We start from the raw sequence: 113,987 nt of genomic DNA, 5'->3' as shown, positions 1-113,987 counted from the left end.
AGGGATAGACGTCCTGGGCGCGATAGTTGAACAGATACGGCTTCACCTGCTCGTGTGCATTGGCAAGACCATGCTTGGAAATGTCGAAGCCGGTGACCTTCAGACCCGGCAGGATCTTCTGCATCTCGTACAACAGAAAACCCTTGCCGCAGCCGACGTCGAGCACGCTCGACCCGTCCTTCAGGCCATAGGTCTCGATCAGCGCCTTGGCGACCGGGGCCCAGCGCCCCTCGATGAAGCGGTAGCCGCCATAACCGAAACGGCGATCGCCGTCCCAGTAATCGGCCTCGTACTCCCGCGCCTTCAGCGAGCAGCCGATCTTGTCGTCGTTCATGCGGCCCATGTAGTCGCGCTTGGTCGCAGTGTGCAGCGGCGTTACGATATTCAGCAGTCGTCCCATTGAGCCCTCGGATTTCATCACGCGCGGAGATTGTCTTGACCGGCCTGGGGAGCTTCGCACGTGACCTGCGACTGGCCCTAGCATTTGTGACGAAGACCATCATTGTTTCAGATCAATGATGTGGAAATGCTGCCGCGGCGCCGGTCAAGATCCGGCCCATGAATCGCCAGTGCCGACCAAGCGCCAGGTTCCAGCCGCGGCTGCCGGCGGCCGTGACATGGCGACGCTGGAACGAGATGCGCCGCACGGCGTTCGGCAGCGAGGAGAATCCTGCCATGCCGACCAAGCCGACCATCGCCCGCGTCTGGCGCGGCCGTACCCGCCGCGACCTCGCCGACGCCTACCAGGCCTATCTGCAAGCCGAGGGCATCCCGCCGCTGCGAAAGACCGCGCTCGGCGTGCAGCAATTGCGCGAGGACCGCGACGAGGAGACGTGGTTCACCACCATTTCCTATTGGGCGGACATCGCAGCCATGACGGCTTTCACCAAGGGTGAGCCGACCAAGGTCCATCATCTCGCGCGCGACGCGGAGTTCCTGATCGAGCTGCCGGAGCGCATCGAGATCCACCGCATCCTGATCGACGAGCAGGGTCTGCGGTGAAGGCCTCGCGCATCCGTTTATCCGTGTCTTGATTCCGCGCTCCGCCGCGCTATACGTTCCCGCCATGAAGTTCATCTCCACATTCTTCCCGCTGATCTGAACGGCAGAACGTCGTTCCGGCGCTCCTGCGCCACTCAGATCAAACGGCTTCGCGCGATGCGGTAGCCGAACGGAGAGATGTGCAATGCCCAAGACCGAACAGGTTGGCCTGACGCCCCGTCAGGTCCAGACCTTCATCGACGACGGTTTCGTCAAACTCGAGAATGCCTTCAGCACCGACCTTGCCAAAGAATGCAGGGACGAGCTGTGGGCGGATATCGGCCTGTCGCCGGACGAGCCAGAACATTGGACCCAGCCCGTTGTCCGGGTCGGCGCCAAAGCGACGCCCCCCTTCATTGAAGCCGCGAATACGCCGCGTCTGCACAAGGCCTATGATCAACTCGCCGGCGAAGGGCGCTGGCTTGCGCCCAGCGGCCTCGGAACCTTTCCGATCCGCTTCCCGTCATCGCAATCGCCAGGCGACGATGGCTGGCATGTGGACATGAGCTTTGGCACCGCTCATGCCGACTTCATGGAATGGCGTGCCAATGTGAAGAGCAGCGGGCGTGCGCTGCTGATGCTCTTCCTGTTCTCGGATGTCGGAGATGACGATGCGCCCACGCGAATCCGGAAAGGCTCGCATGCGGCCATCGCGCGGGAGCTACTGCCCCATGGCGAGGCGGGCGCAACGCTCCGGCAACTTGCTGCCGGCGACTGGGCGTCGACAAGGGATCGCGAGGTTGAACTTGCGACCGGCAAGCCAGGCACCGTCTATCTGTGCCACCCGTTCCTGGTTCATGCCGCGCAACCCCACCGCGGGAAAGAGCCGCGCTTCATGGCACAGCCTCCGCTGCTGCCGAAGCGCGAATTCGATCCGGCGCTGCCACCTTCGCCGGTTCAGATCGCGATCCGGCGGGCTTGCGGGCTGACGGTGTAGGCGGATGGCATCCGGGGCCGCTGGGCGGTCCCGGATGACCTATTGCACCTCGATGTTCGCGTCCTTGACCAGCTTGCGCCAGCGTTCTTCCTCCTGCCGAACGTAGCGGTCGAGCTCTTCAGGCGCACTGCCGACCATGATCAGGCCTTCGTTGGCCGACAGCTTCTTGAAGGCACCGGACTGAACGGCCTTCGCGACCGCCTGGGTGAGGCGCGCAATCACCGGAGCGGGCGTTTTGGCCGGGGCGTACAATCCGTACCAGGACTCGGCGGCGTAGCCGGGCAATCCGGCCTCGGAAACGGTCGGCAGTTGCGGGAACGCGGTCGAACGCTCGGCCGCGGTGACGGCCAAGGCCCTGAGCTGACCCGCCGCCACCAGCGATGCTGCGCTCGCCACGGTGGTGAACATCACATCGATCTGTCCCCCCAAGAGATCGCTGATCGCAGGCGCCGCACCCTTGTAGGGGACCGCCGTCATCTTGACGTTCGCCATGGCATTGAACAGCTCGCCGGCGAGATGGGCCGAGGTGCCGATGCCGAACGTGCCGAAATTGAGCTTGCCCGGCTTGGCCTTGGCTTCAGCGATCAGATCGGAGATCGAGTTGATCTTGGATGCGGGGTTGACCACGACGACATTGAAGGACCGCGCGATCAGCGAGACCGCGGCGAAATCCTTGTGCGGATCGAACGGCAGCTTGGTGTAGAGGCTCGGGTTGACCGCGTGCGCGAAGGTCGCCAGCAGCAGCGAATAGCCGTCCGGCTCGCTCGTCGCGACGGTCTGGGTGCCGACGATGGTTCCGGCGCCCGGCTTGTTCTCGATGATGACGGGCTTACCGAGGTCCGTTTGGATCTCCTGGGCGGTCGTTCGCGCGACGATGTCGGTCCCGCCGCCGGCTGCGAAGGGCACCACGATCTTGATGATCTTCTCGGGATACTCGGCCCGCGCCGGCGCAGTGCTCAATCCCGCGACGACCAGCAACGCCGACGAGACGAGAACGGCGGAGCGCGGCCAACCCCTCCCTGCAGCGCGGTCGCGACTTTTGATCTTGCCGATTGCCATGCGGACCTCCCATCCGGTCTTGCCGAGTTATTCAGCGAGGTTTGTCGTGTTCGACGAACGCAGCCACGCGCCTTTCTGCAAGTTCTTGGCGGTGCGGCTTCACTTGCTTGCGTTGAGAACAGCCAGCCCGTCGGCCGCCTTCACGCCCTGGCCGGCCGGCAGCACGAAGACCGGATTGATCTCGGCCTCGACGAGCCGGGCGCCGAGCTGCGCGACCATCTGCGAGAAAGCGACGATCGCTGCTGTAAGGGCTTCGACATCGCATTTCGGCCGGCCGCGGAAGCCATCCAGCAACGGCCATGTGACGAGGTCGCGCGCCATCGCGCGCGCCTCGGCGAGGCCGAGACCGCCTTCCGGCGGCAGCAGGTGCATCGTCGTGTCCTTGAACAGCTCGGCGGCGACGCCGCCCATACCGAGGAGGATGGCGACGCCCAAGGGATCGCGGTGCATTCCGAGGATGATTTCGACGCCGCCTGAAATCATCTCCTGAACCAGGAATTGCTCGGGCCGCTTCCCGGCTCTGAGTGCGACCTCGTCGGCCATCGCCGTGAGCCGGCCGCCGATGGTCTCGGCTGTCAGGTTGATCGCGACGCCGCCGACGTCGCTCTTGTGCGCGATCTCGCGGGAGAGAATCTTGAGCACGACTTTGCCGCCGAAGGCTTGCGCCGCCCGTTCCGCTTCTTCAGCCGTTGCGACCACTTGCTCTGCCACGATCGGAATACCGAAGCGGGCGAACAAGGTTTTGGCCTGTGCTTCGTCGAGCGATCCCGCGGGGAGATCGGTGATGTCGACGGCCGTCGCAGCCGAGCCGGACGTCGGGACCTGCTCCGGCATTCCGGCCTGCAACAAGCCATCGAGCGCAGCGGCACAGCTTTCGGCGGAGGTGTAGGCGGGGACGCCTCGCTGCGTGAGGACGGAGACCGCGTCGGGCGCGTGAGGGGTCACATAGGCAATGACGGGCTTGTCGCTGAGCGGCAGGCAGTCGTGGATGGCGTCGGCCATCAGCGCCGGCGATCCCACGGCTGACGAGCCGGCGATTACGATCAGCGCATCGTAGGAAGGGCTGGCGAGCAGGATGCGGATTGCGGCGCGTAGCACATCCGGCTGCAGGCCGGCCAGCGTCACGTCGATCGGGTTGCGATCGAGCATGGCGCGCGATCCCGACTGCAAGGCTCGGAGTTGCGCGGCAGTATCCGGGTCGGGAGCGGGCGTTGCGAAGCCTGCGACGCCCAGACTGTCGGACACGATAGTGCCGGCGCCGCCAGTCGAGGTGAGGACCGCCACGCGCCGGCCGGAGAGCTTCCGTCCTGCGGCAAGCGCTGCCGGAATGTCGAGCAGGTCTTCGAAGGTTTTCGCGCGGATCACGCCGAGCTGCCTGAACAAGGCGTCGTACATGCGGTCGGAGCCTGCGAGCGCGCCCGTGTGCGAGATAGCCGCCTTTGCGCCCGCTTCCGATCGCCCGATCTTGAAGGCGACGATTGTCTTGCCGGCATCTCGCGCCTTCAGCACCGCTTCGCGGAAGCGAGCCGGATTGCGGATCGCCTCGACGTAGAGCGCGATGACTTTGGTCGCATCGTCGTCGGCGAGAAAGTCGATGAAATCGGCGAGATCGAGATCGGCTTCGTTGCTGGTCGACACCAGCTTCGACAGCCCGACCCCGCGCGCCGCGGCGCGCGACAAGATGGCGCCGAGAATGCCTCCGCTCTGCGAGACCAGCCCGACCGGACCTGCCGGAAAATGGTCCATAGCCAGCGCGCCCGAGGCCGACAGCACGATGCTGTCGGTGAGATTGACGAGGCCGATCGTGTTCGGCCCGAGCAGGCGCATGGATCCGGCGGCTTGCATCAGCTGCTGCTGGCGCGCGGCGCCTTCGGCGCCGGTTTCGGTGAAGCCGCTGGCGAGAACGATGGCCGCGGCAACCCCGCGTGCGGATAATTCGCGCACCGCGACGTGGGCGCGTTCGGCGCCGAGCAGGACAAGGCCGACGTCAGGCACGTCGGGCAGCGAGGCGATGTCGGGGTAGCAGGCGAGACCGCCGATTTCCGCGACCTTCGGATTGACCGGGTATATCGCACCCGCGAAGCCGTGCTTCCGGAGATAGGAGACCGGTCGCCCCGAGGTCTTGCTCGGGTCCGCCGATGCACCGATCACGGCGATGCTGCGCGGCCGGATCAGGCGTTCGATCGCATTCATCGCTCAAGCCTTCGCCGAGGATTGCGCGAGGAACGCCGCCACGGCCTCGCGATGCTCCGCGCTGGTGTAGCAGATGGCCTGGGCCTGGCTGCCGAGATCGAAAATATCGTGCGCGGAATGCTCGAACGTCTCGTTCAGGATCTTCTTGCCGAGCGCGAGCGCGGTGGCAGACCCCTGAGCCAGTTCCGCTGCCCAGGCCTGTGCGGCCAACAGCAACTCGGTCGCAGTCACCTTGCGATCGACGATGCCGAGCGCGAGCGCTTCGTCGGCTTCAACGACGCGGCCGGTGAAGATCAGCTCCTTGGCCCTGGCAAGCCCGACCCGGCGCGGCAGGAAATACAGGCCGCCACCATCGGGAATCAGACCGCGCTTGATGTAGGACCAGGTGAATTTCGATCGCTCATTGGCCATGACGAAGTCGCAGGCGAGCGCGATGTCGGCGCCGAGGCCTGCCGCCGCGCCGTTGACCGCGGCAATCGTCGGCTTCGACAGGCCGAGCAGCAGCGATTGCACGTGATGCACGCCCTGCTGACGGCTCCATCCGTTGAATGCGACTTCGCCCTGCGGCGCCTCGAGCCGGCGTTTCATGCCGCTGATGTCGCCGCCGGCGCAGAAGGCGCTGCCGCGCCCGGTCAGCACCAGCGCCTTGATCGCCTTGTCGCGGGACACGGTTTCGAGGGCGCCTGAGAACTCGGCGCGCATCTCGTCGCTCATGGCGTTGCGTCGGTCCGGCCGGTTGAACGCGATCGTCGCAATTCCGGCCTCGATGGAAAATTCGATGAGCTGATCGGACATGACAACCTCCCTGAAGTCGGATCCATCGGCATGCGATGAATGATCGGCGTGAGCTCCGCGACTGCGTTTCCTCATCGCGCCGTGCGCAGCCGGTATTGTTCTTTCCGCTGCCTATAGCGGCTTGCAGCCACCGGCACATCCGCTTAATTCCACTAAGTGGAAACGCTGAAGAGATCAAAGATGGCACAGGCGCGCAGATATGCGGGCGGAATCGACGGCAACCGCTCGCTCGAGCGGGGCGTCGAGATCCTCCGGGCGTTCCGCCCCGGCGTCGACACGCTCGGCAACGGCGAGATCGCAGAGCGAACAGGCTTGCCGCGATCGACGGTCAGCCGGCTGACCCGGACGCTGGTCAACTCCGGGATGCTCGACGAAGTCCGCAGCGAGCGGGCCTACCGCCTTGCCGCATCGGTCATCAGCATCGGTCACGCCATGCGGACGGGATCGCCCGTGCTCAACGCGATCGGTCCGATGATGCGCGCGGAATCGGCTAGGCGGCGGCTGAACGTCGGACTCGCGACTGCCGATAGGACCATGATGGTTTACCTGGAGTCGATCCGCTACAGCCCGCGCGCGGCGCTGCGCAACGTGGTCGCCGGCCAGCAGGTCCCGATGGAGCTGACGTCGCTCGGCCGCGCCTATCTCGCCGGCATTGCAGAGACCGAGCGCGAACGATTGCTGAAGCAGTTCAAGCGGCGCAGCGCAGCTGCAACCAGGGCGCTGCTGGCGGAGGTCAGGCGATCGATCAGCTCCGTCGAGCACGACGGCTATTGCGCGGTGTCGTGGCAGCCCGCCGTTCTCGCCGTCGCAACTCCGATCGTGCTGGAGGGCCTTCCGGTCTACGCGCTCAACATGAGCCTGCAGAACGTCGAGCGCTCCGACTCGCTGGCCGGCGAGCTCGGCGCATACCTCAACGCGTTCGCGGCCAAGTGCAAGGAGGTGCTGGCGGGGCGGTGAAGCCGAGCGGCGAGGCGCAGCCGCTTGCCCGTCAGCTGGAGGAAGAGGTCACGTCCCCTTACAATTTCCCATACACCCGCGCGGCAACCGCCTTCAGGCGCTCGACCGAGCCGGACTGCGGATGCGGCTTGACCGGGGCGAACAGGATCGAGGCCTGGCGGCCGTTCTTCCAGACATGAATGTGGACGGCGTTGCCGTTGCCCTTGGTGCAGGAATGCTCGCCGAACGCTTCGCGGCCGAGCTCGGGGATGGCCACGTGCGTGCATGGCCCTGCACGCTTCATCATGCTGGCGGCGGTATCGCGCGAGGTCGTGATCACCGCGACGGTCATGGTGTTGGCCTCGCGATCGAACATCATGCAGCTGCCTGCCCCGGTCCGCTGCACCGTCAGCGTGCCGTTGTCGAGAAAGCCGTCGGCATCGGCGGCGGTGAGCCACTCGCAATTGCCGAACCGCTCGCTGCTCCTGCTCACATTGCCGACGGCAACGCGCGCGGCCTCAGTGATCGGCGCGAGCAGCGCATCATCGGCACGCCGGCCGATCGGATAGACGCTGATCTGCAGGATGTAGTCGCCGGACAGCGCGACGACCGAGGCCTCCTGGCGTTCCGCGCCCGCCGCGCTCGTACCGCCCTGGCCTTCGTCGCCGATTCCGGACACTGCGCTCAGCGGCATGCGCTCACCGAGCGTCTTGACGAAGGTCGCGTACAATTCCCTGGCGCGGTCCTTGTCGGGATTGCGGAACACGGAGAGCATCATCGTGTCGCCGCGCCCGGCCTGGTAGATGCAGCCGCGGCCGTCCTGGTTCGAAATCAGCGACCATTTCAGCGCCGGCATCGCCCGGGCGAGCTCCTGGGCGCTGATGAACGGGCAGGTTTCGGCCGCGCTCGCGGGAAGCACAGGGGCGGCTGCGATGGCAAGGAATAAAACGAAGCGGGAGAATAGATGATCGATCGTGCGCATCGGACGAACTTACTATCGAAACGGTGCGCCCGACGAGATGAAACTGAACAAAATCCTATTACGCAGCCCCCGGTGCCTTCGCCACCGTCAGGTCCTTCAGGAACTGCTCCATGAGCGGCTTGTTGCCAAACCGGCGATAAGAGCGCTCTGCCTCCAACGAAAATGTCGGTTGGGCCCCTACCAAGCTTGCCATCGTCAGCTGCGCCGCTTCTATATCACCGCGCCGCCCTTGCAGCGCAGCCTGTATGAGCAGGCAGTTGGCATCGCGCGGCGCCCTTACAAGGCATTCGGAGATCACGGTAGCCGACTCATCGCGACGATCAGCGGCGTAAAGAGCCTGGCCATGCACATAGGCGTAATATTCCGGTGCCATGGGATGAAGGCGACGCGCCCGCTCGGCATTGGCAACAGCGTCCGCGTAGTCCCCGAAACGGACTTGTGCTTTTGCCAATGCCATCATGCTATCCGGGTCATTGGGATTCAGTTCGACGGCGCGCTTGGCGGCCTGCAAGCCGCCCGCATAATCGCCCTGCACCGCCAGCCCGAAGCTGATCACCTGATAGCCGAGCGAGAGATTGGGATCGAGGCGCACAGCCTGGCGCGCTTCGCTAAGACCTAGTTCCAGCTCATGCGCTGTCGCCCGACCACTCGACCTCTTGGCCACATCCGCGATGTAAGTGAGGGCCAAGCCCGCACGGGCGGCGGCATAGGCCGGGTCCATTTCCAGCGCGCGCTGATATAGGCCGCGTGCCTCCATAAGTGCTTCCGCATCCTGGACGCCATGCCGGTATCGATGACGGGCCCGCAGCAGAAGATCGTAAGCCTGGAGGTTGTCGGTCGGCCGTTGCGCGGCAGCGATGGCTTCACTTCGGCCGATATACGGCGCGAGCTGGGCGACGATTTCCGTGGTCAGCTCGCTTTGTACGGTGAAGACGTCGGCAACCTGCCTGTCGAAGCTGCGCGACCAAAGGTGCGCGCCCGATTTCACGTCGATCAGCTGCGCCGAGACGCGAAGCCGGTCCCCCTCGCGGCGCGCGCTGCCTTCCACCACGTAGGAAACGCCCAGCTTTGCCCCGAGCTTGCGCATATCGCTGTCTTGCCCGCGCACGGCATAGGTGGAGTCGCGCGCGATGATCTGAAGCTCGGAATTCCTTGCGAGCGCCGTGGTCACATCCTCGGTCAGCCCGTCTGCAAAGTACGACTGGTCCCCGCCCATGGTCGCAAAGGGCATGACCGCAACTGACGGGCGCGGGTCGGCGCGGGTCTGGTCGAAGGATAGCGCGGCCGGGAGCCGGCTGACCATCGCCGCCAGGGAAAGCGGTTGGATTTGGGTGCCGATGAGGACAAGGGCTATTGCGGCGACGCCATACGACCAGCGCGCAGCGGTACCGCGCAGAACGCGCGGGACTTTTCGCCAGCGAGACCACGAGGATTGCGCGCGCCGTACCCGGTAGACATTAAGACGCTCGGGAATGTTTTTGGCGCGCCTGCGGCCCACACGCGCGAACACATCGCCGCGATTGCGGTCTGCGGCCATGACGACAGCGCCGCTAACAAAGATGCTGCCGGGATCGGCCATCGTCTCGAGCCGTGTGGCGACATTAACGCCGTCGCCGTACATGTCGCCATTATCCTCGATGACATCACCGAGGTTGATGCCTATGCGCAGCTCAAACGGGGCGTTGTCGAACCCTTGCTGGATGGCAGAGCCCGCATCAACGGCTTCGTTGACGCTGGGAAACATCGCCAGAAACCCGTCCCCGGTCTTCTTGAAGATGCGTCCACCATGCTGCGCGACTGTGGGCTCGATCAGATTGTCGAAGACCGTGCGCAGCTCTTTATAGGTGGAGGCCTCGTTTTCGGCCATCATCAGGCTGTAGCTGACGATGTCGGCGGCCATGATCGCGGCGAGCTTGCGTTCCATCAACGGTTTCCCTGTACAGGGGCCAAGCACAACTGGCATTGCGGACATTCTACGCCAGCTTGAAATTAAACCTTCCAACCCGCATGCGGTTATCAACACAGCTCATATATGCGTGAGCAATGAGACCCGTCCGGCGGCGCGCAAGCAGCACCACTCCGCTCGTACGGCTGATCCTGAGTTTCCCTGCGGGTTCCCATATGGCGACGGTGAGGCCGGCGCTGGGTCAGCGGGCCGTCGTCACCGCCCCTGATATTCGGCCCAGCAATCCGCCGTTTCATAGACGCGGACCGCCCACAGCTGCGGCAGGCTGGGCTTCAAGCGGTCCCAGATCCAGACCGCGATATTCTCGGCGGTCGGATTCGCGAGGCCGTCGACCTCGTTCAGGCACTGGTGGTCCAGCGCCGCCATGATGCCGGCGAAGCTTTTCTCGATATCGAAGAAATCAGCGACGAAGCCGGTGTGCGGGTCGACCGGCCCATCCAGCTGGACCTCGACCCGATAGGAATGACCATGCAGCCGGCTGCACCTGTGAGTCTCGGGCACGTTTGGCAGCCGATGCGCCGCCTCGAACTTGAACGCCTGCGATATCCTCATCCAGCTCCCCACACGGCATGGCCATCCGGTCTCGGGCCGGTCTGGCGACCAGATGCTGTCCTGTCCTGACCTTTCGGCAAAGAATGGCGCGCCCGGAACGATTCGAACGTCCGACCCTCAGATTCGTAGTCTGATGCTCTATCCAGCTGAGCTACGGGCGCGTGTTTCGCAAACAGCGCGGGCGGGGCCCGCAAGCAGCCCCCGGCGGAGCCGGAGGGGGTGCGAAAGAGCGCTCTGACTAACCGCTCTTGTCCCGATTGGCAAGGTCCGGCTCGCCGGTATTTTGGGGCATTTCCGCACTTCTCTTCGTCATTCCGGGGCGCGACGAAGTCGCGAGCCCGGAATCCATAACCACCAGCCGGGGTTATGGATTCCCGGCCCGACCCTTCGGGTCGTCCCGGAATGACGGAAGGAATGGCGATGGCCCAGCTCGTTTCAGTCGGCCGCTGGCCTAGCCTTAAGCCCTCTGGCGCTCGTTGCGGATGGAGAGCAGTTCCACGGGACGGTCGGGGATGACGATGCGGAACGTGGCGCCGATGGTGCCCTCGACCAGGTGGATCTCGCCGCCATGGGCGCGGACCAGCTCGGCGGCGATGGCGAGGCCGAGGCCGCTGCCGCCGGGGCGGCCCGAGGTCTGGAAGGCCTCGAACAGGCGCTCCCGGGTCTTCGGGGGAACGCCGGGGCCGGTGTCGGAGACCTCGAGAATGGCGACGGCGCCTTCGCGCTTTCCGGTGATCCGGATCTGCTGCACGCGCCCCTCACCCGCCGCATGGCTTTCGAGCGCCTGGGCGGCGTTGCGGACGAGGTTGAGCAAGACCCGGAACAGCTGGTCGGGATCGGCGTCGACCGCGAGCCCGCGCTCGATCGCGGCGACCCAGGCGATCGAGGCGTCGTTGGCGAGCCCCGCGGTCTCCCGCACCTCCATCACCACAGGCTCGATCAGGATCATGCGGCGGTCGGGTGCGGCCTCCTGGGCGCGGCCGTAGGACAATGTCGACTGGCAGAAGGCGATGGCGCGCTCGAGCGAGCGCACGAGCTTGGGCGCAAAGCGCTGCACGCGCGGATCCGGCACGCTGGCGAGCTGATCCGACAGCAGCTGGGCCGAGGCGAGCAGATTGCGCAGATCGTGGTTGATCTTGGAGACCGCGAGGCCGAGGGCAGCGAGCCGGCTCTTCTGATTCAGCATCGACATCAGGTCGCGCTGCATGTCGGACAATTCGCGCTCGGCGACCCCGATCTCGTCGCTGCGCTGGCTCGGCACGATGATGCCGGCCGAGCTCTCGGGATTCTCGTGGAAGCCGACCAGGCTCGCGGTCAGCCGCCGCATCGGGCGCACGAACAGATAATGAAGCGCGAGATAGACGAGGCCCGCGGTCAGCACCGCGATGATCAGCGCGACCACGACGAGGTTGCGGGAGAAGCGGTACATCTGCTTCCGCAGCGGCAGCTCGTCGGTGACGATCTCGATGAACTGGGCATTGCCGACCCCGGGGCCGACGATGCGGATGGCCTGGTTGCCGGTCTCCAGCATCATCCGGAACGAGCCGGTGATCGCCTCCCAGGCCGTCATGTCGCGCAGGTCGATGTCGTGCTCGATGGCGGCGGGAATGTTGTCGCTGGCGAGCAGCCGGCGCTGCTGGCCCATCTTGATGGCGACCGCGCGGGCGTTGATGCTCTTCAGGATCTGCCGCGACAGCGAATCGGGGACCATGCCGAGCGGCGCCGCATCCAGCACCAGCGCCGCGGTGTTGGCCGCCGCGACGCGATCATTCAGCCGGTTGACCCAAAAATTCGCGATGGCTGGCACGTAGAGCAGCACCGCGGCGATCATCACCAAGGGAATGGTGAGCAGCAGCAGCTTGCCGGACAACCCGAGCCCGCGCGAGCCGCGGGGGCGCGTCGCCGGCTGGTCTGGCTGATCCAGATCCTGGATCGGCTGGCGATCTGTGGCTGGCACGAAACTCGCCCCTGTTGGCCTTGGCTGATGGAGGATGCGACCCGACCGATGTTCGGTCAAATTACGGATCGCTAATCTGCCGAGGTGTGATGTAAGCGCTGATAGCGCGAGTCGCCACCTCAAGGGTTAAAAACGCCGCGCAAACAGCGATATTCACCACAATCGCGCGCTTGTGCGGCGTTGACGAAGACAAGGCGCTCCCTTATAAGCCGCGCGAATTGTCCGCGATGACCCGGTGCGACACCGGGAGCGGCTCTCTTGGGGCCGAAAAGGGCCCGTTTTGGGCCGCATCTTCCGGACTTTACCATCAATTCTACAGGCAAATTGCCCGGTCAGCGGAGAAAAACCCGTGAAGCGGACTTATCAACCCAGCAAACTGGTGCGCAAGCGCCGTCACGGCTTCCGCGCCCGTCTCGCCACTGCCGGCGGCCGCAAGGTTCTCGCCGCCCGCCGCGCCCGCGGCCGCAAGCGTCTGAGCGCCTGAGCCGGACCCCCTTTTTGGGATTTCATCATGGATCGGCTGAGGCAGCGGGCGGATTTCCTCGCCGTTGCCAATGGCGCGCGGGTGAATAGTCCCGCGTTCGTCCTGCAAAGCCTTGACCGGAAAAGCCTTGGCCGCGATGATTCCGGCCCTGTCAGGATCGGCTTCACCGTCACCAAGAAGAACGGCAACGCCCCCGAGCGCAATCGCATCCGGCGCCGGTTGCGCGAACTGGTGAAGCGGCTCGATCCGACATCGATGCAGCCCCACCATGATTATGTCCTGGTCGGACGAAAGGACGCGCTCTCGCGCGACTTCGCCACCATGCTCGACGATCTGCGCATAGCGTTCACGAAGCCCGCGCGGCATACGGCCAAAGCGCGCGGCCACAGGCCGGGTCACGCCGCAGCGACCAGCCGCAAACCGGATTGATGACGAGACAATCGAGATGACCGACAATCGCAATACCATCCTCGCCGTCATTCTGTCCGGCCTGGTGCTGATCGCCTGGCAGTACTTCTACAATGTGCCGCAGATGGAGAAGCAGCGCGCCCAGCAGCAGGCGCAGTCCGAGCTCCAGAAGGGCAGCACGCCGCAGCCGGGCGCGTCCCCGACGCCGGGCAGCGCGCCGCAGCCCGGCGCGGCCCAGCCGTCGACGCCGGCCGCGAGCCCGCCCCAAGCGGTCGTTTCGCGCGAGACTGCCATTGCAGCGAGCCCGCGCGTCAAGATCGAGACGCCGCGGATCGCCGGCAGCATCTCGCTGAAGGGCGGCCGCATCGACGACATCGCGCTGGTGCAATATCGCGAGACGGTCGATCCGAAATCGCCGCCGATCGTCCTCTATTCGCCGTCGGGCACGGCGGAGCCCTATTACGCCGAGTTCGGCTGGGTTGCAGCGACGGGCGTGACGGCAAAGATGCCGGATGCCCAGACCGTCTGGCAGCAGGAGGGCAGCGGCAGCCTGACGCCGTCGACGCCCGTGGTGCTGAAATGGGACAATGGCGACGGCCTGACTTTCCGCCGCACCATCGCCGTCGACGACCATTATCTCTTCACCATCAAGGACGAGGTGAGCAATGTCGGCAACGCGCCCGTCACGCTCTATCCGTTCGCGCTGATCTCGCGCCACGGCGCGCCGCATGTCTCCGGCTACTATATCCTGCATGAGGGCCTGATCGGCTATCTCGGCGAACACAGGCTGCAGGAATATGCCTACAGCAAGATCGACGAAGCCAAGCAGGTGAACTTCAAGGCCACCAATGGCTGGCTCGGCATCACCGACAAATACTGGGCCTCCGCGCTGCTGCCGGATACCAACGCCCAGCTCCAGGCGCGCTTCTCGTCCAACCCGGTCGGCAAGGTCCATACCTACCAGACCGACTATCTGCTCGACCCCGTCACAGTCGCGATCGGCGGCACCGCGACGGCCAACGCGCGGCTGTTCGCAGGCGCCAAGGAAGCCGGCGTGGTCGGCATCAACTTCCCGCTCGCAGGCCTAGGCGGCTACAACAAGGCGCTCGGCCTCAACCAGTTCGACCTGCTGATCGACTGGGGCTGGTTCTACTTCCTCACCAAGCCGATGTTCCTCGGCCTCGACTTCTTCTTCCGCTTCTTCGGCAATTTCGGCGTCTCGATCCTGCTGGTGACGGTGATCGTGAAGCTGTTGTTCTTCCCGCTGGCGAACAAGTCCTACGCCTCGATGGCGAAGATGAAGTCGATCCAGCCGCAGCTTTTGGCGCTGAAGGAGCGCTATCCCGACGACAAGGTGAAGCAGCAGCAGGAGATGATGGAGATCTACCGCAAGGAGAAGATCAATCCGGTCGCCGGCTGTCTGCCCGTGCTGATTCAGATCCCGGTGTTCTTCGCGCTCTACAAGGTGCTGTTCGTCACCATCGAGATGCGGCACGCGCCGTTCTTCGGCTGGATCAAGGACCTCTCGGCGCCGGACCCGACCAACCTCTTCAACCTGTTCGGGCTGATCCCGTTCGATCCGACCACGATTCCGGTGTTCGGCTATTATCTCGCGCTCGGCATCTGGCCGATCATCATGGGCATCACGATGTGGATTCAGATGAAGCTGAATCCGACGCCGCCGGATCCGACGCAGCAGATCATCTTCAACTGGATGCCGCTGATCTTCACATTCATGCTGGCGGGCTTCCCGGCGGGCCTCGTGATCTACTGGGCCTGGAACAACCTGCTCTCGGTGGTCCAGCAGGGCTACATCATGCGCCGCAACGGCGTGAAGGTGGAGCTGTTCGACAACATTCGGAACTCGTTCAAAAAAAAAGTGACGACTGAGGCAACGTAGCCGTCGTTGCGAGGAGCCAAGCGACGAAGCAATCCAGAGTCCCTCGGCGGATGCATTTCTGGATTGCTTCGCTTCGCTCGCAATGACGTGAGGAAACAGCGGAGCTTCGCATGACCGACGATAAAGATGCGAAGCTGATCGAGGCCGGGCGCAAGCTGTTCGCCCGTGACTGGCAGTTCATCTGGGCCTCGCCTTCGATCGAAACGCTGCCGCCGATGGCGGGGCTGGAGATCGCCTTTGCCGGGCGCTCCAATGTCGGCAAGTCGAGCCTGATCAACGCGCTCACGGGGCGCAACGCGCTGGCGCGCACCTCGCATACGCCGGGCCGCACCCAGGAGCTGATCTTCTTCGAGGTCCCCGGCAAGAACGACCTGCGCCTCGTCGACATGCCCGGCTACGGCTATGCCAAGGCGCCGAAGAGCCAGGTCGCGTCCTGGACCGAGCTGATCCACAAATTCCTGCTGGGACGCGCCAGTCTCGCGCGCGTCTACGTGCTGATCGACGCGCGGCACGGGATCAAGGATGTCGATCTCGAGGTGCTGAAGACGCTCGACCGCTCCGCGGTCAGCTACCAGATCGTGCTGACCAAGGCCGACCAGGTGAAAGTCGCCGAGCTGCAAGCACGCATCGCCGAGACCGAGGCCGTGCTCGCCAAGCATCCGGCCGCGTTCCCGACCGTGCTCGCGACCTCGTCGCGCAGCGCGACCGGCATGGCCGAGCTTCGCGCCGCGATGGCGAAGCTCCTGGAAGAGCGGGCCTCGTGATGGCAGCGCACCGCCTGCTGATCTGGCTTGCGGGCGTTATGGGCGCGGCCGGCGTCGCGCTGGCCGCCGCGTCCGCCCATGGTGCGGACGCGAGCCGTCTTGCCTCCGCCAGCGCCATGCTGCTGTTTCATGCAAGTGCCATACTTGCGACCATCGCCTTGCTCACGCGCGGCCTTCTGCACGGCGGAATTGGACTCGTGGCGACGTTCGGCTTCGCGATCGGTGCCGCGCTGTTCGCAGGCGACCTCACCTTGCGGCAGTATGCCGGGCACGCGCTGTTTCCGATGGCGGCGCCGACGGGCGGAATGGTGATGATTGCGAGCTGGCTGGCGGTAAGCGTGGCGGCGGTGGTGGCGAAGCGCTGAATCCGTAGCCCGGATGGAGCGCAGCGCAATCCGGGGCCGGTGTCTGCGGCGACGAATCCCGGATTACGCTGCGCTCCATCCGGGCTACATAGCTGCCACACCTTTGCGCTGTCCCCGCCAATCGGATAGAACGCGCACCATTCGACCCGCCAGCGAGACCCGCGACATGACCGACATCTCTCCGCTCGACCAGGCCCGCATCCTGTCCGAAGCGCTGCCGCACATGCAGCAATATGACGAGGAAACCATCGTCATCAAATATGGCGGCCATGCCATGGGCGACGAGGAGACCGCGAAGAACTTTGCCCGCGACATCGTGCTCTTGGAGCAGACCGCGATCAATCCGGTGGTGGTGCATGGCGGCGGGCCGCAGATCGCGACCATGCTCAAGCGTCTTGGGATCGTCTCGGAATTCGCCGCGGGCCTGCGCATCACCGATGCCGCGACCATCGAGATCGTCGAGATGGTGCTCGCCGGCTCCGTCAACAAGCAGATCGTCGGCTACATCAACGAGGCCGGCGGCAAGGCGGTGGGCCTGTCCGGCAAGGACGGCAACATGGTGAAGGCGACCAAGACGACGCGCACCATCGTCGATCCCGACTCGAACATCGAGAAGGCGATCGATCTCGGCTTCGTCGGCGACCCCGAGAAGGTCGACCTCACTTTGCTGAACCAGCTGATCGGCTACGAGCTGATCCCGGTGCTGGCGCCGCTCGCAACCTCGAAAGAGGGCCAGACGCTGAACATCAACGCCGACACCTTTGCAGGGGCGGTCGCCGGCGCGCTGAAAGCCAAGCGCCTGCTGCTGCTCACCGACGTGCCCGGCGTGCTCGACAAATCGAAGAAGCTGATTCCGCAATTGTCGGTAAAGGACGCGCGAAAACTGATCGCCGACGGCACCATCTCCGGCGGCATGATCCCGAAGGTCGAGACCTGCATCTACGCGCTGGAGCAGGGCGTCGAGGGCGTCGTCATCATCGACGGCAAGATGCAGCACGCGGTGCTGCTCGAGCTCTTCACCAACCAGGGCACGGGCACGCTGATCCACAAGTGAGAGACGAGCAGCGAAGAAGAGAGGGCGTCATGCCCGGGCTTGTCCCGGGCATCCACGTTCCTTCTTTGCCGAAGCGAGACGTGGATGGCCGGGACAAGCCCGGCCATGACGACCGGAGAAAGTCGAAACATCGCCGCTCCCCGCTCACCCGCTTCCTGATGACGCTGCCGGCGGCCGTCGTCTCCTTCTTCTTCTCCTCGGCGCCGGCGATCGCCGACCTCAAGATCTGCAACCGCATGTCCTATGTGGTCGAGGCCGCGATCGGCATCGACGACAAGGCGGCCACCGCGACGCGCGGCTGGTTCAGGATCGATCCCGCCGCCTGCCGCGTGGTGGTGCAGGGCACGCTGACCGCGGACCGCATCCTGCTCAACGCGCGCGCGCTCGGCGTCTACGGCGCGTCCCCGATCCCGCAAAGCGGCAACGACATGCTGTGCGTCGCGCAGGACAATTTCGTCATCGCGGCGGCGCGGCAGTGCCGCAGCGGCCAGACCCAGGTTCCCTTCACGCAGGTGACGCCGACGCAAAGCCCGGACGGCAACCTCGTCGCTTATCTCGCCGAGGATTCCGAGTATGACGACGAGCAGGCGCGCCTCGCCGGCATCCAGCGGCTCCTGGTGATCGCAGGCTACGACGCCGCGCCGATCGATGGCGTCGACGGGCCGAAGACGCAGAGCGCGCTGGCCGCATTCCTGAAGAGCCGAGGCTTGTCGTCCGACATCGTGGGCTCGCAAAACTTCTTCAAGACCATGGTCGATGCGGTGCAGACGCCATCCGCGACCGGCCTCACCTGGTGCAACGACACGCCGCACAAGGTGATGGCGGCGATCGCGACCGACGACGGCAAGGCGGTGACCAGCCGCGGCTGGTATCGCATCGATCCCAAGACCTGCCTGCACCCCGATGTATCAGGCCAGCCGAAGCAGATCTTCAGCTTCGCGGAAGCGGTCGACGCCGACAACCGAACCGTCAAGCTGAAGGACAAGCCGCTGAACTGGGGCGGCGACAGGCAGCTCTGCACACGCGAGACCAAGTTCGAGACCAGCGAGCAGACCGATTGCGGCGCGCGCGGCTTTGCACCAACGGGCTTCGGCGCGGTAGACATGTCGAGCGGCGGCAAGACGCTGCGCTTTGCCGTGCCGTGAGCGAGAGACTTGTGATGAGCCCACCCCGCAGCTTCAGCCATGTCGACACCTGGGTGTTCGACCTCGACAACACGCTCTATCCGCATCACGTCAATCTGTGGCAGCAGGTCGATGCGCGGATCGGGGAGTTCGTCTGCAACTGGCTGAATGTCGGCCCGGAGGAAGCGCGGGCGATCCAGAAGGACTATTACCGGCGCTTCGGCACCACGATGCGCGGCATGATGACCCTGCACGGCGTCTCCGCCGACGACTATCTCGCCTATGTCCACAAGATCGACCACTCGCCGCTGGAGCCGAACCCGACGCTCGGCGCGGCCATCGCAAAGCTGCCGGGGCGCAAGCTGATCCTCACCAACGGCTCGGTCAACCATGTCGATGCCGTGCTGGCGCGGCTCGGCTTCGCCGGCCATTTCGACGGCGTGTTCGACATCATCGCCGCCGAGTTCGAACCGAAGCCGGCGGAGCAGACCTACCGCAAGTTCCTCGGCCAGCATGCGGTCGATCCGACCCGCGCCGCCATGTTCGAGGACCTCGCCCGCAACCTCACCGTCCCGCACCAGCTCGGCATGACCACGGTGCTGGTGGTGCCCGACGGCACCAAGGAGGTGGTGCGCGAGGATTGGGAGCTGGAAGGCCGCGACGCCGCCCATGTCGACCACGTCACGGATGATCTGGCGGGGTTTTTGGCGGGATTATCGCCCCAATAGCCGCCGTCGTCCCGGGCAAGCGTAAGCGCAGACCCGGGATCCATAACCACAGGGAGTGGTTGTCGCGCGAGATCGATAACTCCGAGTCGTCGCCAAACGACTGCCTGTGGTTATGGGTCCCGGATCTGCGCGCGCCTTAAGGGCGCGCTTGTTCGGGACGACAGCGGAGCATGGGCAAAGGTGGACTATGCCTTGACTTCACCCCTGCAAATCCCGAAAAAGCGCTCCAATTCGCGCGAAACCACGCGCTCCCCAGAGGAAATCCCGATGTCCCTTGCAGCCCTCGAATCCACCATCAACAGCGCCTTCGAGGCGCGTGACGGCATCTCGACCACGACCAAGGGCGAGGTGCGCGAGGCCGTCGACCAGTCGCTGGAGATCCTGGACAAGGGCGAGGCGCGCGTTGCCGAGCGCGGCAGCGACGGCAAGTGGAAGGTCAATCAATGGCTGAAGAAGGCCGTGCTGCTGTCGTTCCGCCTCAACGACATGGACGTCATTGGCGGCGGCCCCGGCAAGGCAAGCTGGTGGGACAAGGTGCCCTCGAAGTTCGAAGGCTGGGGCCCGAACCGCTTTCGCGATGCCGGTTTTCGCGCGGTGCCGGGCGCGGTCGTGCGCCGCTCGGCCTTCATCGCCAAGAACGTCGTCTTGATGCCGTCCTTCGTCAATCTCGGCGCCTATGTCGATGAGAGCACGATGGTCGACACCTGGGCCACCGTCGGCTCCTGCGCGCAGATCGGCAAGCGCGTGCACATCTCGGGCGGCGCCGGCATCGGCGGCGTGCTCGAGCCGCTGCAGGCCGAGCCGGTCATCATCGAGGACGATTGCTTCATCGGGGCGCGCTCGGAAGTCGCCGAAGGCGTGATCGTGCGCAAGGGCGCGGTGCTGGCGATGGGCGTGTTCCTGGGCGCCTCGACCAAGATCGTCGACCGCGAGACCGGCGAGGTCTTCATGGGCGAAGTGCCCGAATATTCCGTCGTGGTGCCCGGCGCGCTGCCCGGCAAGCCGATGAAGAACGGCCAGATCGGCCCGAGCACCGCCTGCGCCGTGATCGTCAAGCGCGTCGACGAGCGCACGCGGTCGAAGACCAGCATCAACGAGCTGCTGCGGGACTGATGCAAGGCGAGTAGCGAATGGCCAGTGGCGAACAGGGCCCGCACCCTACTCGCGATTGGCTATTCACCATTCCCGGCCGGGATCGAACCCACCTTCCCTCCATCGCGACCAATGTCCGGGCGGGCCCTCCTGCCTGGAGCTTCTCGCATGGACCGGACCTGGTATCTCTTCCGCTTCGACGGCCGCATCAACCGCGCCCTGCTGTGGCAGGCGCTGCTGATCGTTGCGCTGCTGGCAGGCTTGCTGGAGGTGATCGGTCAGATCATTCATCTGCCCAATGCCGACGGATCGTTGAAGCTCTCGCTCAAGCTCGATTTCGGCCTTGGCGATCTGTTCAAGCTGGCCGATCCCCGGGAACACCCTTCACTCGCGTCTACCGACCGCGCGCCCCTGATCCTGAGGGCACTCGGCATGTCGCTGTTCCTGTGGGTCTATCTGGCAACGGCGATCAAGCGGCTGCAGGACCGTGACAGGAGCGGCTGGTGGCTCGTTCCGTTTTTCGTCGTGCCCGGCCTCTTCAACCAGTTCTCGGACCTGCTCCCCGACACCAATGTGATGCTTCTTTTCAACCTCGCCGCTTCGATGCTGTGGCTGTGGGGTCTCGTCGAGATGCTCTGCGTGCCCGGCACTGTCGGCGATAACCGGTTCGGGCCTGATCCGCTGGCCGGGATCGCGTATGAGTCCACGCCCGCCTCGCCGCCTGCGAAGAGCTGGGACCAGGGCCGCGAGATCGAAATTGTTCCGCCCAGCGCTAGCCCACCCGGCGGCATGCATGTTAAGCGGGGCGCATGACCGATGCTCTCTCCATTGCCCGCGACCTGATCCGTTGCCCTTCAGTCACTCCGGCCGATGCCGGCGCGCTCGGGGTGCTCGAAAAAATCCTGGGCGCTGCCGGCTTCACCTGTCACCGCGTGACCTTCAGCGAGCCTGGCACCGCCGACGTCGACAATCTCTATGCGCGGATCGGCACGGAAAGTCCGCACATCACCTTTGCTGGCCACACCGATGTGGTGCCGCCCGGCGACGAGAGCGCCTGGAGCGTCGGGGCGTTCTCCGGAGAGGTGAAGGAGGGCGTGCTGCATGGCCGCGGCGCGGTCGATATGAAGGGCGGCATCGCCTGCTCGGTCGCCGCGGTGCTGGAGCATCTCGCTGCCAATAACGGCAAGCCGCGCGAGGACGGTGCGGGCTCGATCTCGTTCCTGATCACGGGCGACGAGGAAGACGTCTCCATCAACGGCACCATCAAGCTGCTGAAATGGGCCGCCGAGCGCGGCGAGAAATTCGACCATTGCGTGCTCGGCGAGCCCTCCAACGTCGAGACGCTCGGCGACACCATCAAGATCGGCCGGCGCGGCTCGCAATCCGGCACGCTCGTCATCGACGGCGTGCAGGGCCACGTCGCCTATCCGCACCGCGCCTCCAATCCGGTGCCTGATATCTCGCGGCTGATCGTCGCGATCTCCGACGAGCCGCTCGACCATGGCAGCGCGCAATTCCAGGCGTCCAATCTCGAATTCGTCTCGGTCGACGTCGGCAACAAGGCCTTCAACGTCATCCCCGGCGAGGCCCGCGCAAGATTCAACATCCGCTACAACGACAACCACACCCAGGCGAGCTTGCGTGAATTGGTGGAGACGCGTCTCGCCAAAGCCTGCGGCAACCGCATCAAGGCCCGCATCGTCTGGGAGCCCTCGAACTCGAACGTGTTCGTGACCAAGCCGGGTCCGTTCACCGATCTCGCGGTCTCCGCGATCGAGGAGGTGACGGGGCGCAAGCCCGAGCTCTCGACCTCAGGCGGCACGTCGGATGCGCGGTTTATTTCAAGCTATTGCCCCGTGATCGAGTTCGGCCTGGTCGGGCAGACCATGCACCAGGTCGACGAGCGCGTGCCGGTGGCGGATCTGGAGAGGCTGACGAAGGTGTATCGCGGGATTTTGGCGCGGTATTTTGCTTGAGGCAGTGTTGCCTCCACAAACACGACCGTCATCGCCCGGCTTGACCGGGCGATCCAGTATTCCAGAGACGGCAGTGATTGAGCCGAGAGGCCGCGGCGTACTGGATGCCCGGTCAAGCCGGGGCATGACACCGAGGTTTGGCGAGAGCATGCCCACTCTCTGCGCCGCTCGCCTAATAATCCACCTTCATCAAATACAGCCCCTCAGGCGGGGCGACGATGCCGCAGGCGGTGCGGTTGCGGGCTTTGAGTGCGGCGGAGAGATCGTCGGCGGTCCAGCGGCCCTCGCCGACCCAGACCAGGGATCCCACCATCGAGCGCACCTGGCTGTGCAGGAACGAGCGCGCCGAGGTGATGACGTTGATCTCGCGGCCATCGCGGATCACGTCCAGCTGGTCGAGCGTCTTCTCCGGCGATTTGGCTTGGCACTCGGTGTCGCGAAAGGTGGTGAAATCGTGCTTGCCGAGCAGGCGCTGCGCCGCCGCGTGCATTGCGTCGGCATCGAGCTTGCGCGGCACGCGCCAGGCGTGGCCGACATCGAGCGCGAGATTGGCGCGAGTGTTGACGATGCGATAGCGGTAGTGGCGCTTGACCGCCGAGAAGCGCGCCTCGAAATCGTCGGGCACGATCTCGGCCTCGAGCACCGCGATCGGATGCGGGCGCAGATGCGCGTTGAGCCCGTCGCGAAAACGGCCCGGCGGAAACTGCTTGTCGACGTCGACATGGGCGACTTGGCCGCGTGCATGCACGCCGGCATCGGTGCGGCCGGCACCGTGCACGCGCAGATCCGCCCCGGTCATCGCCTTCACCGCGGCTTGCAGCGCGCCCTGCACCGACGGCAGCGTGTCCTGCACCTGCCAGCCGAAGAACGGCGCGCCGTCATATTCGATGGTGAGCTTGTAGCGGGGCATCGTGTCCAGTTTCGTCGTCATTGCCCGCCTTGTGCGCTGTTGCGCACTGGGGCGGACAATCCAGTAATCCGCAGCCTATCCGATTAGCCGAGAAGCCTCGGCGTACTGGATACCCCGCCTTCGCGGGGTATGACAGTGTCAGGTGAATTTGGATCCCGCCTTTAACGGCACGCCGCGCAGGAAGTCCGCGGCCTGCATGCGGGCCTTGCCCTCGCGCTGCAGCTCGATGATGCGGATGGCGCCGTCGCCGCAGGCGACGGTAAGCTGATCGTCGAGCATTTCGCCAGGCGCGCCGGCGCCTTGCGCCAACTCGCAACGCAGGATTTTGACGCGGGCATCGTCAAGCTCGCTCCAGGCGCCGGGGAAGGGCGAGAGGCCATGGACGTGGCGCAGCACCGCGCGCGCGGGCCTGGTCCAGTCGATCCGCGTCTCCGCCTTCTCGATCTTGGCGGCGTAGGTGACGCCGTCCGCGCTCTGCGCCTTGAGCTGGAGCCCGCCGCGTTCGAGCGCGGCCATCGCGCGCACCATCAGGTCGGCGCCAAGGCGGGACAGACGATCGTGCAGGTCGAGCGCGGTCATGTTGTCGGTGATCGTGATGCGCTCGGCCATGGCGACGTCGCCGGTATCTAAGCCGACATCCATCTTCATCACCATCACGCCGCTCTCGGCATCATCAGCCATGATGGCGCGGTTGATCGGCGCGGCGCCGCGCCAGCGCGGCAACAGCGATGCGTGCAGATTGTAGCAGCCGAGTTTTGGCGCATCGAGGATCGCCTGCGGCAGGATCATGCCATAGGCGACGACGACGGCCGCATCCGCATCAAACGCGCGGAACTCCGCCAGCGCCTGCTCGGTCTTCAACGTCTTCGGCGTCAGCACGGGAATGCCGAGCTTTCGCGCGGCTTCCTCGACCGGGGTCGGCTGCAATTGCAGGCCGCGCCGGCCGCCCGGCTTCGGCGCGCGGGTGTAGACCGCCACGATCTCGTGGCCATGCGCGACCAGCTCGAGCAGCGTCGGCACGGAGAAATCGGGCGTGCCCATGAAGATGAGGCGGAGGGGCATTTGACGAGACAATCCTTGAAACGAGCAAGGTACTCGTCATGGCCGGGCTTGTCCCGGCCATCCACGTTCGTCCTGCTCGCGGCGGCAAAGAACGTGGATGCCCGGGACAAGCCCGGGCATGACGGGCGGAGGAATTATCACTCCGCCGCGCGCTTGGCGGCTTTCTCGAACTTCTTCATGACGCGGTCGCGCTTGAGCTTCGACAGATAGTCGACGAACAGCACGCCGTTGAGATGGTCGATCTCGTGCTGGATGCAGGTGGCGTAGAGCCCTTCGGCATCTTCCTCGTGCACCTTGCCGTCGAGATCGGTGAAGCGCACGCGCACCTTCGCGGGACGCTCGACCTCCTCGTAATATTCCGGGATCGAGAGGCAGCCTTCCTCGTAGACCGACAGTTCCTCGGACGAGGCGATGATCTCGGGGTTGATGAAGACGCGCGGCAGCGGCTTGGTCTCGCCGTTCTCGTCGCGCTTGGCGAGGTCCATGGTGATCAGGCGCAGCGGCTGCGCGACCTGGATCGCCGCGAGCCCGATGCCGGGCGCGTCGTACATGGTCTCGAACATGTCGTCGGCAAGCTTGCGGATCTCCGCCGTGACCTTCTCGATCGGCTTGGAGACCAGGCGCAACTGCTTGTCGGGCAGGATGATGATTTCTCTGAGGGCCATGGCCGCGATTTAAGCCGCGCGCCGGATGCGGTCAATGCGGCCCGGAACCCCTTAACCCCTCGCTAACCATAAAACTTCACCTTTCATTAACCATGAAAATTAGGGCCCGGTTAACCCAGAATGTTCCCTCTTCGTTCGCGAGAGCGCAGCGAATCGGCTACAAGGCGGCATGAACGAGATCATTGTGCTGGGCGACTGGCCGGTGCGCATCGTCGATGCGCTGATCGGCTTCGGTGCGCTCGTCCTCATCCTGCTGGTTGTGATTGCGGTTGTGATCGCGCGCTCGGGGCGGCGTGGCGCGGAACTCGCCATGGCGAACGCAATCCGTGCCGACGAGCTCGAGGAGCGGCTCGCCCAGGTGCTGCACGCCCAGAGCGAGGCCTCGGGGCGGGTCGACGCCATGACCCAGGCGCTGGCGGGACGCCAGGCCGAGATGGCGCGGGCGGTCAACGAGCGGCTTGATTCGGTGACGCATCGGGTCGGCCAGTCCATGGAACATTCGACCCGCAACACCATGGAGAGCCTGCGCGCGCTGCATGAACGGCTCGGCATCATCGACAACGCGCACAAGAACCTCACCGACCTCACCACGCAGGTGACCACTCTGCGCGACGTACTCGCCAACAAGCAGTCGCGCGGCGCCTTCGGCCAGGCGCGGATGGAGGCGATCGTCCAGGACGGTCTGCCCAAGGGCTCCTACGAGTTCCAGTTCACGCTCTCGACCGGAAAACGGCCGGACTGCGTCGTGTTCCTGCCCGACCAGCGCCCGCTCTGCATCGACGCGAAGTTTCCGCTGGAGGCGATGACGGCGCTGCACGACGCCCGCACCGACGAGGAGCGGCGCGTTGCCACGCAGCGGCTGCGCGGCGACGTGATGAAGCATGTCAGCGACATCGCGGAAAAATACCTCGTCACCGGCGAGACCCAGGAGATGGCGCTGATGTTCGTGCCGTCGGAATCGGTCTACGCCGAGATCCATGACGGCTTCGACGACGTGATCCAGAAGGCCTATCGCGCCCGCGTCGTGCTGGTGTCGCCCTCGCTGTTGATGCTCGCGATCCAGGTGATGCAGCAGATCATGAAAGACGCGCGCATGCGCGACGCCGCCGACCAGATCCGCACCGAAGTGATCAAGCTCGGCGACGATTTGGGGCGCCTGCGCGACCGCGTGCTCAAGCTGCAAAAGCATTTTGCCGACGTGAACGAGGACGTCCGCCAGGTGCTGATCTCCGCCGACAAGATCGAGAAGCGCGCAGGGCGAATCGAGGAGCTCGATTTCAGCAAGAGCGATGCGCCGGAGGCACCGCGCCTGGTGGCGACGGGAGCGGCAGAGCTGTTTCCGCGCAAGCTCCAGGCGGGGGAGTGAGACTAGGGCACACTGTCGTGCCCCGCGAAGGCGGGGCACCCAGTACGCCGTGACGATCGTTGTTAAGCCGACGTGCCGGTGTTTACTGGATCGCCCGCCTTCGCGGACGATGACGGCGGAATGGAAGGCGAAGATGGATCCACGCCAGTACTACGTGTACATTCTCGCCAGCCGAATTGGCGGCACGCTCTATATCGGCGTGACGAACGATCTCATCCGCCGGGTGGCGCAGCACAGGTTGAAGGTCATCGAAAGCTTCACGGAAAAGTACGACGTCGCCCGACTTGTCTACTTCGAGCAGTTCGACGATCCCGAGAATGCGATCAAGCGGGAGAAGCGGTTGAAGAAGTGGAATAGGGCCTGGAAGGTCCGCTTGATCGAGCAGCATAACCCAAACTGGGATGACCTCTATCCTGGGATAGCCGGACCATCATGATGGCGTCATGCTCAATGTCATGCCCCGCGAAGGCGGGGCATCCAGTATTCCGCAGCCCGTGCGGTTGAACCGAGACGCCGCGGAGTACTGGATCGTCCGCCTTCGCGGACGATGACACCGAGCGTGTTGGAAGCTCTCCCGTCTCACCAGCTACCGCGAGAGTCTTTTCCCCCAGAATCTGCTAACACCGCGCCATGACCGCACCCGACGCGACCTCCCCCGCCGCGACTTCCATCGCCTCGCCCTCCTGGCGCGACAGCCTTGCCGTTTACCTGCAGCCGCGGGTGCTGATTGTGCTGTTTCTCGGCTTCTCCTCGGGGCTGCCGCTGGCGCTGTCGGGCTCGACGCTGCTGGTGTGGATGGCCGAGGCCGGGGTCGATCTTGGAACGATCGGGCTGTTTGCGCTGGTTGGAACGCCATACACGCTCAAATTCCTGTGGGCGCCGCTGGTCGATGCGCTGCATGTGCCGTTCTTCACGCAGGCCTTCGGACGTCGCCGCGGGTGGCTGGTGTTTGCGCAACTGCTGCTGATCGGCGCGATTCTGCTGTTGGCGCTGACCGATCCGGCACGTTCGCCACTGCTTGTCGCGCTCGGCGCGCTGCTGGTCGCGACGATGTCCTCGACGCAGGACATCGTGGTCGACGCTTTCCGCGTCGAGAGCCTGCCCGAGAGCGAGCAGGCCGCCGGCATGGCCGCCTATGTCGCGGCCTATCGCATCGGCATGTTGGTCTCGACTGCAGGCGCCCTGTTCATCGTCACCGGCTTCGAGGCGATCGTCCCTCGTGGGGCCGCCTGGATGTGGGGCTATGTGGTGATGGCGGCTCTGGTGCTGATCGGCACGGTGACTGCGCTCGCCGCCACCGAGCCCGCACAATCCGCGCGCGCCGAGGCCGCCACGCAGGACGAGGGCGCGCTCACGCGGGTGTTCCATGCGGCGCTGGGCGCGTTCTCGGAATTCCTGCGACGCAAGGAAGCATGGGTCGTGCTCGCCTTCGTCGTGCTGTTCAAGTTCACCGACGCGTTCTCCGGCAATATGACCGTGCCGTTCGTCATCGATATCGGCTTCACGCGGAACGACTATGCCGTGATCGTCAAAGGCGTCGGCATCATCGCGACCCTGGCCGGCGGCTTTGCCGGCGGCTTCGTGGCCCGACGCTATTCGCTCGCGACCAGCCTGTGGATCGGCGGCATCGTGCAGGCGATGTCCAATTTGTCGTTCTCGTGGCTTGCGATTGTCGGCGTCAACGAATGGGCGCTGACCCTCGCGATCACCTCCGACAATTTCTGCAACGCCATCGGCACCGTGATCTTCGTCGCCTATCTCTCGGCGCTGTGCCAGAACCCGCTGCACACGGCGACCCAATATGCACTGCTGACGGCGCTCGCCGCGGTAGGACGGACCTATTTGTCGTCGGGCGCAGGCTATCTGGCGAAAGCGACGGGGTGGCCGATGTTCTTCGCGATCTCCGTCCTCGTCGCCATCCCGAGCCTGATGCTGCTGGCGTACTTGCAGAAGCGCGGGCATTTCGAGGCACTGGGGCCGGTGCGGGTGTAGGCACCCCTGTCATGCCCCGCGAAGGCGGGGCATCCAGTACTCCGAGACAGTCGTGATCGACCGAGAAGCTGAGGCGTACTGGATCGCCCGCCTTCGCGGGCGATGACACCGGAATCGGGGAGACGACTCCACCCCTACTGCTTCTTGATCAGGCTCCACTTCGTGATCACGGCCTCGCTCATCTGGCCGGGATCGCTGGCGCAGGCGACCTCGTCCACCTTCACGGAGATCTCCTTGCCGACGAAGGATTTCAGCTGGGCGGCCTGCGCCTCGCTGGAGGTGACGAGCTGGAACGTCTCGGGGCCGGTTTCGAGATTGCAGAGCCCGTTCGGCGGCGGCAGGCGGCGCGGTTCCGACGTGATCTGGTAGGTCGCGACGCGCTTGCCGTTCTTGACGTCGCGCACCTTCATCGCGTTGAGCTCGCCGGAGAGCACATCGCCAGTGTTGATCGGCTTGCCGGGCTTGGACGGCGGCAGCGCCGCGTCGCCCTGCTGCGCCGAGATGGCCGGGGTCACCAGCATCAGCATCGTTGCGACCAAAGCCCATCGCGTGGCGAAAAGTTTCGTCATGTCGTCCGTTCCGTAAAGTCTGGATGGCTAGAACAGGGTACGCTGCCGCATCGCAGCCGATAGCGTACCTTCATCGAGATAATCAAGCTCGCCGCCGACGGGAACCCCGTGGGCGAGCCGCGTCACCTTCACATTGGCGTCCTGAAGCAGGTCGGTGATGTAATGCGCTGTGGTCTGGCCGTCCACCGTCGCATTCAGCGCCAGGATGATTTCATGCACTTGCGAATCATGCGCGCGCGCCACCAGCGCGTCGATGGTGAGGTCCTGCGGGCCGACGCCGTCGAGCGGCGACAATGTCGCGCCGAGCACATGATAGCGCCCCTGGGTCGCATTGGCCCGCTCCAGCGCCCAGAGGTCGGCGACGTCGGCGACGACGACGATGATGGCAGGATCGCGCTTCGGATCGGTGCAGACGGTGCAGGGGTTTTGCGTGTCGATGTTGCCGCAGGTCTTGCAGACCTGGACCTTGTCCAGCGCCACCTGCAAGGCGCTCGACAACGGCATCATCAGTGCTTCACGCTTCTTGATCAGATGCAGCGCCGCGCGCCGCGCCGAGCGCGGACCGAGGCCCGGCAGCCGCGCGAGCAGCTGGACCAGCCGCTCGATCTCGGGACCTGCAACAGCGCCCATTTTATTGGCCGAACAGCCCCGGCGGCAGGCCGAGCCCGCCGGTGAGGGCCTGCATCTTCTCCTGCATGGCGGTCTCGGCCTTGCGGCGCGCATCAGCGAGGGCGGTGACGAGCAGGTCTTCCAGCACCTCGCGCTCCTCGGCCTTCATCAGCGAAGGATCGATCTTGATGCTCTTGACGTCCATCTTCGCGGTCATGCGCACGGCGACGAGACCGCCGCCGGAAATGCCTTCGACCTCGACGTTGGCGAGCTGGTCCTGCATCTCCTGCATCTTGGATTGCAGCTGCGCCGCCTGTTTCATCATGCCGAGAAAATCAGCCATGGGTGCGTGTCCTTGGAAAGAATGGTTCAGAGATCGTCGCCGTCGGAACCGTCGGGCGGATCGTCGCTGCCATAGTCGGCGTTAATATCGGTTTCCGGCGTCTCGGGAGCAAGCCTGCGGACCTCGACGACTTTGGCGCCGGGGAAACGCGACAGCACCTCCTGCACGCGCGGATCGGCTTCCGCGGTACGGGCATGCTCCTGCTTGGCCGCCTGGTTCACCGAGCGCAAAGTCGGCTGGCCCTGCTCGTTGGAGACGATCACGGTCCAGCGGCGGCCGGTCCACAGCTCGAACTTCTTCGCAAGTTCCGAGATCATGGTCTTGGAAGCGTTGGGCTCGAGCGCGACTTCCAGCCGCCCCTCCTCGAAACGGACGAGGCGCATGTCGCCTTCGAGCGCGCTCTTGGTCATGATGTCGCGCTTCTGCCCTGCGAGCGCAACCAGCTGCGTGAAGCTCGCGATGCGCAGCTGGGGCGCCGCCCCTTGCGTATCCGGCGCGGGCGCCGCCATCTGCGACCGGGCGCCACCGCCAAACGCTGGAGCCGAGGCTGTTGGCATGCGCACGGGCGCAGCCGACATCGGCGCCGCGGAGGCAACCGGCGCGGCCGGCGCGCCGCTCCGCGCGCTACTTCCGCCGTTCACGACCGGCGAGCCGCCGCCGTTCTGCTCGAGCATTCTGATCGCTTCGTCGGGCGTCGGCAGGTCGGCGACATAGGCGATGCGCACCAGCACCATTTCGGCCGCGGCCGCGGGGCGCGTTGCACCCTGCACCTCGGCGATGCCCTTGAGCAGCATCTGCCACATCCGCGACAGCACGCGCATCGAGATCTTGGAGGCGAACTCCTTGGCGCGCACCCGCTCGGTCTCGCCATAGGCGACGTTGTCGGCGGTCGCCGGGATGACCTTCACACGGGTGACGAAATTGACGAACTCGGCGAGGTCCGAGAGCACGACGATGGGATCGGCGCCGACATCGTATTGGTCGCGGAACTCCTTGAAGGCGGACGCGATGTCGCCGCGCGCCAGCGACTCGAACAGGTCGATGACCCGGGTGCGGTCGGCAAGGCCCAGCATCTGCCTGACGGCATCGGCCTTCACCTGCCCTGCCGCATGCGCGATCGCCTGGTCGAGCAGCGACAGCGAATCGCGCACCGAGCCCTCCGCGGCGCGCGCGATGATGCCGAGCGCTTCCGGCTCGATCTCGACGTTTTCCTTCGCCGCAATGCTGGCGAGGTGCTTCATCAGCACGTCGGCCTCGACGCGGCGCAGGTCGAAGCGCTGGCAGCGCGACAGCACGGTGACCGGAACCTTGCGGATCTCCGTCGTCGCGAACACGAACTTGGCGTGCTCGGGCGGTTCCTCCAGCGTCTTCAGGAAGGCGTTGAACGCCGCCGTCGACAGCATGTGGACTTCGTCGATGATGTAGACCTTGTAGCGGGCGCTGGCCGGGGCATAGCGCACGCTGTCATTGATCTGGCGGACGTCGTCGACGCCGGTATGCGAGGCCGCGTCCATCTCCAGCACGTCCATGTGCCGGCTTTCCATGATCGCTTGGCAATGAACTCCCAACGTCGGCATGTGGATGGTCGGCCCCTTCACCGATCCATCCGGCATCTCGTAGTTGAGTGCGCGGGCGAGAATGCGCGCGGTGGTGGTCTTACCGACCCCGCGGACGCCGGTGAGAATCCAGGCCTGCGGAATGCGGCCGGTCTCGAACGCATTGGAGACTGTGCGGACCACGGCCTCCTGGCCGATCAGGTCGTCGAACGAGGATGGGCGGTATTTGCGCGCCAGCACCCGGTAGGGCGCGTTGCCGGCCTGGCCGGCGCTGTCGGGATCGGGAGGGGCGCCAGCGTCGGTCATCGGTCGATCCGCAATGAAATGTCTCGTGGCCGGCTTTTGCGGAAAGGAGCGCGCTGGCGGCTGGTGCCGCCGGCGCTGGTTCGCTCGAAAAACAGGTAGGAGACTGACGAGCGACCCGATCCGGACCTCGTTAGGGCTGCTTCCTTCCGGACCTGACCCGGTTGGCGAGTGGCTCGTCCACCGCCAATCTCCCGGTGCCTATTTGGGGCCAAAGGGAGCGGAAAGCAAGCGGGGTCTGGGGCTGTTCCGACGGCGCTTGAGGACTTCCGGCGCCGAATTCGCCCTCATTCGGCCTGTCCCACCGGGTCCGGCGCATAAGGACCACGGCGCATACGCATGTTGTCTGGGGGCGTGGTCTCTGCGACGGTAAGAATCAATCCAGAGAAGCCTTCATGCCCGAACCCGCCTGGTCGCTGCACTCCCGCCTGAAAGAGGACACCATCGATATCGGCGACCTGCCGCTGTCGAAGGTGCTGGTCATCAAGGACGCGCATTATCCCTGGCTGCTGCTGGTGCCGCGGCGCGCCGACACGGTCGAGATCATCGATCTCGACGAGGTGCAGCAGGCGCAGCTGATGACGGAGATCTCCCGCGTCTCGCGCGCGCTGAAGGAGATCACCAAATGCGACAAGCTCAACATCGCCGCGCTCGGCAACCTCGTGCCGCAGCTGCACGTCCACATCATCGCGCGCCGCACCAGTGACGCGGCCTGGCCGCGGCCGGTGTGGGGCGTGATGCCGCCGCTGGCGCATGACGCCGCGGAGGTTCAGAATTTCATCAGCGCGCTTCGCCGCAAGATCTGGTTGGGTTGAAAGAACAATAATGTCAGCATTCAACGCGTTTCCGCTGGGGCAGCCGGCCTTCGTCACCAACGTCCTCGACCGCGCCGCGCATCTGCGCCGCGACGACGAAAAGCTGTTCGCGCTGGAGCAGAAGCCGTCCTCGCACGCCTATGTGGTCTATCGCGACTCGCTGCTGGTGAAGCGCGAGGGCGACAAGGTGCGGGCGCTACTCGGAATCGACGAGGCGCTGAAATGCGGCGCCAATCCCGGCACGGTGTTCCTCGGGCTTCGCGACGGTGCGGCCGTGTTCGGCATGGGCCTGTCGCAGGCCGCCGCCGAGAAGCTGGTCGGCCGCGAGGATTATACCGTGACCGAGCTGCGCGGCATGGCGATGCAGGGCGCGATCCCGCCCGAGGAGCTCTCGGCCGTCGCGATGGCGAAGTCGATGGTGGGATGGCATCAGCGCCACGGCTATTGCGCCAATTGCGGCGTACGCACCAGCATGAAGGAAGGCGGCTGGAAGCGCGACTGCCCGAGTTGCAAGGCCGAGCATTTTCCGCGCACCGATCCGGTCGTGATCATGCTGGTGGCGTCTGGCGACAAGTGCCTGCTCGGACGCCAGAAGCAGTTTCCGGCAGGGATGTATTCCTGCCTCGCCGGCTTCGTCGAGGCTGCCGAGACCATCGAGGACGCGGTGCGCCGAGAAATCTTTGAAGAGTCCGGGATCCGCTGCACCGACGTGCAATACTACATGACCCAGCCCTGGCCCTATCCGTCGTCGCTGATGATCGGCTGCAGCGCGCAGGCGCTGAACGAGGACATCGTCGTCGATCGGATGGAGCTGGAAGACGCGCGCTGGTTCACGCGCGAGGAGGCGGCGAAGATGCTGACGCGGACGCACCCGGACGGGTTGGCCGGCCCGCATCCGTTCGCGATCGCCCATCATCTGCTCGGCCGCTGGGTGCACGACAAGAGCAGCGCCTGAGCCGAGCCGACGATGGCCGGGATCGCGCCGCGCACCCTCTGCATCGGCATGCCGGTGCGCGATCTCATCCTGCGCGTCGAGGCCCTGCCCGAACGCGGCGGCAAGGCGAACGCCAGCCATCTCGCCGAGATTTGCGGCGGCAACGCGCTCAACGCCGCCATCGCGATGGCGCGGCTCAGCGGCCGCGTCGCCTTCGCGGGGCCGATGGCTGATGCGCGGGAGACGTCGAGCGCTTTCATTCTGGCGCAGATGGCGCAAGAGGGCATCGAGACCACGCACATCGTGCGCATGCCTGGCCTGAGCACGCCGGTCTCGGCGATCATGATCGAGCCCTCGGGCGAGCGGACGCTCACCATTTATCGCGATCCCGCGCTGTGGACCGTGAAGTTGCCCGAGGCCGACGCCTTGCTCGCCGATTGTCAGGCAGTGCTCGTCGAAAGCCGCTGCGCGGCGTTCGCCACCTCGCTTTGCACCGAGGCGCGCCGGCGCGGCATTCCCGTCATCGTCGGCGTCGACCGCGCGATGGCGCTGCAGGACGGCCTGCTCACGGCCGCCTCGCATCTGCTGTTCGCCAGCGCCCAGCTGCAGGAGACGGCCGGCATCGCTGACAATGGCGCGGCCTTGAAGCGCCTGGCGGAGCTGACGCCCGCCTTCCTCGCGGCCACAAGGGGCCCGCGCGGCGCGATCTGGCTGAACCGGGCGGGCGCGCTGGAGGAAACACCAGCCTTCCCGGTCCAGGCGGTCGATACGCTCGGCGCCGGCGACGTCTTCCATGGCGCGTTCGCGCTCGGCCTCGCTGAGGGTAAGGGCGTAAGGGAGGCAATGCGATTCGCCGCGGCCGCAGCGGCGCTGAAATGCACCCGCCATGGCGGCGGGCTGGCCGCCCCGCAACGCGCTGAAGTTGAAGAGCTTTTACAAGGCAAGCTCTAGAGCGATTCCATGGAAGCGCCGAGATTATGGGCTTGCCGTGGAAAGATTTTCTCTATATCAGGGAAATCTGCCCCTGAAATGAAACAAAGTTCTTCGAATGACTGACGTCGCCGTCCAAATTCCCGAGACCAGCCGCCGCCTCGACGCCATCGACCGCAAGATCCTGATGGTACTCCAGGAAGACGCCTCCCTCTCCGTCGCCGAGATCGGCGACCGAGTCGGCCTGTCCTCGACCCCCTGCTGGAAGCGCATCCAGCGCCTGGAGGCCGACGGCGTGATCATCAAGCGCGTCGCCCTCGTCGACCAGAACAAGATCGGGCTCGGCATCTCCGTGTTCGTGTCGGTCGAGAGCTCCGACCATTCGGATGCCTGGCTGAAGCGGTTCGCCGAGGCCGTCAGCGCCATGCCGGAGGTGATGGAGTTCTATCGCATGGCCGGCGACGTCGACTACATGCTGCGCGTCGTGGTCGCGGACATGCAGGCCTATGACGTGTTCTACAAGAAGCTGATCAGCGCCGTGCCGCTGAAGAACGTCACCTCGCGCTTCGCGATGGAGAAGATCAAGTCGGTGACGGCGCTGCCGATCCCGGCGGTGGTGGCGGCGTAGTTTACGCGACACGGAAGTGTCATCGCCCGATTTAATCGGGCGATCCAGTATTCCAGAGACAGCAGTGATTGAGCCGAGAGGCCGCGACGTACTGGATGCCCCGCCTGCGCGGGGCATGACAGCGAGAGTGTGGCGCGAGTTGTGCTTCCCGGACGCCACTCAGATCTTCTGATTGTACTCGCCGACTTCGGGATGCGTGCGCAGCACGCTGTTCACCATCTCGAACATGTCGTGCATGCGCTGCTCGGAGACCGGGCTCTCGACCACGACGACGAGCTCGGGCTTGTTGGAGGAGGCGCGCACCAGGCCCCAGCTGCCGTCCTCCACGGTGACGCGGACGCCGTTGACGGTGACGAGATCGCGGATCGCCTGGCCGCCGATCTTCGCGCCCTTGGCCTGCAGACCTTCGAAGTGCTTCACCACCTTGTCGATGACGCCGTATTTGGTCTCGTCGGCGCAATGCGGCGACATGGTCGGCGACGACCAGGTCTTCGGCAGCGCGTTCTTCAAATCGGCCATCGACTTGCCGGGCGCGCGGTCGAGCATGTCGCAGATCGCGAGCGCCGAGACCAGGCCGTCGTCATAACCGCGGCCATGGGGCTTGTTGAAGAAGAAGTGGCCGGACTTCTCGAAGCCCGCGAGCGCGCCGGTCTCGTTGGTGCGGCGCTTCATGTAGGAATGACCGGTCTTCCAATAAGCGGTCTTCGCGCCCTGCTTCTGCAGCACGGGATCGGTGATGAACAGGCCGGTGGACTTCACGTCGACAATGAACTGCGCGTCCTTGTGGATCGCCGACATGTCGCGCGCCAGCATCACGCCGACCTTGTCGGCAAAGATCTCCTCACCGGTGTTGTCGACCACGCCGCAGCGGTCGCCGTCACCGTCGAAACCGAGGCCGACATCGGCCTTGTGCTGCAGCACTGCGTCGCGGATCGCGTGCAGCATCTCCATGTCTTCCGGATTCGGGTTGTATTTCGGGAAGGTGTGGTCGAGCTCGGTGTCGAGCGGGATCACCTCGCAGCCGATCGCTTCCAGCACCTGCGGCGCGAATGCACCGGCGGTGCCGTTGCCGCAGGCCGCGACCACCTTGAGCTTGCGCTTAAGCTTCGGACGAGAGGTGAGGTCGGCGATGTAGCGCGCCGGATAATTCTCGTGGAACTGATAGGAGCCGCCGGCCTTGTTCTTGAACTCGGCGTTGAGCACGATTTCCTTCAGCCGCGTCATCTCGTCGGGGCCGAAGGTCAGCGGGCGGTTGGCGCCCATCTTCACGCCGGTCCAGCCATTGTCGTTGTGCGAGGCCGTGACCATCGCAACAGCGGGCACGTCGAGATCGAACTGTGCGAAATAGGCCATCGGCGTCACCGCAAGGCCGATGTCGTGCACCTTGCAGCCCGCCGCCATCAGGCCGGAGATCAGCGCGTATTTGATCGAGGCCGAGTAGCCACGGAAATCGTGGCCGGTGACGATCTCCTGGCGGACGCCGAGCTCGGCAATCAGCGCGCCGAGCCCCATGCCGAGCGCCTGCACACCCATCAGGTTGATTTCCTTCTGGAACAACCAGCGCGCGTCGTATTCGCGAAAGCCTGTCGGCTTCACCATCGGCTCGGATTCGAAGGCGTAGGTGTTGGGCAACAATACGGATTTCGGCTTCGGGAACATTGAGTCGGTCTCGTGAAAGGGGGGGCGGGAGTTGCTGCAGGCTTAGCGAATGCCAAACCGCAGCGAAAGGCGGGAATGAAGGCTTATGGCCGATAATTGCGGCAGTTTGGTAACGAAGAAACGTTACCGGGAGGGCGGCCAGAGCAAGAATGTCTTCTTGAAATTGAGGACCGCGCGATGGCGCGGGGTGCCTCTACTGCTCCAGCACCATCTGCCCGTTCGCGTACTCAAAACGCTTCAGGCGGGACAGGAAGGAGAGGCCGAGCAGGTTCTCCGACAGCGCCTCGTCCGGCAGCACCATGGCATCGACGTCGCGCACGATGAGGCCGCCGACGTCGAGCATGGCGATGCGGGTGCGCGCGGCCTTGATGGTGCCGTTGGCGGTGGAGACCGTGGCGTTGTAGTCGCCGCGCGAGGGACGGAGACCAAACCGGGCGGCCGAGGTCTCGTTCAGCGCAACGACGGAGGCGCCGGTATCGATCATGAAGCCGATGCGCTGGCCGTCGATGCGGCCCTCGGTCTGAAAATGACCGCGGGCGTCACGGGCAATGGCCAGGCTGCGGCCGCCGGCCGGCGCTGTGGCCGCGACTGCGACCGTCGTGCGCGGCACTGACGTGGCGGAAGCCGAGCTCATCTTGTCCGCCATCTGCGCCATGAAGGTGCCGAGGCCGATCATGACGGCCGCGATGATCATAATGTTACGCATCACACCACTTCCGAGCCGAAAGCCCGATTTCATCACGCGACGAGGCGGGCGGCGAGCGCAGGCACGCCGGGGCTCCTGTCATTTTGACGAAAAGGATGAGCGGAGGGTTAATGCCGGCTACGAGTTCTCACGTCCCGCGCGGCTTCGCCCGCCTTGTCGGCACGGCGCTCGCGGGATCGTCGGGCCAGGGGTGACGCGGGTAGCGGCCGCGCAGGTCGGAGCGGACGGCGGCGTAGCTGCCGCGCCAGAAGCCGGGCAGATCGCGCGTCACCTGCACCGGACGCTGGGCCGGCGACAGCAATTCCAGCACCAGCGGCACCTTGCCGGCGGCGATCGAGGGATGGGTGTTGAGGCCGAACAATTCCTGCAGCCGGACCGCGATGGTCGGCCCCTGCTCGGCCTCGTAGTCGATCGCGAGCACGCTCCCCGTAGGCGCCTCGAAATGCGTCGGCGCCTCGCGATCGAGCCGCGCGCGCATCTCCCAAGGCAGGAGCGCCATCAGGGCGTCGGAGAGATCGCCCGCGGAGATGTCCTTGAGCGCGATCTTGTCGTAGAGCGCCGGCACCAGCCAGTCGTCGCGCCGCGCGATCAGACCGTCGTCGGACAAATCGGGCCAGCTGTCGCCCTCGGCCTTGCGCAGGAACATCACGCGGTCGCGCCATTGCCTGGCGGCCTTCGACCAGGGCAGCCGGTCGAGGCCGGCCGCAATCAGTCCGTCGGCAAAGATGCGCGCGGTCTCCTCCGAGGGCGATACTGAAAGCGTCGCCTCGGACAGCGTGATCGCGTGCAGCACGCGCTTGCGCCGTGCCCGCAGGGCCATCGCGCCGCGATCAAAGGAGATCTCGTCGGAGGTCTCGATATGCTCGGCGAAATGCCGCTCGATCTCGTCCTCGGTGATTTGTGCAGCGAGCAAGATGCGTCCGCTCGCCGCCGTCCCGGTCATCTCACCGATCGCGATGTAGGGCGCACGGGCGAGCGAGGAGGTCTGCTCGACAGAGGCGCCGCGGCCGTTGGCCAGCACGAAGCTGCCATTGCCGCGATTGCGCGCGACGCGGTCCGGGAATGCATAGGCGAGCATCAGGCCGGTCGAGAGATCCTCCTGCTGCGCCACCTTCTCCGACGCCGCGACCTGCGAAGCCCAGCGGCGCGCGAGATCGCGCGCGCTTGCCGCGCGTGGTGAGCGGTCGCGGCGGAACTGGTCGCGGCGGTGCTCGAGATCGACGCTGTCGCCGCCAAGGCCGCGCTCGGTGATGATGGCCGCGATCTCGGCGGCGGCTTCGCCCTCGCCGGCGCGATGCGAATCCACGATCATGCGCGCCAGCCGCGGCGGCAGCGCCAGTGCGCGCAGGCTCTTGCCTTCCGCCGTGATGCGGCCGTCGCCGTCGAGCGCGTTGAGCTCGCTCAGCAGGCTCTTGGCTTCCTTCCAGGCCGGCTGCGGCGGCGGATCGAGGAACGCCAGAGCCGCGGGATCGCTGACGCCCCATTGCGCGAGATCGAGCACCAGCGAGGACAGATCGGCGCTGAGGATTTCCGGCTGCGTGTAGGGCGCGAGCGAGGTGGTCTGCGGTTCGTCCCAGAGCCGGTAGCAGACGCCGGGCTCGGTGCGGCCGGCACGGCCGCGGCGCTGGTCCACCGCCGCGCGCGAGGCGCGCACGGTCTCGAGCCGCGTCAGGCCGATATCGGGCTCGTAGCGCGGCACGCGGGCAAGACCGCTATCGACGACGATGCGCACGCCCTCGATGGTGAGCGAGGTCTCCGCGATCGAGGTCGCCAGCACCACCTTGCGCGTGCCTCTGGGAGCCGGCGCGATGGCGCGGTCCTGCACGGCAGCATCGAGCGCGCCGAACAGCGGCACGATCTCGACGGAGGCGTCCTGCACGCGCTCGGAGAGGAAATTCTGCGTGCGGCGGATCTCGGCGGCACCCGGCAGGAAGGCCAGCACCGAGCCGCTATCGGCGCGCAGCGCAGATGCGATCGCATCCGCCATCTGCCGCTCGATCGGTGCATCCACCTTTCGGCCGAGATAGCGTGTCTCGACCGGAAACGCACGGCCCTCGCTTTCGACGACGGGGGCATCGCCGAGCAGCCTTGCCACCCGCGCACCGTCGAGCGTCGCCGACATCACCAGGATGCGCAAATCCTCGCGCAAGCCGGTTTGCGCATCGCGCGCCAGCGCGAGGCCCATGTCGGCGTCGAGCGAGCGTTCATGAAATTCGTCGAACAGGATCGCGGCAACGCCGGAGAGTTCGGGATCGTCGAGGATCTGGCGGGTGAAGATGCCCTCGGTCACCACCTCGATGCGTGTGGCGCGCGAGATCTTCGAGCCGAAGCGGACACGATAGCCGACGGTTTCGCCGGCGCGCTCGCCGAGCGATTTGGCCATGCGGTCGGCACTGGCGCGCGCGGCGATGCGGCGCGGCTCCAGCACGATGATCTTCTTGTCCTTGGCCCAGGGCGCATCGAGCAAGGCCAGCGGCACGCGCGTGGTCTTGCCGGCGCCGGGAGGGGCCACCAGCACTGCGGCGTTGCTAGCCTCCAGCGTACGCGACAAATCGTCGAGCACGGCATCGATCGGGAGGGGCGTGTCGAAACTGCGGGGCAAGGAAACATCCGGTCGTCATGCCCGGCCTTGTGCCGGGCATCCACGTTCTTTCAGGCGAGAGTGAACAAGACGTGGATGGCCGGGACAAGCCCGGCCATGACGATTTCGTTGAACGAGAATATGCAGCAATCAGCCCTGCACCGGCGGCCGCCCGACACTTTCGTACACAAAGCCGGCGGCTTCCATGTCTTCGGGGCGGTAGATGTTGCGGAGGTCGACGACGATCGGCTGCGCCATGGTCGCCTTCAACCGGTCGAGATCGAGCGCGCGGAACTGGACCCATTCGGTGACGATGACGAGCGCGTCGGCGCCTTGCGCGCAGGCATAGGCGTCCTCGCAATAGGTGATATCGGGCAATTCGCCCTTGGCCTGCTCCATGCCGACGGGATCGAACGCCTTCACCTTCGCGCCCATGTCGATCAGGCCTGTTACCAGCGGGATCGACGGCGCATCGCGCATGTCGTCGGTGTCGGGCTTGAAGGTGAGGCCGAGCACCGCAACGGTCTTGCCGCGCAGATTGCCGCCGAGCGCCTGGCTCACCTTGCGCGCCATCGCGCGCTTGCGGTTCTCGTTGACCGCCAGCACCGATTCGACGATGCGCAAGGAGACGTCGTAGTCCTGCGCGATCTTGATCAGGGCCTTGGTGTCCTTCGGGAAGCATGAGCCCCCGAAGCCGGGACCGGCATGCAGGAATTTCGTGCCGATGCGGTTGTCGAGCCCGATGCCGCGCGCGACCTCCTGCACGTTGGCGCCGGCCTTCTCGGATAGATCGGCGATCTCGTTGATGAAGGTGATCTTGGTCGCGAGGAACGCGTTGGCGGCGTATTTGATCATCTCGGCGGTGCGGCGCGCGGTGAACATCAGCGGCGCCTGGTTCAGCGACAGCGGGCGGTAGATGTCGCCCATCACCTTGCGGCCGCGCTCGTCGGAGGTGCCGACCACGATGCGGTCCGGGAATTTGAAATCGCGGATCGCCGCGCCCTCGCGCAGGAACTCAGGGTTCGAGGCGACAACCACGTCGGCCTTGGGATTGGCCTCGCGGATGATGCGCTCGACCTCATCGCCGGTGCCGACCGGCACGGTCGATTTCGTCACCACCACGGTGAAGCCGGAAAGCGACTGCGCGATCTCTTTCGCGGCGGCGTAGACGTAAGACAGGTCGGCGTGTCCGTCGCCGCGACGTGAGGGCGTGCCGACCGCGATGAACACGGCATCGGCATCCGCGACCGGCTGCTTCAGGTCGGTGGTGAAGTCGAGCCGCTTGGCTTTCACGTTGTTCGCGACCAGCTCGTCGAGGCCAGGCTCGTAGATCGGGATCTCGCCGCGATGGAGTGCCGCGATCTTCCTCTCGTCCTTGTCGACGCAGGTGACGTCGTGGCCGAAATCCGCAAAGCAGGCGCCGGACACCAATCCCACATAGCCCGTGCCGATCATCGCAATTCGCATGAAAAATCCTGTTCCAGCTTGGTTAACGGACGTCCAACTCAGCCCAATCCGGGGCGGTTTAGCATTTTCCCGAGGCCATGGAACAGTCCGCATGCAAAAACCGGCCCGCGATTTGAACCGGTAAAGAAGTCGGAAACTACTGGGCTCCAAACTGCCCCAGGCCCGCACAGGCACGGGCGGAACGCGCCTCGAAAAAGGGACACCATGGCACGATCAGGCACAATCGCGGCGGCCAGCCCCTCCACGGCCGCTTCGGGCGCGCGTATCGACTGGGTCGACTACGCCAAGGGCATCTGCATCGTCATGGTGGTGATGATGCATTCGGTGCTGGGGGTGGAGCTTGCCGCCGGGCAGACCGGGTTCATGCACGTGCTCGTAGCCTTCGCTAAGCCGTTCCGGATGCCGGATTTCTTTCTGATTTCGGGCTTGTTCCTGTCTCTGGTGATCGATCGAGACTGGCGAACCTATCTCGACCGCAAGGTGGTGCATTTCGCCTATTTTTATGTCGTCTGGGTGACAATCCAATTCGGCTTCAAGGCCCCGGCCTTTGCGGCCGAGACCAGCTGGCAGCACGTTGGCCTGCTGTATCTCGAATCCTTCATCGAGCCGTTCGGCACGCTGTGGTTCATCTATCTGTTGCCGGTCTTCTTCGTCGTCACGAAACTGACACGCAAGGTCCCATCGCTCGCGGTCTGGCTCGTCGCCGCCGCGCTGGAGACCGCGCACATCACGACCGGCTGGACCGCCATCGACGAGTTCTGCGCACGCTTCATCTATTTCTATTCGGGCTATTTGTTCGCGCCCTACGTGTTCGCCCTGTCGGACCGGGCGCGGAAGCATCCGGCGCTGGCGCTTGCAGCGCTCGCTGCCTGGGCGCTGATCAATGCCGGCCTCGTCGCAGCGGGCGCCAGCGAGTGGGCGATCGTCTCGCTCGCGCTCGGCTTCGCCGGCGCCTGCGCCATCATCGCCGCGGGCACGCTGCTCGCGCGGGCGCACTGGCTCAACTTCCTCCGCTTCTGCGGCGAGCATTCGATCGTGATCTATCTCGCCTTCTTCTTGCCGATGGCGGCGACGCGGACGCTGCTGCTGCGCACCGGCATCATTCCTGATATCGGCACGGTGTCGCTGCTCGTCACTATCGCCGGCGTGCTTGGATCGCTTGTGATCTGGCAGGCCGCGTTGCGACTTAATGCGCGCTTCCTGTTCGAGCGGCCGGAGGCATTCTGGATCGCGCCGAAGAAGCCTGGCGTGCGATTGCAGGCGGCCGAGTAGCGCTCCCTCCCCGAGGCCGTCCCCCGCCTAGTGCGCAATTGCGCACGGGGCGGGGATCCATAACCCCAGGAAGCGGTTATGGCGGGAGATGGCAACCCCGAGTCTTCGCAAAACTACATCCTGTGGCTATGGGTCCCGGATCTGCGCGCGCTTAGGGCGCGCTTGTCCGGGACGACGAGGGTGTGGGAATCGCGCCAAAAATCCGCTGCCCAAGGCTGTCAAAGCCCGCAAAAATTCATACATTGCGGCCCATGCCCAAAACCTCGCCGAAGACATCTCCGAAGACCAGCGCCAAAGCCGACACCACAGCCGCGCCCAAGGCGGCCGCTGACACCAAGCCTGTTGCCAAAGCTGCGACAGCTGCTGCCAAACCGGTCGCGGCGAAGGCGGCCGGCAAGGGCGACCATGTCTTCCTGGTCGACGGTTCCTCCTACATCTTCCGCGCCTATCACGCGCTGCCGCCGCTGAACCGCAAATCCGACGGGCTCCAGGTCAACGCCGTGCTCGGCTTCTGCAACATGCTGTGGAAGCTGCTCCGCGAGATGCCCGAGGACAACCGGCCGACGCATCTGGCCATCATCTTCGATAAGTCGGAGATCACCTTCCGCAACAAGATCTATCCGGACTACAAGGCGCACCGGCCGCCGGCCCCCGACGATCTCATTCCGCAATTCGCGCTGATCCGCGAAGCCGTGCGCGCCTTCGACCTGCCCTGCCTGGAACAGATCGGCTTCGAGGCCGACGATCTCATCGCGACCTATGTGCGACAGGCCTGCGAGCGCGGCGCCAGCGCCACCATCGTGTCGTCCGATAAGGACCTGATGCAGCTCGTCACCGATTGCGTCACCATGTACGACACGATGAAGGACCGCCGCATTGGTATCCCGGAGGTGATCGAGAAGTTCGGCGTGCCGCCGAACAAGGTGGTCGAGGTGCAGGCGCTCGCGGGCGATTCCACCGACAACGTGCCGGGCGTGCCCGGGATCGGCATCAAGACCGCGGCGCAGCTGATCACCGAATATGGCGATCTCGACCAATTGCTGTTCCGCGCCGGCGAGATCAAGCAGCCCAAGCGGCGCGAGGCGCTGCTCGAGAACGCGGAGAAGGCGCGCATTTCGCGGCAGCTCGTGCTGCTCGACGACAAGGTCGAGCTGGAGGTGCCGCTGGACGACCTCGCCGTCCACGAGCCCGACGCGCGCAAGCTGATCGCCTTCCTCAAGGCGATGGAATTCACGACGCTGACGCGGCGCGTTGCCGAATATGCGCAGATCGATCCCGCCAATGTCGATGCCGATCCCGGCTATGCCAGCGGCGCCAGCGTGTTCACGACGCTGCCGCCTTCGGACGTCGTGCCCACACCAGGCACGGGAACTCCGGCGCCAGCCCGGCCGAACCAGCCCAACAAATCGGCAGGCAAGGAGGACAAGGCTGCGAGCCCGAAGGGTGCGCCGATCTCGCTCGCCGTCGCGCGCGAAGAGGCGCTGCGCAAGCTCCCCGTCGATCGCGGCAAATACCAGACGATCAAGACGCTGAAGGAGCTCGACGCCTTCATCGCGCGCATCCATGACGCCGGCCATGTCGCGATCGAGACCAAAGCGAACTCGATCGATCCGATGCAGGCCGATCTCTGCGGCATCGCGCTGGCGCTGGCGCCGAACGAGGCCTGCTACGTGCCGCTGGCGCACAAGCAATCCGGCGGCGGCGCCGGCCTGTTCGATGCCGGCCTTGCGCCGGATCAGGTCAAGCATGACGACGCGCTGCAAGCGCTGCGGCCGGTGCTGGAATCGACGGGCATCCTCAAGATCGGCTTCGACGTCAAGTTCACGGCCGTGATGCTGGCGCAGCACGGCATCACCCTGCGCAACATCGACGATGCGCTGCTGATCTCCTACGTGCTCGATGCCGGCCGCGGCTCGCATGCGCTGGAATCGTTGTCGGAGCGCTGGTTCGGCCATGCCATGCTGAAGGAAAGCGAGCTGCTCGGCAGCGGCAAGGGCAAGATCACCTTCGACCAGGTGCCGATCGACAAGGCCGCACCGCTGTCAGCCGAAGGCGTCGACATTGCGTTGCGGGTGTGGCGCGTGCTGAAGCCGCGCCTCGTTTCCGAGCACATGAGTGCGGTCTACGAGACGCTGGAGCGGCCGCTGGTGTCGGTGCTCGCGCGCACGGAGCGGCGCGGCATCTCGATCGACCGCCAGGTGCTGTCGCGTCTGTCCGGCGACTTCGCCCAAACCGCGGCGCGCGTCGAAGCCGAGATCCAGGAGATCGCGGGCGAGCCGGTCAATGTCGGCAGCCCCAAGCAGATCGGCGACATCCTGTTCGGCAAGATGGGATTGCCTGGCGGCACCAAGACCAAGACCGGCGCGTGGTCGACCACCGCACAGGTGCTCGACGAGCTCGCCGAGCAGGGCCACGACTTCCCGAAGAAGATTCTGGAGTGGCGCCAGGTCTCCAAGCTGAAATCGACCTACACCGACGCGCTGCCGACCTACGTCAACCCGCAGACCCACCGCGTGCACACCACCTACGCGTTGGCTGCGACCACGACGGGGCGCTTGTCGTCGAACGAGCCGAACCTGCAGAACATTCCGGTGCGCACCGAGGACGGCCGCAAGATCCGCCGCGCCTTCATCGCCACGCCCGGGCACAAGCTGGTCTCGGCCGATTATTCACAGATCGAGCTGCGGCTGCTCGCCGAGATCGCCGACATTCCCGTGCTGAAGCAGGCGTTCCGCGATGGGCTCGACATTCACGCCATGACCGCGTCGGAAATGTTCGGTGTGCCGATCAAGGGCATGCCGAGCGAGATCCGCCGCCGCGCGAAAGCGATCAATTTCGGCATCATCTATGGCATCTCCGCCTTCGGCCTCGCCAACCAGCTAGGCATCGCGCGCGAGGAAGCCTCCGCCTACATCAAGAAGTATTTCGAGCGCTTCCCCGGCATCCGCGCCTATATGGACGAGACGCGCGATTTCTGCCGCAACCACGGCTACGTCACCACGCTGTTCGGCCGCAAGTGCCATTACCCCGACATCAAGGCCTCGAATGCCTCGGTGCGCGCCTTCAACGAGCGCGCCGCGATCAACGCGCGGCTTCAGGGCACCGCCGCCGACATCATCCGCCGGGCCATGACCCGCGTGGAGGATGCGCTGGCCGCGAGGAAGCTGTCGGCGCAGATGCTGCTCCAGGTGCACGACGAATTGATCTTCGAGGTGCCGGACGACGAGGTCGAGGCAACGCTCCCCGTCGTGCAGAAGGTGATGCAGGACGCGCCGTTCCCGGCCGTGCTGCTCTCGGTGCCGCTGCATGTCGACGCCCGCGCCGCGAACAATTGGGACGAGGCGCATTAGCGCACTCTCTTACCTCTCCCCGTAAGAACCGGGGCGAGGGAGCACACCGGCGCAAGACCTCGATTGTCCTCCGAGCAATTGCGCGATGGCCGCGCGATCCCGCGCATATTAGAACCTTTGCATCTCCCGCACCGGTTCAACCATGCCCCACACCTCCGCCTTGCTCGGCTTCGCCCTCGTCAGCCTCGGCCTCGTGCTCACGCCGGGACCGAACATGATCTACCTGATCTCGCGCTCGATCACGCAAGGCGGCGCGGCCGGCATCGTCTCGCTCGGCGGCGTGGCGCTCGGCTTCGTGTTCTACATGCTGTGCGCGGCGTTCGGCATCACGGCGCTGTTGCTCGCCATTCCTTTCGCCTATGACGCGCTGCGCTTTGCCGGTGCCGCCTATCTGCTCTGGCTCGCCTGGCAGGCGGTGAAGCCGGGTGGGCGTTCGCCGTTCCAGGTGAGGAAGCTCGCCATCGACAGCCCGCGCAAATTATTCGCGATGGGCTTCATCACCAACCTGCTCAACCCGAAGATCGCGATGCTGTATCTGGCGCTGCTGCCGCAGTTCATCGATCCCACAGCGGGCAGCGTGCTGACGCAGTCGGTGGTGCTGGGCGCGATCCAGATCGCGATCAGCGTCAGCGTCAACGCGATGATCGCGCTGGCCGCCGGCTCGATCGCGCTGTTCCTGGCGAACCGGCCGAGCTGGATGCTGGTGCAACGCTGGCTGATGGGCACCGTGCTGGCGGGACTCGCGGTGCGGATGGCGGTGGAAGCGAAAAAAGTGTGAGGGCCCTTTTTCACCTCTCCCCGCCTGCGGGGAGAGGTCGAATTCGATCGCAGATCGAATTCGGGTGAGGGGGTACAGGTCTCTCGCCCATCTCGCGTGGCAAGAGAGGCCCCTCACCCCAACCCTCTCCCCGTAAGAACGGGGAGAGGGGAAGAACGTCAATCCAGCTTCGCGTCCATGCCGCGCTTCACGGCCGGGCGCGCCATCAGGGCGTCGTACCAGCGCTTGACGTTGGGGAAGTCGGCCAGATCAACCTTGTGGCGAGGATGGCGCCAGGCCCAGCCCAGGATGGCAAAATCGGCAACCGAGAGCTCGCCGGCGACGAAGTCGCGCCCCTCGAGGCAGCGGTCGAGCACGCCGTAGAGCCGGCGCGTCTCGGCCATGAAGCGCTTCAAGCCGTAGGCCCGGTCCTGCTCGTTCTCGAGTGCGATGAAATGGTGCACCTGGCCGGGCATCGGGCCGAAGCCGCCCATCTGCCACATCAGCCATTCGTAGACCGGGATGCGCTGGATAAGCGATTTCGGTAGGAATTTGCCGGTCTTTTCGCCGAGATAGAGCAGGATCGCGCCGGATTCGAAGATGCTGACGGGCTTGCCCTCAGGCCCCTCGGGGTCGACGATCGCGGGGATCTTGTTGTTGGGCGAGAGCTTGAGGAACTCGGGCGCCATCTGCTCGCCCTTGGTGATGTTCACCGGGATCACCTTGTAGGGCAGCCCCATCTCCTCCAGCGCGACCGAGATCTTGCGGCCGTTCGGCGTGTTCCAGGTATAGAGCTCGACGGTCATTCCGTGTCCTTCCCCAAGAGGCGTGCCCGAAGGCTTGCCCCCTCACCTACTCCAGAAGGTTGCGCCCTCACAACCGGCGGACCGAGATGGCCGATCCCTGTTGACGGGAGACGCCCCCTCTGGAATGTCGCGTCGGTCGCGGATAAATTCCGCCCCCACCAAAAACGCTGTTTGAGGGACCGCCGTGTCGAAATCCGCCTCCCGCGCCCGCCTGTTCGAGATCATCCGCCGGCGCTCCTTCGGCCGCGGCGAGGTGACGCTCGCGTCGGGCCGCAAGAGCGATTTCTACTTCAACCTCAAGCCGACCATGCTCGACCCCGAGGGCGCAACGCTGCTCGCCGAGCTGACTTACGAGGCGCTCAAGGACGACCAGCTCGATTTCATCGGCGGGCTCGAGATGGGCGCGGTGCCGCTCGCCGGCGCGCTGGCGCAGATCTCCTGGATCAAGGGTCATCCGATCGCGGCCTTCTTCGTGCGCAAGAAGCCGAAGGAGCACGGCGCGAAGCTCGCGATCGAGGGCCTGCCCAAGGGCGAGACGCTGGCGGGCAAGCGCGTCGTGATCGTCGAGGACGTCACCACCACGGGCGGCTCGGCGATGAAGGCGGTGGAATCGGTGCGCGAGGCCGGGGCCAATGTCGTGCTGGTGCTGACCATGGTCGATCGCGAGGAAGGCGCCACCGACACGTTCGGTGCGGCTGGCCTGCCGTTCCGCTCGCTGTACAAGGCGTCGGAATTCTTGAAGGGGTGAAGTGGCGGAAATTTCTCCGCCGTCATGCCTCAATGTGTCCCGGTAGCAACCACCCGTCCAAAGCTGCGCCCGGCCTTAAAGAGGCCACCGCCTCGTCTTGAAACCGCCTACGCTCAACTGCTCATTTACCATCCCGCTTTATGGTGAATCGTGTGCTGAGATTTCTCGGTCCCAGCCGGTTCAGTAGCGTCGGGTGGAGTAAGCATTGCGTACAGTCATGTCCCATGCGCGCCGGTGGCGTCGCGCTTCGCTTGTGGCCGCCATGCTGGCAGCGCCGCTGCTGGCGGCGCCGACCCCGGTTGCGGCCGAAGGCCTGTTCGATTTCCTCTTCGGCGGAATGCAGCAGCGGCCGCAGCGCGAGGTGCCGCCGGCGAACTCCCACGTCGATCCCTTCAGCAGCCAGCAGAATGGCGCCACGCCGCAATATGTGCCGCCGACCCGCTCGGCCGCGGCCGGCGGCTCGGGCCCGGCCTTCTGCGTACGCAGTTGCGACGGGAAATACTTTCCGCTGATGCGCGGCCTCGTCTCGCCCGCGCAGATGTGTCAGGCATTCTGCCCTGCCAGCGCGACCAAGGTCTATTTCGGCTCGTCGATCGACGGTGCCTATTCACAGACCGGCGAGCGCTACGCCGACAGCGAGAACGCGTTCGCCTATCGCAAGGCGCTGCGCGCCGACTGCACCTGCAACGGCCGTGAGCCGGTCGGTCTGGCCCCGGTCGACCTTGCGCTGGATTCCTCCCTGAAGGCCGGCGACGTGATCGCCACCAGCGACGGCCTCGTCGCCTATACCGGCGTCCGCGTCGGCAACGACCAGGCTGCGGATTTCACCCCGGTCGCTTCCTATCCCGGTCTCACCGCGCAGGTTCGAGCGCGGCTCGGCGAGATGAAGGTGGCTCCGGTGCGGGCCGAGACAGTGTCGGCAGAAACGCCGGTGTCAAACGAGATCGTGCGTGAGCCGCTGCCGGATGTGACGGTGCCGAAGACGGCCACGAAGCCGGCCAAGCGCGCGGGGTTGGATTAAGCCTCACCTGTAACCACACCGTCATTGCGAGCGTAACAAAGCAATGACGGAATTTGCGGCACTACCTCCCGATGATCACCCCGATCACATTCGGCGCGGCCAGATATTTCTCCTCGATCGCGGCGCGCGCGGCGGCGCGGTTCTCCGGCGTCAGGAGACCGCGCTTCTCGGCCAGGATCATCCAGCAGAAGCCCCACCAATCCGTCAGCATGCCCTGATCGCCCACGAGGTCATAGCCCTGCTCGGCCGCGAAGATGCGCGCATGCGCCTCGTCCAGCGTGTCGAGAAACAAATGGTCCTCGGGCGAGAACAGATCGTCGCTGACGTCGTCGATGGTGTAGCCCCAGATCGACTGGCACACCGCATTGAACTCGCGATCGAACTGGTCGTCGTCGACGGCGTAACGCCGCGCGGCCTGATGCAGCCGTGACAGCGAGCGCGCGAAATCGGCGATCCGGGTGAGGGCAAACTGGTCGAAAGCAATGGTGGACATGTAGTCCTCGCAAAGTCGGACAGACGCTAGATATTGTATCGGCGAGGCGCCGAATCACAATGATATATCAAAGACTTGCTAAAGTGTTCTTAATTTGTTCCAGGCATGTACGGAATCGAAAGGGGCCGCCCGAGGCGACCCCTTGCCGGTTGCAATCTTGTTCGGGATGAAATTCCAGCCCCGGCAAGCGCGGACGTTAATACCGACAGCGGGCTCTGCGCGATTCCGGAAAAATACCGATCGTAGTGCTGTCCTAGTGCGGCGGCGCCTCAATGGCAGCGCGACGCCGCGATGGCGTGGACGCGGCGGTCGCCGAGGAGATGGGCGACAAAGCCATTCGCCGGAAAGATCTTTGCGAAGGCTGGGTCGCGGATACTGAGGCCCCCCGCGTAAGCACCGAATGCCGGCATCACCGCCCGCATCCCGTCGCTGGCGAAGCAGCGGCGCTCCATCGAGCGGCCACGCGCCGAGACGCGCGCCTTCGGATGCAGATGGCCGGCGATCTCGCCGTGGGCGCCGGTCGGCTCGTGGCGGAAGGTGATCGGGCCGATCGCGACCTTGTCCGCGATGGTGCCGCCGAGATCGCGCGGCAGCATGGGATCATGATTGCCCGCGATCCAGATCCAGTCGCGGCCGGTCTGGAGTGCGGCCACCGCGTCGCGGTCCTCGGCCGACAGACGCTCATGCGCGCTGCGGTCGTGAAAACTGTCGCCGAGCGCGATGACTATCCGCGGATCATGGCGGGAGATGACAGCAGCGAGCCGACCTAGCGTCGCGATGGTATCGTAAGGCGGCAGCAGCACGCCGCGCGTGGCGAAGCTCGACCCTTTCTCCAGATGCAGGTCGGAGACGACGAGCAGGCGCTGCTCGTCCCAGAACAGCGCGCCCGAGAGATCGGCCGCGAAGGTCACATCGCTGATCGTGACTCTGGAAACGCGCATGTCCTCGACATCTCCCGAAATCAGCGCGCCTGCCGTCACGTCTTACCCGCTTCTTTCCATCGCCTCTTTGACGAGCTCGTCGGCGGCTTCGGCCAAAAGCTCGTCTGCAGCTTCGCCATAAACTGACTCGCGGCCGATTTCCAGCATCACGGGCACGGCGAGCGGGGAGACGTGGTCGAGTTCCCGGTGCGTGATGCGGCCGTGGATGCGCATCAGCATGTCGCCGAGACGGCGAAGATCGAGCAGGCCGGTGGCGGCATCGGCCCGCGCGGCGCGGAGCAGGACGTGATCGGCCTGGTGCTTGCGCAGGACGTCGTAGACGAGATCGGTCGAGAACAGAACCTGGCGGCGGCTCTTCTCCTCGCCGGTGTGGCGGCGGGCGATCAGGCCGGAGATGATCGCGCAGTTGCGGAAGGTGCGCTTCATCAGCGCGGATTCGGCGAGCCAGGCTTCGAGATCATCGCCGAGCATGTCAGGATCGAACAGCGCGTTGAGGTCGATCCGCCCGTCGCGGATCATGAAGGAGAGATCACCGAGCCCCCAGATCGCCACGGCATATTCATTGGCGACGAAGCCGAGCGGACGCGCGCGAGCGCGCTCCAGCCGGCGCGTCAGCAGCATGCCCAAGGTCTGATGCGCGAGACGGCCCTCGAAGGGGTAGCAAACGAGATAATGCTTGTCGGCCCGCGGAAAGCTCTCGACCAGCAGCTCGCGGACCGCCGGCACTCTGCTGACATCCTTCTGCAGCGACAGCCAGTCGCGCACCTGCTCCGGCAAGCCGCCCCAGGCGCGGCCATCATCGAGCAGGCGGCGCACGCGCTCGGCGAGATAGGTCGAAAGCGGAAACTTTCCGCCCATGTAGGACGGCACCTTGGGGTCCTTGTCATGCGCGCGCGAGACATAGACCTGGTCCTCCACCAGCGTCTCGTAGCGCACCACCTCGCCTGAGAACACGAAGGTGTCACCGGGCGAGAGGCCCTCGATGAAAGCCTCCTCGATCTCGCCGAGCAGCCGGCCGCCGCGCGCGATCACGCCGGTTGAGCCTGCACCGCTGCCGCGCGAGCGCACCAGCCGCACCTTCAGCATGTCGTCCTCGACGATGGTGCCGACATTCATGCGGTAGCTCTGCCGCACCTTTGGATTGGCAACGCGCCAGCGTCCCTCCTTGTCCTGCTTGATGCGGGCGAAGCGCTCATAGGTCTTCAGCGCATAGCCGCCGGAGGCGACGAAATCGACGACGTCGTCGAAATCGTGCCGCGACAGGCTTGCGTAGGGCGCGGCGGTGCGGACTTCGCCATAGAGCTCGTCGCTGAAGAACGGCTCGCCACAGGCACAGCCCAGCACATGCTGAGCCAGCACGTCGAGCGCGCCAGTGCGCAAGGGCGGCGTATCCTGCGCATTCTCGGCGATGGCGTCGATGGCGACGCGGCACTCCAGCACTTCAAAACGGTTGGCGGGCACCAGCACCGCGCGCGAGGCCTCGTCGAGGCGGTGATTGGCGCGGCCGATGCGCTGCATCAGGCGCGAGGATCCCTTGGGCGCGCCGATATTGACGACGAGATCGACGTCACCCCAGTCGACGCCGAGGTCGAGCGAGGAGGTGCAGACCACGCCACGCAGCCGGCCCGCCGACATCGCGTCCTCGACCTTGCGGCGCTGGGCGACGTCGAGCGAGCCGTGATGCAGCGCGATGGCAAGGCCATCGTCGTTCATGCTCCAGAGATTCTGGAACAGCATCTCGGCCTGGCTGCGGGTGTTGACGAAGACCAGCGTGGTCTTGTTGGCCTTGATCAGCTCGTAGATTTCAGGAAGCGCGTGGCGCGCACTGTGGCCAGCCCAGGGCAGCCGCTCGCGCGTATCGAGCATCTCGACCACGGGCGGCGCGGCACCGCCGGCGAGGACGATGTCGGCTGCGCGCTCCTTGCCGTCGGGCTGCGGCACCAGGAAGCGCGCGAGCTGCTCGGGCTCGGCCACTGTTGCCGACAAGCCGATCGCGCGCATCTGCGGCGCGAGGCGCCACAATCGCGCCAGCCCGAGCGAGAGCAGATCGCCGCGCTTGGACGTGACCAGTGCGTGCAGCTCGTCGAGCACGATGCGCTTCAGGGAAGAAAACAGAAACGGAGCGTCGTCGGAGGAGAGCAGCAGCGCGAGCTGCTCGGGCGTCGTCAGCAACACGTCCGGCGGATAGCGCCGCTGCCGCTGACGGCGCGACACCGGCGTATCGCCGGTGCGGGTCTCGACCTTGATGGGCAAGTCCATCTCGTCGATCGGTCGCTCGAGATTGCGCGCGATGTCGACGGCGAGCGCCTTGAGCGGCGAGATGTAGAGGGTGTGCAGGCCGCCGCTGCGTTGCACGCTGCGGCCGGTGGAGACGAGGTTCTTCTTCGCGCCCGCGTCGCGTGTCAGCGGCTGCGCCGACAGCTCCACCAGCGTCGGCAGAAATCCGGCCAGCGTCTTACCGGCGCCGGTTGGTGCGATCAGCAGGGCTGAGCGATCCTCGCGCGCCTTCTCCAGCAGCGCCAATTGATGCGCGCGCGGCGACCAACCGCGGGCCGCGAACCAGGCCTGGAAGCGACCCGGCAGCAGCGCGGCCGGCTCGGTCGATGTCTGGAGGATACGGGGCGGCACAGCATGACAGGTAAGCCGTAGGGATGGCTTCGTCGAGGGGGATATGGCCTGCGACAGGGCGATCGCATACGCGCTGTCCATTTGAGGCACGAAAGACTCGACATCGTCATGGCCGGGCTTGTCCCGGCCATCCACGTCTTACCCGCGGCACGAAGAACGTGGATGCCCGGGACAAGCCCGGGCATGACGACCGCTTGTGAGGTCCAAATTTCGGTCCTCTCCTCGCCTGCGCGACGAGGGCCAGCGCTCTCACGCCCCGGCCGGGACCTGATCGAGAAATCCGGTCACGCTTCTGATCCGGCCGTCCTTCAGCACGGCGAAATCGGTGCCCTTGATCGGGCTGTCGGCGCCGTCAGGGCCAAGTCCCCACGAGAAGCGGATGTGATCGCCGTAGCCGTTGGGCTCGCCGATCAGCTTGAATGTGAAATCGGGAAAGCGCTGCTGCACACCTGCGATCAGCGCCTCGATGCCGTCCTGGCCGTCGCCCTTCATCACGGGGTCGACGTAGCTCGCATCCGTCGTCCAGCTTTCGCTCAGCAGCTCGCGGCGGCGGCCGGCGCTGCGCTCGTTCCAGAGCTCGATGTAGCGGCGGGCGATGGTGACGGGGTCGGTCATGGTTCTCTCCTTCGATGGCGCCGTGTTGTCCGGCTGACCGTGACTATCGAAGGTTCACGCGCGTTGATCGATTACCTCGGAGGTCATCAACGCGCGTGAGGTGTTCGCAAAATTTACTTCGCCGCCGTCACCATGATCTCGACGGTGTATTGCGGGGCGGCCAGCTTGGCTTCGACGGTGGCGCGCGCAGGCGTATTGCCGGGCGAGACCCAGGCGTCCCACACAGCGTTCATCTCTGCGAAGGTCTTCATGTCGGTGATGTAGATCGTGGCCGAGAGCAGCTTCGACTTGTCGGTGCCGGCCTTGGCGAGGTGGCCGTCGATGGTCGCCAGGATGTCCTGGGTCTGCTTCGTCACGCTTTCGCCGGCCGCCTTGTTGGCGACGACACCGGCGAGATAGACGGTGTTGCCGTGCACGACGACCTGGCTCATGCGCGGGCCGGTTTCAAAACGCTGAATGCTCATCTGGATCTCCTGGCTGGAATGGCGGCCCTGTCTAGCCCAGCGGTTTGCACTGTGCCACCCCCTGGCACGCGTGCGTTGCCCGGCACGCATGCGTTGCCCGACACGCATGCGTGGACCAGCAACGCTGCTCACGGAAACCGACTGAAGAACGTCCAGATCGTTTCGGCGCCGTCGATGTCGCCGTTTTGCGCTCCGAGCAGGTTTCTGGCGACCTTCGGGAAGCGGGCATCCGGAGCGAAGCCTGGCATGCGGTGGCCGCCATGGTTGATGCGATAGAGCACGACGTCGTGCCCAGCCGGACAGCGCGAGCTGATACGCGTGACCGTGGACTGGTCCGCGGGCGCCGCGTCGGGCATGTCGGTGATCCCGGCGTCGTCGGTCTCGCAGCCATTGAGCCTGCGCCAGAACGCCAGCGTCTCATCCGTCGACCAGAATCCCTCTGCGGCAAAATAGCTCGATCCGCGCCCGCCCTCATAAGGGACCAGCGGATCTTCCGTCCCGTTCATGAGCAGCATCGGCAGCGGCCGCGACGGATGGCAGGTGACGGCGGCTTCGTCGTTGAGGTTCATGATCACACTCGCAGCCGCCGCAAACAGATCGGCCCGCGCGCAGGCCATGGTCATCGCCATGGCACCGCCATTGGAGACGCCGGCGACGTAGACGCGCTTCGCATCGGCCGTGCCGTCGGCCACCAGCTTCTCGACCAGCCTTGCGATGAAGGCGACGTCATCGGTGCCGACCGGTGGTCCGCGCAGGGCCGGCCCCGCCTTGGTGCGCGCGTCCGCCCATGCGTTGTTGAGCCCGTCCGGAAACACAACGGCAAGGCCCTCGCGCTTGGCAACCTGCGGCCAGGCCGTCCGCGTGACCATGTCGGCGCCGCGCTGGGTCTTGCCATGCAGCACGATGACGAGCGGTGCGGGCCGCTTGGCCGGCAGTTGCGCGGTGTAGGAGCGCTTCACCCCGTTGACATCGACCGTATCGCCGGACGCAGCCGAAGCTGCCGTCAAAGCAGCGATCAGCGTGGCGATGCGCATCCGCCGCCGCATGGTCTAGCCCACTGCCTTGGCGGCGGCACGGCCCGCATTGCGGCCCGAGAACAGGCAGCCGCCCAGAAAGGTGCCTTCCAGCGAGCGATAGCCATGCACGCCGCCGCCACCGAAGCCGGCGGCCTCGCCGACGGCGTAAAGGCCGGGAATGACGCGGCCCTCCTCCCCGAACACGCGGGAGTCGAGATCGGTCTCGAAGCCGCCCAGCGTCTTGCGGGTGAGAATGTTGAGCTTCACGGCGATCAGCGGCCCATGCGCGGGATCGAGGATGCGGTGCGGAGAAGCGGTGCGGATCAACTTGTCGCCGATATAGCGGCGCGCATTGTGGATGTTCATGACCTGCGCATCCTTGACGTAGGGATTGGCGATCTCGCGGTCGCGCGCCTCGATCTGCATCCTGATGTGCTCGAGCTTGAGGAGATCGCTGCCGGCGAGCTTGTTCATGGCCGCAACGAGCTCATCGAGCTTGTCGCGGACAATGAAGTCGACACCATGGCTCTTGAACGCCTCCACCGGCGCCGGCGCGCCCTTGTTGGTGGCGCGGCGAAGCGTCATGCGCCAGCTCTTGCCGGTCAGGTCCGGGTTCTGCTCCGAGCCCGACAGCGCAAACTCTTTCTTGATGATGCTCTGGGTCAGGATGAACCAGGAATAGTCGTAGCCGGTCGACATGATGTATTTGAGCTGGCCGAGCGTGTCCGAGCCCGGGAATAGCGGCGCCGGCAGCCGCGTGCCTGTCGCGTCGAACCACATCGAGGAAGGACCCGGCAGGATGCGGATGCCGTGGCGCGGCCAGATCGGGTTCCAGTTCTGGATGCCCTCGACGTAGTGCCACATGCGGTCGCGGTTGATCAGCCGCGCGCCGGTCTTTTCCGTGATGCCGATCATGCGCCCGTCGACATGCTCGGGCACGCCGGAGATCATGAACTTCGGGGGCTCACCGAGCCGCTTCGGCCAGTTCTGCCGCACCAGCTCGTGGTTGCCGCCGATGCCGCCGGAGGCGACGATCACGGCCTGCGCCTTCAGTGCGAAGTCGCCGACCACGCTGCGCGAGGAGCTCTTGCCGCGCTCTGCATCATCGGGCGCAAGAACGACGCCGCTGACGCCATCCACGGTGCCATTGCTGATAGAGAGCGCATCGACGCGATGGCGGAATCTGAAGATCAATCGGCCGGTCTTGACAGCCTCGCGCGCGCGGTGCTCGAACGGCTCGACGATGCCCGGGCCGGTGCCCCAGGTGACGTGGAAGCGCGGCACCGAATTGCCGTGGCCCATCGCATCATAGCCGCCGCGCTCGGCCCAGCCGACCACGGGAAAGAAGCGATGGCCCATCGCGCGCAGCCAGCCGCGCTTCTCGCCGGCCGCGAAGGCCACGTAGGCTTCGGCCCATTGGCGCGGCCAGAAATCCTCGTCGCGGTCGAAGCCGGCGGTGCCGAGCCAGTCCTGCATGGCGAGCTCGTAGGAGTCCTTGATGCCGAGCCGGCGCTGCTCCGGCGAATCGACCAGGAACAATCCGCCGAACGACCAGAACGCCTGGCCACCGAGCGACTGCTCGCCTTCCTGGTCGACTACCATCACGCGCTTGCCCGCATCAGCGATCTCAGTGGCGGCAACGAGGCCCGACAGTCCCGCGCCGACGACGATGACGTCCGTTTCTTCAGCCATGCGTTTCCCCCTCCAAGTTCTTCTCCTCCCCAAGGGTTCCCCCCTGTAGTTGCCCGGATTGAAGCCAGCGGTTGCAACTGAGATCAAGGGTATGGCGCACAAGACCTCGTTAACTTGTTCCACTTTGGCATGGAGACCGGCCGGGTGCAGCGCGGACGCAACACTGGATTTGAATTTGTTTTGAGCCAGCAGGCCTGCCTAGACAAAACCTCGGTTACGACCGACGCTAGCCGTGCATCACCACCTGACACACAGATTCGAATTCGACTGGGGCGGGGGAAAATGAAGTTTCTGACGGGGTTGCTTGCGGCGGTTCTCTTGATCGCAGGCATGGGGGCTTCTCACGCGGTGGTTCGGATCGCGGACGACCGCGGCGGCCGGATCGGAACCTACGTCGACAAGTACCAGGACCTCAGGCAATCGGGCGAGACGGTCATCATCGATGGCCTCTGTGCCTCGGCCTGCACCATCGTCCTCGGTGCTATCCCGCACGACCGCATCTGCGTGACCTCGCATGCGACGCTGGGCTTCCACGCCGCCTGGGATTTCGGCGCCAACGGCCGCGCCATCACCAATCCCGAAGCGACCCAGATGCTGTACGCGATGTATCCCTCGCAGATCAGGCGCTGGATCGGCCAGCGGGGCGGCCTCACCCCGCGGATGCTCTTTCTGAGGGGCAAGCAGCTCCAGGCCATGTACAAGCCGTGCTACCTGGACGCGCAGGCCTCGACGACCAGGCCGTCGCGCCGGTCGCTCCCGCAAGCGGAGCCGCTCGAATCCGCCCGGGGCCAGCTCCTCCACTGACATCCACAGGCTGGCGGCGTTCCTTGGCGCCACCGCGGCGTCTTGCCTGCTGGCGACGCCTTGCTCGCAGCCGGCGCAAAGCCTATCTGAAAGCCAGGGAACCGGGGCCTTCGTCCCGATCGTTGTCATGGCTCAACCGCTGCACCCGGCACATCGGCTATCGGACAATTCGCCCACTGCCGGGGGGATGCCATCCGTGCTGCTGTGGGCGGGCGCTGCAATCGGCGGTCTCGCCGTGATCGGCGCGCTGGCGCTCTGGTTCCACTATGGCAGCCAGGTGTTCTTCGAAATGATTAGGACCGGCTTTGCCGCCTGCTTCTGACCTGCGACAGGAAGTTTTCCGCCCATGAGCTCCGCCACCCGTCCGCTGGTGATCGCGACCGCCTTCGCGGCAAGCCTCGTCGTCGGGCTCCTGATCATGTTCTGGGCTATGGGCGGGGTCGGCAAGGTGGCACAGCCGGCCGCGATCGGCGGCCCGTTCCAGCTGACCGACCAGAACGGCAAGGCCGTCACCGACAAGAGCCTGAAGGGCAAGCCGACCCTGATCTTCTTCGGCTACACCCATTGCCCCGACGTCTGCCCGACCTCGCTGTTCGAGATCTCGGAAGTGCTGCGCGCGCTGGGCAAGGACGCCGACAAGGTCAATGCCATCTTCATCTCGGTCGATCCCGAGCGCGACACGCAGGCCGCGATGAAGGATTACCTGTCGAGCTTCGATCCGCACCTCCAGGGCCTGTCCGGCGACCCCGCCGAGACCGCCAAGGTCATCTCCTCCTACCGGGTCTATGCCAAGAAGGTCCCGACCAAGGACGGCGACTACACGATGGACCACACCGCGCTGATCTACCTGATGGACCGCGAGGGCAGGTTCGTCTCGCCGTTCAATTTGAAGCGGACGCCGGAAGAGGCGGCGGTTGATTTGAAGCGGTATCTCTGAGCTTTACCCAGGCCACAATCGGCGCTCGCGTTCCCGGCGGGATGGTCTATAAGGCCCTCCGATCCCGACGAAATTCATTCCTTCGGCCGATGGCTCCATCGCAACAGGCGAAATCGCTCAAATCTGTCCGTGGCTTGCTGGCAGGGCTGGCTGTCGGCCTTTGCCTGCTCGGCGGCCTCACCGAGGCGAACGCGCAAGCCCCCGCCCAGCGGGCGCCGACGGCACCTCAGACCACCCCTCAGGCGGCGCCCCAGGCCGCCCCGCAGGCCGTGCCCGGGTTCTGGGACCCGCGCCGGCGCCCCGAACGGCCTGACCTGTCGCGCCTCACCGTGATCCGCTTCCTGACCGAGACCGATTATCCGCCGTTCAACTACACCGGTGCGGACGGCAACCCGGCCGGCTTCAACGTCGATTTTGCCCGCGCGCTCTGCGAGGAGATCAAGGTCACGTGCACGGTGCAGATGCGGCGTTTCGAGACGCTGGTCGATGCGCTCACCTCCAACCGGGGCGATGCCATCATCGCCTCCATGGCGGTGAGCCCGCAGCTGCGCGCCCGCGTCGACTTTACCGATCCCTATTACCGCGTGCCGGCGCGCTTCGTCTCGCGCAAAGATGCGGTGATGCCGGAGATCCGCCCCGAATATCTCGAGGGCAAGAAGGTCGGCGCCATCGCCGGCTCGGCGCACGAGGCGTATCTCAAGGCGATGTTCACCGACGCCGAGCTGCACGCCTACCCCAATGACGATGCGATGCGCGCAGCTCTGCGCAGGGGCGAGGTCGACTTCATCTTCGGCGACGCTATCTCGCTGGCGTTCTGGATCAACGGCACGGATTCGGCCGATTGCTGCGCCTTCTCCGGCGGCCCGTTCGTCGAGAGCCGTTTCTTCGGCGAGGGCATCGGCATCGCCGTGCGCAAGGGCAACGACGTGCTGCGCCAGGCCCTGAACTGGGCGATGTTCCGGATCTGGGAAAAAGGCCGCTACACCGATCTCTGGCTACGGTATTTCTCGGTCAGTCCGTTCTGACCTTTCGCCTCTCCGCCTGCAGCGGGAGTGCGGACGATCGCAGAGATCATCACGCGCGCGTCATACCCATTCACCACGCCTGAAATTCCCGGTCCCGCCCGCCCGCGAATTCCGCTATTGAAGGACGCGGCAATCGTTCCGTTCCTTCCGCGAGCATTCCGCGTTCGTCGATCCGTCTCGCCGGTGCGCAGGTTCAATGCAGCTTTACCTCCCGATCGCCGATATTCCGGTCAACGTCTTCCTGGTGCTCGCCATGGGCGCTGCGGTCGGCTTCGTCTCCGGCATGTTCGGCATCGGCGGCGGCTTCCTAATGACGCCGCTTTTGATCTTCATCGGCATCACGCCGGCGGTCGCGGTGGCCTCCGTGGCGAGCCACATCGCGGCCTCCTCCTTTTCCGGCGCCCTCTCCTATTGGCGGCGGCGTGCGATCGATCCGGCGCTGGCGAGCGTGTTGTTATGCGGCGGCGTGACCGGCACGACGCTCGGCGTCTGGACCTTCACCCAGCTGCGCGCGCTCGGCCAGCTCGACCTGATGATCGCGCTCTCCTACGTCGTGCTGCTCACCACGGTCGGCAGCCTGATGTTCTCGGAAGGATTGCGCGCCTTGATGCGGACCCGGCGCGGGGCGCTGCCGCCGCGCCGAAGCCATAACTGGATCCACGGCCTGCCGCTGAAGATGCGGTTCAAGCGCTCGAAGATCTATCTCTCGGTCATCCCCGTGGTGATCGTCGGCATCGTGATCGGTTTCATCGGCGCCATCATGGGTATAGGCGGCGGCTTCATCCTGGTGCCGATCATGATCTATCTCTTGAGGGTACCGACCTCGACGGTGATCGGGACCTCGATGGTTCTCACCGTCGTCACCATGCTGTTCGCGACCATGCTGCACGCGGCGACCAATCACCTCGTCGATGCCGTGCTGGCGCTGATCCTGATGGTCGGCGGCGTGACCGGCGCGCAGTTCGGCGCCCGTGCCGGCCAGAAGATCCGCGGCGAGCAGCTGCGACTGCTGCTGGGCTTGCTCATCCTCTCGGTCGGAATCCGCTTCGCGATCGAGCTGGTGATCCAGCCCTCCGATCTCTTCACCATCCGTGAGCTCGGAGTGAGCCGATGAGGCGCATGCTTCTAGCCATCGTCCTCGTCCTGCTGCTCGGCGGCGCTGCGCGGGCCGAGCGGCTGATTGTGTCGGTCTCGAATCACCGGGTCACGGTGACGCCGAACTATTCCGGCGAGGAGCTGGTGCTGTTCGGATCGGTCGAGAAGGATACGACGACGCCCGTCGACCGCACCGCCTACGATCTCGTCGTCACCGTGATGGGCCCGCGCGCCGACATGGTGACGCGGCGGAAGGAGCGCACCTTCGGCATCTGGATCAACACCGACTACCGCCAGTTCCTGCAGGTGCCGAGCTATCTCGCGCTGTTCGCCAACCGCCCGCTCGACGCCATCACCTCGCCCGAGATCGCGCGGCGGCAGCAGATCGGGCTCAACAACGTGCTGCTGACGCAGCGGGTCAGCGGCGACTTTGCCGACGTGGTGCCCAACGATGCGTTCCGCTCGGCCTTCATTCGCCTGCGCACCCAGCGCGGGCTCTACCGCGAAGACGGAAGCGCGGTCACGTTCCTGACGCCGACGCTGTTCCGCACCGGCATTCCGCTGCCCGCGGAGGTGCCGATCGGCACCTATGAGATCGAGATCAAGCTGTTCGCCAACGGCGCGTTCATCGGCAAGACCGAGACCGCGTTCGAGATCGTCAAGGTCGGCTTCGAGCAGTTCGTCGCCACCACCGCCCGCCAGAACGGCCTGATCTACGGCCTCGCCACCGTTGCGATGGCGCTGATGACGGGGTGGATGGCCTCGATCGTGTTCAGGAAGGACTAGCCCCCCGTCATTGCGAGCGCAGCGAAGCAATCCAGACTGCCTCCGCTGCGGCAGTCTGGATTGCTTCGTCGCAAGAGCTCCTCGCAATGACGATAGTGAACAGCGGGGCCTCCACCTACGCCGCCGCCTTCGCCGGCCGCGTCACCAGATAGATGCCGAGCGCGACCGGAATGATGCCGAGCAGGTCACGCGCCTCGATGTGCTCGCCGAGGACGAGGAATGCGAACAGCATGCCGAGCGGCGGCATCAGGAAATGATAGGCGCTGGCGGCGGTGGCGCCACACGTCTTCAAGAGATGAAACCAGAGCCAAGAAGCGATGATCGAGCCGCCGAGCACGAGAAAGGCGAAGGCGCCGATCAGGCTCGGCGTATAGTCGATCGCGTCGACGTCGGCGAAAATGAGCGCGACCGGTGTCAGCACGATGCCGGCCGCGAGGTTCTGCACGCCATTGCCGATCCACAGGGATCCCTTCGGCGCCAGCAGCTTGAACAGGATGGTGCCGGCCACGATGGAAGCGAGCGAGGCCAGCGTGAAGACGATGCCATGCAGCGAATCGGTGCCGACCGACAGGCGGTGCCAGACGATTGCGGTCACGCCGATGATGCCGAGCAAGAGGCCGCTCGCCTTGCGCCAGGTCATGCCTTCGCCGAGCAGAAGCGCGGCGAGCGCCGCCGTGAACACCGGATTGGCTGACACGATCAGGCCGCCGAGCCCGGCGGAGACCGATTGCAGGCCGGTGTAGCCGAGGCCGAGATAAAGCGCGTTGTTGGCGATGCCGAGCACGGCGAAGATCGCGACATCGCGCCACGACAAGGACCAGGCTTCGCCGCGGATCAACGTGGCGCTCAGGATCAAGATGCCCGCCAGCGAGAAGCGCGCCGCGAGCAGGATCAGCGGCGGGCAATGGGTGACGCCGATCTTGCCGGCGATGAAGGCGTAGCTCCAGAGCAGGCAGAACAGTCCGATCGCGAGCGGCAATGTGTTGAAGCGGCTGCGCGGGGCGGCAAGCGAGCTGGCGAGCGACATGAGGGCATTCTCGGATGTTTTCTTCTGCCCTCGATCTAGGGAGGCCGCTTGCCATTTGGAAATTAAATGATTAACTCACGCCCAGTGGATTTCTTAATGGAGGCGGCCATGCTCGATCTCGAGCTGCTGCGCAGCTTCGTCTCGGTGGTCGAGGCCGGCGGCTTCACCCGCGCCGGCGAGCGCGTCCACCGCACGCAATCGACCGTGAGCCAGCAGATCAAGCGGCTGGAGGAGGATGTCGGTCAGGTGCTGCTGCACCGCGACGGCAAGGACGTGCGCCCGACCGAGGCCGGCGAGCGGCTGCTGTCCTATGCGCGGCGATTGCTCTCGCTGGCCGAGGAGGCGCGCGACGTGCTGCGCCAGCCTGATAGCGAAGGCGCGATCCGGCTCGGCATCCCCGAGGACTTTGCCGCGTACCGGCTGGCAAAACTGCTGGGCGCGTTCTCGCGCTCGCATCCGGGATTGCGGCTGGACGTGCGCGCCGACCAGAGCAAGCATCTCGCCCGCGATCTCCAACGCGGCGAGCTCGACCTTGCGCTCTACAAGCGCGAGGCTGGCGCGAAGGACGCGATCGCGGTGTGGCCGGAGCGGGTGCACTGGGTCACCAGCAAGAGTCACCCGGTCGACGTCAACGTGCCGTCGGTGCCGCTGATCGGCTTTCCGCTCGGCTGCATCTACCGCGCCGGCGCCATCCACGCGCTGGAAACGGCCGGCCGCGCTTGGCACACCGCCTACACCTCATCGAGCCTCGCCGGCATTCAGGCCGCGGTCGCCGCCGGCATGGGCCTCAGCATCCTGTCGGAGATGGCGATCCAGACGGACCACCGCGTGCTGACGGCGAAGGACGGCTTTGCGCCGATCAACAAGACCGAGGTTGCACTGATGGCTTCGCCGGATGCGAGCCCGGCGACGCTGCGGCTTGCGGACCGTCTCGCGGAGTTTTGCGATGCGGTGCAGAGCAAGGCGGCTTGAGCTCGCCAAAGCTCCTACGGCTCTCAATTCGCTGCGGATATCAGCTTGTCGCCGCACGCGCTTGCGTAGAACTTGCCGCCGCATTGGCGCTTGATCGCAGCGCAGCGGGCTGCGGGCGACGCCTTCTGCGGCACTGTGAAGCCGCAGCTGAGGCCGTCGGCGCTGCGACCGGTCGTGCCGGCGGCAAACGCCGCACTGGTGGCGCTGATGCAGACGACGAGCAGGGCCGCAGTGGCGATTTCGATCAGCAGTCTCACGGTCCGCTTCTCCACACTGATGGCTGAATCTTTCGTAATCTAGCACCGAATCTGGGTTTCTCCGTGCTCCTCCGGGTTCCCAATTCGGCCCATTCCTTGCATAAATTTGCGCCAGCGCAGTGCACGGCCACGCGGGCGACAGTTCCGGTGCAAGGGCAGGACGCGTAGAGTTAAGAGTTGTTTCGACCTAGGAAGTAACGGCTTTGCAGGATTCATCGTTCCAGCCCAGTTATCCGGCCCCCGGGCAGCCCATCGACGAACTCGCGCTGGCCGAGATCAAGGGCGCAATCCTGGCAAAGCTGCGCCTTGCCATCGGCAAGGACGCTGGCATGGCGACCAGGCACGATTGGTACCAGGCCGCGGCGCTCGCGCTGCGCGACCGCATCGTGCATCGCTGGCTCACAGCCGAGAAGCACAGCTACGACGCGGGCCGCAAGCGGGTTTACTATCTCTCGCTCGAATTCCTGATCGGCCGGCTCTTCACCGACGCGCTCAACAACATGGGCCTGCTCAAGATCTTCGAGGTCGCGCTCGGCGATCTCGGCGTCTCGCTGCCGGAGCTGCGCAAATGCGAGCCGGATGCGGCGCTCGGCAATGGCGGCCTCGGCCGGCTCGCCGCCTGCTTCATGGAGAGCATGGCGACGCTGTCGATCCCCGCGATCGGCTACGGCATCCGCTACGATTACGGTCTGTTCCGCCAGATCATCAATCAAGGCTGGCAGCAGGAATATCCCGACGAATGGCTGAGCTTCGGCAATCCCTGGGAATTGCAGCGGCCCGAGGTGATCTACGACGTCAATTTCGGCGGCGGCGTCGAGCATGTCGACGACAAGGGCCGCGACCGCTCGATCTGGCATCCTGCTGAAACCGTGCAGGCGATCGCCTATGACACGCCGATCGTCGGCTGGCGCGGCCAGCACGTCAACGCGCTGCGGCTGTGGTCGGCGCGCTCGCCCGATCCGCTCAAGCTCGACGCCTTCAACAAAGGCGATTACGTCAGCGCCAGCGCCGAGCAGGCGCGCGCGGAGGCGATCTGCAAGTTCCTCTATCCGAACGACGAGAGCCCGGCGGGCCGCGAGCTGCGGCTGCGCCAGGAATATTTCTTCGTCTCCGCCTCGCTCCAGGACCTGGTGAAGCGGCATCTCGCCTCCGACGGCCAGCTGCGCAACCTCGCCGGCAAGGTCGCGGTGCAGCTCAACGACACCCATCCGAGCCTTGCCGTCACCGAGCTGATGCGCATCCTCGTCGACCTCCACAATTTCCGCTGGGACGAGGCCTGGAAGATCACGGTCGCCACCCTCTCCTACACCAACCACACGCTGCTGCCGGAGGCGCTGGAGACCTGGCCGGTCGAGCTGTTCGAGCGGCTGCTGCCGCGGCATCTGGAGATCATCTACCGCATCAACGTGCAGCATCTGGCGCTCGCCGAGGCGCGCTGCCCCGGCGACATCGACTTCCGCGCCTCGGTCTCGCTGATCGACGAGAAGAGCGGCCGCCGCGTGCGCATGGGCCAGCTCGCCTTCGTCGGCTCGCACCGCATCAACGGGGTCTCGGCGATGCATTCGGACCTGATGCGCGAGACCGTGTTCCACGACCTCAACCATCTCTATCCCGGACGGATCACCAACAAGACCAACGGCATCACCTTCCGACGCTGGCTGATGCTGGCGAACCCGAAGCTGACCGATTTGTTGCGCGAGAGCTGCGGCGATTCCGTGCTCGACGATCCGACCCAGCTCTCGCTGATCGAGGCGCGCGCCAGCGACGTCGAGTTCCAGAAGAAGTTCCGCAGCGTCAAGCACCACAACAAGGCCCAGCTCGCCCGCCTGATCGGCGAACGGCTCGGCATCAGGGTCGACCCGGGCGCATTGTTCGACGTGCAGATCAAGCGCATCCACGAATACAAGCGCCAGCTGCTCAACGTCATCGAGACGGTCGCGCTCTACCAGGCGATCAAGGACGAGCCCAACGGCAATTGGGTGCCGCGGGTGAAGATCTTCGCCGGCAAGGCGGCCGCGAGCTATCGCTACGCCAAGCTGATCATCAAGCTGATCAACGACGTCGCCGAGATCGTCAACAACGATCCCGCGATCGGCGGCAAGCTCAAGGTCGTGTTCCTGCCCGACTACAATGTCAGCCTCGCCGAGGTGATCATTCCCGCCGCCGATCTGTCCGAGCAGATCTCGACCGCGGGCATGGAAGCCTCCGGCACCGGCAACATGAAGCTGGCGCTGAACGGGGCCATCACCATCGGCACGCTCGACGGCGCCAATATCGAGATCCGCGACCATGTCGGCACCGAGAACATCGCGATCTTCGGCATGGAAGCCGGCGACGTGATGATCCGCCGCAAGCAGGGGCTGGATGCTTCCGACGTGATCCGCCGGTCGCCGAAGCTGCAGCGTGCCATCAACGCGATCGGCGCCGGCGAATTCTCGCCCGGCGACCCCGGCCGATTCGAATCCATCGCGCATGCGCTGCGCTATCTCGACCATTACATGGTCAGCGCCGATTTCGATTCCTACTACGAGGCGCAGCGCGCGGTCGATGCGCGCTGGCAGGTGGCGCCGGCCTGGACCCGCGCCTCGATCCTCAATGTCGCGCGCATGGCCTGGTTCTCGTCCGACCGCACCATCCGCGAATATGCCGAGGAGATCTGGAACGTGCCGGTCAATCCGACCACGCCGCTGCTGCCGAACCTGCGCGACGCCGCGGGCTGATTTTTCCGTGGCGTGGAAGCGGCGTTACCTGCGAGGTTATTGCATCCTTCGCGAGGGATGATGATATGATCGTCATCATCCCCTAAGCGGCGTTGTGACACGACGCCGCAACCTCAACCGCCGTCATTGCGAGCGCAGCGAAGCAATCCAGAATCTTTCCGCAGAGACAGTCCGGATTGCTTCGCTGCGCTCGCAATGACGGCTGTGGAGGCATCGAGGACCAACAATGCACGCCAAGCTCCCGCACCCGTTTGACGAGGCCACGCGCGTCACCGCCGGTGACTCGAGCTGGCAGGGACACACCAGCGACGATTACTGGGCCTTTGTCGGCCCGTTCGGCGGCGCCACCGCCGCGACCATTTTGCGGGCGCTGATCGAGCATCCGCAAGCCGCCGGCGATCCGCTCGCGCTCACCGTTAATTATTGCGCGCCGATCGCCAAGGGTCTGTTCGATCTCGACGTGCGCCTCGTCAAGGCCAACCGCTCCAGCCAGCACTGGAGCGTCGAGCTTAGCCAAGGCGGCGGCGAGGTCGCAACGCTCGCCACCGCCGTGTTCGCCGAACGCCGTCCGTCCTGGGAGCACAGGGTAGCGCAATATCCGGACGCCAAGCCGTTCGAGGAGACGCTGCCATTCCCGAAGATCTCGGCATCCTGGGCCAACCAGTACGAATTCCGCTTCGTCGAGGGCGAGATGCGGATCGGCCCGCCGCAAGCCGAGCCCGCCAGCACCTACTCGAAGATCTGGATCAGCGACCGCACGCCGCGCAAGCTCGACATGCTGTCGCTGATGTCGATGTCAGACGCCTTCTTCGGCCGCATCTTCCATGCCCGGCGCGAGCTGGTGCCGTTCGGCACGGTGTCGCTGACGACCTATTTCCACACCGACGCCGAGGAGCTCGCGGCTGAGGACATCACGCGCGTGCTCGCGACGGCGGATTCGAAGATCATGCACAAGAGCTACGCCGACCAGAACGCCGAGCTGTGGTCGCCGAACGGCCGGCTGCTCGCGACCACGACGCAGATCGCGTATTTCAAGGCGTAGCTGCTTCCGCGAACGCGTCATTGCGAGCGCAGCGAAGCAATCCAGAGATCTTTCCGCGGAGGCGGTCTGGATTGCTTCGTCGCAAGGGCTCCTCGCAATGACGGTGGAGGGATCTCGCCACAAGCAAAAAAGGGCGGCCGCGAGGCCGCCCTCTTCGCATCCAAGACCGAGCGACCTTACTCCGCCGCCAGCTTCACATCCGGGGCAGCCGCGCGCACCTCGGCGTCCACCTGTGCTTCGAACTTGGCAAAATTCTTCTGGAACATGCCGACCAGCGCACGGGCGGTCTTGTCGAACTCGTCCTTGTCCTTCCAGGTGTTGACCGGGTTGAGGATCTCGGCCGGCACGCCCGGCAGCGCGGTCGGGACCGCAAAACCGAAATACTTGTCGGTGCGGAATTCGACGTTGCGAAGCGAGCCGTCGAGCGCGGCGGTGAGCAGCGCGCGCGTCACCTTGATCGGCATGCGGCTGCCGACGCCATACTTGCCGCCGGTCCAGCCCGTGTTGACCAGCCAGCAATCGACATTGTGCTGGGCGATGAGGTCGCGCAGCATGTTGCCGTAGACGGATGGATCGAGCGGCAGGAAGGGCGAGCCGAAGCACGTCGAGAATTCCGGCTGCGGCTCGTTGCCGAGGCCGCGCTCGGTGCCGGCGACCTTGGCGGTGTAGCCGGACAGGAAGTGATACATCGCCTGCGCCGGGGAGAGCTTGGCGATCGGCGGCAGCACGCCGAAGGCGTCGGCGGCCAGCATCACCACGTTCTTCGGCTGCGGCGCGCGGCCGGTGCGCGAGGCGTTCGGGATGAAGTCGAGCGGATAGGCCGAACGCGTGTTCTCGGTCTTGGAGCCGTCGTCGAAATCGACGACGCGGGTGTCCTCATCGAGCACGCAGTTCTCGAGCACCGCGCCGAAGCGGGTCGAGGCGGCATAGATCTCAGGTTCGGCTTCCTTCGACAGCTTGATGCACTTGGCGTAGCAGCCGCCTTCGAAATTGAAGACGCCGTTCGGGCCCCAGCCGTGCTCGTCGTCGCCGATCAGGGTGCGGTTGGGATCGGCCGACAGCGTCGTCTTGCCGGTGCCCGACAGGCCGAAGAAGATCGCGGTGTCGCCCTTGGCGCCGACATTCGCCGAGCAGTGCATTGGCATCACACCGCGCTCGGGCAGATAATAATTCAGCGTCGTGAAGACCGACTTCTTCATCTCGCCGGCATAATAAGACCCGCCGATCAGGACGATCTTGCGGGCGAAATCGATCGCGACCACGTTCTCCGAGCGGCAGCCATGGCGTTTAGGATCGGCGCGGAAGCTCGGCATGTCGATGATGGTGAGCTCCGGCACGAAGGTCGACAGCTCGATCGCCTCGGGGCGGATCAGCAGCGTGCGGATGAACAGCGAGTGCCAGGCAAGCTCGGTGAAGACGCGCGTCTTGATCCGGTAGGCCGGGTCGGCGCCGCCATAGAGGTCCTGCGCGAACAGGCGCTTGCCTTCGGCGTGCTTGAGGAAATCCTGGTAGAGCGTCTCGAATTGCTCTGCGGTGATCGACTGGTTGCCGGCCCACCACATCTTCTTGTCGGTGGTGGCGTCGCGCACCGTGAACTTGTCCTTCGGACTGCGCCCGGTGAACTCGCCGGTGTCGGCGCAGAGCGCGCCGTCGGCGGAGAGCACCGCCTCACCCGCTGCCAGCGAGTATTGATATAGTTGTGGCGCACCCAGATTCCAGTGAACCTGCTTGAGATTCTTTAAGCCGAATTTGTCGGCGCCGAAGGCACCGTTGCGCACGCCCGTCTCTTGCACGAAGAAATCCTCCTAGAACCCGCGACATCAAGCGCGGCCAAGTTTGGCGCCGTCGCGATCACCGTGAATATGGGCCGTTCGGCCTCGGCTGAACGACCTAATAATGATGAACGCCGGCGTTGCCAAGCTGATCCCGCAGGATTTGGTTTATTCAAGGACCGCGCCAAACGCCGCGCATGTCAGCTCTGAAAGGCCGCATCGAGAAAGTGCGGATGATCGCGCAACCAAATGCACATCTGCGCGTTATGTCCGGTTATTGCGACGCACAATCACTGCGTCAACACCCCTATCTTACCTCGCCCTCTCCGATCAACGCGAACGGTCCCCACATCGCGGGATAAGCGTTGCGCGGCGACGAGGCGTCGTCGAGATAGGTTAACATCGCGCGGCGCAAGGCTTCGGCGCGGCCGAGCTTCGGTTCGTTCTTGAGCAGCTCGAACGTCGATGTGGTCAAGCGGGTCGCAGCCTCCGAATCCACGGCCCAATGCGACACCAGGAGCGCGCGGGCACCTGCGTAGAAGAACGAGCGCGCCAATCCCGACAACGCCTCGGCACCGGGCTTGTCGCCCGCGATGGTGTTGCAGGCGGACAGCACAACCCAATCGGCATTGAGCTTGAGCTGGGCCACTTCGCTCGCGGTGAGAAGACCATCGTCGAGCTCCGTCGGCTGGTCGGGGATGGAGAGCGCCAGCGAGGGCTCCCCCAATCCCTTGACGTCGCCGGCGACAAGGCCGTGGGTGGCAAAGTAGATGATGCCGTATTGGGCAAGCGCTGCACGCTTGAGCGTCGTTTCGCTGGCGTCGCGGCCGAGATGGATGTCAGCCTCGGCAGCGCCGACGTCCCTCGCCACCGCGTTCAATTCGTCGGCGGTATCGGGCAGCTGCGGCAGCGCCTGGGCCAGCCGCGCACGATCCACGCCCGCGCCGCGCCAGAAGTCGGCATAGGCGATCGTCGCGATGCTGCGTGCGACGACCTTGCCGTTCGCGGCACGCCGGTCGGCAGGCCCTTCGGCTGCAGGGTTGAACACGGGATCGCCGAAACCGGTCATCGGCTTGACGCTTTGATCCCTGCGGGCAAAAGCGCGCAGCGATTTCAGGCTGATCACCGACGGCAGGACCGAAACGGCCTGACGCCGCAGCAGCCAGGCAGCACTCCGATAGCCCTCGAGCCGGTCCGGGATCGCAGCCTGTGGCTTCTCCGTGACCAGCAGATGAAACGGCAATGCGGTCAATGCCGCCGACGGCACAACCAGCAGGTTGCGCTTGTCCTTGGTCAGCGCCTCAACCGGGCCGAGCAGCGCGACATAGAGCTCGTTGGCAAGACCGAGGTCGAACAATCCCGATTTGCCGGATGCATCGCGCGCCTTGCCGACATCGAGCCCCCTGCGGAAAGCCGTGACCTTCTGTGCGACCGCGTCCGCTCCGAGCGGAATCTCCTTCCAGTCGACGCTCTCGCGGGTGATCGCGACGACATAGCTCCGCCTGTCGACGACGGAATAGACCATCATCGCCTCGTCGGACGCCAGCAGCGGCTGGATGTCCTTGACGGTCAGCGGCAGCGGGTTGGACAGCGAGGAATAGTCGGGAAACTCGACGGCGAGCGTCTTCTGCAATCCGTTGCGCGCGCCCGCGATCGCCGCGATCCGCACGCGGCTGCGCTGCTCGGCCGCGACGTCGCGCTGCGCCGATGGCTTCGACACTGCAGCGATGATCGCCTTGTCGAGCGCTTCGGACTCGGCCGCGAGATCCTGATCCTTGCGCACGAGCTCGGCGAGCCGGTCGCTGCCGGCGGCGAGCCGCACCGCGAGCTTGTTCACGGCAGAAGCGGCAGAGGATTGCGTGCCGCGCTGGATCGCAGCGAGCGCATCGTCGAGCGCCTTCTCGCTCGAAAGCAGCGATTGCTGCCGTGCCGCGAACAGGATCGGCAGCACGACGCGCAGCTGCGCACGATTGGCCGCGAGCGTCTTTTGCGCCAACGCCAAGGCGTCCGCCGTCCGTCCCGTCGCCTGCAGAAAATCGGCAAGATTGCTCGTCGAGGTCGCGACATCAGGGTGATCAGGCCCGAGCGCACGCTCGCGGATCGCCAGCGCGCGGCGGTACAGCGGCTCGGCATCGGCATAGCGTTGCTGGTGCTGATACAGCCCGGCGAGGTTGTTGAGCGAGCGCGCGACGTCGGGGTGTTCAGGCCCCAGCACCTTTTCGCGGATCGCGAGCGAGCGCTTGATCGGCGCCTCGGCATCGGCGTCGCGATTGAGGTCGCGCTCAACCTGTCCGATGTTGTTCAGGACCGTGGCGACCGCGGGATGCTCGGGACCGGCAGCCTTCTGATAGATCGCGAGCGCACGGCGGAACAGTGGCTCGGCATCGGCCGGACGCTGCTGCTTGGCGTAGAGCGTGGCGATATTGTTGAGGGATTGACCGACGTCGGGATGCTCGCGCGGCAGCGCCTTCTCGCGCACGGCAAGTGCACGCTTGAACAGCGGCTCGGCCTCTGCGAAGCGACCCTGCCGCTGATAGAGCGCGGCAAGATTGGTCAGCTCGGCCGCAACCAGGGCGTTGTCGGAGCCAAGCGATCTTTCCATGAGTGCGATCGCGCGCTTGTAGAGCGGCTCAGCCAGATCGTCCCGACCCTGACCGGCATGGACCTGGCCGAGATTGTTCAACGCGGCCGAGAGATCGCGGCCGTTGTCCTTCTCCAGGCTGGCGACCATCGCCTGCGCCAACGGCAGCGCTTCCGAATATTTTCCGGCACCGATGAGCGCGTTGAGCCGCGCGCTCTCCGCGGCGAGACCTTTCTGCGGAAGGGCTGGCGTGGCGAGCAAGGTGGTGATGGCGATCGCGAGAGCCGCCGTCCATGCCAAACGTTGACGCGTCATGACCCCTCTCGCTGCGAGCCCGAAAACCATCACGGTCATGGGTCGCGGCGATCGGCAGCCGCGTTCAAGCGGTTGCGCCCTGGTCCACCTGCGTGCGCGCTTCGCCAGCGAGACGGACCAGCATCTTGCGTAGCGCCGTGCCGTCCGTCACCCGCTCCGGGAAGTCCAGCCGCAGCGTGGCCTGGCCGACCTGCATGTCGAGGCCTTCAGGATCACAGCCGGTACAGCGCCAGTCGCCCTCGGCGGCGCCGAGCAGCTTCGATGCATAGAGATTGAGGGCGTCGCGATGGTCGGCGTTCATGTGCTCGACGGCGCCCTCCTCCGCCGCCAGCAGGTCCTCGGCGCCGGTGAGGTCCGTCAGGAATTGCTCCGGCTTGAGGTCGACGATCCGGCCGAAGCCGGCGACCAGATGGGTTCCCGTGGGCCGGATTCGGAAGAAGGAGAAATCCTTAAAGGAAACAAAGCCTTCTGCCGAGGGATGAGCACTCAGATACCGTCGCTGGAGCAGATCCTTGTCGGAATCGGCCTCCTCGGCCCGGCCGGACAGCATGATCCGGGCGCCTTCGAGGGGATCGCCGGCCGCGCGCTCGTCCAGCATCAGCGAAACCCTGGAGTCCGCGAGGACGTTCTTGGTGTGCACGGCAAGGCGCGAGATCAGCAGGATCGGCGAGCCGTCGGGATGGCTGGCCAGATTGACCAGGGAACAATAGGGATCGCCGCTGCCGACCATCAGCGTCGCCAGAGCCCCCTGCCGGGACCGCCTCAGCAGCGATTTGGCGAGCTTTGCGGGGTCGAAATTGGGGCTCGGTTGCATTGGCTTTCTCGGCTCAGGTGGTTGCAAGGAGGGCCTTTTTTCGGGTAAACGAGGGCCCGGTTATGGGTCGAGATGCGGCGAATCTGCCGTGTTTCGTGGAACTTGGTCACACTTCAGCCCAGCTTGCATTGCTCGGTGACAAGGTTCGAACGCCACTTCGGCACCCATGTATGCGGCGCATCACTGATTGCTCGCCGTTTCAAGCCACGACCCAAACGGAAAGCAGAAAGCAGAGAGGCTCATGCCCACAATCGCTTTGGTCGACGACGACCGCAACATTCTCACATCCGTCTCGATCGCGCTGGAAGCCGAAGGCTACCGTATCATGACCTACACCGACGGCGCTTCCGCGCTCGACGGTTTCCGTACCACCCAGCCCGATCTCGCCATCCTCGACATCAAGATGCCGCGCATGGACGGCATGGAGACGCTGCGCCGTCTCAGGCAAAAGTCCGACCTGCCGGTGATCTTCCTCACCTCCAAGGACGAGGAGATCGACGAGCTGTTCGGCCTCAAGATGGGCGCCGACGACTTCATCCGCAAACCGTTCTCGCAGCGTCTGCTGGTCGAGCGCGTCAAGGCGGTGCTGCGGCGCTCGGCGCCGAAGGATCCGACCGTCGCGCCGAAGGAGAACGACGCCAAGGCGCTCGACCGCGGGCTGCTGCGGATGGACCCCGAGCGCCATACCTGCACCTGGAAGAACGAGCCGGTGACGCTGACCGTGACCGAATTCCTGATCCTGCAGGCGCTCGCGACCCGGCCCGGCGTGGTGAAGAGCCGCAACGCGCTGATGGACGCCGCCTATGACGACCAGGTCTATGTCGACGACCGCACCATCGACAGCCACATCAAGCGGCTGCGCAAGAAGTTCAAGGTGGTCGACAACGAGTTCGAGATGATCGAGACGCTCTACGGCGTCGGCTACCGTTTCAAGGAAGCCTGAGGGCGCCCCCCTCCACGGCGATCGAGAGCATCTCCGGTTCTCGTTCCATCGGGACGAGGATCGCTCTAGGATGCGGGGACCTTCGCACGGGCCGTCCTAACGCGGGCGTAAGCATTGCTTGACCGAACGCAGCCTGACCCTAACCAGAGCGCCGGGGATATCGCATCCGACGGCGTTCAGGAGCACGTTGCCGACAACAAGCCGCAGGGCTTCCGGCCGCTGAACTGGCTGAAACGCGCCGGGCAGTTCTTCTTCGCGCTGTCCTTCTCGAGCCTGACCCGCCGCATCGTCTCGCTCAACCTCGCCGGCCTCGTCGCGCTTGTGGCGAGCATCCTGTACCTGTCGCAATTCCGTGCCGGCCTGATCGACGCCCGCGCCCAGAGCCTCCTGGTCCAGGCCGAGATCATCGCCGGCGCGATCGCGGCCTCTGCCACGGTGCAGACCAACGCCATCACCATCGATCCCGACCGGCTGCTCGACCTCAAGCCGGGCGAGACCTATGGCGGCTCGGACGAGTATTCGCCGCTGGACTTCCCGATCAATCCGGAGCGCGTCGCGCCGGTGCTGCGCACCTTGATCTCGCCGACCAAGACGCGCGCCCGCATCTACGATCCGAACGGCAGCCTGCTGCTCGACAGCCGCAACCTCGAAAACGTTCTGCGCTTTCCGCTGCCGCCGCCGGCCGAGCAACCCGGCATCATCGAGCGTGGCAAGGTCGCGGTGCGCACCTGGCTGAACCGCGGCGACCTGCCGCTCTATCGCGAGCTCGGGCCCGAGAACGGCAACGGCTATGCCGAAGTGGGCGACGCTCTGCAGGGCCAGAAACGCTCGATGGTGCGGGTCAACGCACGCGGCGAGGTGATCGTCTCGGTGGCGGTCCCCGTGCTGCGCTCGCGCGCGATCCACGGCGCCTTGATGCTGTCGACGCAAGGGGACGACATCGACCAGATGGTCACCGCCGAGCGCCTCGCCATCCTGAAGGTCGGCGGCGTCGCCGCCGCCGTCATGATCATGCTGTCACTGCTGCTGGCGAGCACGATCGCAGGTCCAGTGCGCCGGCTCGCCGACAGCGCCGAACGCGTCCGCCGCCGCATCAAGGCCCGCATCGAGATTCCCGATTTCACCCGCCGCCGCGACGAGATCGGCCACCTCTCCGGCGCGCTGCGCGACATGACCAGCGCGCTCTACAGCCGCATCGAGGCGATCGAGATGTTCGCCGCCGACGTTGCCCATGAATTGAAGAACCCGCTGACCTCGCTGCGCTCGGCGGTCGAGACGCTGCCGCTGGCGCGCAACGAGAACAGCCGCGCGCGCCTGCTCGAGGTGATCGAGCACGACGTCAAGCGGCTCGACCGGCTGATCTCCGACATCTCCGACGCCAGCCGCCTCGATGCCGAGCTGCAGCGCCAGGATGCGATCCCGGTCGATTTGCGCCGGCTGCTGACGACGCTGGTGTCCGTCGCCAACGAAACCAAGCTCGGCCACGACGTCGCGGTCGAAACGCGCTTCGAGGGCCGCAGCCCGACCGACACCTTCGCCGTGAGCGGCCACGATTCCCGGCTCGGACAGGTCGTATCCAACCTGCTCTCCAACGCGCAATCCTTCTCCGAACGCGGCAGCAAGGTGCGCCTCACCTGCCGCCGCGTTCGCTCCGAGATCGAGATCGTCGTCGACGACGACGGCCCCGGCATTCGCGAGGACGCGCTGGAGCGCATCTTCGAGCGCTTCTACACCGACCGCCCGCATCAGGGCTTTGGCCAGAACTCCGGCCTCGGCCTGTCGATCTCCAAGCAGATCGTCGACGCCCATGGCGGACGGATCTGGGCGGAGAACCGCCCTGGCCCGCCGGACGCCGACGGCACTCCGACAATTGCCGGTGCGCGCTTCGTGGTGAGGCTGCCGGCGCTATGAACGAAGGCGGGCCCAGCGTTCACGCCTCTGCCGTCAAGGTCGGGCCTTACGCCGTGCTGATCCGCGGGCCCTCGGGGTCCGGCAAGTCGCGGCTTGCCTTCGATCTGATCATGGCGGGGCGCTCGGGCGTCGTGGAAAGCGCCGTTCTGGTCGGTGACGACCGTGTCCATCTGGCGACACTCGGCCACGAAATTGAGGTCCGCCCCGCGCCTCGCCTGGCGGGCCTGATCGAGATCCGGGGCCTCGGCATCCGCCGCTGCGACTTCGTGGAGCATGCGACCGTCCGTCTCGTGGTCGATCTGGCCGCAGCCGACGCGGAGCGCCTGCCGCCGGCCGAAGCCCTGAAAACCAGCATTTTTGGTGTCGAAATACCGCGAATCCCGGTTGCCCGTGACTATTCGCCCCTTCCCCTGGTTGTTGCGGCCTTAACCACTACCAAGAGTTCATCTTCCGTTAACCCTTCAGGCGATTGTTTGAAGGGAAATGGTAACCATATGAACCCCACTATCGCGACCGAATAGACCGGCGCAGCTCCCCTCATCCATCCGTCTAGATTCAGGGAGATACGCAACATCCCCTCTTGCGCGGGGGCTCTGGATGGTCAAAGTGGCGCGTTCGTGCGGTGCACCAAAAGCGCCCGCGAGGAGTTTTCCGATGATTGGTCTAGTACTTGTGACCCACGGGCGCCTTGCCGACGAATTCAAGGCAGCGCTTGAGCATGTCATGGGCCCACAAAAGCAAATCGAAGCGATCACGATCGGCGCCGAAGATGATTCCGATCTCTGCCGAAGCGACATCATCGAGGCGGTGAACCGCGTCGATTCCGGCGACGGAGTTGCGATCCTCACCGACATGTTCGGCGGCACGCCGTCGAACCTGGCAATATCCTGCATGAGCCGGCCCAAGGTCGAAGTGCTCGCGGGCATCAACCTGCCCATGCTGGTCAAGCTTGCCAAGGTGCGCGAGGAGCGACCGCTCCCCGACGCGATCGCGATGGCGCAGGAAGCCGGCCGCAAATACGTCACCATCGCCAGCCGCGTCCTCGCCGGCAAATGAGCGAGGAGGCGCCACAACCCGCGAGCGGCGTGCCCGCGGGCGCGATCTCCAAGGATCTCCTGATCATCAACAAGCGCGGCCTGCACGCCCGCGCCTCGGCGAAATTCGTCCAGGCCGTCGAGCGCTTCGATGCGCAGGTGTGGGTGACGCGCGGCGGCGAGACCGTCGGCGGCACCTCGATCATGGGCTTGATGATGCTCGCCGCGGGTCCCGGCACGACGATCACGGTGGCGGCTGCAGGGACCGACGCCGAAGCCGCGCTCGCGGCGATCACGGAGCTCGTTGAAAGCAAGTTCAACGAGGAAGGGGTTTAGGCCCTTCTCTCGCCACGCGGCCAGGTGCGCTCCCTCGCCCCGTACTTGCGGGAGAGGTGAAGAAATCACTTCCCCGGCGGCGCGAAGTAGATGTTCCAGCTCATCGACGGGCCGGCCTTGCCGCCCGTGAAGCGGCGCGTGGTCATCACGATGCGTTCGGCGTTGGGCGCGACGTCCGACACCCACCTCTCGAACTTGGGCAGGCGGTCGTCGGTCGGGTCGAACACGCCGATGAAGCCGTACTTCCTGGCGTCGTCGCGCGAGGTCAGTCCGGAATCCCAGGCCTCCAACGGCAGCAGCGCGGACGGATGATCCGGGCTGTACAACACCAGCGGCTGGATCTGCTCCATCGTGCCGGCAACGACGGCCCAGCGCGAGCCGAAGCGGGTGTGCCAGGCCTGGGTCAATTCGCGCGCGAGCTCCGAGCGCGCGCCATAGATCTGGGCATTGCCGGCATTGGCCGCCATCTCGCGCGCGGCGATCCAGGGCGAAGCGGCGAGCGTCGCGGCGCTGAGCACGAGCCAGATCGCGGCGATGTTGAACAGCGCGGCGCTCTGCACGCGCAGCGTCGGGATCGCGACCAGTGCGAGCGGCACCAGGAAGAACAGCGAGATGCCCCAATCCGTCTTCATGTAGATGCTGAAGGCGAGCGCGCCGAGCGGCGGGCCGACTGCGACGATGACCTGGACGATCCAGACATTCAGCGCCTGCGAGACATTGACCCCTGCATTGGCGCCACGCGCCCAGGCGCGCGTGACGATGCGCGACGGCGTAGCCTGCAGCAATCTGCCCCATGGCGGCACCAGCGCCATGGCCAGCGCCGCGAGCGCCACCGGCAATGCCAGCAGCGCGAAGTTGTGCAGCACATAGCCCGCGACCAGCTGATGCAGCTGGGCCTTGTCCTGAAGGCTGTAGGTGTCGCCGGCATAGGTCAGCGGCACGAAATGCGCATCCGCCAGCCAGACGAGGTGCGGGATCATCGCCGCGACCATCGTGGCAATCGCGACCCACGGCGCGGGCGACGACAGGAAGCGCAACCGGTCGGGATGGATCAGCGCGGCGAGGCCGATCGCGCCGATCATGGTCAGCACCCAATATTTGGTCATCAGCGCCAGCGCGCCGGCAAGCCCGAGCAGGATTCCGGATTGCCAGCTCCGCTTCTCGAAGGCGTTGAGATAAGCGAGCACCAGGAGCGGCAGCGTGACGAGCTGCAGCAGGTCCGGGTTGTACTTGAAGCCCTTGAAATTGAAGATCGGGTAGAGCGCGATCATCACCACGACCAGGAACGCGCGGCGCGCATCCACCACGCGCAAGGCGATCAGCCAGCAGATCACCATGCCGACGCTCACCGTCGTCATCGCCAGCGCATAGGTCGCCCAGTCCGCCGCCGGGAGCGCCCTGAACCAGAGGCCGGCCACCCAGCCCGACAACGGCGGGTGCTTGCCATAGCCCCAGAGGAATTTCTGTCCCCAGCCCCAGGCTTCTGCGACGTCCATATGAACGTCCTGCGCCGCCTTAAGATTGATCAGGATGAAGGTCCAGAGCACCGCATGCAGGATGGCAAATTGAATCACCAGCCACAGGCGCGCCTCGGGGCGGACCGCACAGGCAACCAGGAAGGCCTGGAAGCGGTTGTAACTCAAGCGGGCCTTTGCCCGCGCTCCGGCAGTGGGAAGAGAGGTCGTGGACATGGCCGTGCGTAGCGCGTTTTGGCCCGTCATGGAATCAGCTTGACGTGAACAAAGGCCCTGAAAATACAGCAATATGGTTGCCGCACGGGGATGTGAGTGGTATCCCGCGCCCATGACGACCGTCCCTATTTCCAACATCCGCAATTTCTCCATCGTCGCCCATATCGACCATGGCAAATCGACGCTGGCCGACCGCCTGATCCAGATGACCGGCGGCCTCTCCGACCGCGAGATGGCGGGCAAAGAGCAGGTGCTCGATTCCATGGACATCGAGCGCGAGCGCGGCATCACGATCAAGGCGCAGACGGTGCGCCTCGCCTACCGCGCCAAGGACGGCAAGGACTACATCTTCAACCTGATGGACACGCCCGGCCATGTCGACTTCGCTTACGAGGTCTCGCGGTCGCTGGCGGCCTGCGAGGGTTCCCTGCTCGTGGTCGACGCCAGCCAGGGCGTCGAGGCGCAGACGCTCGCCAACGTCTACCAGGCGCTCGACAACAATCACGAGATCGTCCCGGTCCTGAACAAGGTCGACCTGCCCGCGGCGGAGCCCGAGAAGGTCAAGCAGCAGATCGAGGACGTCATCGGCATCGACGCCTCGGACGCGGTGATGATCTCGGCCAAGACCGGCCTCGGCATTCCTGATGTGCTGGAAGCCATCGTCACCCGCCTGCCGCCGCCGAAGGGCGACCGCGACGCGACCTTGAAGGCGCTCTTGGTCGACAGCTGGTACGACGTCTATCTCGGCGTCGTCGTGCTGGTGCGCATCGTCGATGGCACGATGAAGAAGGGCCAGCGCGTGCGCATGATGGGCACGGGCGCGGCCTATGACGTCGAGCGCGTCGGCTTCTTCACGCCGAAGATGCAGCAGGTCGAGGAGCTCGGCCCCGGCGAGATCGGCTTCATCACCGCCGCGATCAAGGAGGTCGCCGACACCCGCGTCGGCGACACCATCACCGACGACAGGAAGCCGGTCGCCGAGATGCTGCCGGGCTTCAAGCCGGCGATCCCGGTGGTGTTCTGCGGCCTGTTCCCGGTCGACGCCGACGATTTCGAGACGCTGCGCGCGGCGATGGGCAAGCTGCGCCTCAACGACGCCAGCTTCTCCTTCGAGATGGAGACGTCGGCCGCGCTCGGCTTCGGCTTCCGCTGCGGCTTCCTCGGACTTCTCCACCTCGAGATCATTCAGGAGCGCCTGTCGCGCGAATTCGATCTCAACCTGATCGCGACCGCGCCGAGCGTGATCTACAAGATGAAGCTCACCGACGGCCAGGAGATCGAGATCCACAATCCCGTCGACATGCCCGACGTGGTCAAGATTGCCGAGATCGACGAGCCCTGGATCGAGGCGACGATCCTAACGCCCGACGAATATCTCGGCAGCGTCTTGAAGCTGTGCCAGGACCGCCGCGGCGCGCAGAAGGAGCTCACTTACGTCGGCTCCCGCGCCATGGTGAAATACGACCTGCCGCTCAACGAGGTCGTGTTCGACTTCTACGACCGCCTCAAATCGGTCTCCAAGGGCTACGCCTCGTTCGACTATCATCTCACCGACTACAAGCCGGCCGATCTCGTCAAGATGCAGATCCTGGTCAATGCCGAGCCGGTCGATGCGCTCTCGATGCTGGTCCACCGCACCCGCGCGGAAGGGCGCGGCCGCGCCATGGTCGAGAAGATGAAGGAGCTGATCCCGCCGCACATGTTCCAGATCCCGATCCAGGCGGCGATCGGCGGCAAGGTGATCGCGCGCGAGACGGTGCGCGCGCTGCGCAAGGACGTCACCGCGAAATGCTACGGCGGCGACATCACGCGTAAACGAAAACTTCTGGAGAAGCAGAAGGAGGGCAAGAAGAAGATGCGGCAGTTCGGCAAGGTCGACATCCCGCAGGAAGCTTTCATCGCCGCACTGAAGGTCGACAGCTGAGGCGAGGCTCAGGTCTCCGGGGGCCGACAAAACAAAACTGCGAAAACAACCCCATGCACAGTAGCCGCCGCCTTGGCGACACTGCAATTTTTCGATTTTACGAAGTCGGTTTGACCCGTCGGGCAAAACAGGGGTATAGTGGCATCATCGGAGAGGGTGCGTGATGCAGCAAACGCATCAGCACGTCCGCTGTCTGAACGATCACACCTTCTTTGCCTCGACGTATCGCGCAAAATTGTCGAGGATCGCCTGCCAGCCGCCCTGCTGCTGTTCGACCGAGTGCGTGGTTTCGGCGTCGAAGACGACACGCACGACAACGCCGTTCGGGCCGGGCACGAACTCGACTTCGGCCTTGCGATCGCCGAACGCGTATTCGATCCGCTTGTGCTCGACGATCTTGGTGTAGGTGCCGGCGAAGTCGAAGCCCATGCTGCCGTCCTTGGCCTCCATCCGCGACGAGAAGGCGCCGCCGTCCCGCAGGTCGACCGTCGCCCTGGTCGTATGCCAGTCGTCGGACGCGGCATTCCACTTCACGATGTCGGCTGGCGTCGTATAGGCACGCCAGACCTGATCGATCGGGGCGGCTACGCTGGTTTCGACGGTGATCCTCATGGGCATTGCTCCAGTTGCGACTTTGACGCTCGAATTGACGGAATCTCGCCACGTGTGCCGGGTCCATTTCCAGCACGTCCGGGACGTGTCGACCCAAGGACGATCGAGACCGGCCCATGCCGACATGGTCCAGCGTCAATGTGCCAAAAAAATTGGAAAAGTTGTGGTGTAGGCAAAGCGAGGTGCGCGCACGAGATCGCGTGCTGTCGGGAAGAATGGCGGGGACGGCGCGCGGCGCCTTCGATAGGTTTCGATTGCGCCCTGGCTTTTCGAGCTACAGCGGACGAATCGCCCTACCATCCTGCTCGTCAGATCGGCCTTGTCTTCCCTCGGATGGCCATCGACCGTTTCAGGACCTGCTCGGCATCAGCAGAGCGGCCTTGATACTTGTAGAGACCGGCGAGGTTTTCCAGAACGCCGGCGAGATCCGGATGGTCGGGGCCGAGGGTTTTCTCGAAAGTGGCAGCCGACCGCTTGAACAGCCGCTCGGCCTCCGCGTTACGGCCCTGACGCCCATAGAGCGCAGCCAGATTGTTCTGTGCCTGCGCGATGTCGGGATGATCCGGGCCGAACGCCTTCTCGGTCACCGCCATCGACCGTTTCAGCAGCCGCTCGGCATCGGCATAGCGATTCCGATTGATATAGGCGTCGGCCAGATTGTTCATCAGCACCGTGGCTTCGGGGTCGTCGGGACCGAGCGCCTTCTGCAGCACCGCGAGGCCTCGCTTGAACAGCGGTATGGCCTGATCGTACCGGCCCTGATGGCTGTAAACGGCGCCGAGGTTGCTCAACGCCATGACGATCGATGGATCACCGCTTTTCTCGTGAATGGCGATCGACCGCTTGAGCACCGGCTCCGCTTCGGCGTAACGCTCTTCCGCGCGATAGAGGTCGCCGAGATTGTTCAGCACCATCGCGACTTCGGCATGATTCGGACCGAGTGTCTTCTCGTCAATGGCCAGCGCGCGCTTATACAGCGGTTCGGCGACGGCGTATTGGCCGAGATTGTAATGGATCGTGCCGAGGTCGTTCAGCGGCGTCGCGACGTGCGCATCATCAGGGCCGAACTCCTTCTCGCGAACGGCCAGCGACTTCTGGGCCAGCGGCAGCGCTTCGACGTATTTCCCGGCCCGATAGAGCTGCTTCATCTGCAGCGCAAGCGCACCCGCCTCGTCCTGTTCGGCATGGGATGGCGTGCCGAACGACAAGCTCAAGGCGAGCGCGGCGACTGCGACGTAAATCGATGCTTTCAGGGGCTTCATCACGCGTTCCTTGGTCGCGGGCCTCACCGAGATACGCGACGTTGGTGCAGCCGGGAGGCGGAATGGTTCAAAGCCCTCGCCGGGGCTGCCCCCGGCCTGGGGCACAAGAAACATCGAGGTGTTGCCTCCGCCAAGTCTCTGATCCAGGCAAGCTGCCGACGACGCCGGCCCGGTACTGGCCCCTGATCCAGGTGAGACGGCTTACGAGCATTTGGGGCGTGCTATAGTCTGGCTATCGCACGGCAGCTTCGAGCGGGGTCAGATGAGACGGCGCGCATTCATCGGGCTGATGATGGGAGCAATCGGCTGGCCGCCCATCGCACGTACCCAGCAGTCTTCCGCAACGCCGCGCGTCGTCCATTTGGGACCGGTCGAAATTCCCGCGCAGATCGCTGCAACCAAAAGGCTCCTTGCAGAGCTTGGTCACGTCGAGGGGCGGATTCGACTCGAGTTTCGTCACGCAGCCGGAGATGCCGACGCACTACCGGCGCTCGCGCAGGAGATCGTGCGGGATGGCCGGGTGGACGTTATCATCGCAATCAGCACACCTGCCGCTCTGGCGGCCTACAAGGCGACGCGAACCATTCCCATCGTGACCCTTGCTGCCGTCGATCCAGTCGCATCCGGACTGGCCGACAGTCTCGCCCGCCCCGGCCGCAACGTGACCGGCATCGCGGTCTTCTCGGAGGAAACCACTGCAAAGCGGATCGAGCTCATGCGCGAGATCCTGCCCCGGGCCGTCCACCTCGGAACTGTCACGACAAAGGTGTCGAGCGGTGCACAGAGTCTCACGCCTGTTCTGGAGGCCGGCCGCAAGCTCGGCTTTCAGGTTGAAGCCATCAACATCGATGATCCTGCAAGCATCGGGACGCTCCTGAGCCCGGACAACCTTGCCCGATTTGACGGTCTTGTTTTCGTTCCGGACGTCGTGCTCAGCGGCCACCAGGCCGAAGTCGTCAGGCTGGTGAACCTGAGCAGGAAGCCTGCGATCTTTGCTTCGCCCGACTGGGTCGCGAACGGCGCCTTCATGTCGTTCGGCCCCGACTTCGCAGACGCAGGGCGCCGCCTGATTGCACAGGTTGATCGCGTTCTACGGGGCGCAAAGCCGGGCGACCTGCCTTTCGAACGACCCACCAAGTTCGACCTCAGGATCAATCTCCGCATTGCCAAGGCCCTGGGTCTCGACCTGCCCGCAACCGTCATCGCCCGCGCCGACGAAGTGATTGAGTAATCGCAGGATTTATGGGCTCAACCGCCCTGCTTTTGCGTCCGCGGGCACTTCCGGGATTGTGAACCGAGGACGATCGAAACCCGTCGGCGCCGGCACGGTCGTCGTGAAATATCTGTGACGCCGTCAGCAATTGATCATTGCCCGAGCTGCTGAAGCACAGCAGACCACAACGCGAGCGGCTCCCTGAAGGCTCCGGGCTCGTTCGGCTTTTGGCGAACGGCCGTGTGCACCATGACGAGCTTGGAGGCGGGATCGACCAGGATGAGCTGACCGCGAATGCCGATGAGGGCAAATCGGCGCTGCTCGCCGGGGAGGAGCCACACCTGATAGCCGTAGCCGAAATAGCGCGTGGCCACGCGCGGAGCGAGATGACCGTCCTCTGGCCTGACGGTCGTGGCATCCAGCAGCCACTGCCGGGGGATCAGCTGCCGGCCTTCCCAGGCGCCGTCATGCGCGAGCAACCGGGCCAGGCGCGCATAATCGCGCAAGGTCGCGTTGAAGCAGCAATAGGCGATCTCCTGCCCGGTGCCGTCGATTACCCAGGAGGCGTCCGCCTCGGTGCCGATGGGGTCCCAGATCCGGTCGTGGAGATAGTCGGCGACCGGCGTGCCCGTGGCGGCGCGCAGGACCAAGCCGAGTATTTCCGTTTCAACGCTGGCATAGTGGAATTTGGTGCCTGGCGGCGCGGTCCGCGTGTTGAACTGCGCGACGATGGCGGCGGGATCTTTCGGCGGGCCGGCGAACAAGGCCCGCCCAAGCCGGGCGATGTCGTCGTTCCCGTCATAGACTTCCGAGAATTCGACGCCCGACGACATGTTCAACAAGGCGCGGATGGACGTGTTGCCATATTCCGTGCCTGCAAGGCCGCCGACATAGGTCGCGACGAGGTCGTCGATCGACTTGATCCGTCCCTCCGAGACCGCGATCCCGACCAGCATGGCTACCAGCGTCTTGGCCATGGACATCGAAGCAAAGCGGTGGTGGTCGGTCCGCGCATATTGATAGTGCTCGTACAGGATGGTGTCGTCCCTGGCGATCAGGAGGCCCGTCGCCGGGTTGCGCTTGAGGTAGTCCGCGATGCGGAGCTTTTCGGTGCCAAGACTGTAGGTGACCTGCGGCGCCGGCGCGCGCTTGAATTGCCAGGGCGCCGTCGCGCGAGCGACCCGGCGCGAGGGATAGATCTCGCCGAAATGGCTGTAGCTGCCGACGAGCTTGTCGAGCGGGGGAGCGGCGCCCCGCGTGCCGACCGGATAGCCCTCAGCCGCACCGTAGAGCTCGGCATCGGGACCGCTATCCGAAAAGACCGGTCCCGGCGCAACGGGGGCGCTTCGGACGTCCTGCGCGCACGCCAGGGGCGACCAGATCGCGGAAGCAAAAATGACGGGCAGGAAAAGCCGGCGGCACCCGCGCGGCCTAAACGACGCTCCCCAGTTCATTGCACTTGCCTCCCCGCACGTTGGTGGGTGTGCGCTTCACGAGAACAACATCGCAGGCTGGTGACGCGTGGCATGCTATCATCGCGGGCGGGCCGTGTCAGCCTGCGGTGGCAACCCGCCTTGCTCTCGCCCCGCGGATCAGTCACCATCCCTCCCGCGCAGCATCAACAAGAGCAAAAGCGCCCAAGGAAACGCATGAGCAAGCCGTCACGCTTCGACTATGGCTGGGTCGTTGTCGCCGCGGGCGCGCTGATGACCTGCATCGGGTTCGGCACGATGCTGTCGCTGGCGGTGTTCCTGCAGCCGATCTCGGAGGCGATGGGCTGGTCGCGCGCCGGCGTGTCGGCTGCCGCGACGCTGGATTTCCTCTTTATGGGATTGGCCGCATTCCTATGGGGCACGCTGTCGGACCGGTTTGGCACCCGCATCGTGGTGCTCTCGGGAAGCGTTCTGCTGGGACTAGGTCTCGTCACAGCGAGCCAGGCCGCAAGCCTGTGGCAATTCCAGCTTTGCTTCGGCGTGCTGATCGGGATCGCCGTGGGCAGCTTCTACGCACCGATGATGGCGCTCGCGAGCGCCTGGATCGAGAAGAACCGCAGCCTCGCGGTGGCGCTGGTCTCGGCCGGCATGGGCGTGTCGCCGGTGACGGTCGCGCCGGCCGCGAGCTGGCTGATCACGGCCTATGATTGGCGCACCGCGATGCTGACGATCGGCATCGCTTCGTGGGCGCTGTTGATCCCCGCCTGCTTCCTGGTGCGTCCGGCGCCGCCAGCCGCGGGCTCCGCAACGACGGACGCTGTGCCGGAGGTCGAGATGGGCGCGGCGCAGGCGCTACGCACGCCGCAATTCATCGCGCTCGCAGCGGCGCATTTCGCCTGCTGCGCGGCGCATTCCGGCCCGATCTTCCACATGGTGTCCTATGCGATGGTCTGCGGCATTGCTCCGCTCACGGCGGTGACGGTCTATAGCGTCGCCGGCGTCTCAGGCCTCGGCGGACGCCTGCTGCTGGGCGCGCTGGCCGATCGCATCGGCGCGAAACCCGTCCTTGTCGGCGGGCTGTTCGTGCAGGCGATGTGCATTGCGACCTATCTCGCGGTGGCGCAGCTCGGCGAGTTCTACGCGCTCTCGGTCGTGTTCGGACTCGCCTATGGCGGGGTGATGCCGCTCTATGCGGTGCTGGTCCGCGAGTTCTTCGGCGCGCGCATCATGGGCACGGTGTTCGGCGCCGTGTCGGCCTTCGCCAGCCTCGGCATGGCGCTCGGGCCCTGGGCCGGCGGGATCGTGTTCGACACGTTCCAGCAATACACCTGGCTGCACGCCGGCTCCTTCGCGATCGGGCTTGCGGCGGTCGCGGTGGCGCTGAGCTTTCCGACGCGGCGCAGGCCATCGCTCGATCTTGGCCGCGCGACGGCGTGACACCGGATAGTGGCGATCGCCGGATCTGACTTTGCATAAATGTAGGTTTGATGGATTTCGCCTCCCTCTGTCATCCTACTTCCTGCCTTCTGGCACCGATTATCTTGGTGTAGCATTCCCTTGTGATCAGATCGTTCTGGCATCGCGAGAGGCCAAATGAGGCGGCGGACGTTTCTGAGCTTCTTGGGAATGACGGCGATATCGGCGCGCGAAGCCTTGGCCCAAAAGCGCGTTCCGGTCGTGGGATTCGTCGGATTTGCCACGCCGGACATCGACAATGCGGTGCTCGTTCCGTTCCGGAAGGCGCTGGCCGAACTGGGTTACGTGGAGGGCCGCACCATCGTCATCGAGGCCCACTCGACGGCCGGCGATGTGTCGCGGGGCCTTGCATTGATCGACGACCTCGTGGCCAGACAGGTGGACGTGCTGCTTTCCCCCGGCCCGGCCGCAGCACGCGCGATCATCAGGAAAACCAATATTCCCGTCGTCGCCGTGGCGCTGCCTGCGGTGCAAAGCGACCCTGAATTGTTTCAGAGCCTCGCGCGACCGGGCGGCAGTCTCACCGGCTTCGCCGCGTTCGGCGAGGAGATGTCGGCCAAGCGCATCGAGATGATCCGGGAGATCCTGCCCTCGCTGAAGCGGATCGGCGTCTTGAACAATGCGACGGACCCGACCTTCAGCGCCTGGGGCGCGCAAACCATCGAGGAAGCACGACGCGCCGGGCTCGAACCGGTGCGCCTCGGACTGACGAGCGCGTCGCCGGCGGCGGTTGCCGAGCAATTCAACTTGCTCGCCGGCGCCGGCGGCAACGCCGTGATTGTCATTCGCGACTACATGACCGCCGCGATGCAGGACGCAATTTGCCGTATCGGCATCGACATGAAGATCGCCGTCATCGGCCAGCAGAAGGAGTTCGCCCACGCCGGCGCTCTGATCAGCTATGGTGCCGACATCGGCGACCTGTTTCGTCGCGCCGCGGGCTATGTTGATCTGATCCTGAAGGGACAAAAGCCGGCAAATATGCCAATCCAGCTGCCAACCAAATTCGAGCTGGCCGTCAATCTCAAGACTGCGCGTGCGCTTGGCGTGACGATCCCGCCCACCATTCTCGTGCTGACGGACGACGTGATCGAGTGATCGGTCGTTCGATATCCGTCGGAGCGTCGAGGCGGATGCCGACACATTGCGGTTGAGCCAGCGAATCCGTTCGCGAACGCCCAAAAATCCTGCGCCTACTCCACGCCCCTTTGCGCGATCCTGATCCCGTCGGTGATCCGGTCGCTCGGGTGCAGCACGACGCGGTCGCCGGCGGCAAGGCCCGAGAGCACTTCGGCCGTGCGGTTGTTGCGGTGACCGATCTGGATGGGGACGGTTTTGGCGCGGCCGTTGTCGTCGGTGAAAACGGCCCATTGGTCGGCTTTCCGGAACAAGGCGCTCACCGGCACGGTCAAGGCATCAGGGGCGCTCCAGGCGGTGACGTGGACGATGACACGATAATCGTGTCCGAGCGAAGCCCACGCCTCGGGCGGATCGGTGAAGTCGATGGTGACGCGGACGCGCTGCTCCTCGATGCCGAGCGCGGAGACCTTCAGGAAGCCGGCCGGGTCGACGCGGACCACCTTGCCCTTGATCGGCGGCCCGCCCCAACCGTCGATGCGGACCGGCGCGCCGACCTTGATCTGGACGGCGTCGGTCGAGAGCAGATCGGCGACGATCTCGAGATCGAGCGGGTTGCCGATATCGACCAGCGGCGCTCCGGGCAGGACCGTCGTCTCGCTGTCCTGGATGATCTTCAGCACCCGTCCGCTCGCAGGCGCCAGCACGCGGATGCAGCACATCGGCTCCGCCGAGGGCGCGGCATTGGCCGGATCCATCAGCCGCGCCGCAAGACTGGTGCGCACCGCGCGACGCATCTCGACCTGAGCCTTGGCGCTCGCCAGCGCGGCCTCGCTGGTGGCGACCTCGAATTTCGCCTTGTCGAAGGCCTGGGCGGACACGGACTGTGTGCGTAGCAGGGTCTGCGCCCGCTGGAATTCAGTCCGTGCAAAGTCCAGCGCGGCTTCGATCCGCTTCACCTCGGCTTCCTGCTGCTGAATGGAGGCATCCGCAGCCAGGACCTCGGCCTGGAGCTGGTCGCGCGAGCGCGCGTCGATGAAGCCCGGCAGCGTCGGCTGCATCAACGCGACGACGGTCTGGTTGGCGATCACCTCGTCGCCGACATGGAGGGAAGGTCCCTGCTCGCCGAGCGGATGCGAGATCCTGAGGACCTTGCCTGCGATCGGCGCCGAGACGGTGTAGACGTGGCGGACGCGGGTCTTGCCGTCGTCGTCAGCCGTGACCTCGATCGGTCCCCTCGCCACGGTCGCGAGATCGACCAGGACCGGCCGCGGCCAGGCGAACCAGGCCAGCCCTCCTGCAATCGCCGCCAGAAGCGCGGCGCCGATGATACGTTTGGTCCAGTTGGCGGGCATGGCTAGTCTCGCGTCTTGAGGACCGCGACGAGGTCCAGTTTGTCAATGCGTTCACGGATCACGGCGGCAGAGGCGATGGCGGCCAGCACCACGACGGAGGTCGCGATGACATAGGTCGAATGCTCGACCACGAGGCGGACACGCATCAATTCGCCGGCCAGATTCGTCTTCATCACCCATGCGAGCCCATAGCCCATCAGCCAGCCGGGCGGCTGGGCGATCGCGGTAAGGATGGCAAGCTCCAGGAGCAGGATGCGCAGCACCTCGCCACGCGTGAAGCCGAGCACGCGCAAGCTCGCCAGCTCGCGCGCCCGTTCGGACAGCGAGATGCGGGCGTTGTTGTAGACCACGCCGAACGCGATCACGGCCGCAAGCCCGGTGTAGATGCTCGCCATCGTGGTGACGAGCAAGGCGACGGTCTTGCGGAAGTTCGCCAGCGACATGCGCTGCAGTGCCACGCCGCCGACGGTCGGCATCGACTTCACCGCCGCGTAGAAATCCTCCGTCCTGTTGCCGTCGAGGCTGAGATTGACGCTGTTCACGACCGGCGCCTCACGCATCAGCTTGCGCAGCGCCTCGATGTCCATCATGCCGCGGATGCCGAAATAGTCCTCGACGGTGGCCACGACCGGCATCGTCACGGTGCGGCGGGCGCCTTCCAGGAGATCGAGCTCGACGGTGTCGCCGGGCGAGACGCCGAGGATGTGGGCGAGCATGCCGGAGATCGCAAGGCCGGTTTCGGGAAGCGCGACGGGCCGCAAGTCGGAGTCGATGATGCGCCTGAGATCGGCGCCGGCGGGCCGGCCGCTGATCGCGATCCGCCGCTCGATGCTGCCATGGCGAATGCGGACGGGCACCTCGCGGAACGGCTCGGCGGCGAGCACGCCCGGAAGCCGGTTCACCTGCTCCACCGCGTTCGCGATCCGCTTCTCGGCGAAGCCGATGGTCGCGTCCTGGCGGTCGGCCAGGAAGTAGGTGACGTCGATCAGGTGCTCCATCGAATCGCGCGTGAACAGCGAGACCACCAGGATCGCCGTGGCCAGCGCCATGCCGAGCGCCGTGAACGCGGCGCGGACCGGATGGCGCGCGATGTTGCGGATCATCATCAGCGTCGGCTGCGACACGAACCGGTCGAGCTGCACGCTCTCCGGCAGCAGCCGCCGGTAGATCGGGGGAGCGGGCGGCTGCATGGCGATGGCCGGCGGCAGCTTCACCACCTCGCGCAGCGCCCGCAACGCGCCGATCGCAGCGGCCGCCGCGCTGAGCACGCCCGCGATGGCGTAGAGGTCCGGGGCCCGCGCGAAAACCAGGAACGGGAAGTGGAAGAAGTCGCCAAACAGCGCCGTGACGCGCAATCCCAGCCAGGTGCCGGCAACGCCGCCCAGGATGATGCCGATCACCACGATCAGGGCCACGAACTTCAGATAGTGCAGCATGACGCTGCCGCTGGAATAGCCCAGCGCCTTGAACAGGCCGATCTGCTCGCGCTCGAGCGCGACAAGCCGGGTCAAGGTGAGGTTGACCAGGAACGCGGCCACCAGCAGGAAGATCGGCGGCAGCGTGCGGCTCATGTTGTTGAGCATGTCGAGCTCGTGATCGAGCCAGGCATGCGAGGTCTGATCCTTCCGCCCGTGAGCCGCCTGCCCGCCATACGGGTCGAGCAAGGTATCGAGCCACGCGATCACCTCGCGCTCGGACGCGCCGGGCTGCAGCTTCACCGACACCGCCGAGAAGGCGCCGTCGAGATCATAGACGCCGGCCAGCGCCTTCTCCGACATCCAGACGATGGCGAAACGGCGGTCATCCGGCATCAGGTCGCCCGGGCCGACGGTGTAGACGAACTCGGGCGACAGCGCGGTGCCGACGATGACGAGCTCGCGCTTCCTGCCGTTCAGGATGGCCGAGAACCGCGCGCCCTCCGCAAAGCCGTGAGCGCGGGCGAACGGCTCGTTGACGACAATTTCTTCGGAACGTCCGGGCTCCGGCAGGCGCCCCGACCGCATATAGAGCCGGTTGAGATGCGGCTCGCCGTTGTCGGGCAGCGAGACGAAGTGCGCGCTGGCCGGCGCCGAGAAACCGGGAATGTCGAGCAGCGCCGGCTTGGCGATGCGGGTGTCGACGGCGGCGACGCCGGGGATCTCGCCGATCCTGCCGGCGAGCGCCTTGGGGGCTCGCTTGACCTGCGCGAACACGTCGCCGAAGCCGTAGCGTTCGTAATAGGCGATCCGCGTCTCCTCCAGCGAGCGATGCGAGCCGACCGCGAGCACCAGCGTCGCAACGCCGCCTCCGACGACCAGCGCGACGGCGAGCACCTGCGCCCAGAGCCGCCTGACGTCGCGAAACAGCTTGATGTCGAGCGCCCGCATGGCCGTCACCAGGTGAGCTCGGCAGCTTGCCGCCGGGTCTCGTTGGTCTGAATCCGGGAGATGCGGCCGTCGGCGAAGAACAGCACCCTGTCGGCGACCTCCTGAATGCTGGCATTGTGGGTGATGATGAGCGTGGTGGTTCCGAGCTGCCGGTTGACGCCGAGCAGCGCGTCGATGACGCGGATGCCGGTCTTCGAATCCAGCGCCCCGGTCGGCTCGTCGCAGAGCAGCACCGCGGGTCGCTTGGCGATGGCGCGGGCAATCGCAACGCGCTGCTGCTCGCCGCCGGAAAGCTGGGCGGGGAAATGATGCATCCGCTCTTCCAGCCCGACCAGCGCGAGCGCGTCGGCGGGGCGCATCGGGCTTCTGGCGACCTCGGTGACCAGCGCGACGTTCTCGAAGGCGGTGAGGCTCGGCACGAGATTGTAGAACTGGAAGACGAAGCCGACATGGTCGCGGCGATACAGCGTCAGCTCGCGGTCCTGGAGGTCTGTCAGGTCGAGATCGCGGAAGTACAGCTTGCCGCTGCTCGGTCGGTCGAGACCGCCCATGATGTTGAGCAACGTCGTCTTGCCGCTGCCGGAGGGGCCGAGCAGCACGACCACCTCCTTCTCGGCGATTTCCAGATCGACGCTTCTGAGCGCATGCACCATCACCTCGCCGGAGACGTAGGTCTTGGTCAGCGACTTCGCGGTGAAGACAGGCCGGATCATCGACGTCCTTTCAAGCCCGTGCCGTTCGCCGGCATCTCCTTGCGCGAAGGTCAGCCGTGGCGATAGCCGCCGGAAGAGCCCTCACCGGATCGCCGGTTGAGATGGGGTATGAACGCCGGCACCTGCGCGGCGTACTGCGCATAGGCCTCGCCGAACGCCGCCCTGGCGTCCCGCTCTTCGTCTTTCGCAAGCTTCACGTACATCGCGGTCAGGACCGGAAACATCGCCAGCGTGAGGATGGTCGGCCATTGCAGCAGGAAGCCGAACATCACCAGCACGAAGCCGACATATTGCGGATGACGGACGTAGCCGTAAGGCCCGCTGGTCGCGAGGCTGCGGGTCTGCTGCGCGTCGTACAGCACCCGCCAGGCGGCGGCGATGAGGAGGAACCCCGCACCGATGAAGATGAAGCTCAGCACGTGGAACGGACCGGCATGCGGATTGGTCTTCCAGCCGAACATCATCTCAAGCAGGTGGCCGGCATCATGCGAGAACCAGTCGACGTTCGGATAGTGCGACTGCAGCCAGCCCGACAGGAAGTAGATGGTGAGCGGGAAGCCGTACATCTCGACGAACAGCGCAACCAGGAACGCACTGAACGCGCCGAAGGAGCGCCAATCGCGCGGGGTCTGCGGCTTGAAGAAGGAATAAGCGAACAGGATGAAGATCGCCGAATTGACGATGACGAGGCTCCAGAGGCCATAGGCCGGCGCAGCGTCCTGCATCACACGCTCCTTTGGTCGTTCGGGCCAGCGCCGCGATGGTGGCCGTGTCCGCCATGCATGAAGATGTGCATGAGCGGACAGGCGATGAGGGGCAGCCAGACCAGCAGCCCGAGCATGTGGGCCTGGTGCTCGGTGAACAGCAGCGCGCCGGCGACGACCAGGAATCCGAGCAGGACCAGGCCGGCCTTGGCCCTGGCGGACATGCCCGCTTGCGGGCGCGCTCGAATACCGGAATGGTCTTGCACCGTCATGGCACGCTCCTGCGGCTATCAGAAGCCTAGCGGCGCGACTGTCATCAGAGTTGATTCACATCAAGGTCCAGTGGCCCATCCGAGTCGCGAGCAACAGCCTTCTCGTCCAGGATGATGCGGACGTGAGCGCGGGCTCGTCGCACCTTGACATTTCTCAAAGCGCGCCTTCGGCCGCCTCTTATCATGCAGCCTTCTCAATCCTGGAGGATGGACATGATCACGAAGACAGTCTTGGCCGCAGCCGGCGTCGTATGCCTGCTGGCGGCGCCGGCAATGGCGCAGACCACGGACAAGGAAAAGAACGGCCACCATTACAGCGGCGGACCGAAGACGGAAGTGCCTCACCACATGGGCAAGAAGGACACGACCGGCAGCTCGACGAAAGCGACGTCAGGCGGCCATCATTACACCGGCGGCCCCAATACCTCGACGCCTCACCACATGGGCGAAAAGACCAAGTAAGCCTGTCCAGGGCCCGCGGCGCGCGTCCTCTTCCGACCAAACCGCGATGCAACGAGCTTAGCTCGCGTGCGAGAAGGCGGGCAGACTGAGTCTCGACGAGAGAGAACCTCCGGGAGGAGAGCGCGACCCGGCACTTTGCGCCGACCTCTCCTGCAAGCGGGCGGGGAGAGCGGCGCGTCCCTTGCGCGACAAGAAAGCGAAGTGGTCACGCCACCAGCGCGGCGTCCTCGTTGCGGTCGATGCCGCGCTGTGCCGCCAGCAGGCTGACGATCTCCGCATTAGGCCGGGCCTTGCTGAACAGGAAGCCCTGGCCCTCATGGCAGCCTTCGGCGCGGAGGCAGCTGAGCTCGGCTTCGGTCTCGACGCCTTCGGCGGTGATGGTGACGCCAAGGCCCTTGCCGAGGCTGACGATGGAGCGGATGATCGCCTGGGCCTCGCGGTTGGCCCCGAGATCGCGCACGAAGGACTGGTCGATCTTGATCTTGTCGAACGGGAAGCTGCGTAAGTAGCTGAGGCTGGAATAGCCGGTGCCGAAATCGTCCATAGAGATGCGCACGCCGAGCGCGCGCAGCGCATGCAGCGTCGCCAGCACCTGCGCGCTCTTCTCCAGGAGCAGCGTCTCGGTGATCTCGAGCTCGAGCCGGCGCGGCGCCAAGCCGGAATGTTTCAGCGCGTCAGTGACCATCGAGAGCAGATTGCCGCTGCGGAACTGGAGCGGCGACAGGTTGACCGCGACGCGGACGTCGTCGGGCCAGGCCGCGGCGTCGAGGCAGGCCCGGCGCAGCATCAGCCCGCCGAGCGGATTGATCAGGCCGGTGTCTTCGGCGACCGGAATGAACTCGGCCGGCGACACCATGCCGCGCTCGGCATGCGGCCAGCGCACCAGCGCCTCGAAGCCGGTGATGCGGCCGCTCGAGAGATCGATCAGGGGCTGGTAGTACGGCCGCAGCACGTCATTCTGGATCGCATCGCGCAGCTCGACCTCGATCTTGCGGCGGCTCTGCGCCTTCGCATCGAGCGCGGCCTCGAAGAAGGCGAAGCTGCCGCGCGCGTCCAGCTTGGCGCGCGACAGCGCCATGTCGGCGCTCTTGAGCAGCTTTTCGGAATCCTCGCCGTCGCCGGGCGCCATCGCAATGCCGATCGAGGCGCCGATCACCACGGAATGACCGTCGAGCAGATAGGGATCGGCAATGGCCGCCAGGAGGCGCTTGGCCAGCATCACCGCGTCCTCGGGACGCGCCAGCCCGCTCTGCAGAACCGCGAACTCGTCGGAATTGAGCCGCGCCAGCGCGTCCTCTTCCCGCAAGGTGGAGCGTAGTCGCTTGGCGACGCCGCGCAGCAGCTTGTCGCCGACCGCGTGCCCCAGGGTGTCGTTGACCGCCTTGAAATTGTCGAGCCCCAGCATCAGGAGCGCGACCTTCTCGGAGCCGCGGCGCGTGTGCAGCAGCATCTCGTCCATCTGCTGCCGCAGCAGGCTGCGATTGGGCAGACCGGTCAGCCCGTCATGCTGGGCCATGAAGGCGAGTCGCGCCTCGGCGCGCTTGCGCTCGGTGATGTCCATCAGCGCGAGCAGCACCGCGGGCCGCTCGGCATAAGTCAATTCGCGGGAATAGATCGCAAGGTCGATCAGCCCACCGTCGGCCTTGACGTGCTTCCAGGTGCGGCCGGCCTGATCCTCGCCGGTCCCATCGACGGTCCAGGGCGGCTCGCTTTCGAACGCCTGCAAGGACCGGATCTTCAATCGCTCGAACTCGGCCCGGCTGTAGCCATAATGCGCGACCGCGGCATCGTTGACGCCGAGGATGCGCTCGTCGTCCAGCGCGCAGACGATCATGGGCACGGGATTGCCGTCGAACAGCAGGCGGAACGAGGCCTCGCGCTGCTTGAGCTCGGTGATGTCGACGCGCAGGCCGACGACGCCGCCGTCATCGGTCAAGCGCTCGTCGATCAGGATGACGCGGCCGTCCGACAGCTTCTGCTCGTGGCGCGCGCCGGGCTTGTAGAGCTTTTGCAGGCGCTCGGCGATCCAGGCTTCTTCATTGCCGATGGCCTCGGGATAGTCGCCGCGGGCGACGCCGATACGCAGCGTGTCCTCGAGCCGCGCGCCTTCCTCGAACAGATCGGCGGTCTTGCTGTAGATCTCGGCGTATTTCTTGTTCCAGAGGACGTAGCGGCCTTCGGCGTCGAGAAACACGATGCCCTGCGGCAGGATGTCGATGGCCTGGCGCAGGCGCTCATGGGATTTGCGCGCCTCCGCGATCGCGGCTTCCGCCTCGGCACGGCTGCGCAGGATTTCGTCGTGTTCGGAAAGGGCACAGTGCGCGCGCGCAAAGCGCGGTTTGCGCGCCTTTTGGCCGGCGCGGGCAAGCATGCTTTGCTTTCGCTTTCTTGTTTTTCGAGACCCCAAACTCAACTTCACTCGTCCCAGTCGCGTCCAGCGGCCGCAAGTTTTGAGGCAAGTGTCTGAAAAAAAAGTAATCTTAGCCAGCCGCGGTCCGCGCGCGGGGCGCATGATGCCTGTTTGCGCGGCGTGGCGGGCGGCGGCAGGCGCATCAGACTGAGTGCGGCGCCCGCAATCAATGAGCGATCTGGCGCAAAATTGCGCGCGCGCCTGAATCGGTTCCGAAATTGCGCGCGATTGCATGCGAACCGCAGAATTTTCTGCGCGGCGCGCACGAATTTTGGTCAATGCGGGATACGGTTATTACACCCTTAAGAAACGGCGGGTCGAGACGCGATTCGTGCGCGCTGCGGTGAGTCGGCGGCGGGCTCGTCGCCTCGTTCTTAACCCTGGTGCAGCATTGGGCTATAAGAGCATCAGCATGAGTCGCCGCGGCATCACCCTCCTCCTGCTCTCGTTCGTCTGCCTGGGCGCCGGTGGCGCGCTGGCCCAGGACCGTGGCAGCATCAACCCGAAGCCGCTGCCGCCGCTCGCCAATCCCAACGACCCCGATCTCGCCGCCAAGGAATTGTTCGCGCGCAAGCTGCTGCCATCGAAGGGGCCGCCCCACGTCATCGGCTCCTACACCAGGGGCTGCATCGGCGGCGCCGCGCAGATGCCGGTCAACGGCGACAATTGGCAGGTGATGCGGCTGTCGCGCAATCGCAGCTACGGTCATCCCGACATGATCGCGTTGATCAAGCGGCTCGCCGCCAAGGCGCACAAGGACGCCGGCTGGCCCGGCATCCTGGTCGGCGACATCGCCCAGCCGCGCGGCGGGCCGGCGCTGTCAGGCCATGCCAGCCACCAGATCGGTCTCGACGCCGACATCTGGCTGACGCCGATGCCGGACCGCCGGCTCTCGCGCGAGGAGCGCGAGGAGATGTCGGCGGTGATGATGGTGCGCCAGGACCGGCTCGACATCGACCCCAAGGTGTTCACACCAAGCCACGTGCTGCTGCTGCGCGCTGCGGCGCGAGAACCCGCCGTGCAGCGCATTTTCGTCAATGCCGCGATCAAGAAGGCGCTGTGCCGCGAGGCCAAGGGCGACCGCGCCTGGCTGTCGAAGATCCGCCCCTGGTGGGGCCACGACTACCACTTCCACATCCGCATGCACTGCCCGGCCGGCGCCGGCGAATGCGAGGGCCAGCCGTCACAGGCAGAGGACGAAGGCTGCAAGCCCGCCGATCTCGCCTACTGGTTCTCCGATGCGGTGCTGCACCCCAAGCCGCCGCCCGGGCCGCCCAAGCCGAAACCGCCGATGACGCTCGCGCAGATGCCGCCAACCTGCAAGGCGGTGCTGCATGCAGGGGATGCGAAGCCGTAAGGTTCGTCCGCGGACGTCGTCCCGGGGCGCGCAGCGAGCCCGGGACCCATAACCACAGGGTACTTGCGCGAAGCAGGTCACTCCGAGTCTTCGCCCAACGCAATCCTGTGGTTATGGATCCCGGGCTCGCGCGGAGCCTGTCATCGGGCCGCGCTTCGCGCGGACCCGTTGGCGCGCCCCGGGATGACGAACTCGCCGGCCCGATAGAAGCTGGCCGACAAACGGCCGGCTTTGACCTGCGGCCACGGCCTGCTATGTTTGCACTGCGATATCCCCGCCGGCCGTAAGCCGTCGCCAGGGACCGTGGAACAGCGCGTCCGCCCGTCGCATCTGACCAGCCAACGCCAGATTTCGCGCGTGCAACCTTGCGCGCGCGAGCCCGCACGGAGCGCATTCATGTTTCGTCTGACAGGACTTTTCACCGCCTTCGTCATTCTCGCCGGCACGGCCGTCGCGCCCGCCGCGGCCGAGGACAAGACCATCACGGTGTTCGCCGCCGCCTCGATGAAGAACGCGCTGGACGAGATCGACGCCGCCTACACCGCCAGGACCGGGGTCAAGTTCAGCGTCAGCTATGCCGCTAGCTCGGTGCTGGCCAAGCAGATCGAGCAGGGTGCGCCGGTCGACGTGTTCGTCTCGGCCGACACCGACTGGATGGACTACGCGATCGCCAAGAAGACCATCAACGAGCCTTCCAGAGTGAATCTGCTTGGCAACAGCATCGTGCTGATCGCGCCGAAGGATTTTAAGATCGACAGCGTGACGATCGCGCCAGGTTTCGATCTCGCCAAGCTCGCCGGCGACGGCAGGATCGCGACCGGTGACGTCAGGTCGGTACCGGCAGGCAAATACGCCAAGGCAGCGCTGGAAAAGCTCGGGGCCTGGCAGGCCGCGGAGCCGAAATTCGCCATGGCCGAGAGCGTGCGCGCGGCGCTGACACTGGTCGCCCGCGGCGAGGCCGTGCTCGGCATTGTCTATTCGACCGACGCCAAGATCGAGCCGGGCGTGAAGATCGTCGGCACCTTCCCGGCGGATTCGCATCCTGCGATCATCTATCCGGTCGCGGCGACCAGCACCGCCAAGCCGGAGGCGAACGGCTATCTCGCCTTCCTGCGCTCGGCGGCGGCCAAGGCCATCTTGGAAAAATACGGCTTCAAGTTCCTGATCAGCCCCACAACCTGATTGTTGCGACCTGATTCTTGCAAACCTGATTTTGCAACCTGTTTCTGCGACCTGATATGACGACTTGATGTTCGACATCTCTCCCGCCGAATGGACGGCGATCCTGCTTTCGCTCAGGGTCGCCGTCATCGCCACGCTGGTCGCAACGCCGTTCGGCATTGCGCTGGCGTGGCTGCTCGCGCGGTGTGATTTCTGGGGCAAGTCGGTGCTCGACGCACTCGTGCACCTGCCCCTGGTGCTACCGCCCGTCGTCACCGGTTATCTGCTGCTGCTCAGCTTCGGTCGCAAAGGCCTCATTGGCAGCTTTCTCGCCGACCATCTCGGCATCGTCTTCGCGTTCCGCTGGACCGGTGCTGCGCTCGCTTGCGGCGTGATGGCGTTTCCGCTGCTGGTGCGGCCGATGCGACTGTCGATCGAGGCGATCGACCGCCGGCTTGAGCAGGCTGCGGAGACCCTCGGCGCAGCGCCGTGGAAAGTGTTCTTCACGGTGACGCTGCCGCTGGCGCTGCCGGGCGTGCTCGCCGGCATGGTGCTGGGCTTTGCCAAGGCGATCGGCGAGTTCGGCGCCACCATCACCTTCGTCTCCAACATTCCAGGAGAAACCCAGACGATTTCGTCCGCGATCTATTCGCTGATCCAGACGCCGGACGGCGATGCCGCTGCGGGAAGGCTCGTGATCGTCTCGATCGTGCTCGCGATCGGCGCGCTGATCGCGGCCGAATGGTTCGCCCGCCGCGCCACGCAGCGCCTGCACGGGAATTGACCATGCTGCGCGTCGACGTCGAAAAACAGCTCGGTGAATTCTCGCTGTCCGCTTCCTTCAGCAGCGAGGGGCGCGTCATCGGCCTGTTCGGCGCCTCGGGCGCCGGCAAGAGCTCGCTGGTCAACATGATCGCCGGGCTGTTGCGGCCCGATCGCGGCACCATCGCCATCGACGGCGAGACCGTCGACGACACCGCGGCCGGCATTCACGTGCCCACTTACCGCCGCCGCATCGGTTACGTGTTCCAGGATGCGCGGCTGTTCCCGCATCTGAGCGTGGCGCAGAACCTCGACTACGGACGGCGGATGAACGGGCTTGCGCCCGACCCGGCGCAGCACAAGCGCATCATCGACCTGCTCGACATCGGCGCGCTCAGGGATCGCCGTCCCGGGAAGCTGTCCGGCGGCGAGCGCCAGCGCGTCGCGCTCGGCCGCGCGCTGCTGTCGAAGCCGCGCCTCCTGCTGCTCGACGAGCCGCTCGGCGCGCTCGATGAGGGCCGCAAGCTCGAGATCCTGCCCTACCTGGTGCGGCTGCGCGACGAGGCCAATGTGCCGATGGTCTATGTCAGCCACGACGTCGCCGAGCTGCGCCAGCTCGCGACGCAGATCGTGATGCTGAAGCAGGGGCGGGTGACGTCGTTCGGCGGGGTGAAGGTGCTGACGTGATCGGGCCAACCCCCGCTACCAGCCGCGGTCGACGTTTCGCACTTCGCCGGTCCGGGCATCCACATCGACTTCGATCCAGCGGCCGGCGCGGTCGCGGCCCTCAATCTGCCATTCGTCGCCGAGGAAATTCGTGTGCGACACCGTCGCAACGCCAAGATCGGTCGCGACGTCAAGCGCAACCTGCATCGAGATCTGATCGCCGGTGTCGTAGGCCATCGCCGGCGCCGCTGCGCCCAGCACGAGGACAGTCGCGATCGGAAGGGCGAACTTTCGCATTGGCGTACTCCTGTCAGTCCAAACTTCTATACAGCTTAGAACGAGAGGCAATGCGGAGCGTTCCGGATCCGGATGTCACGAAGCCGCGCAAAACTTCGGCGGTTGCGGCGATTTGGTGGCAGTTCCTCTTCGCAAGTCAAACTCCAGCGACCGAAGTCCAGACATCGGCGAGCTTCTTTCTCACGGCCTGCGCGCGGGTCAGCGGCGGCGGTGTCTCGTCTTCTTCCGGCAGACGCAGGCCGACGACGTTGACGCGGCCGCCGGAGATTGATCGTGCGACCAGCACGATCTCGTCCAGCGGCAGCTCGGCGCCCTCTTTCGGCGCGTGGTCGAGATGGACGTCGAAATAATCTGCCAGGGTCAGCTTGCCGTCGTCCTCGCCGACCTTCACACCGTAGATCGCGGCAAGCTCGGCGAGCGTGTGCTCGCCGGAGACCATGAAGTCGCCGAGCAGATGCGGATCGGGCGCGGTGCTCGGCTGCATGTCGACGAAGAAGCGGTCGAGCGACTCAGCTTTTTCCGGCGGGGCCAGCAGATAGATGTAGTCGCCCGGCGCGATCGGGTCGGCTTCCGCCGGCGTCAGGATGTGCTCGTTGCGGATCACCAGTGTCGGCTTGGACCAGGACGGGATCAGGCCGCGACGGAAATACAGGCTCTTGGGTCGCACCGGATAGCCGACCAGCTGCTGCTCGAGCTGGCCAGGCAGATCGAGCTCGACGCGGCGGGGGCCGCGGTCGGCGCGGGGCAGCGCCACGTGCAGCTTGCGCGCGGCCGGCGCCAGGGTCCAGCCTTGCAGCAGAAGCGAGATGATGACGACGACAAAGGCCACGTCGAAATAGAGATAGGCCTTGGGCAGCCCAACCAGCATCGGGATCGAGGCCAGGAAGATCGCGACCGCACCGCGGAGTCCCGTCCAGGCGATGAAGATCTTCTCACGCCAGTTGAAGCGGAACGGCGACAGGCACACGAACACCGCGAGCGGGCGCGCCACCAGCATCAAGACCAACGCGACGGCGACCGCCGGCAGCACACTGGAACCCAACCGGCTCGGCGAGACCAGAAGGCCGAGCAGCACGAACATCACGATCTGCGCCAGCCAGGTCGCGGCGTCGAGGAACGTCACCACCGAATTATGCGCGCGGGTCGGCCGGTTGCCGATGATGATGCCGGCGAGATAAACGGCGAGGAAGCCGGAGGCGTGCATGATCTGCGAGCCGCCGAAGATCACAAGCGCGGCCGTGGTCACGAAGGGCGCATGCAGGCCCTGCGGCAGGGCGACCTTGTTGAGCGCGATGACGACGAGGCGGCCGCCGATGACGCCGACGACGGCGCCCAGCACCGCCTCCTGGATGAACTCCATCAGCACATGGCCGGGCGAGCTGGTACCGACCGAGATGTATTCGACCAGCATCAAGGTGAGAAAGATCGCGAAGGGATCGTTGGTGCCGGATTCGGCCTCCAGCGTCGCGCCGACGCGCGGGCGCAGACGCAGGCCCTGGGTGTGCACCAGCAGGAACACCGCGGCCGCGTCGGTCGAGGCCACCACCGCCCCGACCAGCAGCGACTCCGACCAGTTGAGGTCGAGCGCATATTTGGCGAACGGCGCCGTGACCAGCGCGGTCAGCAGCACGCCTGCGGTCGCGAGCACCACGGACGGCGCAAGCACGGTGCGGATGCTGGCAAAGCGCGTGCGCAGGCCGCCGTCGAACAGGATCAAAGCGAGCGCGACGGAGCCGACCAGATAGGTGGTGCGGACGTCGTCGAACTGGAGCTGGCCAGGGCCGGAATCGCCGGCGAGCATGCCGATGATGAGGAAGACGAGCAGCAAGGGCGCGCCGAAGCGCAGCGCCAGCAGGCTGGAGAGGATGCCGGCCATGACGAGGACGGCGCCGAGCAATATGGCGAGACTGACGGAATCGAGAGAGGCCATCCACCTTCCGGGCAAAAAATCGCTGGAAATTCATCCTTATCGTCGGTGGACTCGCGCGCCAACCCATTTTCGCGCTTCGCGGCAATCTGCCCGCATTTTACGGCCTTAACGCGCTTCACTTCACGGTGTATCGATGGCCCGGCCGCACCCTTTGTGGGATTGTCCGGCGCCCTCGAATCAATTCCTCCCCGCTTGCCGACGAGACCCGATGGACATGGACCTCAAAGACTTCATGGAGTTCGTGCAGACCACCGCACGCAGCGTCGGGGCGGAAATCTCCTCACCCTGGTTCTACCTGCAATTCGGCCTCATCCTGGCCGCGGCCGGCATCGCCTATGCCGCGGAGGCGGCCATTCGCAGCCGTGTCGACCTGACCTCGCTGGCGATGCGCTGGCCGCTGCCGCTCAGGCATTTCGTCCGGGTCATGGTCGCCAGCGCCTCGACGGCGGTGTTCACGCTGCTCGTGATCGTCTCGCGCGTGGTGATGTATCACGCGACCTGGCCGAGCCGCTCCTATCTCCTGATGGTCGCAGCCAAGCTTGGATTCGCATGGCTCGTGATCCGGCTCGTGACCTCGGTGCTGCGCAACGCCTTCATCGTCCAGCTGGTGTCGATCACGGCCTGGTTCGTCGCCGCGCTCTCCATCGTCGGCCAGCTCGATACGACGGTCGACATGTTGGATTCTTATGCGATCGTGCTCGGCGGCCTCAGGCTGACCCCGCTCCTGGCGCTCAAGGCCGGCGCGCTGCTGCTGATCGCACTCTGGCTGACCAACATCACCAGCAATTTCGCCGAGAGCCGGATCAATTCGACCACCGACCTGACGCCGTCGGTGCAGGTGCTGCTGGTCAAGATCATCCGCATCGGGCTGCTCACGGTCGCCATCGTGATCGCGCTCGGCGCGGTCGGGATCGACCTGTCGGCGCTCGCGGTGTTCTCCGGCGCGGTCGGCGTCGGCATCGGTATCGGCCTGCAGAAGATCGTCGCCAATTTCATCTCGGGGATCATCCTGCTCGCCGACAAATCGGTTAAGCCCGGCGATCTCGTCACCATCGGCGACAACACCGGCCGCATCAGCGCGATGAAGACGCGCTATATTTCCGTCGCTGCCGGCGACGGGCGCGAATTCCTGGTCCCGAACGAGGATCTGGTGACGCAGAAGGTCGTCAACTGGACCTATACCGACAAGAACACGCTGGTGAAGATCGCCTTCGGCACCAATTACGACGCCGACCCGAAGCTGGTTTGTACGCTCGCCGCCGAGACCGCCGCCGCTCATCCGCGCGCGCAGAAGGGCAAGCCGCCGACCTGTCTCCTGACCGAGTTCGCGGAAGCCGGGATGAAGTTCTCGCTGACCTTCTGGATTGCCGACCCCGACGGCATGGACAAGGTCAAGAGCGACGTGATGCTGGAGCTGTGGGACGCCTTCAAGCGCGAGGGCATCCGGGTTCCCTATCCCGTCCGCGAAATCCGCATCCGCGGCGGCGCCCTGCCGGTGGAAACCGCCGTGGAAGTCCCGAATTAGGTCACTTTCACCCCCAAGCAGGCCCTTCGGCTTGCATGAAGCCTGCCAATCATTAGATTGGGGCCTGAAATCAAGCCTTTCCGCCGATATCGAGATCAGCCCGAGAAGACCTGACACGCATGAGCTACGTCGACGCCACCGAGACCTCCCTGCGCAAGACCGGACAGATCAAGCTGCACGGGCCTGCCGCCTTTGCCGGCATGCGCAAGGCGGGCGCGCTGGTGGCCAGGTGCCTCGACGAGCTCACCGACATCGTCGGGCCGGGCGTGCCGACCTCCAGAATCGACGAATTCGTCCGCGACTTCGCCTTCAGCCATGGTGCCTATCCGGCGACGCTGATGTATCGCGGCTACCGCTACTCGACCTGCACCTCGCTCAACCACGTGGTCTGCCACGGCATGCCCGGCGACCGTCCGCTGAAGGAGGGCGACATCGTCAATATCGACGTCACCTTCATCGTCGACGGCTGGTACGGCGATTCCAGCCGGATGTATGCGATCGGCCCGATCGCCCGCAAGGCCGAGCGGCTGATCGAGGTGACCTATGAAGCCATGATGCGCGGCATCGCCGCGGTGAAGCCCGGCGCCACCACCGGCGACATCGGCCATGCGATCCAGAGCTTCGTCGAGCCGCAGGGCATGAGCGTGGTGCGCGATTTCTGCGGCCATGGTTTGGGGCGCATGTTCCACGACGAGCCGAACATCATCCATATCGGCCGGCCCGGCGAGGGCGTGCAGCTCAAGCCCGGCATGTTCTTCACCATCGAGCCGATGATCAATCTCGGCAAGCCGCATGTGAAGATCCTATCCGACGGCTGGACCGCGGTCACCCGCGACCGCTCGCTGTCGGCGCAGTTCGAGCACTCCGTCGGCGTCACCGCCACCGGCGTCGAGATCTTCACGCTATCGGCGCGGCACGGCGAGAAGCAGATCGGGTGAGCCCGGTGCGTCGGCTATTGCTAGCGGCGGCCCCTTTGGCGGGTGGCGATTCTGCCTTTGCGCACCAACGCGTCGAGGACGCGCTTACTGACCTAGGCCCGAGTCCGGGTCTCGGTTGATCGTCCCAGATCTTGCCTTCGCCAGAAGGCCCCCCACAACAGCGCTGAGACGCACGCGACGGGCAACAGGCGGCCGACGTCGAGGTGAAAGCACGCGCATGATAGGAAAAGCATGACCACAATCACGTCGGTTTCGCTGACTGCGCAGGGAGTCGCACCTTTCCATGATCCGCCTCCGGTGTTCTAATGCAGGCGTCTTGACTGGGCATGGAGATATGGTCATGGCGGGTTCTGTCGAGCGGTGGCGGACGACATGAAGATCTACCTGCCGGACAACGAGCAGGCGCGGCAGCAAGCCCTCGAAACCTATCGCATTCTCGATACGCCGCCGGAGATCGCCTATGATGAACTGGCGGACTTGGCGGCGCAGATCTGCGGCTGCAGCGCCGGGCTGCTGACCTTCCTCGACGACAAGCGACAATGGCTCAAGGCCAAGTGCGGCCTGCCGCCTGACCTTACGCACGTGCCCAAGGAGATCTCGATCTGCCAGGCGACGATCTGCCATGACGATCTCATGTATGTGCCTGACCTCACGAAGGATCCGAGGTTCAGCGATTCGCCGTTGGTCGCCGGCGAGTTCGGGCTGCGCTTCTATTGCGGCATGCCGCTGATCAGCGAGGAGGGATACGCGCTCGGAACGCTGTGCGTCATCGATTTCGAGCCGCGCGAGCTCAGCTTCGAGCAGCAAGAAGCAGTGCGGCGGATCTCGCGTCAGGCCGTGGCTCAGCTCGAGCTCAGACGTAGACTCCGCGAGCGCGACGAGATGCTGGCCGAGCTCGACAAGGCGCGCGCAATGGCGGAGGCGGAGCGGAGCAAATCAGATGCGCTCCTGCTCAACATCCTCCCCCCTGCGATCGCCGAGGAGCTCAAGGCCAACGCGAAGGTGCGGCCGCGCTTCTACCAGTCGGTCAGCATCCTCTTCGTCGATTTCGCCGACTTCACCCGGCACGTCGAGGCGATCGAGCCGGCGCAGGTCGTGCACCAGCTCGACGAGTACTACAGCACGTTCGACGAGATCATTGCGCGCCATCGGCTCGAAAAGATAAAGACCATCGGCGATGCCTATCTCTGTGCCGGCGGCCTGCCCGAGATCAACCGGACGCACGCTGTCGATGCCGCGCTGGCGGCGCTCGAGATTCAGGACCTGCTCGCCAAGGCGAACCGTCAGCGCGAACGGCTGAGGCTGCCGCTCTGGATGGCGCGAATCGGCATCAACACCGGCCCGGTCATCGCTGGCGTCGTCGGAACGCGCAAGTTCAGCTACGATATCTGGGGCAACGCGGTGAACGTCGCCGCGCGTCTGCAGGCGGCCGCCGATCCCGGACGGATCAACATTGCCGAGGCGACCTGGAACCTGGTCAAAGCGCGCTTCACCTGCGAACCGCGCGGCAGCATCGAGGTGAAGGGCAAGGGGCCCACCCCGATGTACTTCCTCGATCGTATCAGGCCGGACCTGGCCGCCGATCCCGCAGGCGTCGTGCCCAACGATAGCTTCTGGCGTCACCAGGGCCCATGATCGCCAGCTGTGACGAAGGGCGGGAAAAACGGTCGGCTGATCATCATCCGCTTCATGCCGGAAGCGCACCTATGCAAGGCGCGCGCAATTGACGGTTGCAAAAACCACCATCCCCGGCAATGCTGGCGGCCGATGCCCGCCAAGCCGGACCACGACAAGAGCAAACCTGACGACACGCCGCACTATCACGGCCATCGCGAGCGGCTGCGCGAGCGCTTCTATAGCGCGGGCGCGGATGCGCTCAGCGATTACGAGCTGCTCGAGATGGCGCTGTTTGCCGCGCTGCCGCGGCGCGACACCAAGCCGCTGGCGAAGACGCTGATCAAGACCTTCGGCTCGTTCGCCGAGGTCGTGCATGCGCCAGTGGCGCGCTTGCGGGAGGTCGAGGGGGTCGGCGAGTCCGCGATCAACCAGCTCAAGCTGATCGCCGCGGCCGTGCATCGCGTTGCCAAGGGCGAGGTCAACAGCCGCAACGCGCTGTCATCCTGGAACGAGGTGATCGCCTATTGCCGCACAAGCATGGCGTTTGCCGACAAGGAGCAATTCCGCCTGCTCTTCCTCGACAAGCGCAACCAGTTGATCGCCGACGAGGTGCAGCAGACCGGCACGGTCGACCACACCCCGGTCTACCCGCGCGAGGTGATCAAGCGCGCGCTCGAGCTGTCCGCGACCGCGCTGATCCTGGTGCACAATCACCCCACTACCCCCCTTCGCGATTACGCTTGGTCACGCTCGATACCTTTAAAACACCTATAAAATTAGTACTTCTAGCGCATTGCGCACTGGGGGCGGCCATGGCAAATTGGGAGCGGTTAGAGGGGTAGAGCACGGCCTTCCGATCCCAGCAAACGATCCCCGTTTCTCCCCGACCGATCCCAGTTGCGGAACAGAAAAAACGCCATGCCAAGCCTGACCGACACCGCGATCCGACACGCGCTGAAGCGCGTCGAGCTCAACCGGAAACAAGAAAACCTCGCAGATGGTGAAGGCCGAGGTACCGGCCGACTCGTCCTCGTCCTCAAGCCGATGCCGAAGCGCGTGACGGCCGACTGGATGGCGCAGCAATGGCGGGACGGCAAACGTGCGAAAAAGAAGCTCGGCGCTTATCCATCCACGTCCTTGGCTCAGGCGCGCGAGATCTTCAAGCGCGACTACGCTGATGTGATCCAGAAGGGTCGGAGCATCAAGATCGCAACAGATACCCGCCCCGGCACCGTCGCTGATCTGTTCGAGGGCTATGTCGCGTCGCTCAAGGCCGCCGCCAAGCCGTCCTGGAAGGAGACAGAGAAAGGGCTTAACAAGATCGCCGACACGCTCGGGCGCAACCGACTCGCGCGCGAAATCGAGTCTGAGGAGATCGTCGAGCTTATCCGACCGATCTACGAGCGTGGCGCCCGCTCGATGGCGGATCACGTGCGATGTTACATCCACGCGGCATATAGTTGGGGGATGAAATCGGACAACGACTATCGGAACACATCCCCGCGCCGCTTCCGTATCCCATACAATCCGGCCTCGGAAATTCCGACCGAACCCAAGGTCCAGGGCACGCGCTGGCTCAACGAAGAAGAATTCGTTCAACTCTATCGCTGGCTGGAATGCCCCGATACGCCGGTTCATCCCTCCTATCCTCGCGCTGTGCAGCTGATCATGCTGACCGGTCAACGCGTCGAAGAAATCGCGCGCTTGCATGTCGATCAATGGGATGCGCCGGAGAAGATCATCGACTGGTCCAAAACCAAGAACCTTCAGCCGCACGCCGTCCCAGTGCCGTCGATCGCCGCCGAACTGATTGCGTCGATCAACCCAAATAAGTACGGCTGGTTCTTTCCCTCAGCGAAGGACCCATCCAAGCCCGTGAGCCACGGTACGCTCTATAGCTTCGTTTGGCGCCAGCGAGACCGCGGCGTGATCCCGTATGCAACAAACCGGGACCTCCGGCGAACGTTCAAGACTCTGGCCGGCAAGGCTGGCGTGTCGAAGGAAATTCGAGATCGTCTTCAAAATCATGCGCTGCAAGACGTCAGCTCTAAGAACTACGACCGCTGGCATTACATGCCTGAGAAGCGTGCCGGTATGGCAAGATGGGACAAGTTCGTCCGCTCTATGCTCACTAAGAAGCGCTTGAAAGCAGCGGCATGACCAAGCGCCCCTCCGGGCCCGCGGCTCCGCGAAAGGGCGCGCGACCGGCGACCGAGATCGACGCGCAGAGCTACTCGGCATTCGTTGGCGATCTCAAGACGAAGATTGCCGAGGCGAGGCATCGTGCTGGCCTATCGGTGAACCGCGAATTGATCCTGCTGTACTGGACTGTCGGCCGCGACATTCTCATTCGGCAAGAGAAAGAAGGTTGGGGCGCCAAGGTGATCGATCGCCTGGCCGACGACCTTGGCCGCGCCTTCCCCGAGATGACAGGTCTGTCCGCCCGAAATCTCAAGTATATGCGCGCCTTCGCGGAGGCTTGGCCCGACGGCGAATTCGTGCAACAGGTTGTTGCACTATTGCCTTGGGGCCATAACGTCCGCCTGCTGGATGCCCTTAAGACGCGCGAGGAGCGCACCTGGTACGCTCGGCAGGCTATTGAACACGGGTGGAGTCGTAACGTCCTTGTCCACCAGATAGATAGCAAGCTTTTCGCCCGGCAAGGCAGCGCACTCACCAATTTCTCGCGGACCCTACCGGCCGAGCAATCCGAGCTTGCGCAGCAGATCCTCAAAGACCCCTATACGTTCGACTTCCTCTCGCTTGGCCCAGAGATGCTGGAGCGTGATCTCGAACACGGCCTGATCGAACATCTACGCTCTCTCATCCTCGAACTCGGCAAGGGCTTCGCGTTCGTCGGCAGCCAATATCATCTCGAAGTCGGCGGGCAAGATTATTACCTCGACCTCCTATTCTATCATCTGCGCCTTCGCTGCTTCGTGGTGATCGAACTGAAGATCGAGGACTTCAAACTCGAGTTCGCAGGAAAGATGAACTTTTACCTGTCCACCGTGGACGAGCAATTGCGTCATCCTGACGACAAGCCGACCATCGGCATCATCCTGTGCAAGGGGCGCAACGAGGTAATTGTCGAATACGCCCTGCGAGATTCCAGCAAGCCGATGGGCGTCGCCCAGTATCAGCTCTCCGCCGCGCTCCCGCCCCAGCTCGAGGAGGATCTCCCGACGGTAGCGGAGTTTGCTAGAGAGTTCCCGTTGATGTCTGTGGTCAAGCTACGCATCGAAATCGAGCGCGCGGTGCGCGACCTCGCCGACAAGAGAGGCGTCGTCTTCGATCGGCCCGTCGGCATCATGAACATGCTGCGCGACCTACGCCGACAAGGGTCGGTGCCGGCCAGCACCGAGCAGATGCTCAGCACTCTGCAAACTATGAACGCAGCCTCGCACGGTGTGGACGTCAACTCGGAGGCCGCGAAACGGGCGGTCGAAATCGGCACGGTCTTCCTTGCCGAACTCAAGGCACTGAACAACAACGGATGAAAATGATAACGCGAAAGCCGTCTATCGCGACCCCCATAGAAGCATAGGACCCACCTCGTGGAAGACAGTTGGCCGACGTGGCTCAAGGTTATGGAAAATGGCATCGTCGGAGAGGCACGCACGCGCTCGTTCCTGATCGATCGGTTTTGGGTGCTTGAGCGCAGCGTCGACACCGACGGCGCCGATTTCCTCATCCAACGCCGCACCACGACACAGCGATTCACGGACAAGGTTCCGCCTCGTGTCGGCGCAACCCAAGCCAAATACTTTCAAGATCGGCGTACGACCCACCACATCCCTAAAAGCTATGTCGTTGATGTCGGCGGAGCTCCGCTCGAAGGGTTTTTCGCACTTCTCCACGTCGGAAAAGAGGACGAAGGCGAGATGCATCTGCTATCTGCACGGCAGATAGTCGATACGTTGTCGATAAGCAGCACCCATTCACCCGTAAGCTATGTCGTCGGCACCACCGCGCTCCAGGACGCCTTCCGCATCAAAGCGCGCAAACTCGCGCTCGATCAGATCGAGCACAGCTTGAAGAGCCAGACCTACTATCAGTCGGCCGCTTTCTTGGACCAGCTCAACATCCCATATCGACGCTTCAGTGAAAACGACATCGAATTTCCCTGGACACTTCCGCTCCCAAATCCCGTCGGCGAAATCCCGAAGATGTTTGTGGAGCAGAAGGAAGAGCTGAGAAAGATTGTCTTCGATATGGAGGAAGTGTTGGGAGCCATCGACGCGGTCCTAACCGAAAAAGATCCGCGCCGCGCCGTCAAGCTGATGGATGCCCTACGCGACCATGTTGACGGTTACGGGAAGATCACCTTCGGGGGCAGAGCGGACTTTCACTAGGGCGACTTTCCGAGCGCACTCGACACGCACGATCGTTGGCTACTGGGCCTACAGGCAGACGGCCTCCTAGAACCGTACATCGCCATGGGAGACAAACTGCAGAAGGCCCTCATCTCGCATACGACGGCTCATCCCCTTATCGACAAAGGCGATTTCTTGCAGGCAACTCTCGAGTACGACCCGACCGCACTCATCGTCGCCAATCTGTCCGTCAAATCGGGCAAACCGCCCGCGAGAGAGCCAGAGATCAAGGCTCCCGGGCATGTTCGCATAGCAACAACTCTTAGCGATTTGGTCCCGCGCAAAATGAACCCGATGGACTACACGATCGAGAATGTCTGGTGGAACATCATGCGCTACGTCATCGAGCAGCGCTATCCAGATCCGGACTTCGATTAACACTGCTTACGGATCACCAAGCTCGAAACCGCGCCCCTCAACCTCGCCAACGAGCGGCGGCGTTTCGGCTATCGCCGGTTGTTCGTCTTGCTGCGGCGGGAGGGCGAGGCATCGGGGATCAACCGGATCTACCGGCTTTACCGCGAGGAAGGGCTCACCGTCCGCAAACGGCGGGCTCGCCGCAAGGCCGTGGGGACCCGTGCCCCACCTGGTCGAGGCGAGGCCGAACGCGCGCTGGTCGCTGGACTTCGTCCACGACCAGTTCGCCAATGGCCGACGCTTCCGCATCCTCAACATCGTCGACGACGTCACCAAGGAATGCCTGGGCGCCATTCCGGAGACGTCGATCTCGGGGCGGCGCGTGGCCCGCGAACTGACGGCAATCGTCCAGCGACGCGGCAAGCCAGGAATGATCGTGTCCGACCATGGCACCGAATTCACCTGCAACGCCATGCTCGCTTGGTGCAAGGACGCAGCCATCGATTGGCACTTCATTGCGCCGGGAAAGCCGATGCAGAACGGCTTCGTCGAGAGTTTCATGTATAGACGGCCCCGCGGATGCAAGGGATTTTTGCAGCATTTTGGATATCGGTCGGGTGCGTTCATGTATACGGCCTGTCATTGCGACCGATAGCATGGCCGCTGGCCCTGATGGAGATCGCGGATCGAGGCCTCATCAACGGGTCGCGCTTGTTGCGCTTAAAACTCTTCGGGCTTTCTCGATCCCCAGCTCCGCCGGTTTCCATCACGCTGTCATCTGCCCTCACACCTTAGGGTGGCCAGGAATCGCGGCAGCTCAGGCCGCGAGCTTAGGCCGATAGAACTCACCGGTCGTCATCATTGCCCAGATGATCCGAGCCAACTTGTTGGCAACAGCGACAGCAACAACCATGGGCCGACGCCGTTCAAGCAGAGCTTCGATCCAGCCATCTCCGATCCGGGACCGGGCCTTTGGATACCGAACGACGTTGCGTGCCCCGATGACAAGCAAGTGCCTGAGATAGGAATCGCCCTGTTTCGTTATCCGGCCGAGCCGATCCTTCCCGCCGGTGGAATGCTGCTTCGGCGTCAGGCCTAGCCAGGCCGCGAACTCCCGCCCGGAGCGGAACATTGTTGCGTCCGGCACGGTCGCGGCGAGAGCCGTGGCCGTTATCGGACCGATCCCGGGAATTGAGGACAGCAACTTCGCCATCGGATTTACTCGCTGGATCTGAGCTAGCTCGCGCTCGATGGCCTCGACCTGCCGGTCCAATTCCTTCAGTTGGTTCACAAGGACGGCTAGTGCGATGCGGGCGTGGGCCGGTAGCGTCAGTTCCTCGTCATCCAACAAGTCCACCAGACCATCCACCCGTTGCCGGCCTTGCCCGACGATGATGCCGAACTCAGCAAAATGAGCTCGAATGGCGCAGGCTGTCATGGTTCGTTGCCGGACCAACAAGCCTCTTGCACGATGAAGCATCAAGAAGCCCTGGTTCTCGCCGCTCTTGATGGGAACGAAACGCATATTGGGACGGGTGACCGCTTCGCAGATCGCGGCCGCGTCAGCGGCGTCATTCTTGGCTCCTCTTCGTACGTAGGGTTTAACATACGCCGGCGGGATCAATCTCACATCATGTCCAAACTGCCGAATCTCCCGCGCCCAGTGGTGAGCAGTCGCGCAGGCCTCAATGCCGACTAGACAAGGTGCAAGCGAGGAGAAGAACGACACGATCTCGCCTCGCCGGAGGCGTTGACGACCGGCCACTTGGCCTTGGCCATCAACTGCATGGATGTGAAATACGTGCTTCGAAATGTCCAACCCAATTGTCGCGACTTCCATAGGTGAATGCTCCTGTTAGCGGGTTCGTCCATCGCCAGTAATATCGCCGGCGCCGAGGGAGCGGGGCCGTCTTCCCCATCAATGGCCGGATGCGCGATGAGTTACTCAACGAGACCCTGTTCTTCGATCTCGATGACGCCCGCGCCAAGATCGCCAACTGGGTCGCCGACTACAATCTCCAGCGTCCCCACTCGTCGCTGAAATACCTGACCCCCGCGGCCTACGCCGCCCACCTCACCGCAACGGACGATCGGCTGCGCAACCCCGACCAGCTCCGCCGATCGTCCGTTGCTCCATCCGCGCCACTTGGCGTACAAGGATGATCTGAGCCCGGAAAACTGGACCATTTTTGGCTAGAGTTTGGGCGCTGCCGAATCCCCTCGGCTGGGAGGAGCGGACGACGATGAAGGCCTCGAAGTTTTCGGACGCCCAGAAGGCGTTTATCCTGAAGCAGGGCCATGATGGGGTCCCGGTTGCGGACCTCTGCCGCAAGGCCGGGATCAGCCAGGCGACCTATTTCAATTGGAAGAAGAAGTATGACGGGCTGCTGCCGACCGAGATGCGCCGGCTGAAGCAGCTCGAGGACGAGAACGCCAAGCTGAGGAAGCT

General features: G+C 65.0%; 103 protein-coding genes, 1 tRNA gene, 1 other RNA gene and 2 pseudogenes (1 of these 107 running past the window's edge). 60 read left to right on the top strand and 47 right to left on the bottom strand.

Annotated features, from left to right (window positions below; all coding sequences use genetic code 11):
• Positions 1–400: the 5' portion of a class I SAM-dependent methyltransferase gene (locus I6F17_RS21085; RefSeq protein WP_212259583.1), read on the bottom strand. It extends 266 nt beyond the left edge of the window; only the first 400 of its 666 coding nucleotides appear in the window; the start codon lies at positions 398–400; the stop codon falls past the left edge of the window.
• A gap of 275 nt (positions 401–675) precedes the next feature.
• Here I6F17_RS21085 and I6F17_RS21080 point away from each other — a divergent pair, with 275 nt between their 5' ends.
• Complete coding sequence (locus tag I6F17_RS21080) at positions 676–1,002, top strand: hypothetical protein (protein WP_036014049.1); 327 nt, start codon at positions 676–678, stop codon at positions 1,000–1,002.
• 184 nt (positions 1,003–1,186) lie between these two features.
• On the top strand, positions 1,187–1,978 hold the full coding sequence (locus I6F17_RS21075) for a phytanoyl-CoA dioxygenase family protein (protein WP_225124334.1): 792 nt from the start codon (positions 1,187–1,189) through the stop codon (positions 1,976–1,978).
• Between the two features lie 39 nt (positions 1,979–2,017).
• Here I6F17_RS21075 and I6F17_RS21070 read toward each other — a convergent pair whose 3' ends face one another.
• The 3 genes from I6F17_RS21070 to I6F17_RS21060 all read right to left on the bottom strand — a co-directional run bounded on the left by I6F17_RS21070 (position 2,018) and on the right by I6F17_RS21060 (position 6,025).
• Positions 2,018–3,037: a tripartite tricarboxylate transporter substrate binding protein gene (locus I6F17_RS21070; protein WP_225124333.1), complete on the bottom strand. Its 1,020-nt coding sequence runs from the start codon at positions 3,035–3,037 to the stop codon at positions 2,018–2,020.
• 99 nt (positions 3,038–3,136) lie between these two features.
• Positions 3,137–5,230 carry an acetate--CoA ligase family protein gene (locus tag I6F17_RS21065; RefSeq protein ID WP_225124332.1) on the bottom strand — a complete coding sequence of 698 codons (2,094 nt, stop codon included), beginning with the start codon at positions 5,228–5,230 and terminating at the stop codon, positions 3,137–3,139.
• 3 nt (positions 5,231–5,233) lie between these two features.
• A complete protein-coding gene (locus I6F17_RS21060) occupies positions 5,234–6,025 on the bottom strand; it encodes an enoyl-CoA hydratase/isomerase family protein (protein ID WP_225124331.1) in 792 nt (263 codons plus the stop codon).
• 180 nt (positions 6,026–6,205) lie between these two features.
• Here I6F17_RS21060 and I6F17_RS21055 point away from each other — a divergent pair, with 180 nt between their 5' ends.
• Entirely contained in the window at positions 6,206–6,982 is a 777-nt protein-coding gene (locus I6F17_RS21055; RefSeq protein ID WP_225124330.1) for a helix-turn-helix domain-containing protein, read from the top strand.
• Positions 6,983–7,040: 58 nt separating this feature from the next.
• Here the strand turns inward: I6F17_RS21055 and I6F17_RS21050 are convergent, their stop codons facing one another.
• The 5 genes from I6F17_RS21050 to I6F17_RS21030 all read right to left on the bottom strand — a co-directional run bounded on the left by I6F17_RS21050 (position 7,041) and on the right by I6F17_RS21030 (position 12,418).
• Positions 7,041–7,943, bottom strand: a complete 903-nt coding sequence (locus I6F17_RS21050; protein WP_225124329.1) for a hypothetical protein — start codon at positions 7,941–7,943, stop codon at positions 7,041–7,043.
• Positions 7,944–8,001: 58 nt separating this feature from the next.
• A complete protein-coding gene (locus I6F17_RS21045; protein WP_225124328.1) occupies positions 8,002–9,867 on the bottom strand; it encodes a tetratricopeptide repeat protein in 1,866 nt (621 codons plus the stop codon).
• Positions 9,868–10,104: 237 nt separating this feature from the next.
• A complete protein-coding gene (queD, locus tag I6F17_RS21040; protein WP_109145451.1) occupies positions 10,105–10,461 on the bottom strand; it encodes a 6-carboxytetrahydropterin synthase QueD in 357 nt (118 codons plus the stop codon).
• An 84-nt stretch (positions 10,462–10,545) separates the two neighbouring features.
• Positions 10,546–10,622: transfer RNA gene (locus I6F17_RS21035), tRNA-Arg, on the bottom strand.
• A gap of 296 nt (positions 10,623–10,918) precedes the next feature.
• Positions 10,919–12,418, bottom strand: a complete 1,500-nt coding sequence (locus I6F17_RS21030; RefSeq protein ID WP_036014057.1) for a HAMP domain-containing sensor histidine kinase — start codon at positions 12,416–12,418, stop codon at positions 10,919–10,921.
• A 349-nt stretch (positions 12,419–12,767) separates the two neighbouring features.
• Between I6F17_RS21030 and rpmH the strand changes: the two genes are divergently transcribed.
• From rpmH to dapE, 11 genes are all read left to right on the top strand, one after another.
• A complete protein-coding gene (gene rpmH, locus I6F17_RS21025; RefSeq protein WP_008542748.1) occupies positions 12,768–12,902 on the top strand; it encodes a 50S ribosomal protein L34 in 135 nt (44 codons plus the stop codon).
• A 27-nt stretch (positions 12,903–12,929) separates the two neighbouring features.
• Positions 12,930–13,331, top strand: coding sequence for a ribonuclease P protein component (gene rnpA, locus I6F17_RS21020; RefSeq protein WP_057027533.1), 402 nt, complete (start codon positions 12,930–12,932; stop codon positions 13,329–13,331).
• A gap of 16 nt (positions 13,332–13,347) precedes the next feature.
• On the top strand, positions 13,348–15,210 hold the full coding sequence (yidC, locus tag I6F17_RS21015; protein WP_225124327.1) for a membrane protein insertase YidC: 1,863 nt from the start codon (positions 13,348–13,350) through the stop codon (positions 15,208–15,210).
• A 110-nt stretch (positions 15,211–15,320) separates the two neighbouring features.
• Positions 15,321–15,974, top strand: coding sequence for a ribosome biogenesis GTP-binding protein YihA/YsxC (yihA, locus tag I6F17_RS21010; protein WP_036026511.1), 654 nt, complete (start codon positions 15,321–15,323; stop codon positions 15,972–15,974).
• Positions 15,974–16,339 carry a DUF423 domain-containing protein gene (locus tag I6F17_RS21005; protein ID WP_225124443.1) on the top strand — a complete coding sequence of 122 codons (366 nt, stop codon included), beginning with the start codon at positions 15,974–15,976 and terminating at the stop codon, positions 16,337–16,339. Before yihA ends, I6F17_RS21005 begins: the two co-directional genes overlap by 1 nt.
• A gap of 166 nt (positions 16,340–16,505) precedes the next feature.
• On the top strand, positions 16,506–17,393 hold the full coding sequence (argB, locus tag I6F17_RS21000; RefSeq protein ID WP_036014067.1) for an acetylglutamate kinase: 888 nt from the start codon (positions 16,506–16,508) through the stop codon (positions 17,391–17,393).
• Positions 17,394–17,551: 158 nt separating this feature from the next.
• Complete coding sequence (locus I6F17_RS20995; protein WP_225124442.1) at positions 17,552–18,538, top strand: DUF1036 domain-containing protein; 987 nt, start codon at positions 17,552–17,554, stop codon at positions 18,536–18,538.
• 14 nt (positions 18,539–18,552) lie between these two features.
• Positions 18,553–19,245, top strand: coding sequence for a pyrimidine 5'-nucleotidase (locus tag I6F17_RS20990; RefSeq protein WP_225124326.1), 693 nt, complete (start codon positions 18,553–18,555; stop codon positions 19,243–19,245).
• Between the two features lie 267 nt (positions 19,246–19,512).
• On the top strand, positions 19,513–20,358 hold the full coding sequence (gene dapD, locus I6F17_RS20985) for a 2,3,4,5-tetrahydropyridine-2,6-dicarboxylate N-succinyltransferase (protein WP_057027810.1): 846 nt from the start codon (positions 19,513–19,515) through the stop codon (positions 20,356–20,358).
• A 147-nt stretch (positions 20,359–20,505) separates the two neighbouring features.
• Positions 20,506–21,150, top strand: coding sequence for a DUF805 domain-containing protein (locus I6F17_RS20980; RefSeq protein WP_225124325.1), 645 nt, complete (start codon positions 20,506–20,508; stop codon positions 21,148–21,150).
• A complete protein-coding gene (gene dapE, locus I6F17_RS20975) occupies positions 21,147–22,313 on the top strand; it encodes a succinyl-diaminopimelate desuccinylase (RefSeq protein WP_225124324.1) in 1,167 nt (388 codons plus the stop codon). Before I6F17_RS20980 ends, dapE begins: the two co-directional genes overlap by 4 nt.
• A 172-nt stretch (positions 22,314–22,485) precedes the next feature.
• Here the strand turns inward: dapE and truA are convergent, their stop codons facing one another.
• The 3 genes from truA to def form a co-directional block, all read right to left on the bottom strand.
• The gene (truA, locus tag I6F17_RS20970; RefSeq protein WP_225124441.1) at positions 22,486–23,223 is read right to left on the bottom strand and encodes a tRNA pseudouridine(38-40) synthase TruA; all 738 of its coding nucleotides are present in this window, start codon (positions 23,221–23,223) and stop codon (positions 22,486–22,488) included.
• A 138-nt stretch (positions 23,224–23,361) separates the two neighbouring features.
• Positions 23,362–24,285, bottom strand: a complete 924-nt coding sequence (gene fmt / locus I6F17_RS20965; protein ID WP_225124323.1) for a methionyl-tRNA formyltransferase — start codon at positions 24,283–24,285, stop codon at positions 23,362–23,364.
• Between the two features lie 137 nt (positions 24,286–24,422).
• Positions 24,423–24,950 (bottom strand): peptide deformylase, encoded by a 528-nt coding sequence (gene def / locus I6F17_RS20960; RefSeq protein ID WP_036041776.1) that lies wholly within the window; start codon positions 24,948–24,950, stop codon positions 24,423–24,425.
• Between the two features lie 169 nt (positions 24,951–25,119).
• On the opposite strand from def, the gene rmuC reads away from it, so the two are divergent.
• The 3 genes from rmuC to I6F17_RS20945 all read left to right on the top strand — a co-directional run bounded on the left by rmuC (position 25,120) and on the right by I6F17_RS20945 (position 28,308).
• Positions 25,120–26,316, top strand: coding sequence for a DNA recombination protein RmuC (gene rmuC / locus I6F17_RS20955; protein ID WP_225124322.1), 1,197 nt, complete (start codon positions 25,120–25,122; stop codon positions 26,314–26,316).
• 133 nt (positions 26,317–26,449) lie between these two features.
• Positions 26,450–26,752, top strand: coding sequence for a GIY-YIG nuclease family protein (locus I6F17_RS20950; protein ID WP_225124321.1), 303 nt, complete (start codon positions 26,450–26,452; stop codon positions 26,750–26,752).
• Positions 26,753–26,946: 194 nt separating this feature from the next.
• A complete protein-coding gene (locus tag I6F17_RS20945) occupies positions 26,947–28,308 on the top strand; it encodes an MFS transporter (protein WP_225124320.1) in 1,362 nt (453 codons plus the stop codon).
• A 134-nt stretch (positions 28,309–28,442) separates the two neighbouring features.
• Here the strand turns inward: I6F17_RS20945 and I6F17_RS20940 are convergent, their stop codons facing one another.
• The 5 genes from I6F17_RS20940 to ffs form a co-directional block, all read right to left on the bottom strand.
• On the bottom strand, positions 28,443–28,877 hold the full coding sequence (locus tag I6F17_RS20940; protein ID WP_036041781.1) for a hypothetical protein: 435 nt from the start codon (positions 28,875–28,877) through the stop codon (positions 28,443–28,445).
• Between the two features lie 27 nt (positions 28,878–28,904).
• Entirely contained in the window at positions 28,905–29,507 is a 603-nt protein-coding gene (gene recR / locus I6F17_RS20935) for a recombination mediator RecR (protein WP_036026497.1), read from the bottom strand.
• 1 nt (position 29,508) lies between these two features.
• Positions 29,509–29,829, bottom strand: coding sequence for a YbaB/EbfC family nucleoid-associated protein (locus I6F17_RS20930; RefSeq protein ID WP_036014105.1), 321 nt, complete (start codon positions 29,827–29,829; stop codon positions 29,509–29,511).
• A 26-nt stretch (positions 29,830–29,855) separates the two neighbouring features.
• A complete protein-coding gene (locus tag I6F17_RS20925; RefSeq protein WP_225124319.1) occupies positions 29,856–31,691 on the bottom strand; it encodes a DNA polymerase III subunit gamma/tau in 1,836 nt (611 codons plus the stop codon).
• A 95-nt stretch (positions 31,692–31,786) separates the two neighbouring features.
• Positions 31,787–31,883: signal recognition particle sRNA small type (ffs, locus tag I6F17_RS20920), an RNA gene on the bottom strand.
• Between the two features lie 200 nt (positions 31,884–32,083).
• Here ffs and I6F17_RS20915 point away from each other — a divergent pair.
• From I6F17_RS20915 to I6F17_RS20900, 4 genes are all read left to right on the top strand, one after another.
• Positions 32,084–32,503 (top strand): HIT family protein, encoded by a 420-nt coding sequence (locus I6F17_RS20915; RefSeq protein WP_036041788.1) that lies wholly within the window; start codon positions 32,084–32,086, stop codon positions 32,501–32,503.
• Positions 32,504–32,513: 10 nt separating this feature from the next.
• Positions 32,514–33,458, top strand: coding sequence for an NAD(+) diphosphatase (nudC, locus tag I6F17_RS20910; RefSeq protein ID WP_225124318.1), 945 nt, complete (start codon positions 32,514–32,516; stop codon positions 33,456–33,458).
• Between the two features lie 12 nt (positions 33,459–33,470).
• Positions 33,471–34,388, top strand: a complete 918-nt coding sequence (locus I6F17_RS20905; protein ID WP_225124317.1) for a sugar kinase — start codon at positions 33,471–33,473, stop codon at positions 34,386–34,388.
• Positions 34,389–34,485: 97 nt separating this feature from the next.
• Positions 34,486–34,995: an Lrp/AsnC family transcriptional regulator gene (locus tag I6F17_RS20900; RefSeq protein WP_025032510.1), complete on the top strand. Its 510-nt coding sequence runs from the start codon at positions 34,486–34,488 to the stop codon at positions 34,993–34,995.
• A gap of 159 nt (positions 34,996–35,154) precedes the next feature.
• Here the strand turns inward: I6F17_RS20900 and I6F17_RS20895 are convergent, their stop codons facing one another.
• The 4 genes from I6F17_RS20895 to I6F17_RS20880 all read right to left on the bottom strand — a co-directional run bounded on the left by I6F17_RS20895 (position 35,155) and on the right by I6F17_RS20880 (position 41,408).
• The gene (locus I6F17_RS20895) at positions 35,155–36,654 is read right to left on the bottom strand and encodes a phosphomannomutase/phosphoglucomutase (protein ID WP_225124316.1); all 1,500 of its coding nucleotides are present in this window, start codon (positions 36,652–36,654) and stop codon (positions 35,155–35,157) included.
• Positions 36,655–36,847: 193 nt separating this feature from the next.
• Positions 36,848–37,360: a TIGR02281 family clan AA aspartic protease gene (locus I6F17_RS20890; protein ID WP_157283378.1), complete on the bottom strand. Its 513-nt coding sequence runs from the start codon at positions 37,358–37,360 to the stop codon at positions 36,848–36,850.
• Between the two features lie 127 nt (positions 37,361–37,487).
• Positions 37,488–39,962, bottom strand: a complete 2,475-nt coding sequence (hrpB, locus tag I6F17_RS20885; protein WP_225124315.1) for an ATP-dependent helicase HrpB — start codon at positions 39,960–39,962, stop codon at positions 37,488–37,490.
• Between the two features lie 129 nt (positions 39,963–40,091).
• Positions 40,092–41,408: a UDP-glucose/GDP-mannose dehydrogenase family protein gene (locus tag I6F17_RS20880; protein ID WP_225124314.1), complete on the bottom strand. Its 1,317-nt coding sequence runs from the start codon at positions 41,406–41,408 to the stop codon at positions 40,092–40,094.
• A 204-nt stretch (positions 41,409–41,612) separates the two neighbouring features.
• On the opposite strand from I6F17_RS20880, the gene I6F17_RS20875 reads away from it, so the two are divergent.
• The 3 genes from I6F17_RS20875 to I6F17_RS20865 all read left to right on the top strand — a co-directional run bounded on the left by I6F17_RS20875 (position 41,613) and on the right by I6F17_RS20865 (position 46,808).
• On the top strand, positions 41,613–42,680 hold the full coding sequence (locus I6F17_RS20875) for an acyltransferase family protein (protein ID WP_036041801.1): 1,068 nt from the start codon (positions 41,613–41,615) through the stop codon (positions 42,678–42,680).
• A gap of 251 nt (positions 42,681–42,931) precedes the next feature.
• Complete coding sequence (gene polA / locus I6F17_RS20870) at positions 42,932–46,030, top strand: DNA polymerase I (RefSeq protein WP_225124313.1); 3,099 nt, start codon at positions 42,932–42,934, stop codon at positions 46,028–46,030.
• A 142-nt stretch (positions 46,031–46,172) separates the two neighbouring features.
• Positions 46,173–46,808 carry a LysE family translocator gene (locus I6F17_RS20865; protein ID WP_225124312.1) on the top strand — a complete coding sequence of 212 codons (636 nt, stop codon included), beginning with the start codon at positions 46,173–46,175 and terminating at the stop codon, positions 46,806–46,808.
• A gap of 158 nt (positions 46,809–46,966) precedes the next feature.
• On the opposite strand, the gene I6F17_RS20860 is transcribed toward I6F17_RS20865, so the two are convergent.
• The gene (locus I6F17_RS20860) at positions 46,967–47,593 is read right to left on the bottom strand and encodes a glutathione S-transferase family protein (protein WP_225124311.1); all 627 of its coding nucleotides are present in this window, start codon (positions 47,591–47,593) and stop codon (positions 46,967–46,969) included.
• Between the two features lie 184 nt (positions 47,594–47,777).
• Between I6F17_RS20860 and pyrE the strand changes: the two genes are divergently transcribed.
• Both pyrE and I6F17_RS20850 read left to right on the top strand, forming a co-directional pair.
• Positions 47,778–48,341 (top strand): orotate phosphoribosyltransferase, encoded by a 564-nt coding sequence (gene pyrE / locus I6F17_RS20855; RefSeq protein WP_036014130.1) that lies wholly within the window; start codon positions 47,778–47,780, stop codon positions 48,339–48,341.
• A 217-nt stretch (positions 48,342–48,558) separates the two neighbouring features.
• Complete coding sequence (locus I6F17_RS20850) at positions 48,559–49,362, top strand: DUF2865 domain-containing protein (protein ID WP_225124440.1); 804 nt, start codon at positions 48,559–48,561, stop codon at positions 49,360–49,362.
• Between the two features lie 61 nt (positions 49,363–49,423).
• On the opposite strand, the gene I6F17_RS20845 is transcribed toward I6F17_RS20850, so the two are convergent.
• From I6F17_RS20845 to I6F17_RS20815, 7 genes are all read right to left on the bottom strand, one after another.
• Positions 49,424–49,855: a hypothetical protein gene (locus tag I6F17_RS20845; RefSeq protein ID WP_197950634.1), complete on the bottom strand. Its 432-nt coding sequence runs from the start codon at positions 49,853–49,855 to the stop codon at positions 49,424–49,426.
• Positions 49,856–50,124: 269 nt separating this feature from the next.
• Complete coding sequence (gene pdeM / locus I6F17_RS20840) at positions 50,125–50,796, bottom strand: ligase-associated DNA damage response endonuclease PdeM (protein ID WP_225124310.1); 672 nt, start codon at positions 50,794–50,796, stop codon at positions 50,125–50,127.
• A gap of 42 nt (positions 50,797–50,838) precedes the next feature.
• The gene (locus I6F17_RS20835) at positions 50,839–53,424 is read right to left on the bottom strand and encodes a ligase-associated DNA damage response DEXH box helicase (protein ID WP_225124309.1); all 2,586 of its coding nucleotides are present in this window, start codon (positions 53,422–53,424) and stop codon (positions 50,839–50,841) included.
• Between the two features lie 249 nt (positions 53,425–53,673).
• Entirely contained in the window at positions 53,674–54,039 is a 366-nt protein-coding gene (locus I6F17_RS20830) for a nuclear transport factor 2 family protein (protein WP_036014140.1), read from the bottom strand.
• Between the two features lie 113 nt (positions 54,040–54,152).
• Positions 54,153–54,503, bottom strand: coding sequence for a RidA family protein (locus I6F17_RS20825; RefSeq protein WP_025032572.1), 351 nt, complete (start codon positions 54,501–54,503; stop codon positions 54,153–54,155).
• A 128-nt stretch (positions 54,504–54,631) separates the two neighbouring features.
• Positions 54,632–55,549, bottom strand: coding sequence for a PHB depolymerase family esterase (locus I6F17_RS20820; RefSeq protein ID WP_225124308.1), 918 nt, complete (start codon positions 55,547–55,549; stop codon positions 54,632–54,634).
• 3 nt (positions 55,550–55,552) lie between these two features.
• Positions 55,553–57,211 (bottom strand): FAD-binding dehydrogenase, encoded by a 1,659-nt coding sequence (locus tag I6F17_RS20815; protein WP_225124307.1) that lies wholly within the window; start codon positions 57,209–57,211, stop codon positions 55,553–55,555.
• A gap of 282 nt (positions 57,212–57,493) precedes the next feature.
• Between I6F17_RS20815 and I6F17_RS20810 the strand changes: the two genes are divergently transcribed.
• The 6 genes from I6F17_RS20810 to I6F17_RS20785 all read left to right on the top strand — a co-directional run bounded on the left by I6F17_RS20810 (position 57,494) and on the right by I6F17_RS20785 (position 61,858).
• Complete coding sequence (locus I6F17_RS20810) at positions 57,494–58,015, top strand: hypothetical protein (protein WP_036041816.1); 522 nt, start codon at positions 57,494–57,496, stop codon at positions 58,013–58,015.
• A 127-nt stretch (positions 58,016–58,142) separates the two neighbouring features.
• Positions 58,143–58,337 (top strand): hypothetical protein, encoded by a 195-nt coding sequence (locus I6F17_RS20805; RefSeq protein WP_036041818.1) that lies wholly within the window; start codon positions 58,143–58,145, stop codon positions 58,335–58,337.
• 24 nt (positions 58,338–58,361) lie between these two features.
• Positions 58,362–58,952, top strand: a complete 591-nt coding sequence (locus I6F17_RS20800) for an SCO family protein (RefSeq protein ID WP_036041820.1) — start codon at positions 58,362–58,364, stop codon at positions 58,950–58,952.
• Between the two features lie 89 nt (positions 58,953–59,041).
• Positions 59,042–59,977, top strand: coding sequence for a transporter substrate-binding domain-containing protein (locus I6F17_RS20795; protein WP_036041821.1), 936 nt, complete (start codon positions 59,042–59,044; stop codon positions 59,975–59,977).
• A gap of 196 nt (positions 59,978–60,173) precedes the next feature.
• Positions 60,174–61,091 (top strand): sulfite exporter TauE/SafE family protein, encoded by a 918-nt coding sequence (locus I6F17_RS20790; protein ID WP_225190443.1) that lies wholly within the window; start codon positions 60,174–60,176, stop codon positions 61,089–61,091.
• Positions 61,088–61,858, top strand: coding sequence for a TIGR02186 family protein (locus I6F17_RS20785; RefSeq protein ID WP_225131006.1), 771 nt, complete (start codon positions 61,088–61,090; stop codon positions 61,856–61,858). The genes I6F17_RS20790 and I6F17_RS20785 overlap by 4 nt, the downstream gene beginning before the upstream one ends.
• A 115-nt stretch (positions 61,859–61,973) precedes the next feature.
• Here the strand turns inward: I6F17_RS20785 and I6F17_RS20780 are convergent, their stop codons facing one another.
• A complete protein-coding gene (locus I6F17_RS20780) occupies positions 61,974–62,885 on the bottom strand; it encodes a DMT family transporter (RefSeq protein ID WP_225131005.1) in 912 nt (303 codons plus the stop codon).
• Between the two features lie 108 nt (positions 62,886–62,993).
• Between I6F17_RS20780 and I6F17_RS20775 the strand changes: the two genes are divergently transcribed.
• Complete coding sequence (locus I6F17_RS20775; protein ID WP_036041864.1) at positions 62,994–63,857, top strand: LysR substrate-binding domain-containing protein; 864 nt, start codon at positions 62,994–62,996, stop codon at positions 63,855–63,857.
• 23 nt (positions 63,858–63,880) lie between these two features.
• Here the strand turns inward: I6F17_RS20775 and I6F17_RS20770 are convergent, their stop codons facing one another.
• Positions 63,881–64,114 carry a hypothetical protein gene (locus I6F17_RS20770; protein WP_036014169.1) on the bottom strand — a complete coding sequence of 78 codons (234 nt, stop codon included), beginning with the start codon at positions 64,112–64,114 and terminating at the stop codon, positions 63,881–63,883.
• 203 nt (positions 64,115–64,317) lie between these two features.
• On the opposite strand from I6F17_RS20770, the gene I6F17_RS20765 reads away from it, so the two are divergent.
• Positions 64,318–66,834 carry a glycogen/starch/alpha-glucan phosphorylase gene (locus I6F17_RS20765; protein WP_225131003.1) on the top strand — a complete coding sequence of 839 codons (2,517 nt, stop codon included), beginning with the start codon at positions 64,318–64,320 and terminating at the stop codon, positions 66,832–66,834.
• 226 nt (positions 66,835–67,060) lie between these two features.
• Entirely contained in the window at positions 67,061–67,876 is an 816-nt protein-coding gene (locus I6F17_RS20760) for a thioesterase family protein (protein ID WP_225131001.1), read from the top strand.
• A gap of 176 nt (positions 67,877–68,052) precedes the next feature.
• Here the strand turns inward: I6F17_RS20760 and I6F17_RS20755 are convergent, their stop codons facing one another.
• From I6F17_RS20755 to I6F17_RS20745, 3 genes are all read right to left on the bottom strand, one after another.
• Entirely contained in the window at positions 68,053–69,669 is a 1,617-nt protein-coding gene (locus I6F17_RS20755; protein WP_036041829.1) for a phosphoenolpyruvate carboxykinase, read from the bottom strand.
• 286 nt (positions 69,670–69,955) lie between these two features.
• On the bottom strand, positions 69,956–72,544 hold the full coding sequence (locus tag I6F17_RS20750) for a CHAT domain-containing tetratricopeptide repeat protein (protein WP_225130999.1): 2,589 nt from the start codon (positions 72,542–72,544) through the stop codon (positions 69,956–69,958).
• Positions 72,545–72,608: 64 nt separating this feature from the next.
• Positions 72,609–73,358, bottom strand: a complete 750-nt coding sequence (locus I6F17_RS20745; RefSeq protein ID WP_225130997.1) for a DUF2470 domain-containing protein — start codon at positions 73,356–73,358, stop codon at positions 72,609–72,611.
• A 241-nt stretch (positions 73,359–73,599) separates the two neighbouring features.
• On the opposite strand from I6F17_RS20745, the gene I6F17_RS20740 reads away from it, so the two are divergent.
• The 5 genes from I6F17_RS20740 to I6F17_RS20720 all read left to right on the top strand — a co-directional run bounded on the left by I6F17_RS20740 (position 73,600) and on the right by I6F17_RS20720 (position 77,582).
• Complete coding sequence (locus I6F17_RS20740) at positions 73,600–74,301, top strand: response regulator transcription factor (protein WP_008542552.1); 702 nt, start codon at positions 73,600–73,602, stop codon at positions 74,299–74,301.
• A gap of 114 nt (positions 74,302–74,415) precedes the next feature.
• Complete coding sequence (locus I6F17_RS20735) at positions 74,416–76,212, top strand: sensor histidine kinase (protein ID WP_225130995.1); 1,797 nt, start codon at positions 74,416–74,418, stop codon at positions 76,210–76,212.
• A complete protein-coding gene (locus I6F17_RS20730) occupies positions 76,209–76,733 on the top strand; it encodes an HPr kinase/phosphatase C-terminal domain-containing protein (RefSeq protein ID WP_036041836.1) in 525 nt (174 codons plus the stop codon). The genes I6F17_RS20735 and I6F17_RS20730 overlap by 4 nt, the downstream gene beginning before the upstream one ends.
• Positions 76,734–76,866: 133 nt before the next feature.
• Positions 76,867–77,268: a PTS sugar transporter subunit IIA gene (locus I6F17_RS20725; protein ID WP_007597752.1), complete on the top strand. Its 402-nt coding sequence runs from the start codon at positions 76,867–76,869 to the stop codon at positions 77,266–77,268.
• On the top strand, positions 77,265–77,582 hold the full coding sequence (locus I6F17_RS20720) for an HPr family phosphocarrier protein (RefSeq protein WP_225130994.1): 318 nt from the start codon (positions 77,265–77,267) through the stop codon (positions 77,580–77,582). The genes I6F17_RS20725 and I6F17_RS20720 overlap by 4 nt, the downstream gene beginning before the upstream one ends.
• A gap of 65 nt (positions 77,583–77,647) precedes the next feature.
• On the opposite strand, the gene I6F17_RS20715 is transcribed toward I6F17_RS20720, so the two are convergent.
• On the bottom strand, positions 77,648–79,273 hold the full coding sequence (locus I6F17_RS20715) for a glycosyltransferase family 39 protein (protein ID WP_225130993.1): 1,626 nt from the start codon (positions 79,271–79,273) through the stop codon (positions 77,648–77,650).
• A gap of 112 nt (positions 79,274–79,385) precedes the next feature.
• On the opposite strand from I6F17_RS20715, the gene lepA reads away from it, so the two are divergent.
• A complete protein-coding gene (gene lepA / locus I6F17_RS20710) occupies positions 79,386–81,197 on the top strand; it encodes a translation elongation factor 4 (RefSeq protein WP_036041840.1) in 1,812 nt (603 codons plus the stop codon).
• Between the two features lie 201 nt (positions 81,198–81,398).
• On the opposite strand, the gene I6F17_RS20705 is transcribed toward lepA, so the two are convergent.
• Both I6F17_RS20705 and I6F17_RS20700 read right to left on the bottom strand, forming a co-directional pair.
• Positions 81,399–81,809: an SRPBCC family protein gene (locus I6F17_RS20705; protein ID WP_225130992.1), complete on the bottom strand. Its 411-nt coding sequence runs from the start codon at positions 81,807–81,809 to the stop codon at positions 81,399–81,401.
• 308 nt (positions 81,810–82,117) lie between these two features.
• Entirely contained in the window at positions 82,118–83,071 is a 954-nt protein-coding gene (locus I6F17_RS20700; protein ID WP_225130991.1) for a tetratricopeptide repeat protein, read from the bottom strand.
• A gap of 262 nt (positions 83,072–83,333) precedes the next feature.
• Here I6F17_RS20700 and I6F17_RS20695 point away from each other — a divergent pair, with 262 nt between their 5' ends.
• Positions 83,334–84,302, top strand: coding sequence for an ABC transporter substrate-binding protein (locus I6F17_RS20695; RefSeq protein ID WP_225130990.1), 969 nt, complete (start codon positions 83,334–83,336; stop codon positions 84,300–84,302).
• 134 nt (positions 84,303–84,436) lie between these two features.
• Here the strand turns inward: I6F17_RS20695 and I6F17_RS20690 are convergent, their stop codons facing one another.
• Positions 84,437–85,738, bottom strand: a complete 1,302-nt coding sequence (locus I6F17_RS20690; protein WP_225130989.1) for a serine hydrolase — start codon at positions 85,736–85,738, stop codon at positions 84,437–84,439.
• A gap of 195 nt (positions 85,739–85,933) precedes the next feature.
• On the opposite strand from I6F17_RS20690, the gene I6F17_RS20685 reads away from it, so the two are divergent.
• Both I6F17_RS20685 and I6F17_RS20680 read left to right on the top strand, forming a co-directional pair.
• Positions 85,934–87,154 (top strand): MFS transporter, encoded by a 1,221-nt coding sequence (locus I6F17_RS20685; RefSeq protein WP_225130988.1) that lies wholly within the window; start codon positions 85,934–85,936, stop codon positions 87,152–87,154.
• A gap of 189 nt (positions 87,155–87,343) precedes the next feature.
• Positions 87,344–88,291, top strand: a complete 948-nt coding sequence (locus tag I6F17_RS20680; RefSeq protein ID WP_225130987.1) for an ABC transporter substrate-binding protein — start codon at positions 87,344–87,346, stop codon at positions 88,289–88,291.
• A gap of 95 nt (positions 88,292–88,386) precedes the next feature.
• Here I6F17_RS20680 and I6F17_RS20675 read toward each other — a convergent pair whose 3' ends face one another.
• The 5 genes from I6F17_RS20675 to I6F17_RS20655 are packed head-to-tail and all read right to left on the bottom strand — an operon-like array spanning position 88,387 to position 93,680.
• Complete coding sequence (locus tag I6F17_RS20675) at positions 88,387–89,625, bottom strand: efflux RND transporter periplasmic adaptor subunit (protein ID WP_225130985.1); 1,239 nt, start codon at positions 89,623–89,625, stop codon at positions 88,387–88,389.
• A 2-nt stretch (positions 89,626–89,627) separates the two neighbouring features.
• Entirely contained in the window at positions 89,628–91,991 is a 2,364-nt protein-coding gene (locus tag I6F17_RS20670; RefSeq protein WP_225131007.1) for an ABC transporter permease, read from the bottom strand.
• Positions 91,992–91,996: 5 nt separating this feature from the next.
• Positions 91,997–92,704 (bottom strand): ABC transporter ATP-binding protein, encoded by a 708-nt coding sequence (locus I6F17_RS20665; protein ID WP_225130983.1) that lies wholly within the window; start codon positions 92,702–92,704, stop codon positions 91,997–91,999.
• A 50-nt stretch (positions 92,705–92,754) separates the two neighbouring features.
• Entirely contained in the window at positions 92,755–93,429 is a 675-nt protein-coding gene (locus tag I6F17_RS20660) for an isoprenylcysteine carboxylmethyltransferase family protein (RefSeq protein ID WP_225130981.1), read from the bottom strand.
• Positions 93,429–93,680: a DUF2933 domain-containing protein gene (locus I6F17_RS20655; RefSeq protein WP_225130978.1), complete on the bottom strand. Its 252-nt coding sequence runs from the start codon at positions 93,678–93,680 to the stop codon at positions 93,429–93,431. The genes I6F17_RS20660 and I6F17_RS20655 overlap by 1 nt, the downstream gene beginning before the upstream one ends.
• A 213-nt stretch (positions 93,681–93,893) precedes the next feature.
• Between I6F17_RS20655 and I6F17_RS20650 the strand changes: the two genes are divergently transcribed.
• Positions 93,894–94,142, top strand: a complete 249-nt coding sequence (locus I6F17_RS20650) for a hypothetical protein (protein WP_036041869.1) — start codon at positions 93,894–93,896, stop codon at positions 94,140–94,142.
• A 205-nt stretch (positions 94,143–94,347) separates the two neighbouring features.
• Here I6F17_RS20650 and I6F17_RS20645 read toward each other — a convergent pair whose 3' ends face one another.
• A complete protein-coding gene (locus I6F17_RS20645) occupies positions 94,348–96,513 on the bottom strand; it encodes an EAL domain-containing protein (protein WP_225130977.1) in 2,166 nt (721 codons plus the stop codon).
• 451 nt (positions 96,514–96,964) lie between these two features.
• Here I6F17_RS20645 and mepA point away from each other — a divergent pair, with 451 nt between their 5' ends.
• The 4 genes from mepA to modC all read left to right on the top strand — a co-directional run bounded on the left by mepA (position 96,965) and on the right by modC (position 100,519).
• Positions 96,965–97,909, top strand: a complete 945-nt coding sequence (mepA, locus tag I6F17_RS20640; protein WP_225130976.1) for a penicillin-insensitive murein endopeptidase — start codon at positions 96,965–96,967, stop codon at positions 97,907–97,909.
• Positions 97,910–98,305: 396 nt separating this feature from the next.
• On the top strand, positions 98,306–99,091 hold the full coding sequence (gene modA / locus I6F17_RS20635) for a molybdate ABC transporter substrate-binding protein (RefSeq protein WP_225130975.1): 786 nt from the start codon (positions 98,306–98,308) through the stop codon (positions 99,089–99,091).
• 67 nt (positions 99,092–99,158) lie between these two features.
• Positions 99,159–99,854, top strand: coding sequence for a molybdate ABC transporter permease subunit (gene modB, locus I6F17_RS20630; RefSeq protein WP_036041856.1), 696 nt, complete (start codon positions 99,159–99,161; stop codon positions 99,852–99,854).
• A 2-nt stretch (positions 99,855–99,856) separates the two neighbouring features.
• Complete coding sequence (gene modC, locus I6F17_RS20625) at positions 99,857–100,519, top strand: molybdenum ABC transporter ATP-binding protein (RefSeq protein ID WP_225130974.1); 663 nt, start codon at positions 99,857–99,859, stop codon at positions 100,517–100,519.
• Between the two features lie 15 nt (positions 100,520–100,534).
• Here modC and I6F17_RS20620 read toward each other — a convergent pair whose 3' ends face one another.
• Complete coding sequence (locus tag I6F17_RS20620) at positions 100,535–100,795, bottom strand: PepSY domain-containing protein (protein WP_036014215.1); 261 nt, start codon at positions 100,793–100,795, stop codon at positions 100,535–100,537.
• Positions 100,796–100,931: 136 nt separating this feature from the next.
• Positions 100,932–102,725: a potassium/proton antiporter gene (locus tag I6F17_RS20615; protein WP_225130973.1), complete on the bottom strand. Its 1,794-nt coding sequence runs from the start codon at positions 102,723–102,725 to the stop codon at positions 100,932–100,934.
• A 208-nt stretch (positions 102,726–102,933) separates the two neighbouring features.
• On the opposite strand from I6F17_RS20615, the gene I6F17_RS20610 reads away from it, so the two are divergent.
• The 9 genes and pseudogenes from I6F17_RS20610 to I6F17_RS20570 all read left to right on the top strand — a co-directional run.
• A complete protein-coding gene (locus I6F17_RS20610; RefSeq protein WP_036041861.1) occupies positions 102,934–104,250 on the top strand; it encodes a mechanosensitive ion channel domain-containing protein in 1,317 nt (438 codons plus the stop codon).
• Positions 104,251–104,369: 119 nt separating this feature from the next.
• Entirely contained in the window at positions 104,370–105,188 is an 819-nt protein-coding gene (gene map / locus I6F17_RS20605; protein WP_036014218.1) for a type I methionyl aminopeptidase, read from the top strand.
• A 372-nt stretch (positions 105,189–105,560) separates the two neighbouring features.
• Complete coding sequence (locus I6F17_RS20600; RefSeq protein ID WP_051057161.1) at positions 105,561–106,823, top strand: adenylate/guanylate cyclase domain-containing protein; 1,263 nt, start codon at positions 105,561–105,563, stop codon at positions 106,821–106,823.
• Positions 106,824–106,955: 132 nt separating this feature from the next.
• Positions 106,956–107,579, top strand: coding sequence for a DNA repair protein RadC (gene radC, locus I6F17_RS20595; protein WP_225130972.1), 624 nt, complete (start codon positions 106,956–106,958; stop codon positions 107,577–107,579).
• Positions 107,580–107,723: 144 nt separating this feature from the next.
• A complete protein-coding gene (locus tag I6F17_RS20590) occupies positions 107,724–108,965 on the top strand; it encodes a site-specific integrase (protein ID WP_109145490.1) in 1,242 nt (413 codons plus the stop codon).
• Positions 108,962–110,305 (top strand): PDDEXK nuclease domain-containing protein, encoded by a 1,344-nt coding sequence (locus I6F17_RS20585; protein ID WP_109145491.1) that lies wholly within the window; start codon positions 108,962–108,964, stop codon positions 110,303–110,305. Before I6F17_RS20590 ends, I6F17_RS20585 begins: the two co-directional genes overlap by 4 nt.
• 57 nt (positions 110,306–110,362) lie before the next feature.
• Positions 110,363–111,160, top strand: a complete 798-nt coding sequence (locus I6F17_RS20580) for a hypothetical protein (RefSeq protein ID WP_225130971.1) — start codon at positions 110,363–110,365, stop codon at positions 111,158–111,160.
• An 84-nt stretch (positions 111,161–111,244) separates the two neighbouring features.
• Positions 111,245–111,559: a hypothetical protein gene (locus I6F17_RS20575; protein ID WP_225130970.1), complete on the top strand. Its 315-nt coding sequence runs from the start codon at positions 111,245–111,247 to the stop codon at positions 111,557–111,559.
• A 42-nt stretch (positions 111,560–111,601) separates the two neighbouring features.
• Positions 111,602–112,097 (top strand): annotated as a pseudogene (locus I6F17_RS20570) (DDE-type integrase/transposase/recombinase); the annotation flags it as partial.
• 258 nt (positions 112,098–112,355) lie between these two features.
• Here the strand turns inward: I6F17_RS20570 and I6F17_RS20565 are convergent.
• Positions 112,356–113,378 carry an IS110 family transposase gene (locus tag I6F17_RS20565; RefSeq protein ID WP_109145492.1) on the bottom strand — a complete coding sequence of 341 codons (1,023 nt, stop codon included), beginning with the start codon at positions 113,376–113,378 and terminating at the stop codon, positions 112,356–112,358.
• A gap of 80 nt (positions 113,379–113,458) precedes the next feature.
• On the opposite strand from I6F17_RS20565, the pseudogene I6F17_RS20560 reads away from it, so the two are divergent.
• Positions 113,459–113,701: pseudogene (locus I6F17_RS20560) on the top strand (transposase); the annotation flags it as partial.
• Positions 113,702–113,781: 80 nt separating this feature from the next.
• Positions 113,782–113,987: transposase (locus I6F17_RS20555; RefSeq protein ID WP_225130968.1), on the top strand; the 206-nt coding region annotated here is incomplete at its 3' end.

The sequence above is a fragment of the Bradyrhizobium sp. NBAIM18 genome (assembly GCF_020193825.1).
GTDB lineage: Bacteria > Pseudomonadota > Alphaproteobacteria > Rhizobiales > Xanthobacteraceae > Bradyrhizobium > Bradyrhizobium yuanmingense.
This window is presented reverse-complemented; position numbering and strand designations above follow the sequence as displayed.

What these genes read in the sequence shown, in the direction of transcription:
- I6F17_RS21080 (WP_036014049.1), top strand. Translation starts at nt 676, where the DNA reads ATGCCGACCAAGCCGACCATCGCCCGCGTCTGGCGCGGCCGTACCCGC.
- I6F17_RS21075 (WP_225124334.1), top strand. Translation starts at nt 1,187, where the DNA reads ATGCCCAAGACCGAACAGGTTGGCCTGACGCCCCGTCAGGTCCAGACC.
- I6F17_RS21070 (WP_225124333.1), bottom strand. Translation starts at nt 3,037, where the DNA reads ATGGCAATCGGCAAGATCAAAAGTCGCGACCGCGCTGCAGGGAGGGGT.
- I6F17_RS21065 (WP_225124332.1), bottom strand. Translation starts at nt 5,230, where the DNA reads ATGAATGCGATCGAACGCCTGATCCGGCCGCGCAGCATCGCCGTGATC.
- I6F17_RS21060 (WP_225124331.1), bottom strand. Translation starts at nt 6,025, where the DNA reads ATGTCCGATCAGCTCATCGAATTTTCCATCGAGGCCGGAATTGCGACG.
- I6F17_RS21055 (WP_225124330.1), top strand. Translation starts at nt 6,206, where the DNA reads ATGGCACAGGCGCGCAGATATGCGGGCGGAATCGACGGCAACCGCTCG.
- I6F17_RS21050 (WP_225124329.1), bottom strand. Translation starts at nt 7,943, where the DNA reads ATGCGCACGATCGATCATCTATTCTCCCGCTTCGTTTTATTCCTTGCC.
- I6F17_RS21045 (WP_225124328.1), bottom strand. Translation starts at nt 9,867, where the DNA reads ATGGAACGCAAGCTCGCCGCGATCATGGCCGCCGACATCGTCAGCTAC.
- queD (WP_109145451.1), bottom strand. Translation starts at nt 10,461, where the DNA reads ATGAGGATATCGCAGGCGTTCAAGTTCGAGGCGGCGCATCGGCTGCCA.
- rnpA (WP_057027533.1), top strand. Translation starts at nt 12,930, where the DNA reads ATGGATCGGCTGAGGCAGCGGGCGGATTTCCTCGCCGTTGCCAATGGC.
- yidC (WP_225124327.1), top strand. Translation starts at nt 13,348, where the DNA reads ATGACCGACAATCGCAATACCATCCTCGCCGTCATTCTGTCCGGCCTG.
- yihA (WP_036026511.1), top strand. Translation starts at nt 15,321, where the DNA reads ATGACCGACGATAAAGATGCGAAGCTGATCGAGGCCGGGCGCAAGCTG.
- I6F17_RS21005 (WP_225124443.1), top strand. Translation starts at nt 15,974, where the DNA reads ATGGCAGCGCACCGCCTGCTGATCTGGCTTGCGGGCGTTATGGGCGCG.
- argB (WP_036014067.1), top strand. Translation starts at nt 16,506, where the DNA reads ATGACCGACATCTCTCCGCTCGACCAGGCCCGCATCCTGTCCGAAGCG.
- I6F17_RS20995 (WP_225124442.1), top strand. Translation starts at nt 17,552, where the DNA reads ATGACGCTGCCGGCGGCCGTCGTCTCCTTCTTCTTCTCCTCGGCGCCG.
- I6F17_RS20990 (WP_225124326.1), top strand. Translation starts at nt 18,553, where the DNA reads ATGAGCCCACCCCGCAGCTTCAGCCATGTCGACACCTGGGTGTTCGAC.
- dapD (WP_057027810.1), top strand. Translation starts at nt 19,513, where the DNA reads ATGTCCCTTGCAGCCCTCGAATCCACCATCAACAGCGCCTTCGAGGCG.
- I6F17_RS20980 (WP_225124325.1), top strand. Translation starts at nt 20,506, where the DNA reads ATGGACCGGACCTGGTATCTCTTCCGCTTCGACGGCCGCATCAACCGC.
- dapE (WP_225124324.1), top strand. Translation starts at nt 21,147, where the DNA reads ATGACCGATGCTCTCTCCATTGCCCGCGACCTGATCCGTTGCCCTTCA.
- truA (WP_225124441.1), bottom strand. Translation starts at nt 23,223, where the DNA reads ATGCCCCGCTACAAGCTCACCATCGAATATGACGGCGCGCCGTTCTTC.
- fmt (WP_225124323.1), bottom strand. Translation starts at nt 24,285, where the DNA reads ATGCCCCTCCGCCTCATCTTCATGGGCACGCCCGATTTCTCCGTGCCG.
- def (WP_036041776.1), bottom strand. Translation starts at nt 24,950, where the DNA reads ATGGCCCTCAGAGAAATCATCATCCTGCCCGACAAGCAGTTGCGCCTG.
- rmuC (WP_225124322.1), top strand. Translation starts at nt 25,120, where the DNA reads ATGAACGAGATCATTGTGCTGGGCGACTGGCCGGTGCGCATCGTCGAT.
- I6F17_RS20950 (WP_225124321.1), top strand. Translation starts at nt 26,450, where the DNA reads ATGGATCCACGCCAGTACTACGTGTACATTCTCGCCAGCCGAATTGGC.
- I6F17_RS20945 (WP_225124320.1), top strand. Translation starts at nt 26,947, where the DNA reads ATGACCGCACCCGACGCGACCTCCCCCGCCGCGACTTCCATCGCCTCG.
- I6F17_RS20940 (WP_036041781.1), bottom strand. Translation starts at nt 28,877, where the DNA reads ATGACGAAACTTTTCGCCACGCGATGGGCTTTGGTCGCAACGATGCTG.
- recR (WP_036026497.1), bottom strand. Translation starts at nt 29,507, where the DNA reads ATGGGCGCTGTTGCAGGTCCCGAGATCGAGCGGCTGGTCCAGCTGCTC.
- I6F17_RS20930 (WP_036014105.1), bottom strand. Translation starts at nt 29,829, where the DNA reads ATGGCTGATTTTCTCGGCATGATGAAACAGGCGGCGCAGCTGCAATCC.
- I6F17_RS20925 (WP_225124319.1), bottom strand. Translation starts at nt 31,691, where the DNA reads ATGACCGACGCTGGCGCCCCTCCCGATCCCGACAGCGCCGGCCAGGCC.
- I6F17_RS20915 (WP_036041788.1), top strand. Translation starts at nt 32,084, where the DNA reads ATGCCCGAACCCGCCTGGTCGCTGCACTCCCGCCTGAAAGAGGACACC.
- nudC (WP_225124318.1), top strand. Translation starts at nt 32,514, where the DNA reads ATGTCAGCATTCAACGCGTTTCCGCTGGGGCAGCCGGCCTTCGTCACC.
- I6F17_RS20905 (WP_225124317.1), top strand. Translation starts at nt 33,471, where the DNA reads ATGGCCGGGATCGCGCCGCGCACCCTCTGCATCGGCATGCCGGTGCGC.
- I6F17_RS20900 (WP_025032510.1), top strand. Translation starts at nt 34,486, where the DNA reads ATGACTGACGTCGCCGTCCAAATTCCCGAGACCAGCCGCCGCCTCGAC.
- I6F17_RS20895 (WP_225124316.1), bottom strand. Translation starts at nt 36,654, where the DNA reads ATGTTCCCGAAGCCGAAATCCGTATTGTTGCCCAACACCTACGCCTTC.
- I6F17_RS20890 (WP_157283378.1), bottom strand. Translation starts at nt 37,360, where the DNA reads ATGCGTAACATTATGATCATCGCGGCCGTCATGATCGGCCTCGGCACC.
- I6F17_RS20880 (WP_225124314.1), bottom strand. Translation starts at nt 41,408, where the DNA reads ATGCGAATTGCGATGATCGGCACGGGCTATGTGGGATTGGTGTCCGGC.
- I6F17_RS20875 (WP_036041801.1), top strand. Translation starts at nt 41,613, where the DNA reads ATGGCACGATCAGGCACAATCGCGGCGGCCAGCCCCTCCACGGCCGCT.
- polA (WP_225124313.1), top strand. Translation starts at nt 42,932, where the DNA reads ATGCCCAAAACCTCGCCGAAGACATCTCCGAAGACCAGCGCCAAAGCC.
- I6F17_RS20865 (WP_225124312.1), top strand. Translation starts at nt 46,173, where the DNA reads ATGCCCCACACCTCCGCCTTGCTCGGCTTCGCCCTCGTCAGCCTCGGC.
- I6F17_RS20860 (WP_225124311.1), bottom strand. Translation starts at nt 47,593, where the DNA reads ATGACCGTCGAGCTCTATACCTGGAACACGCCGAACGGCCGCAAGATC.
- I6F17_RS20850 (WP_225124440.1), top strand. Translation starts at nt 48,559, where the DNA reads ATGTCCCATGCGCGCCGGTGGCGTCGCGCTTCGCTTGTGGCCGCCATG.
- I6F17_RS20845 (WP_197950634.1), bottom strand. Translation starts at nt 49,855, where the DNA reads ATGTCCACCATTGCTTTCGACCAGTTTGCCCTCACCCGGATCGCCGAT.
- pdeM (WP_225124310.1), bottom strand. Translation starts at nt 50,796, where the DNA reads ATGCGCGTTTCCAGAGTCACGATCAGCGATGTGACCTTCGCGGCCGAT.
- I6F17_RS20830 (WP_036014140.1), bottom strand. Translation starts at nt 54,039, where the DNA reads ATGACCGACCCCGTCACCATCGCCCGCCGCTACATCGAGCTCTGGAAC.
- I6F17_RS20825 (WP_025032572.1), bottom strand. Translation starts at nt 54,503, where the DNA reads ATGAGCATTCAGCGTTTTGAAACCGGCCCGCGCATGAGCCAGGTCGTC.
- I6F17_RS20820 (WP_225124308.1), bottom strand. Translation starts at nt 55,549, where the DNA reads ATGCGGCGGCGGATGCGCATCGCCACGCTGATCGCTGCTTTGACGGCA.
- I6F17_RS20815 (WP_225124307.1), bottom strand. Translation starts at nt 57,211, where the DNA reads ATGGCTGAAGAAACGGACGTCATCGTCGTCGGCGCGGGACTGTCGGGC.
- I6F17_RS20810 (WP_036041816.1), top strand. Translation starts at nt 57,494, where the DNA reads ATGAAGTTTCTGACGGGGTTGCTTGCGGCGGTTCTCTTGATCGCAGGC.
- I6F17_RS20805 (WP_036041818.1), top strand. Translation starts at nt 58,143, where the DNA reads ATGGCTCAACCGCTGCACCCGGCACATCGGCTATCGGACAATTCGCCC.
- I6F17_RS20800 (WP_036041820.1), top strand. Translation starts at nt 58,362, where the DNA reads ATGAGCTCCGCCACCCGTCCGCTGGTGATCGCGACCGCCTTCGCGGCA.
- I6F17_RS20795 (WP_036041821.1), top strand. Translation starts at nt 59,042, where the DNA reads ATGGCTCCATCGCAACAGGCGAAATCGCTCAAATCTGTCCGTGGCTTG.
- I6F17_RS20790 (WP_225190443.1), top strand. Translation starts at nt 60,174, where the DNA reads ATGCAGCTTTACCTCCCGATCGCCGATATTCCGGTCAACGTCTTCCTG.
- I6F17_RS20785 (WP_225131006.1), top strand. Translation starts at nt 61,088, where the DNA reads ATGAGGCGCATGCTTCTAGCCATCGTCCTCGTCCTGCTGCTCGGCGGC.
- I6F17_RS20780 (WP_225131005.1), bottom strand. Translation starts at nt 62,885, where the DNA reads ATGTCGCTCGCCAGCTCGCTTGCCGCCCCGCGCAGCCGCTTCAACACA.
- I6F17_RS20775 (WP_036041864.1), top strand. Translation starts at nt 62,994, where the DNA reads ATGCTCGATCTCGAGCTGCTGCGCAGCTTCGTCTCGGTGGTCGAGGCC.
- I6F17_RS20760 (WP_225131001.1), top strand. Translation starts at nt 67,061, where the DNA reads ATGCACGCCAAGCTCCCGCACCCGTTTGACGAGGCCACGCGCGTCACC.
- I6F17_RS20750 (WP_225130999.1), bottom strand. Translation starts at nt 72,544, where the DNA reads ATGACGCGTCAACGTTTGGCATGGACGGCGGCTCTCGCGATCGCCATC.
- I6F17_RS20745 (WP_225130997.1), bottom strand. Translation starts at nt 73,358, where the DNA reads ATGCAACCGAGCCCCAATTTCGACCCCGCAAAGCTCGCCAAATCGCTG.
- I6F17_RS20740 (WP_008542552.1), top strand. Translation starts at nt 73,600, where the DNA reads ATGCCCACAATCGCTTTGGTCGACGACGACCGCAACATTCTCACATCC.
- I6F17_RS20730 (WP_036041836.1), top strand. Translation starts at nt 76,209, where the DNA reads ATGAACGAAGGCGGGCCCAGCGTTCACGCCTCTGCCGTCAAGGTCGGG.
- I6F17_RS20725 (WP_007597752.1), top strand. Translation starts at nt 76,867, where the DNA reads ATGATTGGTCTAGTACTTGTGACCCACGGGCGCCTTGCCGACGAATTC.
- I6F17_RS20720 (WP_225130994.1), top strand. Translation starts at nt 77,265, where the DNA reads ATGAGCGAGGAGGCGCCACAACCCGCGAGCGGCGTGCCCGCGGGCGCG.
- I6F17_RS20715 (WP_225130993.1), bottom strand. Translation starts at nt 79,273, where the DNA reads ATGTCCACGACCTCTCTTCCCACTGCCGGAGCGCGGGCAAAGGCCCGC.
- lepA (WP_036041840.1), top strand. Translation starts at nt 79,386, where the DNA reads ATGACGACCGTCCCTATTTCCAACATCCGCAATTTCTCCATCGTCGCC.
- I6F17_RS20705 (WP_225130992.1), bottom strand. Translation starts at nt 81,809, where the DNA reads ATGAGGATCACCGTCGAAACCAGCGTAGCCGCCCCGATCGATCAGGTC.
- I6F17_RS20700 (WP_225130991.1), bottom strand. Translation starts at nt 83,071, where the DNA reads ATGAAGCCCCTGAAAGCATCGATTTACGTCGCAGTCGCCGCGCTCGCC.
- I6F17_RS20695 (WP_225130990.1), top strand. Translation starts at nt 83,334, where the DNA reads ATGAGACGGCGCGCATTCATCGGGCTGATGATGGGAGCAATCGGCTGG.
- I6F17_RS20690 (WP_225130989.1), bottom strand. Translation starts at nt 85,738, where the DNA reads ATGAACTGGGGAGCGTCGTTTAGGCCGCGCGGGTGCCGCCGGCTTTTC.
- I6F17_RS20685 (WP_225130988.1), top strand. Translation starts at nt 85,934, where the DNA reads ATGAGCAAGCCGTCACGCTTCGACTATGGCTGGGTCGTTGTCGCCGCG.
- I6F17_RS20680 (WP_225130987.1), top strand. Translation starts at nt 87,344, where the DNA reads ATGACGGCGATATCGGCGCGCGAAGCCTTGGCCCAAAAGCGCGTTCCG.
- I6F17_RS20675 (WP_225130985.1), bottom strand. Translation starts at nt 89,625, where the DNA reads ATGCCCGCCAACTGGACCAAACGTATCATCGGCGCCGCGCTTCTGGCG.
- I6F17_RS20670 (WP_225131007.1), bottom strand. Translation starts at nt 91,991, where the DNA reads ATGCGGGCGCTCGACATCAAGCTGTTTCGCGACGTCAGGCGGCTCTGG.
- I6F17_RS20665 (WP_225130983.1), bottom strand. Translation starts at nt 92,704, where the DNA reads ATGATCCGGCCTGTCTTCACCGCGAAGTCGCTGACCAAGACCTACGTC.
- I6F17_RS20660 (WP_225130981.1), bottom strand. Translation starts at nt 93,429, where the DNA reads ATGCAGGACGCTGCGCCGGCCTATGGCCTCTGGAGCCTCGTCATCGTC.
- I6F17_RS20655 (WP_225130978.1), bottom strand. Translation starts at nt 93,680, where the DNA reads ATGACGGTGCAAGACCATTCCGGTATTCGAGCGCGCCCGCAAGCGGGC.
- I6F17_RS20650 (WP_036041869.1), top strand. Translation starts at nt 93,894, where the DNA reads ATGATCACGAAGACAGTCTTGGCCGCAGCCGGCGTCGTATGCCTGCTG.
- I6F17_RS20645 (WP_225130977.1), bottom strand. Translation starts at nt 96,513, where the DNA reads ATGCTTGCCCGCGCCGGCCAAAAGGCGCGCAAACCGCGCTTTGCGCGC.
- mepA (WP_225130976.1), top strand. Translation starts at nt 96,965, where the DNA reads ATGAGTCGCCGCGGCATCACCCTCCTCCTGCTCTCGTTCGTCTGCCTG.
- modA (WP_225130975.1), top strand. Translation starts at nt 98,306, where the DNA reads ATGTTTCGTCTGACAGGACTTTTCACCGCCTTCGTCATTCTCGCCGGC.
- modB (WP_036041856.1), top strand. Translation starts at nt 99,159, where the DNA reads ATGTTCGACATCTCTCCCGCCGAATGGACGGCGATCCTGCTTTCGCTC.
- modC (WP_225130974.1), top strand. Translation starts at nt 99,857, where the DNA reads ATGCTGCGCGTCGACGTCGAAAAACAGCTCGGTGAATTCTCGCTGTCC.
- I6F17_RS20620 (WP_036014215.1), bottom strand. Translation starts at nt 100,795, where the DNA reads ATGCGAAAGTTCGCCCTTCCGATCGCGACTGTCCTCGTGCTGGGCGCA.
- I6F17_RS20615 (WP_225130973.1), bottom strand. Translation starts at nt 102,725, where the DNA reads ATGGCCTCTCTCGATTCCGTCAGTCTCGCCATATTGCTCGGCGCCGTC.
- I6F17_RS20610 (WP_036041861.1), top strand. Translation starts at nt 102,934, where the DNA reads ATGGACATGGACCTCAAAGACTTCATGGAGTTCGTGCAGACCACCGCA.
- map (WP_036014218.1), top strand. Translation starts at nt 104,370, where the DNA reads ATGAGCTACGTCGACGCCACCGAGACCTCCCTGCGCAAGACCGGACAG.
- I6F17_RS20600 (WP_051057161.1), top strand. Translation starts at nt 105,561, where the DNA reads ATGAAGATCTACCTGCCGGACAACGAGCAGGCGCGGCAGCAAGCCCTC.
- radC (WP_225130972.1), top strand. Translation starts at nt 106,956, where the DNA reads ATGCCCGCCAAGCCGGACCACGACAAGAGCAAACCTGACGACACGCCG.
- I6F17_RS20590 (WP_109145490.1), top strand. Translation starts at nt 107,724, where the DNA reads ATGCCAAGCCTGACCGACACCGCGATCCGACACGCGCTGAAGCGCGTC.
- I6F17_RS20585 (WP_109145491.1), top strand. Translation starts at nt 108,962, where the DNA reads ATGACCAAGCGCCCCTCCGGGCCCGCGGCTCCGCGAAAGGGCGCGCGA.
- I6F17_RS20575 (WP_225130970.1), top strand. Translation starts at nt 111,245, where the DNA reads ATGGGAGACAAACTGCAGAAGGCCCTCATCTCGCATACGACGGCTCAT.
- I6F17_RS20565 (WP_109145492.1), bottom strand. Translation starts at nt 113,378, where the DNA reads ATGGAAGTCGCGACAATTGGGTTGGACATTTCGAAGCACGTATTTCAC.